The following is a 115343-nucleotide window of genomic DNA, read 5'->3' on the forward strand; positions in this document are numbered from 1 at the left end:
TTGATTTTCTCAACAGATCCATTAAATCCATTGAAAGGTCCATCAATAACCTTAACAGTTTCACCAACACTAAATGGAATAGAGCGAGTATCTGTATTTACAGCTAACTCATCTACCTTACCTAACATACGGTTTACTTCAGAAAGTCTTAAAGGAACCGGCTCTCCACCTTTAGTTTCCCCTAAAAATCCAATAACACTAGTAATTGACTTAATAATATGAGGAATCTCACCAACTAAGTTAGCTTCGATCATAACATATCCAGGAAAATACACTTTATCCTTAGATGATTTTTTCCCATCTTTTACAGTAACCACTTTTTCAGTAGGAACCAAAACTTGAGAAACATAATCCTCCATACCTAATCTCGCAATCTCAGTCTCGATATAAGCTTTCACTTTATTTTCTTGACCACTAACCGCTCTAACTACGTACCATTTTTTCACATTATTATCTGCCATCACAAAAAAATTATCCTTTTAACCAGTTAAAAAATCCAGCCAAAGCTTTTGCAAAAAATTCGTCTACTCCCCAAGTTGCCAAAGCGAATAAGATCGAAAATACAGCCACAACAATTGTCAATTTTTGTACTTCAGCCCAAGCTGGCCAAGTAACATTTGACTTTAACTCTTCGAAAGCCTCTGATAAATAATTAGTAACTTTTGTCATTTGATATATTTTTTATTGCACGGGCGGAGGGATTCGAACCCCCATCAACGGTTTTGGAGACCGCTATTCTACCCTTGAACTACGCCCGTAATTAAAGCCAGTGATTAAAAAATAATCACTGGCTTCTTTTTTATTTTAATAGAATTACTCTACGATTTCAGTAACCTGACCAGCACCAACTGTTCTACCACCTTCACGGATAGCGAAACGTAAACCTACGTTCATAGCGATTGGGCTTAATAAAGCAACCTCAATAGTTAAGTTATCACCTGGCATTACCATCTCTACACCTGCTGGTAAAGAAATAACTCCTGTTACGTCAGTTGTACGTACGTAGAACTGTGGACGGTAGTTATTGTGGAATGGAGTGTGACGTCCACCTTCTTCTTTTTTCAAGATATAAACCTCAGCTTTGAATTTAGCGTGTGGTTTTACTGAACCTGGCTTAATAATAACCATACCTCTTTTGATATCAGCTTTATCAATACCTCTTAACAATAAACCTACGTTATCTCCAGCTTCACCTCTATCAAGGATTTTACGGAACATCTCAACTCCTGTAATAGTAGAAGTTAATTTTTCAGCTCCCATACCAATGATTTCAACAGGATCTCCAGTGTTAGCAACTCCAGTTTCGATACGACCTGTAGCAACAGTTCCACGACCTGTAATTGTAAATACGTCCTCAACTGGCATCAAGAATGGTTTAGCAACGTCACGTACTGGCTCTTCGATCCAGTTGTCAACAGCTTCCATTAATTCGATAATTTTAGGTACCCAGTTTGGATCATTGTTTAATCCTCCTAAAGCAGAACCTTGAACTACAGGACCATTATCTCCATCATATTCGTAGAAAGATAATAAATCTCTAATTTCCATTTCAACAAGCTCTAACAACTCAGCATCATCAACCATATCCACTTTGTTCATGAAAACAACGATTCTTGGAATACCTACCTGACGTCCTAAAAGGATGTGCTCACGAGTTTGTGGCATTGGACCATCTGTAGCAGCAACTACTAAGATAGCTCCGTCCATTTGAGCTGCACCAGTAACCATGTTCTTTACGTAATCCGCGTGACCTGGACAGTCAACGTGAGCGTAGTGACGGTTAGCTGTTTCGTACTCTACGTGTGATGTATTAATAGTAATACCTCTTTCTTTCTCCTCTGGAGCGTTATCGATTTGATCAAACGATTTTGCTTGACAGTAACCAGCATCTGACAATACTTTTGTAATTGCAGCAGTTAATGTAGTTTTTCCGTGATCTACGTGTCCAATTGTACCTATGTTTAAGTGCGGTTTGGAACGATTAAAATTCTCCTTTGCCATTTTACTTAATTTTTAATCTTAGTTATATATTAATTTTCAATTTCCTACTTACTTGAGCCAATGTCGGGATTTGAACCCGAGACCTCTTCCTTACCAAGGAAGCACTCTACCCCTGAGCTACACCGGCAGAGCTTCCATTTTTCAGATCAAAAGACTTTAAAATACAGATTTAACAATCTATAACTTACAATCTAAAACCTAAATTTTTATTTGTGGGGAGAGCAGGATTCGAACCTGCGAAGTTCACACAGCAGATTTACAGTCTGCCCTCGTTGGCCGCTTGAGTATCTCCCCTAGTTTTAAAAGTCCATTATTTTAAAGAACTAATTTCAAATCGCATTTGAAATTTATTGAGCCGATAGAGGGACTCGAACCCACGACCTGCTGATTACAAATCAGCTGCTCTAGCCAGCTGAGCTACATCGGCGAATGCATTAAAAAAGTCCGCTATTTCTAACGGACTGCAAATGTAGCTATTTTATCTTTTAATCAAAACATTTTTTCAAAAAAATTTCAATTAAATGTGCGCTCTAATTTTTTCTTTCCTTTTTACAAGCAAACGTTCTAATGATTCTGCCGAAAGCTCAACGGCCTCTTCAAATGTTTTACACTGTTTTTTTACCAAAAAATCATCACCAGGAACATTAATCTTTATCTCCACCACCTTATTCTCTTTATCACTCGTTCTTTCAACTTTCAAAAAAACATCTGATGAAACCACTCGATCGTAGTATTTCTCTAGCTTACCCATTCTTTCTTGGATAAAATCGACCAATTTTCTGTCGACAGTAAAATTAACTGCATGAACATCTACCTTCATAATAAAAATTTTAGGATTAACATTTAGAACTACTATTTACTTCTAGGATGCGCACCTCTATACACTTTCTTAAGCTCCGCTAAACTATTATGAGTATAAACTTGCGTAGACGCCAAACTAGAATGCCCTAGTAATTCTTTAACTGAATTCAAATCTGCCCCATTATTCAAAAGGTGTGCTGCAAAAGTATGACGAAGCACATGCGGACTTTTTTTTACCTTTTCTGAGACCCTACTAAAGTATGAATTTATTAAACGATAAACAAAAGATTCGCTCAATTTTAACCCTTTTTTCGAAACAAAAAAACACTCATAATTTACCAAACTATCCAAATCATCCCTTTCCTTTACATACAAATCAATCTGATCTGCAATAATCGGCAAAATCGGAATAATGCGCTCTTTATTTCTTTTTCCCAAAACCTTAATCAAACCATTTGAACGATCCACATTTTTAATCATCAAATTAATCAATTCCGCTCGACGCATCCCTGTCACATAAAACATCTCCACAATAAGCCTATCTCTTATTTCCTCAAAACCAACAGGAGCACCTATCACTGTAAACAAATCAGCCAGTTCTTTTTCCGAAAAAGGAATCTGAACCACTTTGGGCGTTTTTAGAGATTTATGCTTCAGCATAGGATTAACCTCTATTTGTTTTGTTTTCAAAAGAAATTTATAAAATGCTTTTAAAGAAGCCATTTTTCTATTGATGGAAACATTCGAAATACCCTGATCAACCAAAAAAACGATCCAACTTCTTACCTGGCTATAATTAACCAAATCAATACTCTCTTGATCAAAAGATTCTTTCACAAAAGATCCAAAAGACACAATATCATTCAAGTAAGCTCCAACTGTATGTACAGAATATTTTTTTTCCAATAAAAGATAATCCGAAAAAGCTTCTTTATTTGTTTTCATAATTTAAATATTAAGCACAAAAAAACCGTTAGTATCAAAATTAAAACATTTTGACCACTAACGGTAATTATTTTTAAAAAGCTAAATACTAACTTTCTAAACTGTCTTTCAAGCCTTGAATGTAAGCTGCTTTTTGAATTTGAGCTCTTTTGATAACAGATGGTTTAATAAAAGCAGTACGTGCTCTTAATTGACGAACAGTTCCTGTTTTATCAAATTTTCTTTTATAGCGCTTTAATGCTCTATCGATATTTTCTCCGTCTTTAATTGGTATAATTAACATAATATAGACACCTCCTCTCGTTAAGGCTGCAAATGTATATATTAATTATGAATTATGAATTATAAATTTTAAATTATTTTCACTTAAAACCTATAATCAGGAAGAAAACTACTATTTACCAACTTCATTTCGTCTTCCAAATGCTTTATTTCAATAAGTTTCTAGAAATGACAACCTTTTGGATTTCGGTTGTTCCCTCTCCTATAGTACATAATTTAGAATCTCTATAGAATTTTTCCACTGGAAAATCTTTAGTGTAACCATAACCTCCATGAATCTGAACAGCATCATTTGCAATTTTGACACATGCTTCTGAAGCATACATTTTTGCCATAGCACCCGATGTGGTTACTGGTTTATGCTTTTGCTTTAAAAAAGCTGCTTTATGGAGCAATAATTCTGAAGCCTCAATTTCTGTTGCCATATCTGCTAATTTAAAAGAGATTCCTTGAAAATTACTAATTGGCTGTCCAAATTGATGTCTTTCTTTTGAATATTTCAATGCAGCTTCATACGCTCCTTTTGAAATTCCTAAAGATAGAGCCCCTATCGAGATTCTCCCGCCATCAAGAATTTTCATTGCCTGAACAAAACCTTCTCCAACTTCTCCTAATCTATTTTCATCGGGAACTCGACAATTATCAAAAACCAATTCGGCAGTTTCGCTTGCTCTCATTCCTAATTTATTCTCTTTTTTGCCTGATGAAAAGCCTTTCATTCCCTTTTCAAAAACAAAAGCAGTCATTCCTTTAGAATCTCCTTTTTCTCCAGTTCGCACTACTACAACTGCAACATCTCCAGAAATACCATGCGTAATAAAGTTTTTAGCACCGTTTACAATCCAATGGTCTCCGTCTTTAACTGCAGTAGTATTCATACCGCCAGCATCTGAACCTGTATTGTGTTCTGTTAATCCCCACGCACCTATGAATTCAGCGGTAGCAAGTTTAGGAAGCCATTTTTTCTTTTGCTCTTCGTTTCCGAACGTTAAGATATGATTGGTGCATAAAGAATTGTGCGCAGCAACAGACAACCCGATTGATGGATCTACTTTTGAAATTTCTTCTACAACTGTAATATATTCGTGATACCCCAAACCTGAACCTCCATACTCTTCTGGAACTAAAACTCCCATGAAGCCCATCTCGCCAAGTTGCTTAAACAATTGGATTGGGAAAATTTGCGCTTCGTCCCATTCCATTATATAAGGTCTAATATTTTTTTCTGCAAAGTCTTTTATAGACTGTGCAATCATTAGTTGTGTTTCGTTGTAATCAAAGTTCATGAGTTAGTTTCTTTTTAGAACTCCAAATATAAACTAATTATTTTTGCTTTTTCAACAGGAAAATCTTTAATTTTTGCTAAATCCTCAATATTATTAAAATTTCCGTTCATACTTCTATAAGTGACTATTTGTTTTGCGAGTGTGTATTTGAAGTATGAAAATTGAGCTAATTCTTTTAATGAAGCCTCATTTACATTTATTTTCTTCAAGTTTGAAGGAATTACAACTTTAAAATGAGCATTTAATTCATTGACAACTTCTGGAGAAAGCCCCCAAATATCTTTCATTTGTTCCATTGAAACGAATGAACCCAAAATTTCTTTTTGTTTTAAGATTCTAGAAGACAGCCCTTCTCCTATTCCGTAGATTTTAATCAGATCTTCTTGAGTTGCTTCATTAATATCTAATATTGGAAACTTTTCTTTTTTTGGAAAACTATTTATACTAAAATCTTTTTTCTCAGTACTATAATTATTTTTATTCTGTTTCCAATCTGGAAATTTAAACAAAGGAGAAATTTTATCTAATAGTGAATCTGAAACTCCTGTGACTTTCTGAAATTCTTCTGCTGAGTTTACATATTTATTCTCTTTCCGAAATGCCATTAGTCGATCAATTTCCTCTACCGACATTCCGAGCTTGTATCCTTTATAATCAGAAATAAAATTAGGGTTGAAAAGATAATTAATTGGGCTTACCTTTTTATCGTCTAACTTTTCCTGATCGATTTCTGACTGTAGAGCAAGCCATTGCTCTTTTTCAGAACTTTTACTTTCTGAAATATTAAAATCGGATAAATAATAAAACAGTTGCAACCCTATCATAATAATGAAGAGCATAAAAAGGCCTATTCGCTGCTGTTTTGTAAAATGAAAATACTTGTTGAAAAACTTAAAATTCATAACTAAAATATTTTTGCCTGTATAAGAAAGAAAAATCCTTCAAATTTATAATAGAAATTAGTAAGAAAAGTAGTTTTTAAAAAATTATCGAATCTTTTATAAAAGTCCAATTAGTTTAATGAATGTCAATACTTAGAGAAAGTTTCTTACGAGTACTGTAAAAAAAACAAAGATTTTATAACTTAAAACATGATAATTGTTTTTATTTTTTACAAAAAACAATACATTTGGCACTTAATAACAAATAAACCAATAAAATAATATGTCAATTTGGAGAGTTAAACCTATATCAGCCTTTGAGGCCGATATGAAAAAAAGTGATTTAAAGAGAGTCCTAGGAAAATGGAGTCTTACTGCCATTGGTGTTGGTGCCATTATCGGTGGGGGAATTTTTGTACTTACAGGTACTGGGGCTTATTATCATGCAGGTCCAGCATTAGCAATTTCGTTTATCATCGCAGGTATTGCGTGTGTTTTTGCGGCTCTTTGCTATTCTGAATTTGCTTCTATTTTACCTGTTGAAGGATCTGCTTACGCATATGCTTACGGTACAATTGGAGAAGTTTTTGCTTGGATTATTGGATGGGGGCTAATTCTCGAGTATGCAATGGGATCTATGACTGTAGCGGTTTCCTGGTCCGGATACTTTAACAAATTGCTAAAAATATTTCACATTCACCTTCCTGATTGGTTAACTACAGATCCTGCAAGCTACACAGGAGAAGGTTTTTCTATGAATCTTCCAGCTTTCTTGATTGTTCTTTTAGTTATTTCATTGCTAATTAAAGGAACAAAAAGCGCTGCTAAAGCAAATAACGCAATTGTTATTCTTAAAGTATCTGCTGTAATCTTTGTAATTATTGCTGGTCTTTTCTTTATTAATACAGCAAACTGGAGTCCTTTTATTCCTGAAGCAACTCAGATTATTGAAAAAGAAACTACGCACAATGCTTACGGAATTGGAGGAATCGTTTCTGGAGCTGCTGCGATCTTCTTTGCTTATGTTGGTTTTGATGCCGTTTCTACACAAGCTGGAGAAGCTATCAATCCTAAAAAAGATGTTCCTTTTGCAATTATTGCTTCTTTATTAATCTGTACAACTTTATACATTCTTGTTTCTTTAGTATTAACAGGAATGATGAACTACCAAGACTTTAATCCACTAGGAAAATATCCTGAGGCTATTAAAGCTCCTGTTGCTTATGCATTTGATATTGCAGGACAGGGCTGGGCTGGCTCTATTATTACTGTTGCTGCGACTATTGGTTTAATTTCAGTATTGATGGTTATGATCATGGGACAATCTAGAATTTTTCTTGGAATGTCTAAAGATGGTTTAATTCCTTCTGTTTTCTCTAAAGTAAACCCTATTTCTGGAACTCCAAAAACGAACTTAATGATTCTTGGAGCTATTATCGCAACTGTTGCTGCTTTTACACCAATCAACAAATTGGCTGATATGACAAGTTTTGGTACTTTGTTTGCCTTTACAATGGTTTGTATCGCTGTTTGGATTTTAAGAGTAAAACAACCAGGATTAACAAGAACATTTAAAGTTCCCGCTTTACCAATTATTGCGGTACTAGGAATTGCAATCAATTCTTATTTAATTTTTAATTTAAGTAAAGATGCACAGTTACTATCTTTTGGATGGCTTATTTTGGGTATAATTGTATACTTTGGATATAGTAAGAAAAGATCTAGACTTAACAATACAACAGAAGAATAATAAATACAACTTCATAAAAAAAGCTCCAATTTAAAATTGGAGCTTTTTTTTATAAATCAAATACTGATGTTCTTTTTGAGCGAATTAAATCCTTTAGTCTGATCCAGAAAGCAAGAGTTAAATAAACTCCAAACCCTAAACCAGCTGTAACAAAAGAAATGTAAATAAAAAACAAGCGCACACTTGTTACGCGCATTCCAAGTTTATCTGCTAGTCTTGAAGAAACATGGAAACCATATTTTTCAAAAAAGAATTTTAGTTTTAAAATTGCTGACATTTCTTTTTAGATTTTAGATTTACAAAAATAGGAATTATCTAATTATGAAATTTTCTAATTCGTTAATTATTTTTAAGCAACTCCAATCCGATAGCACATTTTAAGCAAGCCTTGCGTTCGCAATATTCATTTTTGAGTTCTAATAATGTCTGACTATCAAATGCCGTTTTTGACTTAATGCCAAACGAATTGAATTTATCGATAATAGCATTTTTCTCTGAAGTGACTTCATTCATAAAATCAATTAAATCTTCGGCAATTGATTCACCCATGATGTTTGAATACGCAAATTGGAGCGGAACAATCGTATTTAGAATCAGTAGATCTATAAATGACTTAGAAAGTGTTTTTGATTTCTTTGGACTTTCTTTATCAAACTTATAGTGATTTTGCCAATAAAGGCTCGCAGATACCGTTAACAAACCATGTACAGTATCGACTGATTTTAAATCAATAATTTTTGAAAACAGATTTTGATGTTTATGATATAATGCCGCCAATTGAGAAAGTCTAATTGTTGGGAAATTATCTGGCCGAAGTTTAAAAAACTGAAGTGGTTCTGTATATGTTTTTTCTATTTGATATTTATGCAGCAAATAGAAATAACGAAATTTTAAATCTTTATAGTAAACATCTTCTTTTTCTGCATTTAATAAATTTGAAGTTCCAAATAGTAGCGCTTCTAAATTTTCAACCTCAAAACTCTCTTTTCTGATTATAGCAAAAGGAATTGCTTTTGAAATCTGCAGAAAGGAATTTCCATTTGTATTCAAACCAAAATTCTTTGCTAGAAGGCAAAATAAGACGGCTTCCCAATCTTGATTGGTTTCTTCTAATAATTGATAAATAAACTTAGATTTTCGCTCTAAACGCTCAAAAAACAATCTTTCTTGCCAGTTTTTAAAAACAAAACCATCAATATCTTTTAATTGTCTTTCACAAAAAATCCAAGTTTTTGGAGCAACCAATGTGCTATAATTTTCGATTATTGCTTTTGAAACATAATCTTTAAGAACCAAAACAGGAATTTCTGTATTGTTTTCTCTAAAAACAGCAGTATCGTTTTCCCACACTACATGAAGAATGACATTTTTGTAGGCAGGATCTTTCTCATGATTGTGCAAATACCAATCTGAAGATTTTAAATGAATCTCGACATTGCCTGCCCATTTCTGATTTCCAATTTCTATATAAGCATTGAAAAAATCAGGTCCAGCAAGTTCTAGATAATCGCCCGATTTTAAAATTGTTATTACTTCGCCTTGGGCAGTTTTTAAATTCAAGCTATCAAATTTCTTGAATTTCCAGAGATAATGAAGAAAGTCTTCTTTCATTTTTAGATTTTATGATGCTGTTACAAAATCTAAAAGTAAATTATTTTTTAATATTATTCTTACAAATATAAAAAATTAACGAAGCATATATAACTTAGCACAAGCCCTTGCATCTGATAAAGCTTCGTGGTGATTGAGCTGAATATCCATTTCGCGACAGCAATCACTTAGTTTTGTTGGCTTTATGCCTTTTGCTTTATATATTTTAACCGTGCATTCCCATTTTGTAGCAATATTCAAATCTTCATAATTTAAGCCATGAAGCAACATTGTTTTCATTAAAACATTCCGGTCAAAACTTTCATTATGCGCTACCACAACTCTATTTTTTAGTCTCTTTTCAATCTCAGGGTAAATTTGAAAAAAAGATTTTGCGTTGATAGTATCTTTTGGGTAAATTCCATGAACACGAATCGTAAACGGATTATACTCATTATTTGGTGGCTTAATTAAAGTTACATACTCGTCAACTATAATTCCGTTTTCGACTGTTACAATACCCACCGACCATGGATGATATCCTGTTGCGGTTTCAAAATCTATAGCTGTAAAATTCATTTTATATATTTAAAAGACAAATCCATAAACCTAATTGTTTTACAACAAGATTTATGGATTATTTGTATTTATAAAGGCTTATTTTATTGCGCCAATAATATCATATTTAGTAATAATGTGATGATGTCCGTTTCCTAAATCAACCAAAACAGCGTCATTTTCTTTGCTGAAAAGTTTCGAAACTTCCTCAATTGGTGTTCCTAATTTTACAATTGGAAAAGGTTTACCCATTACCTCTTTAATTGGTTTTTCGGCAACATTTTTATCTTCAACATAACTTCTAAACAAATCTGTTTCGTCTACAGAACCAACAAAACCATTGATATCTACAACTGGAATTTGCGAAATCTTATATTTACGCATACGCTCAATTGCATGCGAGACCAATTCCTCTGTACGAACAACGATTAATTCTTTGTCAATATGATCTTTAATAACGTCTTCTGCTTTTGTAATGTTTTCTTCCAAAAATCCGCGTTCGCGCATCCAATCATCATTAAACATTTTTCCAACATAACGGCTTCCAGAATCGTGAAATAATACCACAACTACATCATCTGGTTTAAAATGTTCTTTTAACTGTAACAAACCTTTTATACAAGCTCCAGCAGAATTTCCAACAAAAATTCCTTCTTCAAGAGCAATCTTTCTAGTATAAACCGCAGCATCTTTATCGGTTACTTTTGTAAAACCGTCAATTAGAGAAAAATCAACATTCTTAGGCAGAATATCTTCTCCAATACCTTCTGTTATATACGAATAGATTTCGTTTTCGTCGAAGATTCCTGTTTCATGGTATTTCTTAAAAACAGAACCATAAGTATCAATACCCCAGATTTTAATATTTGGATTTTGTTCCTTCAAATATTTTCCAACTCCAGAAATAGTTCCTCCTGTTCCAACACCAACAACAAAATGAGTGATTTTTCCATCAGTCTGTTTCCAAATTTCTGGTCCAGTTTGCTCATAGTGCGCCAATGAATTTGACATATTATCGTACTGATTTACGTACCAAGAATTTGGAGTTTCTTCTGCTAAACGCTTTGAAACCGAATAATATGAACGTGGATCTGTAGGCTCAACATCTGTAGGACAAACAACAACTTTTGCACCAACAGCACGAAGAATATCCATTTTTTCTTTAGACTGTTTGTCTGAAATAACACAAATTAATTTGTAGCCTTTTACGATTGCCACAAGTGCAAGTCCCATTCCCGTATTTCCAGAAGTTCCTTCAATAATAGTCCCTCCAGGTTTTAATCGGCCATCTGCCTCAGCATCTTCAATCATTTTTACAGCCATTCTGTCTTTTACAGAATTACCAGGATTAAAGGTTTCGACTTTTGCCAATACTAATGCATCAATTTCAGCAACAATTTTGTTCAGTTTTACCAATGGTGTGTTACCAATTGTTTCTAAAATATTATTTGAAAAGTCCATTTTTATTTAAGTTTTATTAAGTGGTTCTAAATAAAAAATAGTCCGTTTTTTATTGGAAGAAATTCCAAACCAGACCAAAACGCAACACAAAATCACGATACGGATTATGTGGCGCTGAATAATAGTTGCTCTGCGAAAACAAAGCATTAAAATGCTCTGCTTTTAAATAAAAACGCGTTTGGCGTATTCTGGCATTCACAAAGAAATCGAATGTTGCAAAACCACCCGTTTTTTTCTCCTGCTGTACAAAAAATTCAGCAATAACAGGGTTATAATCATCTCCGTAATACTTCGTAAGGTAATTAAACACAATTCCTGTTTGCATAAATAAAGCTTTTTTAAAGAAATGATTTGAATAATAGAATGTGTTTCTAGTTACAAAATCAGGTACATTTAAAATTAAATCTGATTGATCTACTTTTTGGTATAAAAGCGTATTATCTAATGCAAAAGGTCCAAATTTAAACTCTCTGCTTGCTTTTATTTCTAAATAGTTAATTACATTTCCATACTGCATTGGCTTAACGATCTGCTCTTGAGCTGCTTGCTCCGCATCTGTAGCCATATCGGTAAAATACAAATGATCTTTTAATACCGTATACTGAACTTGTCCTGTTAACCAAGGAGTTGTAATTTCTGCACTTAACGAATTGATTTTTTCGTTTTTAAAATTATTTGCCCAATTGTATGAAATCCAACTACTTTGATACAAATTATAATTATTATTAGGCAGTTTATTGATGTTGCGATATCTAAAATCAAACTTGATTTTTTCGTTCATATTATATCGCAACTTTGCATCTAAATCTGAAAGCGATTGGTTGGTAATTGATCTAGAATACAAAAATCTACCGTTCCATTTGTTTTTCTGATATTCATACTGAGCACCGAAATTATTAAACTGCAAAAACAAATTATCTGGAATCGCATTTCCATCAGAACCAATAATAACTCGGTTGTATTTGTAATTAGATCTGTAATCGTCTATAAAAAATATAAATTTACCTAACAGCGAATTCTCATAAGCTGCACCTACTTTGTTATAAAGTCTCTCATATTTGGTCTGATCGTTAATATTGCCTGACGAATAGGAATCTCCAAATCGTTGTATGCGGCTAGTTGTTCCGTCATTAGAAGTTATAGTCGAAATTACCGTTGGTTGCTTATATTCGTAATCTTTATATTCATAATTAAATTGATGCGTTATATAAAGGTTATTGCTTCCATCTTTTGGATTTACTCTAAAAGCATGGTCAAAAAACAATCTTCGCCCTTTTAAAAATGATTCTGCATCGGTTAAATAAACCTGCAATCTCTGTCGGTTTTTATAATCATTACTATTGCTTTCAAAATCAGAATCACTCGTTATACCTCCATTTTCTTCATTTAAAATATCTTGATTTGTAAAATGTGCATTTATCGCATAACGCTTGTCTGTTGTAGCATAACTGGTTGTAATTCTTAAATTTCCTGCACTAACCAATTGGTTATTATAATCTCCTTCAGATCTTAATCCTTTATAAGCAATTGAAAAATTAAGATTTTTAGAAACGTTTAATGTGATAAATGAATCTACATTTTGCCCTTTTTTAATTGTAGTATTAAAAAACAACTCCGTAAAAGGTGTTGCAACAGAATAATATCTAATTTGATCTGCCTGCATGTAAATAGAATGCTTGCCACTAAAACCGATTTCAGGATACGGAGAAAAACTTGTCAAACTATATTGTAATGTATTTAAAGGCTGTCCAATATTAGAGAACTCCATAAGACCAAAAAGATCTTTTCTTAGATGATTTTGTTTGTAAGCACTTTTAAGAGTCAACGAAGTATCGGCATAAATTGTATCGTGTTCTAGAGTAACAATTTTATACTGGTCTATTTTCGCTATTTTTTGTTTTTTCTTTTTTACTGTATCCGTAATACTTGAATATTTCGTATTCATATCTAAATTATTTTTAGAAGCAGGATTTTTTTCTTGAGAAAACAATAAAGTTGGTACAACTAATAGATATAGAAAAATGAATATTCTCATTTGATGGCTTTGTATAAATTTATTTTGACAAAATTTGCTAAGCAAAGGTAAATTATAAAAACAAATAAATAAAAAAACACTTCATTTTATACAATTGCCTTGGCTGACAGTACGAAAACGAATATTTTTGCCAAAAATTTCATCTAATTTGTTATTTAAAACCTAAAAAATGCTCGAAAAAAATTTCTCAGGATTTGTTTTGGAAACCGGAACCGATGAGGCTGGCAGAGGATGTCTAGCTGGTCCAGTTACTGCCGCAGCTATAATTTTACCCGAACATTTTGAAAATAAAATCTTGAATGATAGTAAGCAATTGTCTGAAAAAACAAGAGCGCTTTTAAGACCAATTATAGAAAAAGAAGCTTTATGTTTTGCCGTAACGCATTTGTTTCCAGACGAAATTGATGAAATAAATATTTTAAATGCTTCTATGAAAGGAATGCAAGAATGCATTTTAAAGTTAAAGCATGTTCCCGAATATATTATTGTTGATGGAAATTGTTCCTTAAATGCTAAACTCGGACTTAAAAATACTTTTGGAAAACAGTTTTCTCAGGAAGAAATTGCACTTTTAAAATCGATTCCGAATCAAAGTATTATCAAAGGCGATGGAAAATACTTGAGTATTGCTGCTGCATCTGTTTTAGCAAAAACATATCGCGACGAATATATGGATCAAATTCACGAAGAATTTCCGATGTACAATTGGAAACAAAACAAAGGATATCCGACCAAAGAGCATCGTGAAGCCATTAAAGAATTTGGAACCACAAAATACCATAGAATGAGTTTTAGACTTTTGCCAGAGCAACTAGAACTTGATCTCTTCTAATAAAAAACGACCTATTTTGTATAGGTCGTTTTTTATTATTTTTTACTTTTTAAGAATTCTGCAAATGTTTTTGTGTCATAGTAAAAAGGTCTGACAGCCGTAATTTTTCCGTCCTTCAAATCAAAATGTTCTGAAATTGGAACTGACATTGTTTTACCTGATTTTTTAGATTTACAGCTTATTGTAAAATAAATGATTACTTCATTTTTAGAAGCATCACTAAAATAAACCGGTTCTTTTTCTATCTGTAAATCAAAAAACTCTGTTGATTTTGTAAACATTTTTGTCCATTCGCTAAAACCAATATAAGTTCCTCCGTAAGGCAATCCTGTAGCCTGATTATAAACTGCTCCGTCTGCAATTAAAGCACTCAAAGCATCAAAGTCTCTTGTTTTAAAAAGACTTTCATAATATTTCGCCACTACTTTCAAATTATCAGCTTCTAGATTCTTTAAAATATCTGCCTCAGACAAAGTTGCTCCTTTATCCCAGAAACTAATAATTTTACTTACCTGACCTTTTCCGTTTAAACGTGCAAAATCACGTCCAGCCATTACAAGATTATTTTTAGAATCAAGAATTTTCCATTCCCAAGTTACATAATTGTCCTTTACAATTTTGGCTCCCGAAGTTAAAACTGCATCTGGGTTTTTCTTGTAAAATTCGTTAATAACATTATTAAACGCAACAGTTCCTTTTATAGAAGCTGAAGGATCTTCAAAAGTACTGTCTTCTAACCAGATTGATTTTATCATCTTTAATCTAGTATCGCTATTTTTTTCCTGCCACACTTTTTCATAAACTGTAACTGGATATAATTTATCTTTCTTTTGGGCAAAAAGACCATTTAGCACAAAAAGAAAACAGAATAAGTAGATTTTTCTCATAAGCAATCAGGAATTAAAAATTTAATAGTAAGTACTCAAATTTAGCATAAATACCTTAGAGAACGATGAATAATCTATAATTTGTCTTTCTTTCAAAATCTTAACTTTTGCGAAATGGTTTTTCTCTTTTTTCAATATTTTTTTAGAAAAAAACCGATTTCTCTCTAAAAATTGACACGAAATAAAAAACCGTTTCAAATGAATATCTGAAACGGTTTACTTTCTTAGAGATGTTTTTAAACAAATTCAGCTTCGAAGAGCTCTGCGAAATGTTTTATGATTTTAGCTTTTATTTCTTCTTCATTTACTTTTTCTACCCCGAGTTCTACGTTTAAAGAAGTAACGCCTTTTCCGCGAATACCGCATGGAATAATATTATCAAAATATCCTAAATCAATATTTACATTTAAAGCAAATCCGTGCATGGTAACCCATCTTGAAGCACGAACGCCCATTGCGCATATTTTACGTGCAAACGGAGTTCCTACGCCAAGCCAGACTCCAGTTTCTCCTTCGCTTCTTCCCGATTCTAAACCGTATTCTGCCAAAGTTAGAATGATTGATTCTTCTAACAGACGAAGGTATTTATGAATATCAGTAAAGAAATTTTCTAAATCTAAAATCGGATAACCTACAATTTGTCCAGGTCCGTGATACGTAATATCTCCGCCACGATTGATTTTATAAAAAGTCGCTCCTTTGGCTTCGAGTTGTTTTTCGTTTAATAATAAGTTCTCTAGATCGCCACTTTTCCCCAAAGTATAAACATGAGGATGCTCTACAAACAGCAAATAATTTGGTGTTGGCAACTCTAGTTCTTCTCTTCTATTCTTGATTTTTAAATCGACTATGTCTTTAAAGATTTCTTCTTGATATTCCCAAGTAGATTTATAATCTTTTTTACCCAGATCCTGAAGTTGGATTTTTTTGTTCATTTTAATTATTTTTCAAACTCAACATCACAGTCAAGTTTGTCGGGATTCTCCATATAATCCGTAAAAGAGTATTGAATTGTAATTGATTTTCTGTCGTCGCTAAACAAAGCGCTTGGATTAGAGACTTTCTTTATCTTTTTTGGAAAGTGATATTTTACAATGTAGCTAGACGAAGCAAACATCATTTTTGACATATCTCCTTCTGAATCTTGCGCCTTTGCTGCCTTTTTTTGTTGATCGACTACTGCTTTTCTTGTAAATTTCTTTCCGTCATAAGTATAACTTAATTTACTGCCATTATCTCCGAAACCGCTTCCCATAGGATTTTTGCCTCCTTCTAATTTTTGAAGCGTGCCCAATGTCTGTAAAATATCTTGCAATTCGTTTACGTTTTTAAAATCAGTTGACATGTTCATTAGAAATTCTTTCTTCTCTGAACTTATTTTTGTCGATACAACATAACTTTCCAGTTTTTTAAGTTCTTTTTGTGTTTCTGGCGACAATTTGGCAATACTGTCTTTTTTCTCTTGAAATACTTCTTTGAAAGTAAAAGTAGTATCTATATCTTTTTTATTGTCTCCCATTTGACCTGCAATTTGATCACCAGCCATTTCCATTATAGGAGAACCGTCCATGTCTACAGAGAATTTTCCGGTTCCGTTATCGTTTATGTAAATATTTTCAGTGAAAGTACAGCTAGTTAAAGTCGCTATTAAAAAAGAAAAACAAAGTAATTTGTATAATTTCATCGATGTACAATTTTTCATCAAAGATACGAACTTTTTTAAGGCGCTAACTTTATTTAAAAACCCGCTAAAACCTTTTTATTCTAAAACAACTTCTAGATTTGTACTTTCTGGATTTTTTAAACAATCTGAAAGCTGAAATTTTAAGCTTAAAGATTTTTGGTCTGAACCAATAATTGCGTTTGAATTTGAAACCGATTTTATTTTTTGAGGAAAATAATATTTGAGCATATAGGATTGCATTACCTTATACTTAGAATATATTTTTTCGTATTCATCCATTTCTTTTTTATCTTTTTCAAACTTTTCTGGATTGGTTATGGCTAAAGTTCTTTTAAAAACTTTACCATCAAAAGTGTATTTTATTTTATAGCTTTTTCTGTATATGGGATAGTTTTCTTTAAGAGAATTTGCCAATCCGAGGCTTTCATAAAGATTCGGTATTTCTTCTATGTTCTTAAATTCGAAAGCTACTTTGTTGAAATTTTCCATTTGAATTGGGTCCAATTTGATCTGCATTTTTACATTTGCATGCTCTGTAAATAAAGCTTGGTCGGCTTTATTAAATTTCACAAAAGTATCTTGGTACTTGACGATGTAATCTCGAAAAGTAAAAGTTGTGTCTATAAATTTTTCATCTCCAAAATCTTGTCTTCCTAACTGTGCGAAACTATTCTCATCTCGAAGACTGTATACTTCGATACTTCCGCTTCTGTCTGAATTTATGGTAAGCGTTTCTGTAATTTGACAGCTTATAAAAGAAAATAACAGTAAAAAAACGGATAAATATTTCATTTTTTGTTAAAAATCTAAAGTTACAAAAAGCTAATATAGTAAGTTTTTTCAGTCATTGCGTTCCAACTAAAAACTCTTTTGAAAACGAAAATTTCTAATCTAGCCCCGATAGAAGCGGTATCCTTTTTCTTGCTTCTTTAGCAAGGAAAAGATACAAGCGTATAGCGGGACAAAACGTTCATGAAAAGACGAAAATTTCTGCTGCAAAAAACCTTAACACTTTGAGTTGAAACTTGAAACAAAAATTTTATCTTTGCACACTTAAAAAAATAGCACAAAATGGCATTATCAGAACAAGAAATCATTAGAAGAGAAAAACTTCAGAACTTACGCAACTTAGGAATCAATCCTTATCCAGCTAATCTTTTTCCTGTAAATCATACATCTAAGCAGATAAAGGAAACGTTTGAAGAGGGTAAGAAGGTTATCGTTGCGGGACGTTTGATGAGTGTTCGTGATCAAGGTAAAGCTTGTTTTGCTGAGTTACAAGATAGCGAAGGACGTATTCAATTGTACGTAAATCGCGATGTTTTGTGTGAAGGTGACGATAAAACGCTATACAACCAAGTGTTCAAAAAATTAACCGATCTAGGTGATTTTATTGGTATTGAAGGTGAATTGTTTACAACTCAAGTTGGTGCAAAATGTATTCGCGTGACTGGTTTTACTTTCTTAAGCAAAACTTTACGTCCGTTACCGTTACCAAAAGTTGACGAAGAAGGAAACGTTCACGATGCATTTAATGATGCTGAGTTACGTTACAGAATGCGTTATGTAGATTTAACAGTAAACCCACAAGTTAAAGAAACTTTCATCAAACGTACTAAATTGTTCAGTGCGATGCGTGGTTATTTTAACGATGCAGGATATTTAGAGGTTGACACTCCTGTTTTACAATCTATTCCTGGTGGAGCTTCGGCAAGACCATTTATTACGCATCACAACTCGCTTGATATTCCGCTTTACATGCGTATTGCAAATGAGTTATACTTAAAAAGATTAATTGTTGGTGGATTTGAAGGTGTTTATGAGTTTTCTAGAAACTTCCGTAACGAAGGTATGGACAGAACGCATAATCCTGAGTTTACGGCAATGGAAATATATGTAGCCTACAAAGACTACAACTGGATGATGGAATTTGCTGAAGGCTTATTGGAGCATTGTGCAATTGCAGTTAACGGAACTAGCGAAGTTACTTTTGGCGAGCACAAAATTAACTTTAAAGCGCCTTATGCTCGTGTTACAATGACAGATTCTATCAAACATTTTACTGGTTTTGATATTTCTGGAAAAACAGAACAAGAATTGTTTGAAGCTGCTCGCGGAATGGGAATCGAGGTTGACGAAACAATGGGTAAAGGAAAATTGATTGATGAAATTTTTGGAGCTAAATGTGAAGGAAATTATATTCAGCCAACTTTCATTACAGATTATCCTAAAGAAATGTCACCGCTTTGTAAAGAGCACCGCGATAATCCAGATTTGACTGAGCGTTTTGAATTAATGGTTTGCGGTAAAGAAATTGCAAATGCATATTCTGAATTAAATGATCCAATTGATCAAAGAGAGCGTTTTGAAGATCAAATGCGTTTGGCAGCAAAAGGTGATGATGAAGCAAACGGAATTATCGACGAAGATTTCTTAAGAGCTCTTGAGTACGGTATGCCTCCTACTTCTGGAATGGGAATTGGAATGGATCGTTTGATTATGTATTTGACAAACAATGCTTCGATTCAGGAAGTTTTATTGTTTCCTCAAATGCGTCCTGAGAAAAAACAAGCTCAGATCGAACTTTCTGATGAAGAAAAATTCATTATTGACTTGCTTACCAAAAATGAAAATAGAATGGATTTAACGCAACTAAAAATTACAGCTAACTTAAGCGGTAAAAAATGGGATGCTTCTATGAAAAACTTATCTAAACACGGTTTGACTAAAGTTGTTGTTGACGGCGAGTTTAAATTTGTGGAATTGATGGGGTAAATTCCTTTAAAATCATATAAAAATTAAAAGGAGCTTTTATTAAGCTCCTTTTTCATATATAAATATTTTCCTTAATTTTGGAAACATGGAAAGAGCAAAACTTATTGTTAAAAATTTTGGACCTCTAAAAGATATTGATATCGAAGTTAGAGAAATGGTAACCTTTATTGGTGCTCAAGCTTCTGGTAAAAGCACTTTGGCTAAATTACTTTCAATATTTGAAGATGAAAATTTTAGAAGAGACGATTTAATCACTTTTGAAGATGAATTAAAAAAATATAATATTTTTTCTTATTTAAAACCAGATACATTTATTCTTTACGATAATGTAACAAAAAATGTGTGTCTCAATCATTTTAAACATGAAAACGGCATTTCAAATAAATCAGGAAGTACAAATTGGCTAAATTACACTAAAGAACAAAAAATCGATCATGATATTATATCTATATTAAAAGACTATATAAATTATGATTTAACCTTCACAATTATAAAAGCTGAGTATTTTAGAAAAGTCTTAGCTCTTTTTTCAACTAATGAAAAAAACAAGGATCTAGTCGATTATTTGGTATCGTCTCGAAATAAGTTGGCTGACATAAGTATTGATAAAATATTTGAATTAGGCAACATTGAAAAAAAAGCAGAAAACTATATTTCATTCTATGAAATCATAATCAATATATTGCCAGAAGTATACACTTTCGATTCTATTTATATCCCAGCTGAAAGAACATTTCTTCATCTAATAGAAAGAAATGTTATGGGTTTATTAAAAAGTGGAGTTAATATTCCAGGACACATATTAAATATTGGAAACGAATATGAAAAAGCAATTCATACCATAAAGGAATTACCTATAAAAATTATTGATAAAAAAACAAAGTACAAAAGAGAAGGTCAAAAATCATATATTTATCATAATGAAAATGAAAAAGTTGATTTATTAGAATCTGCATCTGGCCTACAATCGGTAATACCTATTTTATTATTAATTGAATATTCCAAATCATTAAAAGAAGAATATAATTTCAATTTTGTTGTTGAAGAGCCTGAATTAAATTTATACCCTAAAGCCCAACATGAATTAATTAAATATTTAATTAAAAATTGTTTAATAGAAAGAAAAAATCTAATAATAACTACTCATAGTCCATTTATTTTAGCTTCCATAAATAATTTATTATTAGCTCATGATAAAGGTCAAAACAATCCTAAAGAAGTAAACAAAATTATAAAGAAAGAGTCTTGGCTTAATCCTAAAAATTTTATTGCTTATGAATTGAAAAATGGAAAAGCAAAAAAAATCATGAATGATAAATTAGGGCAAATTTCGGAGAATATGATTGATGGTGTTTCGGATGCTTTTGCTAATGAATTTGATAAATTACTTGATTTATGATTCATCGTCTTAGACAAGCGTTCCCTGAAATTGAAGCAAATTGTTTACAAACTATTACAGATAAACATGCATTTGTTTTTGAAGCTGAAACAGTTTTATTTGTCAAAGTAAAAGATCCTTGGCATTTACACATAGAGAACAAATCAAATAATGAATTCTACTTTATTCAAAATGATGATTGTGTTATGAAAAAAGCTAAAGGAGGTCAATGTGATTATGTTGTTTGCAATAATAAAGATGTCTTTTTCACAGAAGTTAAAGTTGCAAAAGGAAATCAGGCAAACCACAGAAAAGATGCCTATTTGCAGTTAGAAAACACATTCAAACATTATTCAAATTTGATTGATTTTAATCCCTACATCCTTAATGCTGTAGTTTGTTTTCCAAGTAAAAGAAGAATTATAAAGGCAAGTGCTTCTACAAAAAGAAAAGAATTTAAAGATTTATATAAATTAAATCTTATTGAAAGTAATTATATTTCATTTGATTAATAACCAAAACTTAAAGATTTATAATCAAGAAATTTATCAATTCGATGAAGACGAAATAGAAATCATCAAAAAAAGCGAAGACGATATAAAAAAAGGAAGAGTTATTTCACAAGAAGATTTAGATAAAGAAGATCTTGAATGGCTTTCTTAATTTAAGTAGCAAACCCGACAGGTTTTAAAACCTGTCGGGTTTCTTTTTTTAAAACAAATACTTCTTCTCATCAATATTTAAAACTAAAATCAAAAATTACGATTAAAAAACTGTAAAACAACACTTTACTTTTACCAAATTGTTTTACAAGAAAATACTTTCACAAGCCTTGTTACAACATTCAAAAACAAGACAAAACTCCGCTAATAAAGAACATACAATTGATTTTGTTTTTGCTTTTTTTTAGCAAACAAATTACTACATTTGAAAAAAAATAGACTTTATATAAAGTCTATTTTTTTTTGAACCCAAACCCATTCAATTAACATTTTTCAACCAATACTTTAAATGAAAATTAGAAAGATCGCCCCAAACGAAGACTTGGAAACAACAGTCAAGAAAAAAAGAAATCGTTTCAAATTTGTTCTCATTGCTATTATCGTTCTCTCTGCTGCAGGCTTTTTAGGTTTTAAATATTTTACGCCTAAAAAAGAAGCTATTTGTTTAGGCACAGATACCAAAATCTATGATGCTTACAAAGACGCAGTTGTGCTTATAAAGCATAGATATGGCTATTTTGCTAAAATTAATGGAAAAGAAATTCAGCTTAATGTTGAGGATGCTAAGGAAGAAACTATTTACGGAACTGGCTTTTTTGTTGATACAGAAGGTGACATGATTACCAATAGACATGTTTTACAACCATGGGATTCATCAGATGAAGAAAGCGCCAAAGTAAATACTACTATACGAAATCTACGAATGAAGGTTGCTTCTATTCTTACTACCGATGTTTCTGAAAATGACTATGAAAGTTTTATTGACAACAACTGGTCACATGCTTCAGTCTCGTATGATGAAGGTGAAGGAGACGGAGAATATGAAGAATCAGGCGAAGAAACTACTGAGTCTGCGGGTGAAGAATTTGTTAGTTCTAATGAAGCAGAAACAGATACAGCGCAAGTATCTACTGATATTGCAGCATCTATTCCGGTAAAAGAGTATGTTCCTATAGAAAACATTGAAGTATATGTAAAAACTGTCGACATTGAAGTAGCTCTTCATAATTCTGATAGTGAATGGAATAGTTGTGAGGTTAAAAAAGTTTCAGATGACACTAATGTTGATTTAGGTCTTTTACAGTTAGTTACTCATAAAACTCCACAAACTGTTACCAACATCATTAGTCTTGATAATATTATTGATAATGATGCTTCTTTAGCTCCTGGCCAAAAAGCAATAATGGTAGGTTATCCGATGGGAATGGATTTGGCACAAACAAACTCCGGCATAAAAGTACAGCTTTACAATGGTCAAATTAGTAAAGAATCTGATGGTAATAAAATTCAATACAGTATAACTTCTACACATGGCGCGAGCGGCGCACCAGTTTTTAATGAATGTGGCCAACTGATTGCTGTTAATTTCAGTGGAGTAGATCAAGTTCAAGGTATAAATTTTGGAATTGTGGCTAAACATATTAATTCTCTCTAATTTGAAAAGTTCAGAAAAATTTTTAAATTTAAAAGAATTTTCCTACGTTTATAACCGAATAAAAAATCGCATTTAATTAATTATGAATAAATTTTTTAGTATTTGCGCACTACTATTCTGTGGTGTCGCTTTTTCACAGATTCCAACTCTGGATGTCGAAAATCAGAAAAAAAATTCGGTCATCTTAAAGGAGGTAAAAATTGAAACCAAAATTTTAGGAAATCTTGCTTCAACTACCGCAACTTATACATTTTACAATCCTGGAGACAGAATTTTAGAAGGAAATTTTACACTTCCGTTGCCAGAAGGAGTTAGCGTAAGCGGTTATGCTTTGGATATTAACGGAAGCTTAAGAGATGCAGTTCCTGTTCCGAAAGAGCGAGCTAAAGAAGTTTTTGAAAGTATAGAAAAAAGAAATATAGATCCAGGTATTATTGAAAAAGTAGCTGGAAACAATTTCAGAACCAGAATTTATCCTATTACTGCGAGAGGCAGCAGAATGATTAAGATTACTTACAATCAGGAATTAAAAAATTCTGCGACCGATTATGAATATTTTTTAAGTTTTGCCAATGCAGTTAGCATTCCGAAATTTAATCTAAAAGTATTGGTTAACGAAAGTCTGACAACTCCTAAAATTACAGAAAATCCAGATGGAAGTTTTACTTTTCAGAAGAAAGGAAATCAATGGATTGCTGAAATTAGTAAAACGAATTTCACTCCAAATGAGAGTCTTAAAATAGCTATTCCAAAAGTAAATGAGTCGTCTAATGTAATGCTTCAAAAAGCTTCTGACGATAAATCTTATTTTGCGGCAAGCGTTTCAATGAATTTCCCTGTAAAAGAAAAAGCAAAATCTCAAAAAATTGCCATTATTTGGGACAATTCATTTAGCGGATCTAAAAGAAATCACCAAAAAGAATTGGACTTTCTTACTGCTTATTTTTCAGACAACAAAGACGTTGCGGTCTCTTTTGTTCTTTTAAATAACGTTCTTGAAAAAACAGAAGAATTTACGGTTTCTGGTGGAAATTGGAATGCATTAAAAGACAGAATTCTTAATCTGAAATACGATGGCGGAACTGATTTTGGCGCTTTAAAAGAGATTTCATCAATAGACGAATATCTTATGTTTTCTGACGGAATTTCAAATTTTGGTGATTTAACTCTAAAATTCAAAAAACCGGTTAATAGTATAACAAGCACACCCACTTCTGATTTTAATCTGCTTAAACTTTTAGCATCACAATCTGGAGGGAATTTTATCAATCTTAATGAATTAGACACTCAATCTGCTCTAAAAACGTATAAAAGACTTCCTATTGTATTTTTAGGTTTTAAAGAAACCAATACACTTCAGGAGTTATTTCCAAATGTTGGAACTGCCGTAAACGAACCAGTCAACATATTCGGAATTTCATCTTCAAACTTGAGCAAACTTACTGCTGTTTTTTCAGTAGGAAATAAAAAATTTGAAGTGCCTGTAGATTTTAGTAACGCTGTACAAGTAGACAATTGGCCGCTTGCACAATTTTGGGCGCAACGAAAAATTAATGATCTTGAACTTAATTCAACTCAAAACAGTGAAGAAATCAGAAATCTGAGTGAGCAGTTTGGTGTAGTAAGCAAGAACACCAGTCTTATCGTATTGGATGATGTTAATGATTATGTGCGTTTTGGCATTACTCCTCCAGAGGAATTAATATCAGAATACAACAGAATCGTTTCTCAAAACAAAAAACAAATTTTAGAGAAAAGAAGAAATCTTCTATCTAAAGCTTTTGATAAAACACGTGAACTGACAACTTGGTGGAACAGTGAATTTAAGCCTACAGAAAAAAAACAATATCCTACAATTTCTAAACAGTCACAAAAATTGTCTTCGGCAGAAGAAAGTGTTGTTAGCGATAATGATGTATATTCTGCAGAAACTAGAGCAGGCGATAAAAAAACTTCTACAGGTAAAATAACTTTGATAGATGTAGAAAGTACTCAAGAGTATATGAAAGATTTTCAGTCTTTACAGTCTCCTGAATTGATTTACCAGAAATATCTTGAAAATCGTCCGAAATATGAGAAACAGGTAACCTATTATTTTGATGTTTCTAAACTCCTATTCAAAAAAGGTGACAAAGCACTTTCCCTAAAGGTTTTAAGTACATTAGCAGAACTTGATTTGGAAAACGAAGAGTTATATAAGACGATATCTTATCTGTTGAAACAAAGAGGCAATTATGAAAAAGAATTGTGGATTACTCAAAAGATTCTAGAATGGAGACCATTTGATCCTCAAAGTCATAGAGATTATGCATTAGCTTTGGTAGATAATAAAAAACCTCAAGAAGCTCTTAACATCTATAAAGGCATGCTTTATCAGGAATATACCGATGAGATTTCTATTAGAGATAATGGTATTGAAGAGATTTTGATTATGGAAATCAATAACATTTTGAGCCAAAACAAAAATGTTGATGCAAGCAAAGTTGATGATCGTCTAAAAGCAAATCTTCCAGTCGACATTCGTATTGTTATTAACTGGAATAAAGACAATACAGATATCGATCTTTGGGTTACAGATCCAAGAGGAGAAGATTGTTCGTACTCGCATAGATCTACAGAAATTGGAGGAAGATTAAGCAATGATTTTACTCAAGGTTTTGGTCCTGAACAATTTTTACTTAAAAAAGCGATCAAAGGAAAATATAAAATCAAGACTAATTTCTTCGGTGAGAGACAGAATATTCTTTCTGGACCAACGACTGTAATGGCAGAAGTTTACTTGTATTATTCTGACGGTAGACAAGAACGCAAAATTGCTGTTTTCCAAAGCCAAAAAGAAAACAAACGTGAAAGCGATAGTAAAATTCTAATTGGAGAATTTGATTTTTAGGAATTACAAAGCTTACTAATATTCAAATCCGACAGATTTAAAAATCTGTCGGATTTTTTATTTTTAAAATGAATACTTCTCCAATTTCTTTCCTTGAATATCTAAAACCTTTGTACTCTCTTTTGGAACATTACCTTTTATAACTTCTTGAACAGATGGATTGGATGGATATTTTCCACCTTTCATTTTTAGAAGATGAAATTTTCCTCCGCTTTCAAATATCAAATCATAAAATTTTTCTGTTACCGAAGAGGTTACATAAATTGGGAAATCGGTAACAGTGAAACGATTTATTACAGTACCATCATTTTTTAAAATATAACCCGAGCAGCCTCCGCTTCCGCAGAAATAAGGATTTGAAAAACCAACAAAATATTCGTTTTTCTTATCGTTGTTTAAATCGAAAGCTTCATAATAAAAATAACGGTCGTCTTTGGTCAGCGCAGGAATATCTTTCTCTAATAAAACGAGCAATTGCTTGCGAATTAATTCGACTGTCTTGTCTTCTTTTGAAGTGACTTCACTCAAATCTGCTGTTCCTCCAAGTGTTTTAGACAATGTATCTTGAACAATTGTTTTTACAATATTTTTCGAATTGTCTTTATTCTGACAAGAACTTAATGCCAAAATTGCGATTAGAATTAAAATCTTATTTTTCATAATCCAAAACTTTAAATTCATAATAATTTAAACCAACAACGCGGCTTTATTTTCAATATCGTTTTGCGCTAACAATGATTTTATATTATTGAAAGTCACCAAAGCAATCTGTGTCAAAGCTTCATTGGTAAAAAATGCCTGATGCGCCGTTACCAAAACATTTGGAAAACTCATTAAACGCTGAATCGCATCATCTTGAATAATGTCTGCAGAAAGATCTCTGAAGAATAATTTTTCTTCTTGTTCGTAAACGTCAATTCCTAAATAACCTATTTTTCCTTCTTTTAAACCTTCAATAACCGACGAAGTTTCTATTAAACCGCCACGGCTTGTGTTTATAATCATGACACTTTCTTTCATAAAAGAAATAGAGGTGGTATTAATAACATGTTTCGTTTGATCGTTCAGCGGACAATGAAGCGAGATAATATCACTCGATTTAAAAATTTCTTCTAAACCAACAAAAGAAACCCCGTCTTTTTTCATTTCGTCACTTTCAACAATATCATACGCCAAGACTTTGCAGCCAAAACCTAGTGCAATTTTAGAAAATGCTTTTCCTATATTTCCAGTTCCAATAATTCCGATTGTTTTCCCGAATAAATCGAAACCTAATAATCCGTTTAAAGAAAAGTTCTGTTCGCGAACTCTATTATAAGCTTTGTGCGTTTTTCTGTTTAAAGTTAAAATCATAGCCATAGCATGTTCTGCAACCGCCTGAGGAGAATATGCGGGAACTCGGCAAACTTTTATATTATATTTTTTTGCAACTTCTAAATCGACATTGTTAAATCCAGCGCAGCGTAAAGCAATTATTTTTACTTTTTTTTCAGCTAATTGTTTAATGACCGTTTCGTTTACAATGTCATTTACAAAAACACAAACAATCTCGCATTCTTCAATTAAAGCGACAGTCTGAGGATTTAATTGGGTTTCAAAAAAATCCAATCGAAAACCAAAATCTTCATTGTATTTATTGAAAAACGTTTTATCGTAAGGCTGAGTCGAGAAAAAAGCTATTTTATTTGCAACAAGATTTGAGCTCATAATATTAAATTATTTATGTTTTGTTATTTCGAAAATTCCCTTTTGGCAGATAATACAACCATCCAAAACCAATTAAAAATAAAATAAGCGAACCTATAAATGCCGGAATTAAAATTTCTTTATTGTTGTCTAATGCATTGTTTAAAGCAGCATACAATAACCAAATCTGGATACTTACATTTAAGATTAAAACAAATATTAAAGTAGACAAAATAACATTCAACTTATTTGGATTTGCCTGATTTTGGCTTTTTCTAAATGTACTCATAATATATTTCTTAAACAATTAACTCGCTTTGTTTTCAAAAGCTTTTACAAAAATCTTTTCTCCTTTTAAAACCACTTCCAACTGAGGCAAAGCTCTTGGCGGAGGTCCCGCGATAACATCTCCAGTTAAAGCGTCAAAAGAACCTTCGTGGCACGGACAATGAATAATTCCTGTTCCAGGTTTGTAATAAACGGCACAAGAAAGATGCGTACATTTTTGTTCGTAAGCTCGAAACATTCCACTTTCTAAATGCACCAAAATATACGGAATGGTACTACCTTCAATCACAAAACCTCTTGTCCCGCCCAACGGAATATCTTTTATTTCGCACACAAAATGTTCTCCAACAACTTCTTCGCCAGGCAATAAATACGCTTTTGCTGCAACCAAACCACTTCCTACCATTAAACCTCCTGAAACCAGCGTAAGGAATTTAGCAAAATCACGTCGGCTTACTTGTGTCGATTCTTGCTTTTTATATGGAAAATCTTTCTTCCAGTTTTCACTTAAATTATCTTCTTTAGACATGGATTTTAGATTTAAAATATTCGTAATTCGCTGCTTCCTTTTGGCATCATGATATTCACTTTTGTGTTTACACGCTCTTTCCCGAAAACAAAGGAATTTACCGGAGTGCTGTTTGGACGCATTTCTTCGATTTGTTCACGAGTCCCATAAAACAAGGCGCCACTCGGGCAAACTGTTGCACACATTGGCTTTTTGCCAACACTGGTTCTGTCGTAGCACATTGTACATTTCATCATCAAATCGTATTCTTCCATTTTCTTTGGAACTCCAAACGGACAAGCCATTACGCAATTAGAGCAACCAATGCAGCGTTCTGTATTTGCGGTATGAACTACTCCAAATTCATCCTGCGAAATAGCATCAGCCGGACAGACATTGGCACAAACAGGATCTTCGCAATGCATGCAAACCTGAACCGTGGTCTGAATGGTAACTTCACGTTCTACATAATTAACGTGAATCATAGATTCTTGGCCATTTGTTTCACATTCTGCACAAGCCATTTCACAGGCTTTACAGCCTATGCATCTTTGTAAGTCTACAAAAAACTCTTCGTTTTTATTATAATTGGTTAAATTCATAATTGTTGCTTTTTATAGATTAAACACTTGCATAAGCATTTGATTTGTCTGATGAATTTTCTATTTCTCCCAAAGGTTCCAGCTTACAGGCACAAACTTTAAATTCTGGAATTTTAGAAATCGGATCTAATGTACCAGGCGTTAACTGGTTGGCCGATTTTTTCCCCGGCCAGTGATACGGAATAAAAACGGTATCTTTCCTGATGGTTTCTACAATATTAGCAGGGAAAATTCCTTCTCCTCTTCGGGTTGAAACTTTTACTAATTCCCTTTGCTGAATATTATATTTCTGAGCCATTTCAGGATGAATCTCTAGCAAAGGTTCTGGAAATTGATCTACTAGTTTTCCAATTCTTCTAGTTTGCGTGCCGCTTAAATATTGAGAAACGACACGGCCAGTTGTTAATGTTATTGGATATTCTTCATCTGTAACCTCACCGGGCAGTTTATAAGGAGCCGGATTAAAATGCGCTTTTCCGTCTGGTGTGGCAAATTTTTTATCTTCCCATAATCTTGGCGTTCCAGGATGATCTTCTGTCGGACATGGCCAAAAAACGCCCATATTGTCTTCTACTTTTTTATAGGTGATTCCATTGTAGTCGGCAGTTCCTCCTTTTGATGCAACTCTAAGTTCATTAAAAATAGCTTCACTGTCAGCGTAGGTAAATCTTTCTTCTTCGCCTAATCTCTTTGCTAATTCTAATAATATTGAAGTGTCTGTTCTCGCATCGCCTGGAGGCGTAACCGCTTGTCTGATTCTAATTACACGTCCTTCAGCTGAGGTTGTTGTTCCCTCCTCTTCTTCCTGCAATGAACCTGCTAAAACAATATCGGCATGACGGGCAGTTTCATTTAAAAAGAAATCTATTGCCACATAAAACTCTAATTTTTCAAGAGCAGAACGCACATAATTATTATTCGGCAACGAAACTAACGGATTAAAGCAAATCGAAATCAATCCCTTTATTTCACCGCTATGAATGGCTTCTATAATTTCATAAGCTGTAATGCCTTTATGAGGCATATCTTCTTCTTTTATTTTCCAGACATCGGCAATGTATTTTCGATGTTCCATATTTTCGATATCACGATTTCCAGGCAATTGATCACATTTATGACCGTGCTCTCTTCCGCCTTGACCGTTTCCTTGTCCGGTAATGGTTCCGTAACCGCAATAGGGTCTCCCAATTCTTCCTGTTGCCAAAACCAAATTGATGCATCCTAATACATTATCAACACCTTTTGAGTGATGTTCGATTCCTCTTGCGTGCAGTAAAAAGCTTGTTTTTGCTTTTCCCCATAACTCGGCTGCTTCTTTAATTTTTTCTTTAGAAATTCCTGTAATTTCTTCTGCCCATTCTAACGTATAATCTTTTACAGCATCAATTGTGTCTTGAAATCCTGATGTATAATTATCAATAAAATCATGATCTAACATATCGTGATCTACGAGATATTTCAGCATTGCTCCGTACAAAGCAGAATCAGTTCCTGGTCGCACATCCAAATGAACATCAGCAGTTCTTGCCAATGGAATAACTCGTGGGTCGACCACAATTAATTTAGCACCGCGATCTCGGGCTTTCCAAATCCAATGGGTTAAAGTTGGAAACGTCTCACTAATATTCGCTCCCGCAACAATAATAACTTCAGCATATTCTAAATCCGAATAATTGTTCGAAGCACGATCTAAACCAAATGCTTTTTTATTTCCAGCACCAGCACTTACCATACAAAGGCGACCGTTATAATCTAAATTTCTAGTTTTTAAAGCTACTCGGGCAAACTTTCCGACCAAATAACTTTTTTCATTGGTCAACGAAACTCCTGAAAGCATAGAAAAAGCATGTTTACCGTATTTCTCCTGAATTCTTTTGATTTCAGAAACGGTTTTATCCATTGCTTCATCCCAAGTAGTTTGTTCAAAACCTTTGCCCTCTACTCTTTTTATCGGATGCAATAAACGATCTGGATGATTGTTCTGCATATAACGTTGCACTCCTTTTGGACACAAACGACCTTCGTTGAACGGAAATTCCATCCAAGGTTCAAAACCAACCACTTTATTGTCTTTTACAGATAATTGAATTCCGCATTGCATGCCGCAGAAACAGCAATGTGTTTTGACCATTTTATCTGGTTCATCACGTCCTGCATACCCTTCTTTTGGTGTATAATTCAGATGTGGACCAAATGCTTCAATTATTTTTTCAGTTGATACAGGTAGTTTTGCCATGCTTTTTTTGTTATTTTTTGGTTTCATGTTTCATGTTTCACGTTCTGCAACGAAACTTGAAACCTTAAACTTGAAACTATAATTTTATCCAAATAAATTTCCGCCTTCGATTCTTGCTTTTAAATGCGCTTTCGCCAAACGATCTCGTTTTCCTTCGGGACTTAAATCCAAGTGTGAATTTCCTTCATCATCACTAAAGTCAAAACCTAATTGTTTAGTTACAATTTTTAAATCATCGATATGAAGCTGGGTTGTAAAAGGTTTTCCTGTTTCTTTACAAATTGCCATTCCTTTTTTCATTCCTTCTTTTTTGTAAATGTGCGCACCAATCTGCGCAGGGCGCTGAATGATATGGAAAAACTTTCCAAATGGAATCCATATTAAAAACATAATAACTGTTACAGCATGAACTACTGCGAGAAAGTCATAAGCAAATCCTTTCATAAATTGATAAGAATAAGTCAGACACAAACCCGTAACAGAAATGGCAATTAATAAAAGAAGTGGCAGTAAATCGCCTTCAAAAGTCTGTGTGGCAATTAATCCCGGATTGGTTAAACGTCTCCTTAAATAATAAAGAGAACCGAAAATAACCAAATAAGAAGACCAGTTTAAGGCATGGAAAGTCAAAAATGCCATGATCGAATCCAATCTGAAATCCATTACTTTAAAACCAAAAAAATGAGCTTCGTAAACTGAAATAGAATTTGGTGCCAAAGTAAAATGAATCCATCCAAATGTCAACGGAAAAGTAATTGCAAAAGCAGAAAAACAGCCAATTGCAATACAGAAATGAGCTAACCATCTGTATTTCCCTCTTGGATAAATGAATTTCTGAAAAGCGATATTTTGAACTGATTCTTTTCCTAAAAACCACAAATGCGAAAATACTTTTCCCGTAAATAGAAAATGAATTCCGCGCTTGAAATACATCCAAGTTGGCGGTCGTTGCAGCCAAACCGTGTAGCGATACACAACTCCGAAAAATGCAAACAGAGTTCCGAACAGATAGGTAACTAAGGCCGCATCAAAATTTTGAAGTTTTCTTGACCCATAGAAAACCAATACGACCATAAAAACCGACGCTGCCGTTGCAATTAATAAAGCTTTGGTATTAAATGTTTTTTCTTTCATGACAGATTATTTTCGATCAATATCTTTAGCCATTTCAGGCAATCTTTCTTTTGTCATTTTTACAATTACACGGTGCATCCAAATCAGACAGGTTAATGATAATGCCAGAATAAAAAGCCAAGAGCTCGTCCAAAATCCGGTAAATGATAATAAATACCCGAAAATAATTGGTCCGAAGAATCCGCCTAAACCGCCTAAGAGTCCGACCATTCCGCCAATTACACCTACTTCATTGGGGAAATAATCTGGTATATGTTTGTAAACAGCTGCAGAACCAATTCCCCACGAAATTCCTATGAGAATAACCAAAACTAAATACACCCACATATTGGCTTCAAAATGAATTTGAGTAATTCCTTCTGCCAATAAATCTTTTTTCTGAATTTTTTGATTTTCTGCTACCACAACTTCCTGCCATGTTTTTTTGGATGGAAAAAACTTAGAATGCGGCTGACTTTCATCTTTCTGACTTATAGCATATTCTTTACCATCGACCACTATTTTATCTGGCGAAACCGCTGTAACAGTTCCTGCTTTACTCGCTAAAAGACCGCTTCCTGAAGTCGTTATATCCATTTTTGGAAACAATAATAAAAAGCTTAATATGACCGAAGAACTCAAAACCCAGTACATTACTTTTCTGGCTCCGAATTTATCCGACAAAAAACCTCCAAAAGCACGTACAACACCCGCAGGTAAACTAAAACAAGAAGTAAAGATTCCGCCTAAAACTAAAGTTGTGTGATAGACATTCATAAAATTTGGCAGAAGCCATTGCGAGAAAGTAACAAACGATCCAAACACCAAGAAATAATAAGTCCCGAAGCGCCAAACACGTACTCTCTTTAAGGGTTGCAATAATTGTTTTACCGTTTTAGATTGTGCTTCGCTTTTTTTATTTTTAGCGAAAATCAGAAACACAATTCCCATCAATAACAAGGCAGAACCATAAAGTACAGGAAGCCATTTCCATCCATTTTCGGGATCGTTTTCTGAAAATGTACTCAAAAGTGAAGGTGCTAAAAATGGCGTAATTGAAGCACCGGCTGTTCCCATTCCGAAAATTCCTAAGGCTCTTCCCTGCCATTCTTTAGGATACCATACAGAGGTTGAAGCTACACCAACAGCAAAACTGGTTCCTACCATTCCGAATAAAAAACTTAAAATGGCAAAGACAGTAAAAGAAGTCGCAAATGGTAAAAGAAATAACGGAATTGAAGCCAGAATCAATAAAGCAGAATGTACAATCTTGCCACCAAACTTATCGGTTAAAATTCCCATTGGCAATCTCATAATTGATCCCGTAAGAACAGGAATTCCTAAAAGCCATCCTATTTGTACGACGCTCCAATTAAAAATTTCTTTATCAACTAAAAAAGTAACCAATACTCCATTGAGTGTCCAGCATGCAAAACAGATTGCAAATGCCAAAGTATTTAAAAAAAGGATGCGGTGGGCTTGGGAAAGATCTGCCATAGAATAAAGTATTAAATTATGTTTTTGGAAATCTATTACTGAAATATGGGAATCATGAAAACTGCTTTTTCAGAAAACACCTGAAAAGCAATACTTTACTAAAGTTAAAAAAAATATTCAAAGCAAGACACTTACAATCAAACATTTAGCGTTATTATAATCTTATTTAAATTCATTCTTATAGTTAAGTCTATTTTTTACTACTTATCAGCTGAAAACTCTGTTTTTCAATTTGTTAAATAAAATATAATTTTTCAAACTTAGATTAAACCTGTTTTATTCAAAAAAGTCTAATTTCTTATAAACAATTAAAAAACTTAAAACATGAAAAAATTAATTATCGCTGCTATGTTATTTGTTGGAATAGCAAGTTTTGCACAAGAAAAGAAAGAAAGATTAACACCTGAACAGCGCAATGAAAAACAATTGCAAAAATTAACAACAGAACTAAATCTGGATGCCAGTCAACAAGCTCAAGTAAAACAACTTTTAGCAGACAGAAGCGCAAAAGCTGAAAAACTAAGAGATGCGCGTCAAGAACAAAAAGAAAGTGGCACTAAACCCACTGCTGCAGAAAGAGAAGCTTTTAAAAAAGAAATGATGGCTGAGAGAGACGCAAACGATGCTAAAATGAAATCGATTTTAAATGCTGACCAATACACAAAATGGAAAACCATTCAGGAAGAAAACAAAGACAAAGCAAGAGAAAAAATGAAAGAATATAAAAAGGATAAAAACTAAATAAAAGAGGCTTAATTGCCTCTTTTTTATTTCTCAATATTCTTTAAACTTTCCTTAATAGTTTCTGTTAAATAAAAGATAAACCTCAAAATGCCATTAAACTTAATAATTCTGATGAAGTCTAATTGCTATAAACCTTTTTTAAAAAACGAATTATGAAAAAATTATTTATTGCAGCTTTATTATTTGTTGGAATAGTAAGTTTTGCACAAGACATCAATCAGAAGCCGACACGCGATCAACGAGAAAAATTAACTCCAGAACAGCGTAACGAAAAATATTTGCAAAAATTGACTTCTGATTTAAATTTAGATAATAAACAGCAAGAGCAGGTAAAACAGCTTATCGCAGAAAGAAGTGCTAAAGCCGAAAAGTTTAAACAATCTCGAAAAGACACTAAAACACCTCCTACAGCTGAAGAAAAAGCAGCTTTCAAAAAACAAATGGATGCAGACAAAGCAGCTAATGATGCTAAAATGAAATCGATTTTAAATGCGGATCAGTACACAAAATGGACAGCTCTAAAAAAAGAGCATAAAGGTCATCATAGAGGAAAAGATCATAAATCGCCACAAGAACGCGATCAAGCTCATTTGCAAAAGCTGACAACTGATTTGAACTTAAATGCGGATCAGCAAAAACAAGTCGGTGAACTTTTATCCGATAGAAGCACAAAAATGGAAATGCTTAAAAAAAGCAGAAAAGATTCTGGTGTTGAGCCAACTGAAGCTGACAAGAAAGCTATGAAAAAACAGATGGAAACAGATCATAAAGCTTATGATGCCAAAATGAAATCTATTCTGACAGCTGACCAATATAAAAAATGGACTGCAATTCAGAAAGAGCATAAAGATAAAATGAAAGAATATAGAAAAGACAAAAAATAATCTTGGTTCTAAAAAAGAAAAGGAGGCTTAAAGCCTCCTTTTTTATTAAAATGATTTTGATACTTTATCAATCGCATTGATTGTAAAATCTAAATCTTCATAAGTCAATGCATCTGTAATAAACCACGTTTCGTATGCAGATGGCGCAATGTAAACACCTTCTCTCAATAATCCGTGGAAGAATTTTTTGAATGTTTCGTTATCTCCTTTTGCTGCAGTTTGGAAATCTGTAACTGGATTTGCATCAAAATGAACCGAAATCATAGAACCTACTCTATTAATCGTAAATACAACATTGTTAGCTTTTAAAACTCTGTCGATTCCAGCTTCTAAATAAGCTGTTTTTTCTTCTAATCGTGTAAAAATTTCTCTATCTGAATCAAGAGCTTTTAACATTGCTAATCCCGCTGCCATAGCTAAAGGATTTCCAGACAATGTTCCTGCTTGGTAAACTGGTCCAAGAGGCGCTAAATAATTCATAATTTCTTCACGTGCAGCAAAAGCTCCAACTGGCAATCCTCCACCGATAACTTTTCCGAAAGTTACAATATCAGCATCAATTCCATATAATTCCTGAACTCCTCCACGAGCCAAACGGAAACCAGTCATTACCTCATCAAAAATCAATAAGATTCCGTTTGCTGTACATAAGTCTCTTAAACCTTGCAAGAAACCTTTTGCTGGCGGAATACATCCCATATTTCCAGCAACTGCTTCAATAATAATTGCTGCAATTTCTCCTTTATTTGCTTCAACCAATGTTTTTACATTTTCTAAATCATTGTATTTGGCCAATAAAGTATCTTTTGCTGTTCCTTCTGTAACACCTGGACTATTTGGAGATCCAAAAGTTACGGCTCCACTTCCCGCTTGAATCAAAAATGAATCTGAATGTCCGTGGTAGCAACCTGCAAATTTGATGATTTTATCTCTTTTTGTAAATCCGCGAGCTAGACGAATTGCGCTCATACAAGCTTCTGTACCCGAATTTACAAAACGTATTTTATCAATATTTGGAACCATAGAAACTGCCAAAGCTGCAATTTCTGTTTCCAATTCTGTTGGCATTCCGAATGAAGTTCCTAGTTTTGCTTTTTCAATAACAGCATCAACAACTGGCTGATAAGCATGACCTAAAACCATTGGTCCCCAAGAGTTGATGTAATCTATTAATTTGTTTCCGTCTTCATCATATAAATATGCGCCTTTAGCACTTTTTACAAAAATCGGAGTTCCGCCAACTGCTTTAAACGCTCTTACTGGTGAATTTACTCCTCCCGGAATTACTTTTTCTGCTTCAGCAAAAAGCTGACTACTTCTTTTATATAACATTTTTTATTTTAGATTTTAGAATTCAGATTTTAGATTGTAAACTGAAAACTTATTTTGGATTTTAAAATTAAATCAAAACGCGACTGAAAACTTACTTAACCTTCAACCTCTGCCCGATCGAAATCGCATTATCGGTTAGATTATTCTTCTTTTTTAAATCTTCAACTAACAAATTGAATTTCTTCGAAATAGAATATAGCGTATCTCCTTTTTGAACTTCATATAAATTCGGATCGTATTGATTCATATTGATCTTTGGATCAGAAGCTACATCATAAGATGATTTTTTTGGTGGAGCCGAAGTATTAATCGGAATATAGTTTCTTCCTGTAACCTGACAATCATATTGATGCAGATTGTAACGTTCAATATAACTGATTAACTTATCTGGATATTTTGGATCTGTTGCATAACCTGCTGCTCTCAACCCTTTTGCCCAAGATTTATAATCGTCTTTTTCGTAAGTGAATAAGGTAGCATATCGTTTTTTTCCAACCAAAAATAAAGCGTGATCTCTATATGATTCTGATGCTTGAGGATATTTTCTAAAACATTCCTGAGCCGAGTCATCGTCGTGGCGAACACTTTCTCCCAACCAATCATTATGGCACTTTATTCCAAAATGATTATTAGCATCTACAGCTAAATCTCCTCTACCTGCACCAGATTCTAAAATTCCCTGCGCCAAAATAATACTCGCAGGAATTCCATAAGTTTTCATGTTTCCCATTGCAATATCTTTGTACTGCAAGACATAGTTATTAATTAAATCACTGGTAACAACTGTTTTAGATGTAGATTGAATAACCTCAGTTGTATTATTTGTAGAAGGGTAATTTTTACCGATTGGTTTAACAGGAGTACTTCTTTTTGTCGCCGCCGTTCGAGATTGAACTGCTGCCGCTTTTTTAGTCGTCGCGATGGCAGGCTTACTAGAAGAGCAGCTTGCTAAAGCTAATATTATGAGAAGTAATACAATTTTTTTAATCATTGGTTTTGAGTATTGGTAATTTCTTCTGCTTCAACTTTATATTCATTCCGTCAATTCCCTGCAATCCGCCTGTGTGAATGAGTAAAATTTTTGAATGCGCAGGAAAATAATTTTTGTTTATTAAATCTATAACGCCAAAAACCATCTTTCCTGTATAAATTGGATCTAAGGGCACTTTTGTTTTTTCAAAAAAAGCATTAATAAATTCAATTAATTCTAAATTTATCTTGCCATAACCTCCAAAATGATAGTCAGAAATTAAATTCCAGTTATCTTTATTTGCAAAAATACGAATTTCATCGGTTAAAAAGTCACCTTTTAACGCTGGAAAGCCCAAAATTTTCTGATTTTGCAGCGAACTATTAATTAATCCCGAAATCGTACCGCCTGTTCCAATAGCACAGCAAACGTAATTAAAAACCGAATCTTCATCTGTTAAAATCTCTTCACAACCTTTTACTGCAAGTTCATTTGTACCGCCTTCTGGAACGAGATAAAAATCACCAAACTTGTCTTTCAGCTTTTGTATAAAAGATTCTTCGTTTTTTAAACGATAATCTTCTCTTGAAACAAATTCAAACTGCATTCCATTTTCTTGAGCAAATTTCAAGGTTGGATTTTCTTCAATTTTATCCCAAAGTTCATCTCCGCGAATGATTCCGATAGTTTTAAATCCTTGTTCTTTTCCCGCATAAGCCACAGCCGCAATATGGTTCGAAAAAGCTCCTCCAAAAGTGAGTAAAGTGCCCTTATTTTCGGCTTTCGCCTGAAGCAAATTGTATTTTAATTTTCGGAATTTATTTCCTGAAACAAACGGATGAATTAAATCTTCTCGTTTAATTGTCAACGAAATATCATTCGGAAACTGAATATTTATATTTTGATTGAAAACTCGATTCATTATTTAAAGTTGAAAGTCAAAAGTCGAAAGTCAAAAGTGACAATTCATACCTGTTTTTTTTAAGTTTAAAGCTATCGCTTATTACTTTTTATGTAATCTAGAAACTGGAAAAAAGATCTATTTTTCAAATAGTTCAAATCGGCTTCTTTTTTATAAGCTTCTCTTTCAAAACTGATATTTCGATACGCTAAAGCTCCATTTTTATATTGAATCAGACGAATTAGATATTCTAAAAAATACCATACAAAAAACGGAATTATTAAAAGTTCTAACTGCTGCCTTAAATGTATTTTTTCATGATTAACAAAAACTCCATTTGCTTTATCAAAATCATATTTTACCAAAACAAACGGAAATACAGCCATTCCTCGATAACCTTTCGGAATTAAATATTTAGCAACAATCAGAAACATTGGCTGTAAAATTTATAAATTTGTAGCTATAAAATTGTTCGATTTCAATAAAATCATAATCAAATATTTATATTTTTGATTTTAATTATTCGAAAAAGAACACGAAGCAGATTTATGAAAGAGCAAAGTAATGAAAATAAATTAATCGAAGGCGAAGATTTTTATTATACGCCCGAAGGTTACAAATGCTTTACTGAAAAACATCATTTAAAACGTGGTTATTGCTGCAAAAGCGGTTGTCGCCACTGTCCTTACGGATATGATAAAAAAACAGGAAGAATAAATAAAAATTAGAATACCACAAGATGAAGGTTTTTATAAATAAAAATATACCCGAAGCTGGCATTAAATTGCTTCAAGATAAAGGCATTAGCTTTACAATAAATCCAACAGAGAATCTATTGTCAAGAGAAGAGTTTATAAAAATCTGCCAAGAACATGACGCACTTTTGAATGTTGGAACAAATAAATTAGATGAAGATTTTTTTCAGCGATGTCCGAATTTAAAAGGAATCGCTTTATTTTCTGTCGGATTTGATTCTGTCAATATTCCATCAGCTAACAGCAGAAAAATTCCTGTTGGAAATACGCCAGATGTTTTAAGCCGAGCTACATCTGATGTCGCTTTTTTACTGATGCAGAGTGTTGCCAGAAAATCATTTTTTAATCATAAAAGAATTCTGGGTAATGATTGGGGAAGTTTTGATCCGTTAGCCAATTTAGGTCAAGAACTTTACGGCAAAACTTTAGGGGTTTTCGGTTTGGGAAGAATTGGTATTGAAATGGCAAAAAAATGCAAAGCCGCATTCGGAATGAAGATCATTTATCACAATCGTTCTCATAATGAAGCTGCCGAAAAAGAATTGGATGCAAAATATGTAGATTTTGAAACCTTACTTGCTAAAAGTGATGTTTTAAGTGTTCACTCTAATTACAGTGAAGAAAACAATGAACTTTTCAATAAAAATGCTTTTGCGAAAATGAAATCGAGTGCAATTTTTATCAACACAGCAAGAGGAAAATTTCAAAATGAAAATGATTTATATGATGCTTTAACGAACAATATAATTTGGGGCGCCGGATTGGATGTGACAAATCCAGAACCAATGAAATCTGATAATCCGTTATTATCGCTTGCAAATTGTTGTGTTTTACCACACATTGGTTCTGCGACATACGAAGCCAGAAACGGAATGGCAGTTTGCGCAGCGCAAAATGTAATTGCCGTTGTTGAGGGTAAAAAAATGCCGTTTTGTGTTAATGAGGAAGTGTATTTTTAAATTCCAATTTTAAAATTACAAATTCCAATCTGAAATCTGAAATCAACAATCTAAAATTTAAATATGGATATTCGTTCAAGAAAATTTAGGATTACGATACACAAATCGTATCATAGGTCGGATATCCGTTATCCCTAGTTTTTTAATTAGAAAATGTGGTAAAGTGGATAATTAGATATTTTGCCTGAACGAATATTTCGCTCCGCTGGAGCTTTTGTATTGGGTAATTATTATTTTCTATAAATATTTCGCCTTACCAAGGCTTTTCTTGATTTATTTAAATTTCATAATACTCCAGAGGAGCGAAATATTTATAGAAATCATTAATAGTTTGTCACATTTAAGCTCCAGAGGAGCGACATAATTAAAAAAACAAAAAATTAATCTGCTGTTAATCTAAGCACAATATCTTAGCATCTTAGATCCTCAGTACCTTAGCATCTCTAAAAAAAATGACTTTCAAAGAACAAATACAACAAGGAATTCCGTCTGTCTTACCTTCAAAAAAAGAGTACGATCCAGCAATTAATCATGCTCCGAAAAGAAAAGAAATTCTTTCGGCAGAAGAGAAAAAACTGGCGCTTAAAAATGCCTTGCGTTATTTTGATCCAAAACATCACGCCGAATTAATTCCTGAATTTTCAGAAGAATTAGAAAAATACGGGCGTATTTATATGTATCGCCTTCGTCCAGATTACAGAATGTACGCAAGACCGATTGAAGAATATCCTGGAAAATCATTACAAGCAAAAGCAATTATGCACATGATTCAGAACAATCTGGATTATGCTGTGGCGCAACATCCTCATGAATTAATTACATATGGCGGAAACGGTGCTGTTTTCCAAAACTGGGCACAATATTTATTGACGATGCAATATTTGTCTGAAATGACAGATGAGCAGACTTTAACAATGTATTCTGGTCACCCAATGGGATTATTCCCTTCGCATAAAGAAGCGCCAAGAGTTGTGGTTACAAACGGAATGGTAATCCCGAATTATTCGAAACCTGACGATTGGGAAAAAATGAATGCTTTAGGAGTTTCGCAATACGGGCAAATGACAGCAGGAAGTTATATGTATATTGGCCCGCAAGGAATTGTACACGGAACTACGATTACGGTTTTGAACGGTTTCAGAAAAATAAAACAAGATCCAGAAGGAAGTTTGTTTGTAACTTCTGGTCTTGGCGGAATGTCAGGCGCACAACCAAAAGCTGGAAATATTGCCGGTTGTATTACCGTTTGTGCTGAGGTAAATCCGAAAATTACTAAAATTCGTCATGAACAAGGTTGGATTAATGAAGTAGTAACTTCTACAGACGAATTGGTTGCCAGAGTAGCTTTGGCGAAAGCCAATAAAGAAACCGTTTCTATTGCTTATTTAGGAAATGTAGTTGATGTCTGGGAACGTTTCGATCAGGAAAATATCAAAATTGATTTAGGTTCAGATCAGACTTCACTTCATAATCCATGGGCTGGAGGTTATTATCCAGTTGGAATTTCATTTGAAGAAGCAAATGATTTGATGGCAAATAATCCAGAATTATTCAAAGAAAAAGTTCAGGAAACGTTACGTCGTCATGCAGATGCAATCAACAAACACACTGCAAAAGGAACTTACTTTTTCGATTACGGAAATGCCTTTTTACTAGAAGCTTCTCGTGCAGGAGCCGATGTAATGGCCGAAAATAATATCGATTTTAAATATCCTAGCTACGTTCAGGATATCATGGGACCAATGTGTTTCGATTACGGATTTGGTCCTTTCCGTTGGGTTTGTACTTCTGGAAAACCAGAAGATTTATTAAAAACAGATGCGATTGCCTGCGAAGTTTTAGAAAAAATGGCAGAAACAGCTCCAAATGAAATTCAGCAGCAAATGCAGGATAATATCAAATGGATTAAAGGCGCGCAAGAAAACAAATTGGTTGTAGGTTCTCAAGCTCGAATTTTATATGCCGATGCTGAAGGAAGAATCAAAATTGCAGAAGCATTCAATCAAGCAATTGCAAAAGGCGAAATTGGCGCAGTCGTTTTAGGACGTGATCACCACGACGTTTCTGGAACTGATTCGCCATATAGAGAAACGTCAAATATCTACGATGGATCCCGTTTTACTGCCGATATGGCCATTCATAATGTGATTGGAGACAGCTTTAGAGGAGCAACTTGGGTTTCTATTCATAACGGCGGCGGAGTTGGCTGGGGAGAGGTTATAAATGGCGGATTTGGTATGGTTCTTGATGGTTCTACAGAGGCTTCAAAGCGTTTAGCTTCAATGCTTTTCTGGGATGTTAACAACGGAATTTCAAGAAGAAGCTGGGCTCGAAATGAAGGAGCTGTTTTTGCTATAAAAAGAGCAATGGAAGTCGAGCCATTATTGAAAGTAACTTTACCTAATCTAGTCGATGAAAGTTTGCTTTAATTAAAATTGAGAACATTAATTCTTAGATATATGAAAACACTTAAGTTAATTCCGTTTTTGCTACTGCTAATACTTACTTCTTGCAGTACCGTGACTGTTTATTCTGATTATGACAAAACTGTCGATTTTACGCCTTATAAAACGTATGCCTACTTTAAGCCAGGAATTGACAAGGTTGAAATATCAGATTTAGACAAAAGAAGAATTTTACATGCTATTGACGATCAAATGCAAGCTAAAGGTTTTACCAAAAGCGACAATCCTGATTTGTTAATAAACATTTTTACTAAATCAAGAGAGCAAGTAGATGTAAACCAATTTACCGCTGGCTGGGGTTATGGCTGGGGCTGGGGTTGGAATCCTTATATGATGTACGGAGGACAGACTACTGTTTCTACTTCTACTGAAGGCACTTTATACATTGATTTAATCGATGCTAAAAGAAAAGAAATGGTATGGCAAGGTGAAGGAATTGGAACTTTGACAAGAAACATTGATAAAAAGGACGAAAAAATTGCTGAGTTTGTAGGCAAAATTTTAGCTCAATATCCGCCAGTAAAAAAATAATTATTTACATTTGCCTTTCAATCAGTAAAGAAAATGACAAACTTTAACAACATTATTATCGCTATTATTAGCATTATTGCAATTCAGCAATAATGGCGAGGTGCTATATAAGTTTGTAAAATATAATTTATAGAAACCTCCCAATTGGGAGGTTTTTTATTTTAAAAAAGATTTTAAATCGCCACGATTTACACAAATTAAAACGAATTATTTTTTTTCTAAAACAATAAAATTTGTGTCAATTCGTGTAATTCGTGGCAAAACAAAAAACATCATGAGTTTATTTAATGAAGTACTTAACGCAAAAAAGCAGCTTGAAAATGTAGTTGCTGCGACGCCTCTTACACAGAATTTAAATCTTTCAGACGAATTTGAATCGACTATTTTATTAAAAAGAGAAGATTTACAAATTGTTCGTTCATACAAAATTCGGGGCGCGTATAATAAGATTTCTTCGTTAAACGAAAAAGAAAAAGCAAACGGAATTGTATGCGCCAGTGCTGGAAATCATGCGCAAGGTGTTGCTTATTCGTGTAATTTGCTTCATATAAAAGGCAAAATTTACATGCCGAAAACTACTCCGAAACAAAAAGTAAAACAAGTACAATTATTTGGAAAATCGTTTGTTGAAATTGTTCTTACTGGAGATACTTTTGATGACGCTTATGCTTCTGCAACCGCAGACGCGATCAAAAATCATAAAACATTTATTCATCCTTTTGATGATGAAAAAGTAATCGCTGGACAAGGAACTGTGGGATTAGAAATTCTGGAAAGCTTTAAAGAACCTATCGATTACGTTTTTGTTCCAATCGGCGGCGGCGGATTGGCATCGGGATTGTCTGAAGTTTTTAAACACTTAAGTCCGCATACAAAAATCATTGGTGTTGAACCAAAAGGTGCTCCTTCGATGAAAACTTCCATCGAAGAAAACAAAAACACACCTCTAAAATCAATTGACAAATTTGTAGATGGTGCTGCCGTAAAACAAGTTGGCGACAAAACTTTTGAAATCTGCCGTTATAACTTGGAAGATATTATTCTAGTTCCAGAAGGAAAAGTATGCACCACAATTTTAAGATTGTATAATGAAGAAGCGATGGTTGTAGAACCAGCAGGCGCTTTGACGATAGCGGCTTTGGATTTTTATAAAGATAAAATTAAAGGCAAAAACGTAGTTTGTATTGTGAGCGGAAGTAACAATGACATCGAAAGGACTGCCGAAATAAAAGAACGCTCTTTGCTTTACGAAGGTTTAATGCATTATTTTATGATTCAGTTTCCACAGCGTCCCGGAGCTTTAAAAGAATTTGTCAATAATATTTTAGGCCCAGATGATGACATTACTTATTTTCAGTTTGCTAAGAAAAATAGCCGTGAAGTTGGTTCTGTTGTAGTTGGTTTAGAATTAAAAAACAAAAATGACATTATGCCAATTAAATTGAAAATGACCGAAAATGGCTTTGAGTTTCAATACCTGAATGACAATCAAGATTTGTTTACTCAACTAATTGGATAAAATAAAAACAAAGGCTGTCAGAGATTTGACAGCCTTTTCAGATTCAATACAAATTACTAATTAAATTATGAATGCAATTATTGCTTCAAGATTTTTTTCGAATACGAGCCTTTGCTATCACTAACTTTTACAACGTAAACACCTTTTGGTAATCGAGAAATTTCTACTGCAGCTTGATTTCCTTTTACAAAACTTACATTTTTCTTTAAAACCGGTTCTCCTGTTATATTAAAGATCTGTACTTCGCCACTTCCCTCATGATTGGTATCTATTTTTAAAGATTTATCTACTTCATCCACAAAAATCATCATATCGTTTGAGCTTGTATCCTCAACCGCAACAGTTTCTGCTACTAAAGCACTTTTTGCCGTTGCAGAAGTTTCAACTTGAACAAATTGCCATTGCTGATTTAAACCACCTGTATATGCCCAAACTTGAATGTTTGCTCCATTTGCTGTAGAAACATTTTCAACATCTAGAGATTTGCCGCTGTTTACGTTTATAATTTTGTAATATCCGGTTCCGAGACTTGTTACTGTCCATTTAAATTCATTTGAAGCTGAAAAACTTCTCTGCTGCACTTTTAACCCGTCTCCTGTTCCGTTATTTTCAACAGCCAAGTACATTCCTGTAGATTTTACGATAATATAATAATTGCCGCTTCCATCAGAAACAAATTTCCATCTTTGGTTGCTTCCTCCTCCATTCGTAATGTCATACTGCTGAATTCTGCTTCCGCTTGTTGTCGCATTATCTGCAACATCTAAACCTTTATTACTGTTTCTCGAAATAATATTGTAATATCCAGGAAATCCTGTTGAACCAGCCGTTACAGTAATTGCGCTTGTTGCTGTTTTAGCACCATCAACAGTCGTCGCAGTGATTGTTGCATTTCCTGCAGAAATTGCAGAAACCAATCCATTTGAATTTACAGTTGCAACAGATGTATTGCTTGAACTCCAGTTTACTGCAGTATTTGTAGCATTGCTAGGAGAAACTGTCGCTGTTAATTGTTGTGTTTGTCCTGTGGTTATTGTAGCTGAAGTTGGACTTATGCTAACTCCCGTAACCGCAACCGGATTTGATGTTCCCCAAGTAAAAGTAACCGCAGAAGATGCTGGAACTGCATAATTAAATGCTGATGATCCCGAAACTACTTTTATCGTATTTGATGATCCGCCTGAATTATAAATTACAAGTGCAGTTGAGCCGTCAGGGTTTTTAAATGCTACAGAAGAAATACTTCCGCTTGTGCTTGAAGAACCAATTCTAACTGCACCTGGTTTTACATATTTAGAAATCTGACCAATAATATAATACGCTACATTTTTAGTATAACTTGTACTATTATTAACCGTGATAGCGCCTAAACAAGTACTGCATCCTCCAGGAGTGCGAGGGCCTAAACTTGAATTATTTGCTGCATTCCATTCTAAAACTGTTTTAGACCAGTTATTTGTACTACCGATAACAACGTTTTGCATGTGCCAGCCAAAATCTCCGCTAAAGCTTCCGCCCGAACCAGTGTATTGTTCTGTAAAATAGACGTTTTTGTTGGTTTGAGTTTTTACTGTTGACATAGCAGAGATATTACCTAAATACAAGTGGAACGCCGCTCCATCAACATAAGAACTATTATTTAAAACATCGATTGGATATGCTGTATTATCGCAATTGTGATCAAAAGCAATAATTTTTATGTTTCCATAGCCCGCTGCCGCCATCTGTGGTCCAAGCTGTTGGTTGATAAAATTCTTTTGTTCTGTAGAATTCATCAGCATACTTGGTTCGTTGTTCGGATTTTCTGGTTCGTTTTGCGGTGTAATTGCCCAAATATTAATACCTTGGGCTTTCATAGCATCAAAGTATTTTACGAAATATTTCGCATAAGCTGCATAATATTGCGTTTGCAGAGAACCTCCAACCCAAGATCCATTGGTTTTCATCCAACGTGGCGCAGACCAAGGTGTTGCCAAGATTTTGATGTTGGGATTAATCAGTAAGATTTTTTTAATGATTGGAACCAAATAAGTCAAATCAGGTCCGTTCAAACTAAAATTGTTCATATTGGTATCTCCGGAAGTTTCGTTATAACTGTAAGAAGAACTGCTCAAATCTGAAGCTCCAATACTAATACGAACTACGCTTGCATTTAATCCTGTTGTTGGATTGTACAAATCATTCAACAATTGATTTTGCTGAGTTGCTGCCATTCCAGAAATAACTTCGCAACTTCCTTCAGTCAGAGTATAACCGAATCCGTCCATAGTTTGATAAGTTGTTCCCGCATTTACTGTTACGGTTGAAGGGTTTGTTCCTGAATTGGTTCCGAAACTTACAGTTGCCTGTTGCTGTAATAATTTAGTTTGATCTCCTGTAGTCATCCAAGGAGTTACCGTCTGAGCATTTAAGCTGTTCATGAATAAAAGCGACCCGCAACATAATAGTCTCAGCGCTTTACTTACCCGATCTGTAGGTGTTTGAGTAGTTTTGTGCATTCTTTTGTGGTTTTGGTTTGATAATTAGTTTTTTTCTTATTTATTCAGTTTTATTTTACTAAAACAGCACAATATTATGAGTATTTTTGCAATATTATCATTTTCAGTACTTTACAAATACACATCAAATAAAAAAAAATGATACAACAAAAACCAATCTATCACGTTTTTAAATTACTGAAAAACAATAATTTAAAACGTAAAAAATCATAAAAAACTTACTTATTAAAATCAAAATAACTCATCATAAAATATAAAATCTATACAATTCCTTACAAAATGTCGTTTTGCCAGTAAATAAAGAGCATATGACAATTATCAGGGAAGTAAAAGAAAGATATATTGTATTTTTGCAGTTTACTTAAAATACAATAAAATGACAGCTTTAAAGGATATTTCGACAATAGAAGACATTCAGCAAATGGTAAACAGCTTTTATGCTAATGTTCGAAAAGACGATTTAATTGGTCCAATCTTTAATGATAAACTGCAAGATCGTTGGGAACCACATTTACAGAAAATGTACAACTTTTGGCAGACAATTTTATTTGATGTTCGTGCTTATTCTGGAACGCCATTTCCTCCGCATAAACAATTACCTGTAGACAAAACACACTTTGACCGCTGGATTGCCATTTTTAACTCAACAATCGATTCGCAATTTGCTGGACCAATAACCGAAGAAGCTAAAATGCGCGCTACCAATATGGCTTTTATGTTTAGTCATAAAATTGAGTATTTCAGAAATGCTGAAAATGAAATGAAAAATGCGATAAAAAAATCTTAAAAAATTTCTTTCAAATAAAAAGCAGAACTTTATATTTGGATAAAATGAATTAAACCCAAATCTATATTCTTTTATTTATGAAAAAAGTAATTTTCTTTATCGCAATCTGCTTATCTCTTTTTAATCAAATTACAGCGCAAACAACAGCTTCTAATTTATACAAAGGAACTGTCGATGGAAAAACCCCGATTACGCTTTACATTCAGATATCAGAAAATCAATGTAATGCCGATTTAAGCTATGCGGCAATGTATCGCTACAATAAATCAAAAAATTGGATTCAAATTTACCCTACTCAAAACAAAAAGAAAGAAAATGAATTTGTTATGGTTGAACACAATTTCAGTGGTGTTTTAATTTTACAGAAAAGCGGAAATACTTTCACTGGTTTATGGATTAGTCCTGATGCTAAAAAACAATTGAAAGTAGATGTGAAAGAAACTCCAATGACCAAAAAAGAGATTGAAAACTATGAACAAACAATGGAAAGAGTAAGTTTCGACAATAACGATTGCTAAAATTCGATTTATTTCAGCTCTTTAAAAATCTACAAAAATGCAATAAAATTCAATTTCGAATAAAAATTTTATGATAGATGATAAAAAAACGAGTCGCAAATTCGTAATTTTACATTTTAATCTACATCGTTTTCGAAATGAATCCAAATATTGAAACTAATCCGTTATTAGAGCGATTGCCTAAACATTTACAGCAATTCATCAAACCTCAAGATTATAGTGATTATACTCCTATTAATCAGGCAGTTTGGCGATATGTTATGCGTAAAAATGTAGATTATCTTTCTAAAGTAGCGCATCATTCTTATTTGGAAGGCTTACGTAAAACAGGAATCGAAATTGATTCTATTCCGAGCATGTACGGCATGAACCGAATTCTAAGCGAAATTGGCTGGGCAGCAGTTGCTGTTGATGGATTTATTCCGCCAAATGCTTTTATGGAATTTCAGGCGTACAATGTTTTGGTTATTGCGTCAGACATTAGACAATTGGAACATATTGAATATACTCCTGCTCCAGATATTATTCACGAAGGTGCCGGCCACGCTCCTATTATTGCAAATCCCGAATATGCTGAATATTTGAGACGTTTTGGCGAAATTGGCTGTAAAGCAATTTCGTCTCACAAAGATTATCAAATGTATGAAGCGATTCGTCTGCTTTCTATTTTAAAAGAAGCCGAAGATACGCCTCAAGAAAAAATCGACGAAGCTGAAAAAGCGGTAGCCGATTTGCAAAACGATATGGGCGAATTATCTGAAATGGCTCAAATTAGAAACTTACACTGGTGGACTGTTGAATATGGTTTGATTGGAACGGTTGAAAACCCAAAAATATACGGTGCTGGATTGCTTTCTTCAATTGGTGAAAGCGCACATTGTATGACCGACAATGTGAAGAAAATACCTTATGATATTTCTGCTGCCAATCAGAACTTTGATATTACGCAATTACAACCACAACTTTATGTAACGCCAACTTTCTCTCATTTGAGTTTGATTTTGGAGGAATTTGCCAATAAAATGGCTCTACGAACTGGAGGTCTTTCTGGAATTCAAAAACTGATACAATCGAATGCTTTAGGAACAATCGAATTAAGTACAGGCTTACAAATCTCTGGAGTTTTCACAAATGTAATTGAAGAGGAAGGAAAACCCGTTTACATTCAGACTACAGGAAAAACGGCTCTTTCTTATCGCGAAAAAGAATTAGTCGGACATGGAACTTTAACACATCCTCACGGATTTGGAAGTCCGATTGGAAAACTAAAAGGTTTTAATCTGGCAATTGAAGATATGAGTCCGAAGGATTTGCAAGCTTACCGAATTGTAGAAAACGAAACGGTAAAATTGGAATTTGAAGGTAATATTATTGTTGAAGGTGAAATTATTACAGGTTCTAGAAATCTTCATGGAGAAATCATTTTAATCAGTTTTAGAAATTGCACCGTTACGCATGGAGAAACAGTTTTGTTTCAGCCTGAATGGGGTAATTATGATATGGCAATTGGTAAAAAAGTGATTTCGGCATTTTCAGGACCAGCCGATGTAAATAGTTTTGACTTAATTAATATTGTTCCGTCAACGAAAACCATAAAAGCAAAACATACTGATGAGCGTGATGAATTGGAGAATTTATACGCAACAGTTAGAGAAATCAGAACAAATAAAAGTTCTAAAAACGAATTAAAATCTGTTTTTGAAAAGCTTAAAAATAATCATTCAAACGACTGGTTATTGTCTGTTGAAATTGCTGAACTTTTAAATAATTCTGATGAAAAACAGCTTTTGCAGGAAGTTTTGGTTTATCTAGATCAATTGAAAGAAAAACGTCCTGAAATTGCACATTTAATTTCTGGAGGATTGGATTTAATTTTTGATAATTCTTTGCCACAAAGGCACTAAGACGCGAAGTTTTTTTTACTAAGTAAAAGTACCGTTTGTCATTTTGAGGAGAAATCTCCGCAAGTAACTCCACAACGAGAATCCAATCTTTGTCGAGCTTCTTGTGGAGATTTCTCCTTCGTCGAAATGACAAGATTGTGAAAGACAACCTCTGAACCTTTGCCTCTTTGAACCTTTACCTAAAGCTTCAAATCCTGAGTCAGCTCCGTTTCAGATTCAATAGTTTTCCCGTTATATTGCAGTTTCCAGCCCATTGAATTGGTCATGATTAAAATCTTAGATAATTCGCTTATCAATCGATTTTGAGCATTGGTTTTTAGGGTCGAGTTTTCAATTTTCTTAGCCAGATTGGCTTTTACCGATTTATTGATTTTATTGTAATCATCGCCTGTAAACGGATTCAGTTTGCTTTGCTCAACATCATAAAACTGAATATCTGGATTTATAGTAATTTCTTCTTTTGGAATATTTAAAATCGTAATGGTTTTGTTTTTTTCATCAATATCATATTTCATTTGATGTAAATCGTAAGCAACCGTTACGTTTGCATTGACTACAATGAGTGCTTTTTTCTCAAAAGAAATCATATCCATCAAATATTTCTGCTGATTTTTATAGGTAATCACTTCAGAGAAATGTCCTTCGGTTACAACCAATTTTCCAACGTTAAGAATCTGCTGCTGAATTAAATTGGTATTGTACTGAATATCTGAATCGTCTTCTTTTTTGAACTGGCAATATTTAAATCCCAGAACAATTATTAAAACGATAACTCCAACACCTATAATTCTTTTGATCAAGTTTTGCATTCCTCTAAAATATTTTAGACCAATTTACTCCTTTTTTTAGTTTTTTTTGCCACGAATTTCACTAATTACACTAATTTTTTGAAACGTTTAAATCTTAATTTCTTCAAATTTTAATTTGTAAAATTGAAAAACACAGAAGTGAAATTTGTGCTAATTCTTGATCCCGATAGCTATCGGGAGTGGCAAAAAAACTTTAGAAAGGATATCCAATTGCAATATTCAAAATCAGATTATCTTTTCTCCAAGAACTGTTTCCTAAATTAATATTATCTATCACCCATCTTTGTCCGTCTGGCAAAGCAGGATTTCGAAGCGGAATGGCTAAATCGGTTCTTAAAACCAAAAATGACAAATCGAAACGTAAACCAACTCCTGCTCCAACTGCAATTTCTTTCATAAAATCTTTTGAAATTTCTGCTCCAGGTTTATCAGGATCGGCATGTAAAAGCCAAATATTTCCGGCATCTACAAATACAGCGCCTCTTACAATGCTAAATAATTTAGCGCGATATTCTGTATTGAATTCCAGTTTTAAATCGGCTGATTGATCTGGCGTATAATTATCATTTGTGGTTGGCGGAATAACATAACTTCCTGGTCCTAAAGTTCTCGCTCTAAAAGCTCTAATACTATTCGTACCTCCTACTACAAACTGTTTGGATGCTGGGAGAGTTATCGAATTTCCGTACGCAAATCCAGCTCCAACAATCAATCTGCTGGCTAATTCGCTTTCTTTTCCAAGCTTTAGATAATGTCTAAAATCAGATCTGATTTTTACATATTGGCTAAACGGTACATCAAATATTGTCTTTACTTTGTTTGGATAGTCTGCTCCTATAACCAAACCCGTAATGTTTCCTGCCAAATCCAATTCACCATTAAAATAGATCGTATTCTTTTTACGTTTTTGCATCGTGTTGGTGTACGTATAGTTATAGGTCGGACCAAAAATTAATTGTTTCTCAATCACCTTTCCTAATGCGGGATCATCTTCTATATCAGCCAAATATTCTGGTGTAACATGATTCGGACTTACATATGTAACATCAATCACATTCAGTTGATGTTCTTTACGAATGTTCTCTTTCCACATATATCCAAAAGAAGTGTTGAAAGAGTTTAAAGCATAAAGTTGTGTTCTTTTTTGGTATTCGTAACGTAGCGTTGCCTTAGTTCTAGGTACATATTCGCTATTTCCTTCAATATTAAAAGGCGTTATAAATCTTGGCCAAGTTAAACTTACTTCACCTCCGAGTTTATAAATATTCTTTCCTTTGTTTGTTCCACCAAGCTGAAAATCGGCTCCTCCAAAAACAGAAGCGGTAAACAATTCTGCTCCTCTCAAAAAATTTCGATTATTCCAATTTAAGTTTAATTCTGTACCAGTGTAACTCGCAGAATTGGTTTTACCGATAACTTCTACACGAATAAATTTTTTAGGCAAAAGCGTTAGAAAGTAATAGGAATCTAATGCATTCGGAATAGAATCCGACGGCTTAAATTCGTTCTTTACAAAACTAAATGTTCCCAGATTAACAAATCGGTTTAAAGTCAAATTATGATCTTTTCGATTGTAAACATCTCCTTTTTTGAAATAAATCGTACGATCGTAAATTCTTGGTTTGAAAGTTTCTGTCGTATCAATTATCGTAAGATCTTTATATTGTGTCATGTTTCTTTTTCGATAAACCGCACTATCATTCGTTAGAGAATAATTTGGATACACAAAAATCTTATCAATTTTATAAGTGGTTAAAGCTTTTACTGGCGTATCGTCTTTTATAACCAATCTAATTCTTACTTCGTGATCTCCTTTGCTGCTGTCTACTTTGGCCAAAATATAATCTGGATTAAAATAGAAATAGCCTTTCTCTTTCAGTCTTGCATCGATTCTTTCTCTTTCTGCTTTAATAACATCCAAATCATAAGGCGCACCTACTTTAAGCAAACTTCTTCTGCTGCTTTTTGCAATAATCTTTGACATTTTTAAAGAATCGTCTGGAAATATCACGCTTTTTATAATGTATTGCTGTCTTGGCGTAACGATATACTCTGCCGTAACTCTTTTGTTTCGAACAGTCGAATCGGCACTTACACGGGTTTTAAAATAACCTCTGTTTTCAGTAAAATTTCTAAGGACAGAAGCATTATAATCTAAATCTACCTGACTGAAAAGTACTGGCGGTTCTCCGACTTTATTTCTTAACCAATATCTTGTTCCTTTATCTTTTTTAGGTTCGCCAGCAAGATTATATATTAATAATTTTGGACGCAAGCCAAAGATTTGCTTGTTTGGTTTTGGGCGCAACAAACCTTCGAGTTCCTTTTCTAATGCTTTTCGATTTTTCTTTTTCATAATCGAATCTTTTATCGTCACGGAACCTCCTGTATAAAGCAAATCGCCCTCTGGAAGGTATTTTGTATTACTGCATCCTACAACAAAAAATAAGGAAAGCAGTGCAATACACTTTATATAAAATGGGTTTATATGATTATGTTTTCTGCTCATTTCCTTCAATTATTTTTTCGTCTTCGTTCTCCTGCAATTTTTCTTTTTCCTTCTGTTCTTTCTTTTTCTGTTTTTCTCTTTCCTTACGGACTTTATCTTCTTTTATCAATTCCTTTTCTTTTTCTGTACGATGGAAAAGTTCTCTAAATTTATTGTAACTCATCGTGATAACAAACGCAACACCAGTTTCAATTACCTGACCTTCTACAGCAACCTGATATTGGTTTTTACGATAGGCACGAATCATATAACGGCCATCTTTTGTCAATTGATAATCTAATGCAACATCGCCAGCAATGTTGGTTGTTTCTTCGTTGGCGCGTTCCTGTCCTTCTACTCCAAAACTGCTTCCAACAGTAACTTTCAAACGATCGTCTAGTAATTTTTTAGAAACTTCGACATTCAAATCGGTTCTGTTTTGCATGGTTCCTGTTGTGTAATCTTCTGTCGATTCTAAGTCAAAATTCACTTCAAAACCTGTGATAAGATCTCCTGCCAGATTATTTAATTGCTGCGAAAGAATTTTACTTACACTTTGTCTAGCAAAAGATTCTGCATTTGTACCGCCACTTTCGCTAGAAAACGGATTTTCGCCCACAAATCGGTTTAATAATAAAAGAGCAAAAACCTGTTTATTCAATTCCGCTGGATCTTGCTCTAATTGTTTCAGTTTTGTTTGTGTCATTTCTACAACATCTGTAGAAACATTATAATTCCCTTCTGGAAGCACAATTCCGAATGAGATTTCTGGTTTCAGCAATTCTCCATTCATTTTCAATAAAGTTTGAAATGGAAGTTTTTGTTTATAGGTATTTTGTACCGCTTGCGATTCTCCTTTTAATTGATTTCCTAATAAATCAATTGGCGCTGTATTTACTTTATAAATGGCTGTAATATTTAAAGTTGCCATTGTTGGCTCACCATTCCAAGTGATAAAACTTCCTTGCTGAATATCGAACTTTCTTTTTATTCCGTTGAAATTCATCTGATAAGAACCGTCTGAGAATTCATATTTTCCAGTCAAAGTTGTTTTTCCAGATTGATCAATTCCTCCCACTAATTCTGCTTCACCTTTCAAATTCAAATAATCTCCATTCGACTTATCAATCAGCAGCGTCAATTCTGCTTCTTTATCAATCGAAATAGCAACATTCACGTCCATTCCTTTCAATTCCGATTGATTCAGTTTATTCTGCATATCAACCGTTTGTTTGAGATAGGCATTATCTTCATCAACAAATTCTACAATTCCTTCTCGATCTGCAATTGACGGATCAGACTGAGGCATTACCACTGTAAATTTGGTTTCTTTGTTAATTTTAAGCGTTCCATCTACAATTGGACTATCCAAATTTCCTTTAATGTTTAGTTTTGTATCTAAAAACAAATCGCCATAAAACAGATCGTTGTCTTTTGCTTTTGAATGAATTGCTCTAAAATCATCTGCTTCTACAACCAAATTAAAATTGTATTTAACGAAATCTGGAGACTGAATGGTTCCGTTTACGTATAATTCATTGTCATTTTCGTCGAAAAGAGAGAATTTATCAAATGAAATCGTTTCATTGCTGAAAGTGATTTTTTCGTTTTTAGTTTTAAAATAAGAATTCAATTGCGTTACTCTAAAACCAGCATCATTAAAGTTCAATTCGCCATTAATTTTGGGAGCCGAAGTATTTCCAGTCAAATTAAAATTTCCAGATAAAAAGCCTTGTCCTTCGGTAATATTTCCCATACTGAAACCTTGAATGCTTTTAATGTACAGTTTGTTAATTATAACATCAAAATCAAAACTTCCAGCATCTAATTGATAATCTCCTGTTAGTTTGAGATCATTTCCTTCATCGCTTAGCGTTACATTTGCGGCAAGCGTATTGGCAGTTTTATTGTCAACTTTTATTTCTAAATCACCAACTTTTGATCCTTTAAAAGTAAAATCATCAATTTTTAAATCTGATGTAAAAGTTGGATTGGTCATTACATTTTCAACCAAAGCATTTCCGTTTATCAAACCTTGCATTAACAGTTCGTCTTTTTTGACCATATTCATAATGGTCTCAATTTTGAAGTTTACAAAATCGACTTGTAGCGGCGCATTATCCTGATTTCCTTGCGATTGTACTTTTAATTCATTTCCATTATTATTCAAATTGAATTTATTGACATATAATCTTTTTTCTCCAATTTCAATTGCATTTTCTGGATCGACATTCCATTTATCATAATTCAAAATGAAGTTTTCAGCATCCAGTTTTACTATATTTTTAGAATCTTCTGCTTTAAATTCGCCCGCAATAAAATACTGCTGTTTTTGTTTTGCATCTTGAACTTCGAGCGCATAAGTCAAAATATTATTTTGAACTTGTCCGCTTAGACTTGTAAACGGAATTTTTAAAGAACCGCTTTCAATTGTAGCAACAGAAACCGAATATTCTAAAGCATTTTCTTTTGCTTCAATATTGATTTTCCCGTCAGAAATGGTGTTGTTTGCGTAAACAATTCTCGGAATCGTTCCTTTTACTTCCAACGAATCAGTCTGATTATTGTATTTTCCATTAATCGTAAAAGGCTCTAAACCTGTCAGTTTTGGCAATAATTTAAAAAGCACCGGATCATTATCTACCTTCAGCATAAATGCCAATCTTTGCTCATCTGATTCTGCATTGACTTTCGGATTTTTAAGATCTATATATTTCGATAATGATTTTTGAACTGAATTTGCTAAAGTTGTCAGTTTGTATTTTCCAGTTACTTCTGCTTTTAGAAATTGAGATGAAATTTTAATTGAATTGCTGTCTTTGTCTGCGAAAGCAAAAACGCGAATCGAATCTAATACGATTGGCTCAACATCTTGCAAAATCTGAATATTGGATAAAAACACTTTTCCGTTAAGAAAATCAGGATTACTATTGGTAATATCGGCATCGACATTTCCACGAAGTTTCATTGGTCCTGCATGGAGATTCAATTTTTCTAAATCGGCAATATCTAAATTCAGTTTTAATTTTACAGTTGGATATTTGTCTTTTGTATCTCCACTTGCGGTCAAATTAAAATTCAGATTCGGATCTTTCATTCCAGATTTTACGGCAAAAGACCCATTTTCTATATTTCCTTTTAAAGCTAAATCTCTATAAGTGTATCGATTAAAAACCGCTTTCTGTACTAAACCATCAATCGCTGCATTTGCGGTTTTAGGATCTAAACCATTTCCTTTAACTTTCGCTTTAAGCGTAATTTTTCCGATCGAATCATTTTTAATTAATCGGCCTAAATCAAATTCCTGCAGAGAAACATCTGCATCGTATTTTTCTTTATTCTTAATTCGCTGATCAAAAAGAGCGTCTACTTTTGCATTTCCAAAACTGCTGTTTAAAGCCAAATTGGTTTTGAAATTCTGCACCGAACCTTTAAATTTTCCTTGTAAACTTAGTTGCGAAGGCAATTGAATGTTTTTCGGAATTGTTCCCGCAGGCACAAACATATTGATGTCTTTTGAAGTACTCGAAATCTTTTTGATATTGAGATCGTAATAGGCTTTTTGAGCATCAGGAAGTCCGGCAATTTTCCCCGAAAGAGAAACTTTTGTAGAACCTATTCCACTCATTTCAAATTTCGAAATAGTCAAATCTTTTACTTTTCCACTCACACGGCTGTCTACGTACAAAATCGCATTTGGATTACTTTTAAACGGATTTGTTTGCTGCAAATCTGGAACGAACAGTAAAATGTCTTTAAAACCAATTTTTGATTGTTTTAAATTGGCATCAATAGCAAGATTTCCTAAATCTTTTTGAAGCGATTCTAACGATTTATATTGTGCTATAACTTTATCTTGAACGAGTGTTTGTGGCGTTTTTAAATATAGATTTTCTAAAGAAGCATTTTTTGGACCGTAAAAGAAGTCTGTTTTTAAAGCTTGAATTTGCAAACCGCTTTTTTCGTTGACAGTCAATGTTTGTATATTTCCAGAAATAGTATCATTTCCGTAATACAATTTCTCGGCTTTAAAATTGAATTTACTCAAATCTAAATGTGCGTAATTTAAACCTTTTGTTTTCGGTTTTGACTGCATATCATCAAACTTGAAAGCTATATTTTCTAAATTGGTCTCGTTTAGTTTTACTTTCCAACCTGCTTGTTTTATTGCCGTCGTATCTAAATTGGGAGTTTGAATTTGTTTATCTTTTGTACCTAATCTTAGATTTCCGCTAAGATTTTTTACTTCGAAAGTATCAAAATCTAAAAGCTGTTTGTTCAGATCGATTTCGTTTACGGCAAGATTTAAATTTCCTAAACGAATACCTGAATTTAATTTGGAATCTTTATTATCGTATAAAATATCGATCTTAGACAAAGTTATTTTATCCAATTTCAATTTAAAATCTGGACGTTTTGAAACGGTATCAACAGTTTTAACAGAAACCTCTGCAATTTTCTCCACAACATCTTGATCTAAAACTACTTTAAGTCCGTTTAAATTAATATTCGGAATATTAAAATCCATTTGATCTAAATCGAATTTCTTGAATTTAGTGTCAAAATGAGTCAGATTTACTCGAATGTCATTTTTAGAAAAATCATCTTTAAAATTAAATTTAACTTGATCGAGATTTACTTTTACAACAGAGACTTTGAAAGGTTTTGCATTTGGATCTTCAACTTTTGGTTCTTTAGACTCGAATGCTTTTATAATGTAGTCGAAATTAAAAACACCTTCTTTATTTCTTGAAATATTAGCTTTTACATTTTCTAATGAAACCGAATTGATTTCCAGTTCGCTGCTTACCAATTTAAAAAGATCAACATCAACTTCTAATCGTTTACCTGCCAGTAAAGTGTCTTTTTTTTGATCTTCAAAATAGAAACCTTCTAGCACTACATCTTTCGGGAATTTGATTAAGATTTTATCTAATGAAACTTTGGTTTTTATCTTGCCCTGAAGATATGTTATTGCTTTATCCTTAACGAAATTTTGAACTGATGGAACTTGAATTAAAATAATGAGAAGCAATAAAAGTGCAACTATAGAAACCACGCACCATAATAGTACACGAAGTATTTTTTTTAGAAAATGTTTCGGTTTCTTATTCATACGTCAATAAAATCTTTTAGATTAAAATTGCTTCTGAAAAAAGCAGAGTTAGACATCTTACAAAAATGTAAAATTTAAACCTTAACAATTTACACAATTATGAGGAATTATTCTAAAATTTTACTGCTAAATAAGTTTTTTTCTTGCCATAAAGGCGGTAAGGCGCGAAGTCTTTTTTTTAAATTCTGTGAATTTCTTAAAACAAAATTAAAATTTAATGTGCGGTTGTTTTTTTCCTAAAGCTTCAATTTTCTGTTGCAATTTTGCCAGGAATTTTTGATGCTGTTCTGATTCTGGATTAAAACTTCTGTGACGTAGACTTTTCTGGATTTCGTCTACTTCTTTCATTGTAGAAAAACTGTCTTCTGAAATATTGCTTTCGCTAAAAAGCTTCCAAATATAATCTATCGCTATTTGGTTAGGATGAAGCATGTCTTCGGCATAAAAACGATAATCGCGAAGTTCGTCCATTATGATTTCGTACGATGGAAAATAATTGTCAATTGTGAAGTGTGAAGTGTGATTTTTTAAAAAGCCATGCAATGCTGTAAATAAATGCGATTTGCTTAATTGGTTTTCTACAAAACCGTCTTTGATATGACGAACTGGAGAAATGGTAAATATGAAATTGATATTTGAATTTAAAGATTGAATAGCATCAATTGTATTTTGAATGCTTTTCTGAATTACTTCTGAAGGCAATAATTCTTTTGAGAATTGCCTTTGAGGCACTTTATGGCAATTGGCTACAATTTCATCTTTTTCAAGATTTCTATAAATCCACGAAGTCCCAAAAGTGATGATAATATGCGTAGCTTCTTTAATTTGTTTATGCGTTTCTGTAATTGCTTTATTTAAGGATTCCAGCAACTCTTGACGATCAGAATTACTTAGATCAGAATGCACTTCGTAACTATGCCAACGTTCATTATGAAAGAAAACATCTTTTTCTCCAAACATTTCTTGTTTAGAAATTCTATCGAATAATTTCTCAATTGAAACTGGATTAAAAATTATTCCAAATGGATTGGTTTCATTTTGAAATTTAAAATAATCAAATTTCTCCGCCATATTTTCTGCAAAACAAGATCCAATAGAAAGTACTTTTGAATTATATTCGATAGGATTTTTGCTTTTTGAAATTGGTATTTGAGTTCTAAATTGCATGATTTCTAATTTACACACGAATTTCATCAATTTTAACCAATAAAAAAACCAAATACAAAAGTATTTGGTTTCTATAATTAAAGTATGCTTTTACTTAGTAAAAAAACTCTTTTGATTCGGCAGCTGTTGTTCCGTCATCTTTGTAATTCGTGATTTTTGTCGGAAAATTATTTGCATCATATACAAGTTCGCTTTTGTATACTCTTGCCCCTTCTTCGTTTGAATAAGATGCTGTATACTTAACAACATTGTTCACAGAGCTATAAACAGAACCTTCACCTTCACTATGATCTATTAACAAATTGAATCCTGTAATGTTTTTAAATGGATTGTTTTTATTATCATATTCATATTGAGCTGTAAATACACTACCTGTTTCTGACTCTGTTTGAACACTTTTAACTAGATTTCCGTTCGCAAAAGTTAACACCTCAGAATAAACACTTTTTGTTTCTGCTCCTGTAGTACCATTTACGTTATAACGTTCTCTTTTTACTGTTCCATCTGCGTTATGTGTAAATACGATTCTACTTTTGTATTCACCATTAGGAAATGCTGTCGAAAAGCCTTCTGCATAAGTAGACTCTGTAAGTTTTCCGTTTGTATATTTATAAGTTGTGATGTCACTAATAATATCTGAACCACTTTCAGTATCATAGTTAATTTCTTTTACCACAAGATTACCATCATAAGTATAGTCAGTTCTTCCTGCTTCATCTTTCATGCTTACAATTTTGGTACCATTGTAAGTTGCTACATAAGTAGAATTTTCTGAAGGATATGCTACGCTAGAATATTTAATTGTTTTTGGCAAAATTGCACCTCCATCTTGATTGTCATCACTTGAACAAGATGTTAAAACTAGTGCTAAAGCACCAAATAAGCATAAAATTTTTTTCATTTCGATTTGGTTAAATTGATTATGAGCGCGAACTTACTAAAATTCATAACCAAAACTTTACGGGATTCCACATTCAAAAAAACACAACACAGCAATAAACACATAACCCAATGATAACCAACAACATAAAACTTAAAAATTAACGAGAAAATTTATCAAAAAAGAATGATTATATATTAATCATTCTGCTATTCAAAAAAAAAATATCTAAAGCATCTAGTTTAGATCAGGTTCTTTTTTATAATTGATAAATTGAGTTTTTTCTAAATAAAAAAAGCCAGAAACATTTGCATCTGGCTTTTTCTTATTTTAATTTACTAATTCAAATATTAATAAAAATATTCAGAAGTACCTAAACTATCAGATCCAGCATCTACTTCTTTAACTGGATAACCACTTTCATTATAAGTAAAAGTACTGTTTGTCCATAAATCACCGTCTGATGTATCAGTCAAAATGTTGAATTTAACTCCACTTCCTTCTCCATCAACGAATGCAATTTTATCCATACCTAAAATATTTTTCATCGGGTTGTTCTTATTGTCATAAGTGTATTTATGACTTTCTGAGCTTGATTCACTTATGATCTCACTTACTTCACCATTTACAAATTTAATTGTACTAGTTGACCCTTCACTTGTTTGACTTTCACTATCTCCTGAATACGATTTAACTGTAATCGTTCCATCAGTATTATAAGTATAAACTTCTTTGTGTCCCCAATCCATATTTGGCTCTACTCTAAGAAAAGTTGTCAATTTACCATCAGCATTATAAGAATAAGTATTTACTTGATCTATTGTTCCGTCAGGGTATTTAAACTCTATTTTCGTAATTAAATTCCCTGTATAAGTATAATACATGTTTGAATCACCCGTATCATCTATGGCACTTACTATTTTATTACCATCATATTTATAGTTAATAGTGTATGTATCTCCCTCTGTATTTTTAATAACGGTTTTTTTAAGCAATACGCCATCCGAAGAATCTGAAGAAGAATCATCACTTGAACAAGAGGTTAAAACTAGTGCTAAAGCACCAAATAGACATAAAATTTTTTTCATTTTGATTTGGTTAATTTGTTAATTGGCACAAACGTAATACAACAAAAAATTAAATCCTTACGGGTTTCCACATTTTAAAAAATAACACTTTTTCAAACACTTTTCAATAACCTATTAACAAACAAAATAGCCCAATAATTGCCTTATTAAAAAAAAACTAAAGACCAAAAATGCGTATAAATACTCAGGTTTTTTCTTTTATTTTATATCATTCGAAGGACTTTTAAAAAATTACATTTTTAATAACAAAAACTGACTACACAAACTAAAACAATTCCTTATTTTTGCATCTTCCATTTTTTTAAAATTCTTATATGAAATTATTATATACCTACATTATCAAGCATAAAATGCTTTTGTTTTTTGCTTTGATTATGGCTACTATCAACATTTGTTTCAGTTTATCAGATTCAGTAATTACCGGAAAACTTATGCAGGATTGCGGGGTTGGTTTGGCAAAATACAAAGGAAACGAAATCGGATTTATTAAATCATTGGCTTTCTGGCTAGGTCTTTCGCTTGGTGCTGCAATGATTTCTAGAATCACCAAAAACTTTCAGGATTATTTTACCAACGTTGTCATTCAGCGTACTGGTGCTCAAATGTATACTGACGGAATTAAGAAATCTCTTGATCTTCCGTATGCTGAATTTGAAGATCAGCGAAGCGGAGAAACGTTGAGCAAACTGACAAAAGTTAGAATTGATTCTGAAAAACTTATCACACTTTCTATTTCGCTAATCTTTCAAACTATTATAGGTTTCATTTTCGTTATTGTTTATGTTGCCCGAATAGATTTTAGAATCTCTATTATCTTTTTAATTACAGCTCCAATTATTGCTTTGGTTAGTTTGTATTTGGGTAAAAAGATCAAAATTGTTTCGAGAAAGATTGTGAATCAAACCAATGCTCTTGCAGGTTCTACAACTGAAAGTTTACGAAACATTGAGTTAGTAAAAAGTCTTGGTTTAACGTATCAAGAAGAAAAGCGTCTGAACTTAAACACTTTCAAAATTCTTCAATTAGAATTAGAGAAAATTCGTTTCATCAGAAGTTTGAGCTTTATTCAAGGAACAACCGTTCACTTTTTAAGAACTTGCGTTGTTTTTGCTCTTTATTATTTCTTGTTCGGAGGAAAAATCATTGTTGGTGATTTATTGACAATGGTATTTTTTACTTTTTTCATTTTTGGTCCTTTACAAGAATTAGGAAACTTTATTATTGCTTTGAATGAAACAAAAGTTTCTATGGAAAATTTCAGAAACTTACTGAATGCTCCAAAAGAGTTTCGCCCAAAAAGTCCTAAACATATTGGTGCAATTCAAAAACTACTTTTCCAAAATGTTAGTTTTCAGCACAAAACTGCCAAATTTAAAGCGGTTGAAAATATTAATTTCGAAATCAAACAAGGACAAACCGTTGCTTTTGTTGGTCCGTCTGGATCTGGAAAAACAACTTTAGTAAAATTATTAGTCGGATTATATACTCCTGCTGAAGGCCAAGTTTTGTATAACGACATTGATTCTACAGATGTTGATTTATTAGATTTAAGAAAACAGCTCGGTTTTGTTACTCAAGATGCTCAATTATTCTCAGGAACAATTCGCGAAAACTTATTATTTGTTAAGCCAAACGCAACCGACGAAGATTTATATGATGCCTTAAAACGCGCAAGCTGCGATAAGCTTTTAAGACGTGCCGAAGATGGTTTAAATACTACAATTGGTGAAGGCGGAATCAAAGTTTCGGGTGGAGAAAAACAACGTTTATCTATCGCGAGAGCAATTTTAAGAAATCCGAATTTATTGATTTTTGATGAAGCTACTTCTGCTTTAGATTCTATTACCGAAGAAGAAATCAACGATACAATCAGAAATATCTCAGACAAAAATAGAATCACCGTCTTAATTGCTCATAGATTGTCTACTGTAATGCACGCTGATAAGATATTTGTTTTAGAACAAGGTAAAATTATCGAACAAGGTAAACACGAAGATTTGATTGTAGAAAAAGGATTGTATTACGCTATGTGGCGTCAGCAGATTGGAGAGCGAAAATAGTTTTCTAAGCTTCTGAGGTGCTAAGTTGCTAAGGTTCTAAGTTTTTTTTATCCTTATTTGTCATTTCGACGAAGGAGACCCGAGCGATAGCGAACAGGCGAAGCAAATCTTCGCAAGCAACTCCGCAACGAAAATTCAATCTTTGTCGAGCTTCTCGTGAAGATTTCTCCTTCGTTGAAATGACAGAAAATGAGAGAAAAATCTTTTTTAATCATTTTAATCTGTGGCAAAAAATAAAACCCGATAAGTTTTAAAACTTATCGGGTTTACTTTTTAAAAACTTAGCCTCTTAGAGGCTTAGTATCTTAGAATCTACTTAACAAAATCTACAGCTTTATTAAGTGCTTCAGCAATTCCGTCAACATTTTTACCTCCTGCTGTTGCAAAGAAAGGCTGGCCTCCGCCACCACCTTGAATGTATTTCCCTAATTCGCGAACAACCTGTCCTGCGTTTAAGTTTTTGGCTGCTACAATTTCTTTAGAAATATAGCATGTTAACATTGGTTTTCCTTCGTGCGCTGTAGCCAAAACAATAAATAAATTGTTATACGAACCACCTAACTCGTAAGCTAAATCTTTTGCTCCTTCTGGATTTAAATCTACCTGTTTTGCTAAAAATTGAACTCCGTTGATTTCTTGTAATTCTTTAGCTAAATCAGCTTTCATATTTTTAGCTTTATCTTTCAATAGAGCTTCTAATTGTTTTTTCAATTGAGCATTTTCGTCTTGCAATGCCTGAATCGCTTTTACAGGATCTGGAGCATTTTTAAGCACTTCTTTAATTTCTCCAAAAGAAATTGCTTGAGACTCAAAATACTCTTTTGCAGCTTCACTTGTAATTGCTTCAATTCTTCTAATTCCTGCTGCAACAGCTCCTTCAGAAATAATTTTAAAGTGCCAGATGTCAGATGTGTTAGCAACGTGCGTTCCTCCACATAATTCAACAGAATCTCCGAATTTAATTGTACGAACTAAATCCCCATACTTCTCACCAAATAATGCAATTGCACCATCTTCAAGGGCTTGATCTTTTGGAATCGCTCTTTTTTCGATTAATGGCAAACTCTCACGAATCCTTGCATTTACAAAGTTTTCAACTTCTAATAATTCTTCATCTGTAACTTTAGCAAAATGAGAAAAGTCAAAACGTAATGAAGCATTTCTTACCATCGAACCTTTTTGCTCTATATGAGTTCCTAAAATCTTACGCAAACCTTGGTGCAACAAGTGTGTAGCCGAGTGATTTGAAGAAGTTTTAGCTCTTTGAATTGCATCAACAACAGCATTAAAAGTTCCTGTAAGGTTCTCTGGCAATGATTTCGCCAAATGTACCGTTTGGTTGTTTTCTTTTTTAGTGTCAATGATATAAATAATATCTCCGTTTTGCGCTTCTAAATATCCTTTATCTCCAGTTTGTCCTCCGCTTTCTCCGTAAAATGGAGTTGCATTAAAAACCAATTGGAAAATTTCTCCATCTTTTGCGCTCTCAACTCTACGATATTTTGTAATCTTAACTTGCTGCGCTAATCTATCATAACCAACAAATTCCTGAACATCATCTTCAATAATTACATGCCAATCTCCAGCTGTTACTTTAGAAGCTGCACGAGATCTTTCTTTCTGTAATTGCAATTGCTCTTTAAATCCTTCCTCGTCCAATTTCAATCCTTTTTCTGAAAGAATCAAAGCCGTTAAATCGATTGGAAAACCATATGTATCATACAATTCGAAAGCTTTTTTACCATCGATTGTATCACCAGTATTATTTAAAATTACAGCATCTAAAAGAATCAATCCTTGATCTAATGTTTTTAGGAAAGAGTTTTCTTCTTCACGAATTACATTCGAACAAAGTGCTTTTTGCGTTCTGATTTCTGGGAAAGAATCTCCCATTTGCTCGCTTAAAGTCTCAACCAATTTATAAATAAATGGCTCTTTAGTACCTAAGAAAGTAAATCCGTAACGAATAGCACGACGTAAAATTCTACGAATAACATATCCTGCCCCCGTGTTAGATGGCAACTGACCGTCAGCAATAGCAAAAGCTACCGCGCGAACGTGATCTGCTACTACGCGAATAGCAATATTCATTTTATTTTGTTCTTCACTAATGCCTATTACATCATTAGTTGTATATTTTGCACCTGTAATCGTTTCGATTTCTCTAATCAAAGGCATAAAAACATCAGTATCATAGTTTGATGTTTTTCCTTGTAAAGCCATACACAAACGCTCAAATCCCATTCCGGTATCTACGTGTTGTGCTGGAAGTTTTTCTAGAGAACCATCTGCTTTACGGTTGAATTCCATGAATACGTTATTCCAGATTTCAACAACCTGAGCGTTATCTCCATTAACTTCTCCTTTTCCTGGTTTTAGCGCTTTTTCTTCTTCAGAACGTAAATCAACATGAATTTCAGAACAAGGTCCACAAGGCCCCTGATCTCCCATTTCCCAGAAATTATCTTTTTTATTTCCTAAAACAATTCGATCTTCATCAATTAAAGTTTTCCAGATATCCCAAGCTTCTTGGTCAAAAGGAACATTATCTTCCTTACTTCCTTCAAAAACAGAAACGTAAAGATTTTCTTTTGGAATCTTATAAACCTCAGTCAATAATTCCCAAGCCCAGTTGATCGCTTCTTTTTTGAAGTAATCACCAAAAGACCAGTTTCCTAACATTTCAAACATTGTGTGGTGGTAAGTATCGATACCAACCTCCTCAAGGTCATTATGTTTTCCTGAAACACGAAGACATTTTTGTGTATCGGCTATTCTTGGACTTTTTGGAGTTCCGTTCCCTAAGAAAAATTCTTTAAACTGGGCCATTCCCGAGTTATTGAACATTAAGGTTGGGTCGTCTTTAAGAACAATAGGAGCTGATGGAACAATAGTATGTCCTTTACTCTCAAAAAAATCTAAAAATTGTTTACGTACGTCTTGTGATTTCATATTTTAATTAGAAAATGTGTCTGTTTAATGTGTCAATTTGATAACGTGCTGATTACGTTTTATTTTCAATCAATAATGCGTTAATTTTTAAAAACGAAAAGTAAAAACTTACGTTTTACAACAATAAAATTGCTAATTTGCGCATTATATAATTTAAGTAATTCTCCCCAAATTATCAAATTATTTTGTTCTTGTAAAAAAGCCCAAACAACTGAAACATTTTGTCAAATTGTTCGTCTAAGTTATTTTACAAGCTGCAAAAATAGCGTATTTTAAAATATGGCGAAAGTAAAATATTATTACGACTCAGAAAATCTGGCTTATACGAAAATAAAAACCAGAAAAAGAATAAAAATTGGTTACGCATTACTATTTTTATTGGCATCAGCACTATTTGGATTTTTAGTTTTTGTACTTCTAATTAATACTCCTTATTTCGAAACCCCAAAAGATCGTTTACAAGCCCGAGAAATCGAAAATTTAAAACTGCAATATGCTATTTTGAATAAAAAATTGGATGAAATTGATGAAGCCGCAGATGCATTAGAAGAACGTGACAATAATATTTACCGCGTCTATTTTAATAAAGCTGAAATTCCAGATTCTATAAGAAAAGCTGGTTTTAAAAATTCTGACCGATATAAAATTCTTGAAGGATATAATAATTCGCAATTGGTTTTAAATACCACCAAAAGAATTGATAAACTTTCAAAGCAATTAGCAATTCAGTCCAAATCTCTAGATGAAATTTTAAAATTAGCTGGAGCTAAAGAAAATTTATTATTGGCAATTCCTGCCATTCAGCCAGTACGAAATGAAAATTTAAAACGTGTCGCGTCAGGTTTTGGATACCGTATTGATCCTTTCACGAAAGTCAGAAAAATGCATAACGGAATGGATTTCACTGCCAATACAGGCGCTCCAATATACGCAACAGGAGACGGAGTCGTTGACAGAGCTGACAATACTGCTTCTGGATACGGAAATCATATTGTGATCAGGCATGGTTTTGGATATGAAAGTTTGTATGCGCATTTAAGCAAATACAACTGTCATCCTGGACAGCGAGTAAAACGTGGCGATATTATTGGTTACGTTGGAAGCACAGGAAGATCTGAAGGCCCGCATTGTCATTATGAAGTACATAAAGACGGAAAAGTAGTTAATCCGTTGAATTTTTATTACGGAAATATTTCAGCTGTAGAATATGTGGCAATTTCACAAATGGCAAACCAAGAAAACCAATCATTAGATTAATAGTACAAAAAATACTATTTTTGATGTAAAATAGAAAAAAACAAACCATGCATATTGAACTTTCTAAAGACAAAAGATATTACAGTATTGGCGAAGTAGCCAAAGCTTTTAATGTCAATGCTTCTTTGATACGATTTTGGGACAGCGAATTTGACATTCTAAAACCTAAAAAAAATGCCAAAGGAAACAGAATGTTCACACCAGAAGATATTACCAACCTTCAATTGATTTATCACTTAGTAAAAGAAAGAGGATTTACTTTAGAAGGTGCCAAAACACACTTAAAAGAAGGTCAGAAGAAGACGTTAGATAAATTCGAAATAATACGTAAATTAGAATTGATAAAAACGCAACTAAACGACATCAAAAACGAATTGTAATTAAAAATTGAAATAAACTTAAATCAAAACAAATATGAAAAAGTGGTTGATCCCTGTTGGAATTATTGTAGCTTTTATTGCTATTATCGCATTTTGGTCGATTGGAATTAAAAATACTGCTTTACAAAAAAGTCAAGCTGTTAACAAAGAGTGGGGAAATGTTCAAACCGCTTACCAAAGACGTAATGATCTTATCGGAAATTTAGTAAATACTGTTAAAGGTGCTGCAGACTTTGAAAAAGGAACTTTAACTGCTGTAATCGAAGCTCGTGCAAAAGCTACATCTGTAACAATTGATCCAAGCAACGTAACTCCAGAACAATTGGCACAATTTAACCAAGCGCAAAGCGGTGTATCTTCTTCTTTATCAAGATTATTAGTTTCTGTTGAGCAATATCCAACATTAAAAGCAAACGAAAACTTCTTAAAATTACAAGACGAATTGGCTAGCACTGAAAATCAGATTTTAACAGCTAGAACTCGTTTCAATGAATCTGTACAAGATTACAACGGTTACGTTTTAAAGATTCCAAACAACTGGTTCTTGAGCGAATACAAAGAGAAACCATACTTTGAAGCTTCTACTGGAGCAGACAAACCTGTTGAAGTAAAATTCTAAAAAAAAATTAAACTCTAAAATCATTTTTATGTCAAAAGTAGAAGATTTTTTAACCAAAGAAGAAGAGCAAGAAATTGTTGAAGCTATTCGTATGGCCGAAAATAATACTTCTGGCGAAATTAGAGTTCATATAGAAAAAACAACTTCTAAAGCTCATTACGATAGAGCTTTAGAAGTTTTTCATCAATTAAGAATGAATGAAACTAAATTGCAGAATGGTGTTCTACTCTATTTTGCAGTTGAAGATAAAAACTTTGTTATCTGTGGAGATAAAGGAATTAACGATGTGGTCGCAAATGATTTTTGGGATTGTACTAAAGATGTTATGACTAATCATTTTAAATCTGGCAATTTTAAACAAGGAATTGTTGATGGCATTTTGAATGCTGGAGAACAGCTTAAAAAATATTTCCCTTCTCAGGAAGACGATACAAACGAATTATCTAACGAAATCTCAAAAGGATAAATAATGAAAAATTCCCAAATTAAAATCTCAAATTCTAATAGAATTTTTCAGATTACTCTTTTGTTTATCACATTATTTATCAGCAATGCTATTTTTGCTCAATTTGATATTCCCAAAAAGCCTGATTTCCAAACTTCTGTTTACGATTATGCAAATGTTTTAAGCGCTTCTGAAAAAACACAATTAGAAGAAAAATTAGTTCGTTACTCCGATTCTACCTCTACTCAAATTGTTGTTATTACTATCGAAAGCCTAAAAGGTGAAGATATTGGCATTCTTACTCCTAAATGGGCTCAAGAATGGGGAATCGGACAAGCTAAAGAAGATAATGGGGTTTTAATTTTATTGGCTAAAGCCGAAAGAAGAATCTGGATTTCTCCTGGTTATGGACTTGAAGACCGACTTACGGCCGGTATTGGTGGAGAAATCACAAGAAATATTATCATTCCAGAATTTAAAAAAGGAAGTTATTACAACGGTCTTGACAAAGGAGCCGATGCGCTTTTTGATGTTTTTAAAGGAAAATACAAAGGCGAACGCAAACAGAACAAAGGACAAGACTTTCCTTTTCTGCCTTTTATTGTAATTGTTGTTATTGTTTTAATTCTGCTTTCTCGAAATAAAAGAGGTGGTGGCGGAAATTCAGGCAACAACGGTGGCGGTGGCCCTAGTTTACTTGATGCTATTATTCTAAGTAATCTTGGAAGAAGCGGAGGTGGATTTGGAGGATTCGGAGGCGGATCATCTGGAGGCGGTTTTGGCGGAGGCGGTGGCTTCGGCGGAGGCTTTGGAGGCGGAGGATTCTCTGGAGGTGGTTCTGGAGGAAGCTGGTAATTTATTCTGGTTCTAATTTTCATTGTTTGAGGTTTCAGGTTTAGGTTTCAATCTTAAAAAATCATACATTTACATTTTACAATTTATTAATAGATGTTATCACATAAAGCAAAATACGCCCTTAAGGCCTTACTTTATTTAGCAGAACAAGACGAAAATCACATTTCTAGAACTGTAGAAATTGCTGATGGAGCGAATATTCCTAAAAAGTTCCTAGAACAGATTTTACTGGATCTAAAACGCGGTCGTTTTGTAAGCAGTAAGCAAGGAAAATTTGGTGGATATTATCTGATAAAATCTAAAAACGACATTACTTTGGCAGAAATTCACCGATTATTTGACGGTGCAATTGCACTTTTGCCATGTGCTTCTTTAAATTTTTACGAACCTTGTTCTGATTGTAAAACCGAGTCTGAATGCAGTCTGCGTCACGGTCTAATGCTTATTAGAGACAAAACTTTGAAGGCCATGGAAGGCATTACAATCGCTTCTCTTGTAAAAAAATAAAAAAATATTTTCTAAAGTCTAGTAAATCGATAGAATTAATTATATATTTGCCAAAAATAATTAACTAATCATTTACAAAATTTTAACTCATGAAAGTACATTCTAGTAAATCAGGTGGACAAAATCTTTTGCAAAAAAACTATAATTATAAATTCACAACTGTGAATACTGGTTCATTTATGATGTGTATGTGTTGGTAAAAAAAATTTAATTTTAAATTCTACTAATCACATATACTTAATATAAAAATGAAAACATCTATAAAAAATATACTTACAATACTTGCAGTTTTAACGTTCTCAATCTCATTCGCACAAAAAATAGACGGGGTTGTAACAACAGATCAAAATATTCCTTTAGAAGCAGCGAACGTGGTTATTAAAGGAACAACTTTTAGTGCAATTACAGACTCTGAAGGAAGATTTTCGATAGAATCACAAGGAAAATTACCGCTTACCCTTTTGGTTCAATACATTGGCTACAACACTGCCGAACTTGAAATCACGGCTATTCCAGCTTCACCTCTATTGGTTACTTTACGTGAAGAAAACAAACTTGTAGAAGTTGTAGTTTCTTCAAGAAGAAGAATAGAAAAAGTACAAGATGTGCCAATTGCTGTTTCGGTAGTTACAGGAAAACAAGCGGAAGCGGCTGGAGCATTTAACGTAAACCGTATTAAAGAATTGGTTCCTTCTGTTCAGTTGTATTCTTCTAACCCAAGAAATACAGGAATCAATATTAGAAGCTTAGGTTCTCCTTTCGGATTAACAAATGACGGTATCGATCCTGGAGTTGGTTTTTATGTTGATGGTGTTTATTATGCACGTCCAGCAGCGACTACTTTAGATTTTATTGACGTAGAACAAATCGAGGTTTTACGTGGTCCACAAGGTTCTTTATTCGGAAAAAATACAACTTCTGGAGCTTTTAACATTACTTCTCGCAAACCAAGTTTTACTACTGGTGCCGATTTTGAACTTAGCTACGGAAATTATGCCTTTTTACAAGCTAAAGCTTCTGTTACAGGAGCATTAGGAAAAAAAGTGGCAGGTCGTTTATCTTTTTCTGGAACACAAAGAGATGGTTTAATCGATAACATTGCTACAGGAAGACCTACAAATACTTTAAACAATCAAGGTTTTAGAGGACAATTATTATGGACTCCTACTGAAAATACAAACGTTACTTTTGCAGGTGACCTTACCACACAGCGTCCTGACGGATATGCGCAGGTTGTTGCTGGTGTTGCCCCTACTAAAAGGGCTGCATACCGTCAGTTTGATGCTATTATCGCCGATTTAAATTATCAATTGCCAAGTTTAAATGCTTTTGATCGTAAAATTGATCATGATACTCCTTGGCGTTCTGGACAAGATTTAGGAGGAGTTTCATTAAATGTCGATACAAAAATTGGAGGTGGAACACTTACTTCTACAACAGCATGGCGCTTCTGGAATTGGGATCCATCAAATGATAGAGATTTTACAGGATTACAGGTTTTAGCTAAATCTCAAAACCCAACAAGACAAACACAAATTACACAAGAGGTTCGTTATGCTGGACAAATAACTTCAAAAATAAGCGGTGTTGGTGGAGTATTCTTTATTGATCAAACTTCTCAAACAGATGGTACAGAAGAATCTGGAAATGCACAATGGAGATTCTCTCAAAGCTCAACTAGCCCACTATGGAAAACACCAGGTCTTTTTGAAGGTTACGGTATCCATACTGATGCAAGAATTAGAGCTTCGAGCGCAGCAGTATTTGGTCAGCTTGATTGGTCAGTTACAGAAAGATTCCACATTTTACCAGGTTTGAGATATAATTTTGATAAAAAAGACGCAAGTTATTCTCGTAAAACTTACGGAGGTCTTCAAACAACAGATCCTGCCTTATTGGCTTTGAAAAAATCAGTTTACTCAGATCAAGCATTTGACTCAGATACAGACAATACAGATTTTTCTGGAAACTTAACGCTTACTTACAAAGCATCAGACAAAATCAATGCTTATGCAACATTTGCTAAAAGTTACAAACCAGTTGGAGTTAACGTAGCTGGGCTTCCAACAAACTCAGCAGGACAGCCAATGACTGAACTTGCTGTAGTTAAACCAGAAAAAGTATATCATTACGAAGTTGGAGTAAAAACATCTCCGTTTAAGAACTCTATTTTAAACTTAACACTATTTAATACTGACATCAAAGATTTCCAAACTAACGTTCAGGCAGCCGAATTAGGTGTAAACCGCGGTTATCTTGCAAATGCTGATAAAGTACGTGTAAGAGGTGCAGAATTGGATGCGAGCTTTGTTATCAATTCACACATAACGATAAATGGTGCTGCTACTTATACAGATGGTAAATATGTGAAATTTACAAATGCACCGCTTCCGTTAGAAGAAACAGGACTTACTGTTGATGGAGTTCAGGTAGCTTATAAAGATGTTTCTGGAACTGATTTACCAGGTGCTTCAAGATGGGCTGGTTCTCTTGGAGGTGAGCTTTCTGATCATGCAAAATTCTTTGGTAATGCTGGAAAAATTTTCTTTGCTGCTGATAGTTACGCTCGTTCTGAATTTTCTTCAAGCCCTTCGGCTTCAAAATATTTAGTAGTTCAAGGTTATGCAATCTTTAATGCTCGTTTAGGTTTCCGTGCTTCGCAAGGTTTATCTATTCAAATTTGGGGAAGAAACCTTTTCAATAAAGATTACTATGAGCAATTATTGCCTGCAAGTGGTAACACTGGACAATATGCTGGAGTTCTTGGTGATCAAAGAACTTACGGAGTTACTTTTAAGTATTCACTGTAAGCGGTTAGGTTAGTTAGTTTTAGTATTAAAAACGAGATGCATTTTAGAATGTGTCTCGTTTTTATTTTCACAAAAAATTACATAAAACAGATTTTAAAATAATTAGGAATGAGATCATTTGTATAAATTCGCAGCCTGAATTTATCGCAATTGAAAGGATCTTTTAAACTATTTTTCACTTTACTCTTTATTAGCCAACTAATTACAGGGCAAAACCAAAGAAATATCGACCAGCAAACTCTAACCTGGATTCGTTATTATAATATTTTTCCCTTGTCCGAAAAGTGGGCGCTTCATTCTGAGTTTGATAATAGAAGTTTTGTAAATCCTGTTCATGAAAGCCTTTTTGTCATTAGATCTCAAGCTAGATATCGGGCCAATAAAATGATTGAAGTTGGAGCTGGATTTGCTTTTTTCAATGTAAATACCCAAAATCCGTATGTTGATCCTGATTATTCTGTTCCTGAATATAGAGGGCAACAAGATGTAACTCTGATTAATGATCTTGCTAAAATCACTTTTCACAACCGTTTTCAGTTAGAAGAACGCTTCATTCAAAAAGCAGACAAAAACGGACTCTTGGACGAATTTTCATATGCTTTCCGATTTAGATATCGTTTACAATCCATGTTTACCCTTTGGGAAAAAGAAGGCAGAAGCATAAAAGGAACTATTTCAGACGAAGTTCTTTTTAATTTCGGAAAAGACAATCGCAAAAATACATTCGATCAAAACCGTTTTTATGTTGCTTTGCGTTATCACTTCAATCCAAATCTTGGTGTAGAATTGGGTTATTTAAAGAACTTTCAAAGACGCGCAAGTGGTGTAGATTTCTATGATCGTGATATTTTCAGACTTACGGTTTATCATCGAATTAATCGAAAAAAGTTATGAGTTATGAGTTATACAAAAAATGCCTGTCAAATTGAATTTGACAGGCATTTTTTGTAACCTTTGAGCCTTTGTCCCTCAAGAATTACGCCCCTCTCTGCTTTCTTCCTTTTTTGCTTTCTGCAAAATTCCCGATTTTATAGGCAAGAGAAAACATTACATATCTTTTTAAAACCGTATTTTCTTCATCGCGAATAGACGTTGGCGAAATGGTTCTTGTTGCGCTTTGATTTTGGTTTAAAACGTCGTAAACTTTCACTTTTGCATATAATTTTTTATCCAAAAATCCGTAAGACAAACTGGTGTTCCATAAAAAGAAATCCTTTTTGAAATCGTCTGAAATATTTGAATTATAAGTATATCCAAAATCATTTCCGAAAATTAAATTTGCTGGCCAGTAAGAAGTTGTTTGCATATTAATTCTATGAATTACGTTTGAAGTCGCATCTCTCGAATAATTTTCATATCTCGTTTCGTTATACGATAAACTGTAAGACGGCGAAATCGAAAGTACTTCTCCATAATCGTAAGAAGCATAAACGCTAGGTGTAATTACAACCGATTTTGCATTGTACATAACTGCATTTGTAAATCCTTTATCAAAATTATAATTACCGCTTAAACGCAAACCGTATCTAATGGTGTGTGCATCTTTTTTAATCTGCTGATTCCAGTTTCCTCCAACCGAAGCCGAATAAGTTCCTGAAATATTTACATAAGTTGTATTTCTTTTTCCGCTGTCGTCATAAATAGAGGTCGAAACTATATCATTATTATAGTAATCTCCTTTAAGAAATAAGCTATAGCCAGAACGCGTTCTAAAATCAAAATTTTTAAAATCGATACCAGCAGTATTTTTCTCAATCGGATTTAAATTTGGATTACCAATTACACTATTTAACGGATTATTTAAATCTGCAACCGGCATTAATTGTGTTGCCGATGGAAGCGCATTAGAATAATCATACTTAAACGTTAAGTTTTTAGAACGATTAAATTTATATCGAAACTGTGCTGTTCCATACGGAAGCATATATCTTTTATTCAAATCAGTCGCTTGATTTAAATAGAAAGAATGATTATCAAACTCAACAATTGATGTTCTAGAATTTACATTAAGTGTAAATTTTCTTTTCTGCCAACTAATACCCACTTTTGGCGTAATCGAATTTTGTTTTGATGTTGTATAATTCGTTAGCGATGAGTTTAAATCTGAATATTCTTGTGAAGCATCATCAAAATTATATGTTTTCTGATCGTTCATTGAACTCTGCCAGTCAAAATCGGTTCCAAAACGCAATCGAAGCGAATCTGTGATAGGTTCTGTATATTCTAAATCAAGCGAGTACGAATCACTTTTTGAAGTATTTTTTGCATTCTGATTTCTTTCATCATTTGGTTTTGCATCTTGATAAAAAATGGTTTCAGAAATATTAATTCCGTTCGAATCATTTTTAGTGTTGCTATTGCTAAAAACCACACTTAAATTTCTCGATTCCTTTTTAAAAGTTTTGTTGAAGTTAATGCTATTCGCAAAACTAGTATTCGAACTTTCTGTATGAGATGTTGCCGTACTTTCGTTCAACGCCTCTCCATTTTGGTTTTCTGAAGAAGTAGAAGAACTAGAATTACTATTTGATTGAGACACATTCAGTTTAGGTGCAACAACAATCTGCATAGTAGGATTAATTTTGTATTCTAACTCAAAATTAGCCTTGTTTCCAGTATTTTCATTTCTTGTTTTAGAATCTGCTTCAGTTAAAATATTTCCTGTAGGCAATAAACTAAGCTGATTGGATTTGCTATCGTTTTTAGTCACCGCATTTGTAAAGTTATAACTGCTCATAAACTCCAAATCTTTTGACCAATCGTCAGAATAATTAATTCCAGCCAAAGTCGACTGCGTAATTCCTTTTCCTCCACTGCTTGCGCCCTGACCTCCTTTTGCATTTCTTCCGCCTCCCATATTATCAAAAACTTCATCCATAGAAAATCCAGTCGAATTGATATTATTTGAAGAGGCTAAAACGCTAATTTTTTGTTTGTTTTTAAAGAAGTTCATCATCAAACTGCTTTCGTAGCGTTCGTCTGAGCCGTATCCGCCAAGTACTTTACCAAAATATCCCTTGTTTTTCTTTTCGTCAATGGTAATATTTATACTCGAATAATCTGAAGTCGATTCTTGTTTGGCCAATTCTTCTTTTTTGGTTTTAAAATCAGAAACTTGAACTTTTTTAATAATATCGGCAGGAAGATTTTTAATGGCAATGGCACCATCTTTATCAAAAAATGCTTTTCCGTTGACTAAAACCTGATTGACTTCTCGCCCATTTACCGTAATTTTTCCAGTATTATCTACGTCAAATCCGGGCAATTGTTTCAGTAAGGTTTCCACATTTGCATCTGGACGCACTTTATAAGAGCCGGCATTAAATTCTAAAGTATCTTTTTTAATCGTAATTGGTGGGGCTTCGCTCTTAATTATTACTTCGTTTAAAACATTTGCATTTTCAAGCATGTACAATTTACCAAAGTCTTTACTTTCTGTAAGTCCTTTTTGTTCTTCAAAATACGTTTGGTATCCAGTATAATTTACCTTTAAAAAAACCGGTTTATCATACTTTTTCGTATTGATAATAAAATTTCCGTTTTTATCTGTTGTAGCATATTCTATAATTGTAGAATCTTTTACAGTTGTAAAATAAACGGTTGCAAGTTCAAGCGGAAGTTGCGAGTTAATATCAACTACAGTTCCTTTGATAACAATATTGTTTTGGGCATTTGCCGAATAAACAAAAGCTAAAAACAATAGAAATGAATAAATCTTGGTCATAAAATTGGGTTAGTTAGATTTGTAAGACTTACAAAAACGCAAAAGGTTTAATTGTATTTTTTACATTTATTCAAATATAATGCCAATAAAAAATTGATCTTTTAAGTAAATAGAAATAAATCATAAAAAAATCCCCTATTTTCAAGGGGATTTTTTTTATTTTTCTCTAATGTAGATATCGATTGGAACTCCTGCGAAATCCCATTTTTCACGAATTTTATTCTCTAGGTATCGCTTATAAGGCTCTTTTACATATTGAGGTAAATTAGCAAAAAACACAAATTGCGGTGTTTGAGTTGGCAATTGCATGCAGTATTTAATTTTTACATATTTACCTTTTGTTGCTGGCGGCGGATATGCTTCAATTACTTTCAACATATATTCGTTGAATTTTGAAGTTGGAATTCTTTGTTTTCTATTTTCGAAAACTTGAACCGTAGCTTCCAATGCTTTTAATAAACGCTGTTTTGTTAAAGCAGAAACGAATAAAATTGGCACATCTGTAAAAGGCATCAATTCTTTTTTGATTTTCTCCTCGTAGTCACGAGTCGACATCGTATCTTTTTCTACTAAGTCCCACTTGTTTACTAAGATTACAACTCCTTTACGGTTTTTCTCAGCCAACCAGAAAATACTTTGATCTTGACCTTCAAATCCGCGGGTTGCATCGATAACCAAGATACAAATATCTGCATGTTCGATCGCACGTACCGAACGCATTACAGAATAAAACTCTAAATCTTCTTTTACTTTTGCTTTACGGCGAATTCCCGCAGTATCAACCAAATTAAATTCGAAACCAAAACGGTCAAATTTAGTATCAATAGCATCACGAGTTGTTCCTGCAATATCTGTAACAATATAACGGTCTTTACCAATTAAGGCATTGATAAAACTAGATTTTCCAGCATTCGGACGTCCTACAACTGCAAAACGAGGCAATTCTACTTCTGGCGTAACTGGCTCTGGTTTTTCTGGAAAAGCTTCAATTAAAGCATCTAATAAATCTCCAGTTCCACTTCCTGAAATACTTGCAAATGTGAAATAATCACCTAAACCAAGATTATAAAACTCAATTGCATCTTTCTCACGCATTGCGTTATCAACCTTATTTACAGCCAATAAAACTGGTTTTGTTACTTTACGAAGTAATTTTGCAACAGTTTCATCCATTGGCGTAATTCCTTCTTCAACATCAACCACAAAGATAATAACATCGGCTTCGTCGATAGCAAGTTCTACCTGTTTACGAATTTCTCCTTCGAAAACGTCATCAGACCCTCGAACATATCCACCTGTATCAATGACAGAAAACTCTTTTCCGTTCCACTCGCTTTTACCATAGTTTCTATCACGGGTAACCCCAGATACTGAATCTACAATAGCTTCTCTTCTTTGTATCAGCCTATTAAACAGGGTCGATTTCCCTACGTTAGGTCTTCCTACTATCGCAACAATGTTATTATTCATTTTTTTTGAATTTTAGGCTTTAGACTTAGATTTCAGATTTTTAGCTTCCTAAAAACCCAATCACTAAAAACCGTAAATGCCTTATTTAAATTTTTTGCAAAGGTAGTTAAAAAAAGTTGCTGAGACGCTAAGTTTGTAAGTACCTAAGTTTTTATTGTTTTTTGTTTCAAGTTTCAGGTTTCAAGTGCCAAGTTTTATACCTGACATTTAACTTGAAACAATTATAAACTATTGATTATATCCGAAACGTTTCAGCATATTAGCATTGCTTCTCCAGTTTTTGTTCACTTTTACATAAAGCTCAATATGAATTTGTTTTCCGAAGAATTTCTCTAAATCAGCACGGGCATCTGTTCCTACTTTTTTCAAAGCTGCACCTTTATGTCCGATAATGATTCCTTTTTGTGTGTCACGTTCCACCATAATTACCGAACGGATTCTGATAATATTGTCGGTTTCATGAAATTCTTCTGTTACAATTTCTACTGCGTATGGAATTTCTTTAGCGTAATTCAATAAGATTTTCTCACGGATTGTTTCGTTAACAAAGAAACGTTCTGGCTTGTCTGTTAATTGGTCTTTTGGATAATAAGGTGGTGATTCTGGCAACAATTCGATAATTCTTCCGAAAACTTCCGGAACGTTGAAATTCTGCAAAGCCGAAATCGGGAAAATTTCTGCATTTGGCACTTTCTCTTTCCAGAAAGAAACTTGCTGTTCTAATTGTTCTTGGTTTGAATTATCAATTTTATTTAAAAGCAATAAAACCGGAATCTTAGCATGAATGATTTTCTTAAAGAAGTCTTCATCTTTAAGATCTTGCTCGCCTATTTCGACCATGTAGATTAAAATGTCAGCATCTTCAAAAGCCGATTTTACAAAGTTCATCATCGATTCCTGCATTTCGTACGCTGGTTTGATGATTCCAGGAGTATCAGACAAAACTAACTGAAAGTCTTCTCCGTTTACAATTCCTAAAATTCTATGACGTGTAGTTTGTGCTTTTGATGTAATGATCGACAATCGTTCTCCAACGAAAGCGTTCATCAATGTTGATTTTCCAACATTTGGATTTCCGATAATATTTACGAAACCTGCTTTATGTGACATTTTTTGCTTTATTTATTTTGCAAAGGTAGTCATATCAACTCAATACAGAAAATAAAACATTTTTTAAAGTTTTCGTTGGATTTCTCAAAAATCGCCTTATCTTTGCACCCGAAACATCGCGGGATAGAGCAGTAGGCAGCTCGTCGGGCTCATAACCCGAAGGTCACAGGTTCGAGTCCTGTTCCCGCTACTAAGTAAAAAAGCTTCAGAGAAATCTGGAGCTTTTTTGTTTTAGTAGTTTTGCAAATATTTTGATTTTATTTAGCTCGCGAACAGGATGGTGCTAACAAGAGTATAATATTTATATTTGTTTAAACAATTCTATTAAGGCATTTTTTGTCGCAAGATGATGCGCAGTGTTTTCTGATGTTTTCCAGTCCCCATCGACAACTGAAAATTTTAAAACAACATTATTGTTATTGCTAATTGTCGATAAAACTTCGATAAATCCTAATATCACTGGTTTAATATATTCTTCATGGTATTTCGGAAGCTTTTCTTCTTTAGCTTCCCATCCATATGTATAACAATTAATAGGATTATTAGTCTTACCATATAGATCTCGAATATATTCTATTTTTTCATTATCTCTCTCAACATCTAATTTTATTTTGACTTTACCATATCTACCTGCATTCATTCTGTAAATCTCATTTTCTCCGTATAAGGGAAGTTTAGACAAATCTATTTCTCTCAAAAGATTATCTAAAATTTGATGATATTCACTTCCAAAAATTATTTCGCTCATTTTAAAAAAATCTAAATTTTCTTAAACAATAAAAAATATGGTTTTTAATAACTTAACTAAAAAGATAAAATGACATCCTTTTATATCATAGTTTACCTTTTTGTAAGCGAATATAAGGAATGTTTCTAATACAATTTATGCAGATAAAATTTCATTAACATCATAAACAAATTGGTTAGATAATTGAATGCTTCCCGCTACTAAGTAAAAAAGCTTCAGAGAAATCTGGAGCTTTTTTGTTTTCTATGCTTGTCTTTTATAAGAAAGTTTTTTTTTTGTGAATTTACACTTGGGATACGATCTACATCCAAAAAATATCCCAAATTCTCCTTTTCTTTCAACCAAACTATTACCGCATCTTGGACATTTCTTTTCTTGAATTGCTTTCTCACGATCACTAATCCTTTTTTTAATGGAATTATTATGTTCCTTTTTCTTAAACGAATCAACTAAATTAGAAGCATTAATTTTTTCAAAGATACTTTTCTTAGCTTCTTCTGAGAGATTTACGTTTGAGTATTTTTTAATTGTTTTTAAAAGACGATGCATATTAACAACATCTACACTAGTATCTATTTTTATTTTGGCATTTATTGAGAAAACAACAATAGATATATATTCTAGATTTCTGTATTCATTTAGACAGGTTTTCAAAGTCCTAATATGTCCTGCATTTTGAAAAATAGGATTATAAAACTTGGATCTGTATTTATATATTACTTGGGTCCAGTATTCCGATTTTTCATAGCCAACAATCCATCCTTTATAATTTTTAGTTTCGATAACAAATATTCCAAAACTAGAAATGACTATATGATCAATTTGAGTAGTTACTTCGCCTCTTTGTAAAACGACATTATGGATCACTTTATACTCTGACTTATCTAAGAAATCTAATATTGAAGAGACAGTTTTCTCTCCAATTATCCCTTTAATTTGCGCCTTATAAAAACCATAAATAAGAATCAGCAAAAAGATTACTATTAGTAAAATTAGCTCCATAAATTCTTAGTCACTTAAATTTCAACTAAATATAAGAAATATTTTCAACTAATAATTTTACAATAATCCTCAAAAAATCGGTTAGACAATTAAAATGCTTCCTTCTATACAGACAAAAAGCTTCAGAGAAATCTGAAGCTTTTTTTGTTCAAACATTTCTGCAAAATCAAGGAGACTTACATAGCTTTTACAACGAGTATATCTCAGCGTTAAATAAACCAACAAACTCTGTAAAAAACACTAATTAAGTGGAAATCATATTCTACAATGATTAATTATATAAACTCAAGCCGAAATTCTGTAAATAAAAACATTGTTGCAGCATGTATTTTTGAATTAAGAAAATATGTTTTTATAAAGCCAATAAATAATAAAAATCATGAAATCATCTATAACTACCTCTACAAATTTTAACTCGATTACTATTCAATCTAATGTAAATCTGATAGATGCTGAATTTTATTCTGAAAAACAAACTTCAGCTTCGTTAGACTTGTACAATAAGCATGATGACGAACCAGATTTTGACTGCGAATTTCTGCAAGGCATTAGCTATAACGAAGAAAATGAAAATACTATTGATGCAGAAGCCGATGAAGATTTTGCAGATCTATATAATGATAATCAATGGGATGTAGACATCTACGATCCGTATTCGGAGTCAACCTATTTTTAATCCCAAAAGTTATCAGTTTGAGGATATTTCTGTTCTCACTATTAAAACAAAAGCTTTAGATTTCTCTGAAGCTTTTTTGTTCTTATATTCTTATTATTTTGAAATAATGTAAGTTTACAAACATAAAGAAAAGTTCCTCAATGAATATAGTTTCCAAAATCTAAGATCAATGATTTATTGTCGGAATGCATAAAAAGAACTCTAACCAAACTTCCATCTTTAGTATCAACCAAGTATTCATAACTAATTATGTCCCATAAGTCCGTTAGATCAAAAATATGCATTTTTACTTTTTCTACTAATTGACTTAGATTTTCAATATGATAGCTACTTGCGAATATATCAGGCGCATTGTTAAATGTGGCTAAATGATTAAGACACCAAGAAAAGTTCTCATTTACTCTCTCTTTAATATTGGCAATATCTTTTTTCGTTGGTTGAATCTTGTCTAGAAAAAAAGATTCTGTACCCAAATTGTTTGGAGAGGAAAATATAAATCGATCTTGATCCTTTAATTTTTTGTCGATACTAACTTTCACATCAAGGATTGTCGGATTATAGCCATCTGACAATACACTCATGAAATCGGAAAGCAAGCGAATTGAATTTTCCAACAACTTTATCCGAATCAATTCAGTTTCATTGTCTACCATATACTTTATTTAAATTAAAACTAACTTTGATATTTGCATCGTAAGTTCCATGCTTAATTAACCAAATATAGATAATTCGTAACTCGTCGATTGATAAATTTAGAGAAATCTCAAGTCTTGTCTTATAAATATACTTAATCGAAATAAAGTCCGTTATTCCTTTACAATAATTTAATATTATGTTTTCCAATAACTGATTTTATATTATTAAATGTTTTCTTAAATTCGCAATTCCGTAATGAAACCATTTGTTTTCATTCTAAAATTGTGATTTTCATATCAATACCACAAAAAGAAATTTAATAATCTTTTAAAAACAAATATATTATAACTACAATTCAACGCAATGCTTAAAAAACACAACCCCAAATTTTTATTTTTTACTCTTTTAACTTTATTTTTTTCTATCACTTCATTTTCTCAAAAAAGTGTCTACGCTGGAATCGAAATCGGACGTAGAGCTATAAAAGTTTCTGTTATTGATGTAAATAACATTAGAAAAGCCGATTATAAAATACTTTCTTTCTGGACTGAAAGAATCCCTTTTGCTGATCATATTACTGCTAATGGCGAGCTTACTGCAGAAGATATTAGTAAAACTAGCGTTACGGTTACCACGCAATTGCAAAAGATTAAAGCTGAAAACAAAATTCTTGAAGAAAACATCTTTGTTGTAGCAGCTCCTGTTTTTGCTTCTGCACGTAACTTAGACGTTCTAAAAAACAAAATTGCTCTTTTAACCGGTAAACAATTAGAAGTATTAGATGTAAACGAAGAAGCAAAAACGCTTGTTAAAGGTGCTATACCGCCTGTTGATTTTGCTAATGCTTTCCTTCTTGATATTGGTGCTCAAACTACTAAAGGCGGTTACATTGACGAACTTAAAGACGGTAAATTAGAATTTGTTCCATTAGAACTTAGTTTTGGAACAATGACACTTACTGATGCCGTAGAAAAAACAGTGGTAAACAAAAGTCAAGTAAACGATATGTCTACCTACCAAGAAAAATCTTTTGATTATAATGTTATTCTACGTAAAAAAACAAAAGAATTATTTGATGCAAATCCTCCTTTAGCTAAAAAAGATAAATTATATTTATCTGGTGGTGCTGTTTGGGCGTTTTCAACTCTTTTTTATGACGAAACCGTTAATAAAGATCATTATGTTGCTTTAACACTTCAAGATGTTATCGATTATGATGCTATTCTTAAAAACAATTTCGGTAAGTTTACTAACCTTGCCAAAACAAACAAAGAAGCTGCGAGAGTTTTAAGCACTTATGACCAAAAATACTTGATTTCGGCAAACAACATTCTTGTGACTTGTCTTGAAAGTATTCCAGACTATGCAACAAAGAAAATTTACTTTGTAAAAGAAGGACAAGTGATTTGGTTGATCTCTTACATTGCAGATCGTTCAAAAAAGATAAATACTAATTTCTAAGTATTTTTTTTTCAAAATATCATAAAGCTTCAGAGAAATCTGGAGCTTTTTTTATTCCTTTTCATTTCAGTCTAAAAACAAGTTGATCTTTTTAATTTCTAGCCTTTTAAAATGGTTGCAACTTATAATTTGCAACCATCTTTACTATTCAAAAAAGCTAAGTTTTTCTTTTAAATTCTAATTTTAAAATCAGGAAAAAATCATATATGAAATAAAACCTCCCGATTATGAAAAATTTAACCGCTTTTTTTATCGTAACCCTTTTGGCAGTAACTGCTTGCAAAAAAGAACAATCAAAAGATAATTCAGAAAATGCAAATGCAACGTCTACTGATTCTATAACTGCTATTGCAAAAGAAGCCTGGATATACGGATATCCAATATTTTATAATTACAAAGCGATTTACTCCAGTGCAATCAACAAAGAAGCTAAAGAATATTCCGGATTTAACAAATTCAAAAGCGTAGCTGCAAGCGCAACTCCCGCAGATACTTTAATCATAACCATAAATAATGATACTCCGTACTCAATGGCACCAATTAATGTTTCAGACGAACCTGTTATTCTTGAAGTGCCAAAAATAGAAAGCGATCGATATTATGTAATGCAGTTGGTAGACCTCTACACCTTCAATTTTGAATATGTAGGATCGCGAGCAACTGGCAATAATGCAGGTAAATATCTTATTGCAGGACCAGATTGGAAAGGAGAAACTCCTAAAGGCATTGATAAGGTTTTACATTCTGAAACCAATTTAATATATCTTGTAGGTCGCACTCAATTACATGATCCAGCCGATGTATCAAATCTTAAAAAAATACAGGCACAATATAAATTAATTCCGTTGCATGAATATACAAAACAGCCTGCTCCTCCTGTAAAAAAATACAATCTACCTTTGCCAGTCTGGAAAGAAAGCGATTATGGTTCGCTTCAATTTATCAGTGCACTAAATGCTTTATTACAATATGCAAACGAAGACAGCAGCGAAAAAGAACTGAGAAAGCGTTTTGCCAAAATTGGAATTGTGCCAGGACAACCTTTTGACAGTTCAAAATACTCGCCAGAAACGATAAAAGCAATTGAAAAAGGAATTGCCGAAGCCAAAGAAGAACTGAACTCTAAAATAGATAATGTCAAAGATGCTGGAAGTCTTTTTGGTACACGTGCAGAACTTAAAAATAACTTTCTAAACCGTGCAATTGCTGCAGCTGCCGGAATTTACGGAAACACCAAAGAGGAAGCTGTTTATACTGGAAGTAACGTTGACAAAAACAATCAGCAGCTTTTAGGAAACAATAAATATGTATTGAAATTTACTAAAGATCAATTGCCAGAAGCCAAATACTTTTGGAGCATCACGATGTACAATCTTCCTAAACGTTTTCTAATTCCAAACCCAATTAACAGATATTCTATCGGTAATAAAACCAAAGGTTTAAAATATGAGCCAAACGGAGATTTAGTTATTTATCTGCAAAACACTTCACCAGGAAAAGATAAAGAAAGCAACTGGCTTCCGACACCTAAAGATGAAAAATTTATGTTTGTGATGAGAATTTACGGTCCGCAGCCAGACGTTATTAATAACATTTGGAAAATGCCTCTTCCAGAAATTGTAAAATGAAAAACATTGCTCCAGAAATAAAATCATAACCATTTTTCTAATTTTAATTTCAAATAATATGAAAAATTACAAATTATTATCAGGTCTATTTTTAGTTGCTATATCGTTACTGACTTCTTCCTGCAAACAGAATAACGGCAAATCAGAAACAGATTCCTCTACATTAAAAGATTCTACTGCTGTGACTTCTGATTCGGTCGCACAAAAAAATAGTGTTCCAGTTACTGCTGCAAATTTTAACCGCGCAGAAACAGATCTTTACTTTACGACTTCGGTTAAAGATGCTGGTGGTATTGGTAATATACATCATTATAGAACTTTAATGCCAATTGACAAACAAGCTGTAATTCGTGCTAACCGAGATGTACTGTATTCTTCTGGAGTTTATGATCTCGATGCTGGACCAATAACTGTTACACTGCCAGATCCTGGAAAACGTTTTATGTCTATGCAGACTATCGACGAAGATCAATATTCTGAAACGTATTACGCTCCCGGAACTTTTACCTTCACAAAGGAAAAAATCGGGACACGTTATTTGATGTTAGGAATAAGAACTTTTATTGATCCTAACGATCCGAATGATTTACCGAAAGTTACAGCATTGCAAGATGCAATTAAAATTAGCCAAAAAGATAAAGGAACTTTTTCGGTTCCAAATTGGGACCTTGTGAGTCAAAAGAAAGTTAGAGATTCTTTAATTGGCGTTTCTAAAAAATTAACTGATACAAAAGGAATGTTTGGCTTAAAAGGTAAAATTGATGAAACACGCCATTTATTAGGAAGCGCAACAGGATGGGGCGGAAATCCAGAAAAAGATGCACTTTATCTTTCTGTTTATCCTAAAAAAAATGATGGAAAAACGGTCTATAAACTTAAAGTTAAAAATGTTCCTGTTGATGGATTTTGGTCTATAAGCGTATACAATAAAGAAGGTTATTTTGAGAAAAACGATCTCAATATGTATACCTTAAATAATATTACAGCAAAAAAAGATGCTGACGGATCGATCTCTATTCAGTTTGGAGGTTGTGACGGAAAAACACCAAATTGTATTCCGGTTACTGCGGGTTGGAATTATTGGGTTAGACTTTATCGTCCGCACAAAGAAATACTTAATGGCACATGGAAATTTCCTGAAGCTGTTGAAGTTAAATAAATAGTATTATCAATAAAATTAAAGCTTCAGAGAAATCTGGAGCTTTTTTATTTAAATTAATTTGTTAAAAATTTCATCATTTAAAAATTATATCGTAATATTGCAATATTAATATAATTGATATGGGAGCAACTAAGACTGAACATTTTACAGACGCACAAAATCAAATTGCTACAATTGCCAAAGCACTAGGGCATCCTGCAAGAATTGCTATAATAGAATATTTACTAAAAGTGAATGAATGTATTTGTGGCGATATTGTAAACGAATTGCCTCTTGCGCAGCCTACGGTTTCTCAGCATTTAAAAGAATTAAAAAATGCTGGCATTATAAAAGGAAATATTTCTGGAAATGCTATTTGCTATTGTATTGACGAAAAAACAATCGACATTTTAAACTCCTATTTTTTAAACATCACACAAACTATCTCAAAATCAAAATGTTGCTAAAACATTTTTTTTGACCAAGTATATCGCAATATTGCAATTAACAAATAAATAAAAACAAGATGAAATTATCAGAAGTAAAACAGATTTTGCCAACATTAGATAATGTGGAATTTCAATTAGAAAACGGAACTTTTGTACCAGAACATTTTCATGTAACAGAAGTTGGAGTAGTTACCAAAAATTTTATTGATTGCGGCGGAGTAATCAGAAATGAAAAAGCAGTAAACTTTCAGCTTTGGGATGCCAACGATTTTGAACATCGTTTAAAACCTAATAAACTATTGAACATCATTCAGCTGTCTGAAGATAAACTAAACATCGAAGACTTAGAAATTGAAGTGGAATACCAAAGCAATACAATTGGCAAATATGATTTAGAGTTTAACGGAAAAACGTTTATTCTAAAAAATAAAACAACAGCTTGTTTAGCACAAGATGCTTGCGGAATTCCAGTAGAAAAACAGAAGATCAATCTTACTCAATTAACTAATGACTCTGCTTCTTGCTGTACTCCAAATTCGGGATGCTGCTAAAAAATGAAAGAACCAATCTTTAAATACAAAAAACCAATTGTAATAACCTCATCTGTTATTTTACTACAGCTTATTTTTGGTTTTGAACCCAAATTCTGCATTATAAATATCATTTGGCTATTTGTTTAATATGAAAAAGAAAATACTAATACTTTGTACGGGAAATAGCTGTAGAAGTCAAATCGCTGAAGGCTACATGAAATTTTTTGCTGGAAATAAAGCTGAGGTTTACAGCGCTGGTGTAGAAACTCATGGCGTTAATCCAAAAGCTATTTCGATAATGAAAGAAGATGGAATAGATATTTCAAATCATACATCAAATCATATTGATGAATATGTTCATATCGATTTTGATTTTGTGATTACGGTCTGTGATAATGCTAAAGAGCGATGTCCGTTTTTCCCAACAAAGGCAATCAAATTTCATTATAATTTTCCAGATCCAGCAAAAGCGACTGGAACGGATTCTGAAATCATGGAACAGTTTAGAACTGTGCGAGAACAGATAAAAGAGTATTGCAGAAATTTTGTTGCAGAAAATTTAAATTAACATTATTTTATATTCCGTTAGGAATATCTCGTCGGTAGAAAAAAAATATATCGTTTTGCATTGTGTCCTGTAGGGACACCTGATTTGTGAAAATTTTACCAACGAGACGTTCCTACGGAACGTGTAATCGTGATCTAAATTTCGTTTCTACCGATGAGACATTCCTACGGAATGAGTTGCTCCAGATTTCTTTGTTTTTTTATTCAACCTCAGCATAAGATTGTTTAATCTGCATTTCATTAATTATATCTAACAATTCCATTTCATCAGTTGGAAATAATTGAAGCGCTTGTTCTAAAACCAATCCAACATCTATAGACAGCTTTTGTCCATTATCTTGTTCTAATGCCAAAATACACAGTTTTAGCATATTTGTTATTACACAGCCTAATTCGGAGTAATTTAAAACCTTGAGTTCTGCATAGTAACCTTTATTAGCTGATTTTAAAATATTTAAATATTGAGCCGATTGTTTTTTTAGGTACTCTATTTCTGCCACTTTCATTCTTTGAATTTTATATCATTTTCAATAATTCAAATGTCATAATATATTTTCACTAATCGGTTATCTTATATGATAACAATGCTTAATATTCCGTTAGGAATATCTCGTCGGTAGAAAAAAAATAATATCGTTTTACATTGTGTCCTGTAGGGACACCTGATTTGCGAAAATTTTACCAATCAAACGTTCCTACGGAACGTGTAATCGTGATTTAAATTTCGTTTCTACTACCGATGAGACGTTCCTACGGAACGTATATTTCTAATTCAAATTTCGTTTCTACTGATGAAACATTCCTACGGAACGTATATTCCTGATTCAAATCTCGTTTCTACCGATGAAACATTCCTACGGAATGAATTGCTTCAAAAATCTTGTGTGTATTTTTAAACATGACTTCATTAGATATAAAAACCAAAAATGCGCAAACCCAAAAAGGACTTACGCATTTTTTCTGATGAAACATTATAAAAAACGCCGTTTATCTTCTTCTTCCGCCGCCTCCGCCACCGAAGCCACCGCCTCCCATGCTGCGAGAACCGCCTCCCATTTGTCCGGCGCTTGGTCTTGAAGACGCTCCTCCTCCTCTATTAAAATTGGAGTTCGAAGAACTTCCTCTATTTAGATTTGAAGTCCCTGCACTTGGCGATGAACTCTGACGGGTTCTTCCAGATGCATTAGTATTCCCTGCACGATTGGAGTTTCCTGCTGATGGTCGTGTACTTGCCGAAGGACGCGAATTACCCCGATTTGTATTGTATCTATTATTGGTCGAATTGTCTCGCACTGTATTAGATCTCGATCTATTATTATTGTAATTATTAAAACTGTTTCTGTTATTAATATATACATTGTTATGTCCGCCATGATAATGCCCGCCGTGATAGCCATGATGATGGTAATAATGGTTATGACGATAAATTCCGACCGCCAATACAGTAAAAGCAGCGAAATAAGGCGGATAAAATCCGTAATAATAAGGTGGATAATACGGCACGTAAGCTGGTGAATATACATATTGTACAATTGGCACCGTTTCTACCACAACGGCTGTTACGGCTGGCGCGCTTTGTACGGGATCGTCTCCTGTATAAGCAGGGTTTGATGTTTTTGCTGCCGAGGATTTGCTTACTGGCTCGATAATATAATCTTTTCCATACAGCAGTTCATCGCCTACAATCTGCATTTTTACTTTTCCGTTTTTGTCTTTATCGACAAAAATAACAGCGACGTCTTGATTCTCTGTTTTGCTAACGGCAACTTGAAGAACAAACGTAAACGAGTTACCATCTTTCTTGGTAATTACTTTTATGAAGTCTACTTTTTTGTCTAGATTCAAATCGAGATTATTGATTCCTGTTTTCTCTAAATTCAGATTTTTTTCAAACTCCTCAATGGTTTTTGATTTCTGAAAGAGTGTCATTACAGCATACAAATCTAGATTATCGCCTGGAAGTCCTAGTTCTTTACCATCGTTATCAGACTGACTAAAAATTAGCTGGGCAGACATGATTAATGCAACTGTCAAATATTTTGTAAATTTCTTTATCATATTAAGAGTATAAAATATTAGTAAGCGGAGTAGAAAATGATCTTTCTATACTTTCTACTCTGTACCCAGAAATCGTCTAGTGTTTTTTGGTTTTATCCAGTTCGCCAATAAAAGGAATAGCATTCTGAATTTCAGCGCGTATAGTCACTTGCAGATACAACTCAAGCTGTACAAATTTTGCTGCATTGATTCCGCCAATAGCTTTTGCCAGTTTAGAATGCGTTTTGGCAAGTAATTTTTCTGAATCTTGATTGTATTTTAAGTTTGCCGCTGTTAGCTCTGTAGCTTTAGCATCGCTTAAAGTCGAATAATTGTTTGCATAGTCTTCGAGAATTTTAATCTTTTGCTGACTTAAGGCTTTGCGCTCTGCTTCGTATTTATCATAAATAGGCTGAAATGCTGCTGCTTGTGTGTCAGACAAATCCAAATATTCTTTGACTACATCTGCCTTTGATTTTCCATAAAGATCTTGGATCAAATTAATTTCATCTACAGAAGATTGTGCAAAAGCACTTAATCCGAAAACCAACGAAAGTATAAATAGTAATTTTTTCATAATCTTAATTTTAAAGTTTAAATAATTTGCTAAAGTGATAGTTACATATTACTCCTAAATCAAATTTAAAAGTTTTAAAAATGCATTTTATTCTGTCAATCCATCAGAAGCACTCATATCTCTTAAACAAACATATTTGCCATCTCTTTTTTCAAAAAGACTCATATAATTTCCAGTATTTATAGGCGTTTTTGTCGAGTCGGTTACTTTATAATATCCTACTTCTACCACCATGTTACCATCGTGAGAAACAAAAACTTCTTTGGTTTCAAATGAGATTACATTCGTATTATTTTCTAAATCTGATTTTAAAAATTCATATCTAGCATCTTTACCAATAATTGGCGGTCTGTTTTGATAAAAAGTAATGGCGTCATCTGCATAATATCCAATCTCTTTTAATTGACCAGCATTGTATGTTGTAGCATATTCATTTTCTTTTGCCTGAATTTCTTTCTTGACTTGCTTTAAGTCAATCACAACATTTTCGTCCTTTTTTGTATTGCAGGAAACCAATAAAACACAAAAACCAGAGAGAACCGCTCTTATAATTATTTTATTTTTCATAGACATTAAATTTTCAAGTTGATATAAAACTATTTCGTTTTACAAACAGATTCAAAAATTTGTTCGTAAACACAGTTCTTTTTAATATTCTTCGAATATCTTTTGAAGTTCGGCCAAGCTTCTTTTTTTCAACAATGCTACCGACAATAAGATTCTAGATTTCTGCGGATTTAAAGCATATGAAGCAATTAATCCAAGTTCATCATCGTTGCATTCTACATTACGGCTTACAAGTCCAGTTGCTACACGTGTGCTTCGAACTACTATAATTCCTTTTTTGCTAGCTCTTGCACAAGCATCTAGAGAGGCTTTGTTCATATTTCCGTTTCCTACTCCAGCAATTACAATTCCTTTGGCACCGCGTTCTATCGAAGCATCAATTAAATCTGGTTTCATATCTGCATCGGCATAAATAATGTCCACGCGAGGAAAAGAGCTAACGCCTTTTACATCAAACTCTGAGTTTTTTCCAAATTTTTGACTAGGATAATTAAAGAAATCGTTTGTTCCGTAAGAAGTAATACCGATAAGTCCTCTAAGCGGAGACATAAAAGTCTGAACGGCCGTTGTACTCACTTTTGTTAAAGATTGTGCCGAGTGAATCCAATCGTTCATTACCAAAAGTACACCGCGTCCTTTTGCTTTAGGATCGCCAGCTACTGCAATCGCATTATAAAGATTTAAAGGCCCATCTGCACTAATTGCTGTCGATGGACGCATGGATCCTACAAGCACTACTGGTTTATCTGTTTTTGTAGTTAGATTTAAAAAAAAGGCCGTTTCTTCCATTGTATCGGTTCCGTGCGTAATTACAAAACCGTCTACATCATTGCTATCGGCTAACTCATTAATTCTATTGGCTACTTTCAGCATAATTTCAAATGACATGTCCTGAGATCCGACATTCGCAATTTGCTCACCTTTTATATCGGCTACTTTCAAAGCATCTGGAATTGCATTTACCATTGCATCAATGGTAACTTGACCAGAAGTATATCCTGACTGTACTCCTGTTTGAGCAGAACCGGCAATTGTTCCGCCTGTTGCTAATATTAGAACTTTAGGCTTAGCCTGTCCGAACATGCTGATATTGAGTGACAATAACAGCAGTAAAAGTATTTTTTTGTAAAAGTTGATATTTAATTTCATCATTTTGTCGTTTAAGGTTGAGAATTATTTTTGGCCTGTTAAAGTTGCTGGATCAAGCAGTTTTTTAATTTGGTCTTCTGTCAGCAATTTCTTTTCGCGTATAAGTTCTAAAATACCTTTATTGGTTGCCAATGCTTCTTTGGCCAATTCAGTTGTTTTTTCGTAACCCAAAATCGGATTTAGAGCCGTTACAACACCAACACTTCGATCCATATAATGCGCCAAAACGTCTTTGTTTACTGTAATGCCATCAATACAGTTTTTTCTAAATAATGGCATTGCTTTAAAAAACAATCCTTGAGATTCCATCATGGCAATGGCCTGAACAGGTTCAAAAGCATTTAATTGCAATAAACCAGATTGTGCGGCAATCGTTACGGTCAAGTCATTTCCCATTACTTTAAAACACAATTGGTTCATAAGTTCTGGCATAACCGGATTTACTTTTCCTGGCATAATTGAAGATCCTGGCTGAAGTGCAGGCAAATTGATTTCGAAAAAACCAGTACGAGGACCAGAAGCCAAAATGATCAAATCGCTGCTTATTTTTGCCAAAGCTACTGCCATGCTTTTAAGTGTAGAAGAATACATTACAAACCCTTGTTGACTAGTCGTAGCAGCAATAAGATCTTTACTCATTACAATTGGTTTTCCTGTAATTTTTGCCAAATGCGCTGCTACTTTTTCAGCATAACCTGGAGAAGCAGTAATTCCTGTCCCGATTGCTGTAGCACCCATATTTTGTTCGCATAAATAAACCTCCGCCTTTTTTAAAGCGCTAATTTCTGCGTCAAGCTGATTCCCGAAAGCATGAAATTCCTGACCTACAGTCATTGGTACAGCATCTTGCCCTTCGGTTCTTCCCATTTTTAGAATGTCTTTAAATTCATCGCCTTTTTTATGGAAAGCTTTAGCCAAAAGATCTGCCTCTTGAAGCAGTTTATCGTTATGAAGAAGTAATGCCACTTTTATGGCTGTTGGGTACACATCGTTTGTTGATTGTCCCATATTAAGATCATCATGAGGTTCAATGTATTGATATTCTCCTTTTTTATGACCGCTTAATTCCAATGCAATATTGGCTAAAACTTCGTTTACATTCATATTCGCAGAAGTACCAGCACCGCCTTGATACAAATCGACCAAAAATTGATCATGATATTTGCCATCAATTACAGCTTGGCAAGCTTTTTCTATAGCAGCAAGTCTATCTTTTTTAAGTCGGCCTACATCTGCATTGGCACGTGCTGCAGCTAATTTAACCATTGCAAAAGCTTTTACATAGTCAGGATAAGATTGCGTAGTCAAGCTACTTATCTGAAAATTTTCTAATGCACGGGCTGTTTGTACTCCGTAGTACGCGTTTGCAGGAATCTGTTTTTCTCCCAGAAGATCCTTTTCAGTTCGAGTCTGCGCATTAAGAGCAATTACAGACAATCCGAACAATAGCAGATATTGTACAGTTTTACACATATTTTTCTTTTTTAAGTGATTAATAAACACAAAGCTTTCTATTGATTTTTTCTATAAAATGCTTCAGAGAAATTATATTTAAAAGAAAACTGTATTTTGTTTATGGAAGTGCTCCATCCGTCGTTGTAATTTTCGCGGTTACCCCACTGAAATTCAGCTCCAACCATACAGTTTTTTACAGGAGTATACAAGATATTTGCGAGAGCGTATTGTCCCTTTTTAAAGGCGCTGTCTGTTTGTCCGTCTGAGTTGTCAATATCAATCATCGAATATCCTATTGCAGTACTAAACTTATCACTCCAATTATGATCTAAAAAAGCGACAACACCAACCACAGGAAGCGCAACACCTTTTACAGGAGTTACAGGATTACTCAGATTATTTTTAATACCTATATCGACAGGAGCATCATTCATGTAGTTCTGTACTCCTTCTCCATACATAACTTGCCCTCTAAAAACATCATTTTTACTAAAGTTAATGTTGGTACTTAAGTTAAGTCCCCACCCTACTGCATCTCCTGATAAATTATACTGATCGTTGTTTTGATCTTTCCATTCAATTTTTCTTACGATACCTGCTAGCTCAATATACCCCCATTTAGTTCCAAGATGGTATTCTGCTGAAAGGTCTGGCAACGGAAATCTTGCTTTTACGCCTTGCAATTCTACACGATTGGCATAATCTCCCTGATCGGCACTTGCTCCAGGTCTTTCTAATGCAATGGTTAAACGAGTATCGCCTTGAATTGGCATATATCGAATCTGAATGTTTCTAAAAAACACCATTCCAGTTGGCCCCCAATATTCTAGTGAATTCGGAAATACGCCAATATCCATAAAAGGGCTCCAAGTTTGTCCAGCTCCAAATTTTCCTAATTCGGCATAAGCATGACGCAAACGAAAAGTAGTCTGTCCAGCATCTACACCAGTACCAAACAACTCGAATTCAAAATGTGTTTTCAATTCTCCAAGTCCAGTATTAAAATAATTTTTAAAGCCAAGTCTAGTCTGGCGTACAGAAGCATAGTAATTGCCGTCTGGACCATATTCATTTTTATATGAAGGCAGTTTAGTTGGCCTTACCACATCATACCAATCTGATTGAATTTGATTAAAATTATAACCAACATCGGTCATAATGAAACCATAGATTTCCATGCTTTTAGATCCTTCTTCTTGAGCTTGAGCTTGAGCTAAAGCGGAAATGAGAAAACAAATTATAATGGCTCGATGCCTGATCGTGACCATTTGTAAAAACCTTTTTTTCATAATGATTATAGTTTGTTTATTGTGGGATGCTTTACTACTATTCATTTGTTTTTTACAATCTGGGCTTAAAAATAAAAGTGACTTTATTTCAAAAATCTGTATTTCTCAGAACTGGCTTTTAGCTTAAAAAATCTTTTCAAAATTCTTTAAATTTTGTTTTTTGGGCAGACAAAAAAATCAAGAACTTGATAATGTCGTCTTCTTTTTTGTTAAAAAAGCAAAAAAAAGACGCTACACTAACTGATTATCAAACAAATATAATCAATGCTAGTGCACGATTAGGGTTATTAACGGTTACATTTAACGGTTAAAAAATCAGATTAATAATATTAATATGTTAAATATTCACATATTTTTATAAATTTGTAACTACATCATATTTAACACTTTACTCGCCCAGTGACTTTTTTTTCGACGTTAATAATTTCAAATAATTTATTATGGAGTCAATAAAAAAAATCCCCCCGGATACCATTTACAATGAACTGGAAAATGTTTTAAAGTTTAATTCTTTCAAGAATTCAATACTGTTAAGCAATTTTCTGCGATATATAGTCACAGAAACCATAGACCAAAGACAGAAGTTTATTAAAGAATATTCGATAGCTGTAAATGCTTTAAGCAGACCTTCTCATTTCAATCCTCACGACGACGCAATGGTTCGTATTCATGCAGGGCGATTAAGAAAACTTCTCAATGAATATTATTCTTCTGACGGAAAAGATAATTCGGTGATTATTCATGTCCCCAAAGGCGGTTACGTTCCCGAATTTATTCATAATAACAAAATGAGGCACATTGATTTCCCTATTAACACAAGTAAATCAAATCTGGTCATCACAGTATTTCCATTTAAATCGACTTCTCAAAGGCCCGATTTAGAAGCTTTCTCTCAAATTCTTTCCGAAGAAGTAAGTGCAGAACTTTCACGTTTTCAAGACATTTCTGTAATAGGCCATTTTGCATCTAGTGTAATTTCAAAAATTAATGAAAATATTCTAGAAGCCGCCAGTTTAGTAGGAGCCGATTTCATTATAACAGGACATATTCAAATTATTGATAATAAAATGCAGATCAGAGTCAATCTTGTAAACTCCTCATCTGGTAAATTTATATTGACTAAATTGTTTACGCCTGCCACAATCGATGACGGTATTAGAATACAAAATGAAATCGTGAAAGATATTGTTTCCAGCATGGGCGGTTATTATGGCATTATCTTTAAAGAAATGGTAAAAACAGCACCTTCTAAAATATCAAACAATTCGGGTATTTTAAAAGCAATCTGCAGTTATCACGAATATCAATGCTCCTATTCTATAGAAAATTATGCAAATGCATTATCCAATTTAAATGATGCCGTAGAATTAGATCCAAACCATGCTATAGCTTGGGCAATGTTGGGCGAAATGCAATTGGCTGCTATTGCTCTCGGAATAGACAACTGCAAGAAAACAATCGAAAAAAGCAGTCACTGCATTACAAAAGCATTGAAAATAGATCCCAACTGCCAACAGGCTTGGTATTCGCTAGCACTTTTAAGCTGTTTTAAAAAAGATCAAGATAACTGTCTTTCTGCCGCAGAGCAATGCATAAAAATAAACCCTAATTCTTCTGGCATTATCTCAGGAATAGGCTGCATGTTAATTTTTGCAGGCTATTTTGAGAAAGGCTTTAATTTGGTAGAAAATGCAATTCGAATAAATACTTCGCATCCGTGGTGGATTAATATTGGATATTGCTACTATTACATTCATAAAAAAGAATATCAAAAGTCCTTATACTGGGCAGACAATATGGACTTTAACGAAACCATTTGGGATTCTTTGCTAAAAGCGGTTTCCTTATCCCTGCTAAATGAAGATGCAAAAGCTAAAATACAGCTAAACAACCTTCTAAAACTACAACCCCAAACTCCAACAGAAATCAAAGAAATATTTTGCAGTTTTATGTTTTCTGATGAGGTTGTTTTTAGAATGGTAAACAGCTTAAAAAGAATTGGATTAAAAGAAGATATTTGATTATTTATAAAATATAGAAAACTACGCAAGTCCTAATAAAAAGGCTTTGCGTAGTTTTTTGTTTTTAACTCTAAGTTAAAAATGTAATTTAGTTGATTGCTTAATGTAGCTCATAACAAAAGAACTCTGGACTTTACTGATATTTGGAATATCTGAAAGCTTTCTAATAAAATCATTAAACGATTCTGGATCTTTTACCACAACTTTCAAAACATAATCAAAAATTCCGCCTGTAACATATCCTTCTACAACCTCATCGAGTGCTGCGACTTGCCTCGAAAATTCTTCTACAAGATCTAAACGTTGGCTGTTTAGAGAAAGATTTATAATAACAGTAAAATTTAATCCAACTTTTTTAGGATCAATTATCGCGACATAATCTTTAATATACCCCTCGTTTTCAAGTTTTTTAATTCGGTCGTAAACAGAAGTTCTAGACATATTGAGTCTTTCTGTCAAATCAGTTATATCAAATCTTGCGTTCTCTTGAAGAATTCGAAGTAACTCTATCTCTTGTTTGCTTAATTCTTGCATCGGATTTTTTCCAGTTAAAGTATAAAAAATAATTAATTTTAGGACAAAACACATAAATATATGCATTCTGAAATATTAAATACATATTTAGATCAAAAATAACGGCTATTATTCTTCATTTTATACTTTTGACTGTACAAAACATATTTTCAACAATAAAAATGAACAAATATATTATCATCGTCGCTTTGGGCGCATTAAGTTTCGGAATGCTGTCTTCTTTTGCCAAAATCGCTTACGGAGAAGGTTATTCTCCTGCCGAAATCACTTTGACACAAGCACTTGCGGGAACTTTAATTTTATGGTCTATCGTCATTTTCAGAAAATTAAAATACGGCACTAAACTAACATTAAATTGGAAATTGCTTTTAGCAGGAACCACAATGGGCTCTTCGGCTTATACTTACTATTTATCTGTGGCTTATATTCCTGCATCATTAGCAATTGTTTTATTAATGCAAATTACCTGGCTAAGTATCTTAGTCGATTGGATATTTTTCAAGAAAAAACCAAATACGGTAGAAGTCGGTTCGGCACTTTTTATCATTTTAGGAACTATTCTGGCAGGAAACCTTTTAGACTTAAGCAATGCCAATATATCATTTACAGGAATAGCTTTGAGTTTATTATCGGCTTTGCTTTATACACTTTATATCGTTTTTACGAGCAAAATAGGCAAAGAAACTCCCATGTTCGAAAAAAGTGCTTTAATGACCAGTGGTTCAGCCATGATTATATTTTTAATTAACTGTGAAGCCATTACTACAAGCACACATTTAGATTTTGGATTGCTGCAATGGGGAACATTTTTAGCCATTTTTGGAACTGTAATTCCGCCTATCTGTTTTACAGTCGGGATGCCTAAAATTGGCGCCGGCTTAAGTTCTGTTTTACTAACTTTAGAATTACCTGCAGCTGTTTTTTGCGCTCATATTATTTTGGGAGAAAAAGTCACTTTTCTGCAAATTATCGGAATTACTATAATGCTTGGCTCAATCGTGTATCTTAACATATCGAAAGCTAAAAAAGAAAAAGTGATTCAAAACGAAACCGCAATATGTTAATCCATATAAACGAAAATAATCTTTACGCCGAATATCACAATAATTTTGCAAATCGTCCGACTATTGTTTTTCTTCATGATTCTTTAGGTTGTGTAGAATTATGGAGAGATTTTCCAAGAAGAATTGCGACCCTTTGCCAATGCAACATTTTAATTTATGACAGATTAGGCTACGGAAAATCAGATCCTATGCAGACTTATCTTCGTCCTGTAAATTATCTGGAACAAGAAGCTGACGTTTTAAACTTATTACTCGAAAATCTAAATATTGAAAATGCCATTTTATTTGGCCACAGCGATGGAGGGTCGATCGCATTAATTGCCGTAAGTAAATATCCAAATCGAATTAAAATGGTTATTTGTGAAGCGGCTCATATTTTTGTTGAAGAAATTACCCTAAACGGTATTCGCGAAGCTGCTCAAGCGTACCAAAATACAAGCTTGCCTCAAAGGCTCCAAAAATATCACGGAAACAAAACCGAAACCATTTTTAAAGCTTGGACTGAAACTTGGCTGCGAAATGATTTTAGAAACTGGAATATTGAACATTTCCTTCCCAAAATCAAATCTCCGCTACTATTTATCCAAGGTGAAAAAGATGAATATGGAACTTTAGATCAAGTCGAAAAAACAATAAATGCTACATCTGGAAAAGCTGAAAAGTATATAATACCAAATACAGGACATACACCGCACAAAGAAACTCCAGAAATTGCAATAGAAAAAGTAGTCGCGTTTATTACAGCTTATAACTAAGCTACTTTCTTTGCTACACGTTTTTTCTTCTCCAGTAATTTAAGATGATTTTCGGCACACAGAATTTTCTCGGTCGTGCCGTTTTTTTGTATTTCGATGAGGTAATGAAAATCTCTTTCTTTTGAAGTCGATTTTATAATCAGTCCCTTTTTAAAATCCATTTTCCTTTCGATAATGGTTCCCTTATAAGATATCCCACTCAATGCTGTGTAGGAAACATCTTGTCCTTTTACAAATTTCATTGTTTTAGCCGTTTGTTCCTAATAATTGCTAATACTTCTAAATCTGAAAAACTAATATTAAGGGGGGAAATCAGTTTTTCTACTTTGGGCGAATGTAAAAAGTTTTGACAACTTACAACCCCGTATTTATACCTGTTTTGAAGTTTAAAGATAGTTAAAATTTGAATGTAAAAATAACCTTTCAAAAAAAAGTTGATACAATTTAGAACAGTTTCTTTCGCCTCTTTTTTAGCATGAATTCCTAGTTTTGAAAGAATGAATTTTCGTTTCAAAAAACAACTAAAAAAAGAGCAAAATGGTACAGGAAAGAGTAATGGAGAAATTGGCGATTTTAGCAGATGCAGCCAAATATGATGTTTCTTGCTCATCAGGACAAAGTACACGAAAAAACAAAAACAAAGGATTGGGCGACACAGGAGGCGGAATCTGCCATGCCTTTACAGAAGACGGACGCTGTGTTTCGCTTTTAAAAATCCTACTTACCAACCATTGCATTTTTGATTGCGCCTATTGTGTGAGCCGTAAAAGCAATGATATTAAACGAGCTGCTTTTACCGTTCAGGAAGTTGTTGATTTGACAATTGGTTTTTATCGAAGAAATTACATTGAAGGGTTGTTTTTGAGTTCTGGTATCTTCGACAATGCAGATTATACTATGGAGCGTCTGGTTAGAATTGTCAAAAAACTTAGATTGGAGGAAAATTTTAATGGTTATATCCATTTAAAAGCAATTCCTGGTGCCAGCGAAGAATTGCTAAAAGAAGCTGGATTATATGCCGACCGTTTGAGCGTAAATGTTGAAATGCCAACAGAACAGAGCCTTAAACTATTGGCTCCAGATAAAAATCATAAAGACGTGATTAAGCCAATGGAATATCTTAAAAACGAAATTATCGATTATCAAGAAGAGAAAAAATCCAATTACAAAACACCGCTTTTTGCTCCAGCTGGACAAAGCACGCAAATGGTAATTGGCGCAACAAAAGAAAATGACATGGAAATTCTCGGAATGGCCAATTATTTTTACGAACAAATGAAAATGCGCCGTGTCTATTATTCTGGTTATGTGCCAATAAGCCACGATAATAGACTTCCTGCCATTGGAACTCCAGTGCCTATGATTCGCGAAAACCGATTGTATCAAGCAGATTGGCTAATTCGCTACTACGGATTTAATGTCAATGAAATTGTTGGTTTTGACCAGCCAAATCTTGACTTAGATATTGATCCTAAATTGGGTTGGGCATTGCGAAATCTGCATCAATTTCCAGTAGATATCAATACGGCAGATTTAGAATTAATTCAGCGTATTCCGGGCATAGGATTTTTGAGCGCGAAAAAGATTGTTGCTGCAAGAAATTTCAAAAAATTACAGCCAGAAGATTTAAAAAAATTAGGAATTGCTTACAGCCGATCGAAGTTTTTCTTGGCTTTTTCTTCGCCTTTTTATATGCAAAAAGACCTCACTTCTGTTCAAATAAAAAGTCAGATTTTGAATTTGCAAAACAGTAAATACAAGAATAATTTTTCGAACCAGCTTTCTTTATTTTAATTCAAATGACACAAATAGTTTATGATGGAAGTTATGAAGGCTGGCTCACCGCGGTTTTTGAAATTTACGAGTACAAACTTAAAGACATTGTTTTTGCCAAAGAAGAAATTTCAAATACCCTTCTTTTTTCCAATACCCATTTTGTAACAACAAATGGAGAAAAAGCAAATCGAGTTTTAAATGGCTTGCAGCAGCGTCTTTCGCATCATGGTTTCAACAATATTTATTTTGCCTTTTTATCTGAATTGGAAAAGATAGAAGAAATCTTGTTTCGATTTGTCGAATATGCTTTTGCAAGTCCAATTAATATAGAAGGAGATTTAAGCCGAAGCGAAGTTTTGAACGTAAAAAAAGCAGCCCATTTAACGGGAAAAGAAAGTCATAGAATGAAAGCTTTTGTTCGGTTTAAACTAACAAAAGACAATTTATACTATGCCATTGTAGATCCAGATTGCGATGTTTTACCACTTATTGAACAGCATTTTAAAAATCGATATTCAGATCAACGTTGGCTAATTTACGACTCCAAACGCAAATACGGAATTTACTACGATCTAGAGAATGTCTCTACTGTCGAAATGCAGTTTGAATCGAATGCATCTTCGAGTTTTTTAGCCGAAATAAATGATGAAAACGAGGAGTTTTTTCAAAATTTATGGCGTAACTATTTCAGCAGTGTCAATATAGAATCGCGTAAAAACACGAAACTTCATATCAAACACATGCCAAAACGATATTGGAAAAATTTGACAGAGAAAATTCCAAACCTCAACAAAAGGTAATTTTACTTGCTTTTCTTAAGTGCGTCCAGCAACTCTACCATATCTACCACAGCATAAGTAGAACAATAGTCAGATACGGCATAAGGCAAGATTAAACTATTGTTATGAATAATTGCCCCGCAAGAATACACTACATTTGGCACATAACCTTCTCGTTCATCTTCTAAAGGAGAAAGCAACGGTTCTGTAAGTCTTCCTATTTCTTTTGAAGGATCATCAAGATCAAATAGCGAAGCTCCAATACAATAACGTCGCATTGTACCAACTCCATGTGTAATAACAAGCCAACCTTCTTCGGTCCATAATGGCGAACCGCAATTTCCTATTTGAGTAAGTTCCCAAGTAAATTTAGGCTTTTGCAAGAGAACAGGTGTATTCCATTGTGTTACTCGATCAGAATACATAATATAATTGTTCACACCATCAATTCTCGCCAGCATGGCATACTTGCCTTTTATTTTTCGAGGAAATAGAGCTAGATTTTTGTTTTGTGCACCTTCTCCATGAAGCGGCATAACTCTAAAACTATAAAAATCTTCAGTAGAAATTAACTTCGGCAAAATTGTATGTCCGTTATAAGCTGTATATGTTGCCATAACTCTAACAGAGCCATTATCATCAGTAAAACGAACAAAACGCGCATCCTCTATTCCGCGACTTTCAGAATCAGAAATTGGAAAAATGACGCGCTCTGTAATATCAGAATCGTGTTTGAACTGCAAATCGTAGAAAGAATTTGCCAACCACAAAATTTCTTCCAGTGCAACTTTTCTTTCTTCACGAATTAAAGGATCTTTTAAAGCCTCAATCAACATATTTTTAAGAACAGCAAATTCAAATTCTTCAGGAAGATCCTGCATAATCTGAGCAATATATTTATCAGTTGTATGCATCTCATACAGCTTGGTCAAAAATCGTTCTTTATTAAACAATGTTTTATGCTCAATTTCTGCTTGATCAATATGATTTCCTATTTTCATGATATGCAGATTATTGTCACGATCTAAAATTGCTCTTCTAAAAACAATCGACGAAATATGACCTTCACCAGTTGCCCGAAATGAAATAATAACACGTTTTTCTCCAACTTCAAGTCCTGTCTGGTCAAAATCTTCAACAATAGAAGGATTAAAAATTGCAGCTGATTCTATTGCATATTCCATCGTGCAATAAGAACCAATCAGCATTTTTCGGTCTAGAGACATCGCTTCATAATCAATTTGCATTGCTTCGATTATTGGTCGTATTCTTTCGCAATGTCTAAAAAATACTGCCGAAATATTTCGGTGTCTTCTAGCAAATTCACGAAGCGTCTGCTCCAAAGTCTGCAAAACTTGTTTTTCGTCTAGCATCATTATCCGAAGTACCATTTGCTGGGTTCTTTCTTGCCCATTCATAAAATATCGGGCAACAACTCTTTTGGAATCTGGTAATAATTTTATATTTTTTCGAACAACGGATACTCGCATAATTAGTTTTTTTAAGGCAACAACTCTTAGGAATTATTTATTACACAACAAGTTACTAAAATTTGTTAAAGAAAAAAACTTAATTTTTTATTAAAACTTCGAATTAGCCTATAATTTCAGGTTTGTTCACACGGCTTTGATCAAAAGTTTTTTTCATAATTTCGTCTCAGACCACTAACACAAAACAATGAAGAATAAAGTTAAATTTTTGAGGGAAGAAAAAAACATGACTCAAAATGAACTTGCCGAAAAATCTGGCCTTTCTCTACGAACGATTCAGAGAATTGAAGCTGGAAGTATTCTTAAAGGTTTTACATTAAAAACTATTGCCGAAGCTTTAGAAACCGATCTTGAAAACCTCATTTTTAAAAAGGAAAATATTCAAATCGAAAGAGCAAAACTTATTAATCTTTCTGTTTTATCTGGACTTATAATTCCGTTTGGAAGCGTTATTTTTCCTTTAATATTATCTTATAAAACCAAAGATGCTACAAACAAAGAATTAGGAAAACAAATTGTAAGCCTTCAAATTATTTTAAGCCTTTTACTTTCCGTTTTAATGATTGCAAGTCCGTTTATTCAAAAGTCTTTTGTTCTAAAATTTCCGCTTTTCATTATTCCTTTAATTGCAATTCTTAGTCTAAAACTTCTTATTGTTATTCTAAACGGAATTAGTTTAAACCAAAAACAAGATTTAGCTATAAAACTGAAAAACAACTTCTTATAATTAAAGTCATAAAAATGACGTAAAACTGTCGTATTGTTTTTGCACGAAAATCGGAATCTAAACCCGAATCTTGCAGGAAAAAATGACCATGAAATTATTTAAGAAAATTGCCGTTGTATTTCTCGCCATTATCGTTTTATTCTTATTTGGAGGATATTTATATTTCCGACACAAATTCAATCCGCCTGAGAATTATTTGAAGGTTTCTGGAATTGCCGAAAACATTCCAGTTAAATGGATTTCTAGCAATGAAAACCCCCATTCTGCTTTGCTTTTGCCAATAAAAATTGACGGAATTAATCAAACCTTTTTTATGCAGTTTGATTCGGGTTCAGCGACAACAGTTTTCTACAAAAAATCATTAGAGTCGATTGCTAAAAAGTTTCAAAATCAGCTAAAAATTGATACTAAAAACAATGAAATTTCAAGTTCTTTTTCAATCGGAAACATGAAAATTGTTTCCAATACTTTTGAAGTTTTGAATTATGGAGAAGAAATCAGTTTTGATAATCCAAATGCTAAAAATAGTATTGGAACAATTGGAACCGATTTATTAGAAAAACGAATTACGGTTTTAGATTTCAAAAACAATAAATGTTCATTTATAGAGAAAATTCAGGAAAATGATTTTTCTGATTTTGAATTCAAAAAACGCAAAATTTTAATTCCTTCAATTATAGAAAATGAAAATCTGAAACTATTATACGATTCTGGAACAAGCGGTTACGAACTGATAACTACAAAAGGAATTTGGCAGCAATACAGACTTAAAAACAGTGCAGTAAAAACCGAAAAAGGAAATTCTTGGGGAAATACATTGTATGTTTATTCTGCCTCCGCGAAAAAGAAAATACAATTTGATAAATTGATTTTGAACCTTTCTGAAGTTACGTATATAGAAGGCACTTCAGACCTTCAAAAATTCTTAATGAAGCGTTCTGGAATGCAGGGAATGATTGGCAACAAACTTTTCCTCAATCACAAACTTATTTTGGATTGTAAAAACGAAAAATTTAGATTAGAATAAAAGTAAAATTTTGCAATACTAAACTGTTTTAAGAATTGATTTTAATGATGTTTTTAACATTCTCAATAAAACTTTCGGTGTCTTTAATTTCTTGTTTTATCAATTGGTGATGTTCAGCCAAATTGTGCTGTTCCATCATATCCTTTTTCAGATATTTAATCATCGATTCTAGACTTCTCACATCGTTTTGATCTTGTCTTTTTAATTCGCGTTGTTTGCTTTCTAGATATTTTAAAGTCTCTTTTAACTTTTGAACGTTTAATTTCCCCAACCTATTATTTTTAATAATTTATAAAAAAACAATAGCCAAAAATGCGGTAAGATTCAATATGCTCCAAAAACCAATACCATTCGAATTTACCTCATTCTTAGCCATTGTTACCGATATCTACGTGCAAATTGATTTTTTGGATTTCAGTTTTTTCAGTTTTTTTAAATAATTCTTTTCTAACAAAATAAATATCTGTTTTTCAATACTTTAATCAAGAAAATAGAAGAAAGAAAAATTTTATTTTTTGTAATGAAGACAAATTGTTTATCAAAAACACAACTTTCAGAGCATCAAAAAGTTACCTAAAATCAGCTAAAATTGTGAATATCTATTTAAAGTTTTAACTGTTTATTTTGCAGTATAATCTATCTTTGACATCCTTAAAAATTAAATAAAGAGATGAGCGCAATTTGGTACGAATGCAAAGTAAAATATAGAAAAACAGATGAAACTGGAGGACAAAAAGTTTTAACCGAGCCTTATTTGGTTGATGCTTTGTCTTATACGGAAGCTGAAAAAAGAATGACTGAAGAAATGGCTGCGTACACTAGCGAAGAATTTAAAATCACAGCTATTAAAGTGGCAAATTATGCCGAAATTCATCCTTTTGAAAATGCAGACAGATGGTTTAAATCTAAAATCACTTTAATTGCTTACGATGAAGAAAGTGGAAAAGAAAGAAAAACAAGCATGTATATGCTGGTTCAAGCAAATGATGTTCGCGAAGCTTATGACAACACACTTCATATAATGAAAAATACAATGGGAGAATATTCTATTCCTGCTATTTCAGAAACGGCAATTATGGATGTTTTTCCTTATTTCAGCGGTGAAGAGGGCGAAACAGAAATGTTGGAAAGATTTAATACTTTAAAAGCTTCTAAACCAGAAAAACCAGAAGCAGAAATGATTGACCATATGGAATTTGAAACTGCTGTCGAGGAATAATATCCTAAAAAACATAAAAACGAAAAGCTTCAGAATAATCTGAAGCTTTTTTTATTTTGGCCAATTTTAATAAAGCATTTTTGCCAATGGTGTTACTGCCGAAGCTGATTTGGGCAATAAAGCTGTTAAGGCATCAAATTGTGTCGGACTAATATTTTTTTTCATTTTGGATATAAAAGACTCTCTAGTGGTGGTCATTTTAGAAGTATAACTTGCTTTGTCTGTAGCCATTGCAGGCAAAATATTCTTCTTTTTATTTAGAGTTTCATTTACCAATGAATTTACAACCGGTTTTTGAGCATCGGTTAATTTCAATTTTGGAGAAAGTACTCCCATAACCTGATTCGCGATACTAGCAACATCAAAAGCGGGTACTGCCGTTGTCGATGCTTTACTGGCCGCTTTTGTAACGTCTCCTATGCTTTGTGCATTTGCAAGTGAAATTGTCCCTAAAAAGACAACTAAAATCAATAATTTCTTTTTCATGGTATTTGCTTTTAAAGTTATTTGCTTGATACTAAAGGTAATAAAAATGTTAGTCCAATTCACATTTTAAAACCTTAAACACTTAAATATCTGAACTTTAAACCATTTAATCCCGAAATATTTCAGATGTTCAAAAATCAAAATAAGTCCTATCTTAGCTACAGAATCATGCGTTGATTTAAAACCAATTGCAACCTAAAAGTCAAACAAACCTAAAAGCCAAAATCTACATGACCAAAAAAAACCTGATTTTATTCGGATTTATAATTCTAAAATTCATTCTGCAATATGTCTTAATCAGTCCCGAATATGATTTGCAGCGCGACGAATATCTACATCTGGATCAAGCAAATCATCTGGCTTGGGGTTATTTATCTGTTCCTCCGGTTACGTCTTGGTTTTCGTATACTATTCTTTTGCTTGGAAATTCGGTTTTCTGGGTAAAGTTCTTCCCTGCTCTATTTGGTGCTTTAACGCTTTTAATTGTCTGGAAAACTATTGAACTTCTCAAAGGCAATCTTTACGCTTTAATACTCGGAGCTTTGTGTGTTTTGCTTTCATGTCTACTGCGTTTAAACATGCTCTATCAGCCAAACTCGCTCGATATTTTATGTTGGACCGCACTTTATTATGCTTTAATTCAATATCTGACTTCAGAAAATACAAAATGGCTTTATTTTGGCAGCGTAATTTTCGCTTTTGGTTTCTTGAATAAGTACAATATCGTGTTTTTATTACTCGGATTAGTTCCTGCTATTTTGCTTTCTAAACAAAGAAAAATACTAGCAAAAAAAGAATTCTATTTTGCTCTAATTTTAGGATTGGTTTTAATTCTACCCAATTTGTATTGGCAATACAGCAATCATTTTCCAATTGTGCATCACATGAAAGAATTGGCGAAAACGCAATTGGTAAATGTAGATTTAGGTGATTTTCTAAAAGAACAAATTCTATTTTTTGTTGGCGGATTATTTGTGATTCTAGCTGGACTTTATGCGGTTTTATTCTATCAGCCTTTCAGAAAATATCAGCTCTTTTTTGCATCATTTGTTTTCACACTTTTAATTTTTATTTACTTCAAAGCAAAAGCCTATTACGTGATTGGATTATATCCTATTTATCTTGCTTTTGGAGCCGCTTATATTTCAGAAATGATAAATAACGGATGGAAACGTTTTTTAAAACCTATTTTCATTCTGATTCCGCTATTGCTTTTTATTCCCATTTATCATGTTGCTTTTCCAAATAAAAGTCCAGAATATATGGTTGCACATTCAGAACCGTACAAAAAACTGGGACTGCTTCGTTGGGAAGACGGAAAAGATCATCATCTTCCTCAGGATTTTGCCGATATGCTAGGTTGGAAAGAATTGGCTAGAAAAACAGATTCGCTTTATGCCTTGCTCCCAAATCAAAAAGAAACTATTGTACTTTGCGATAATTACGGACAAGCCGGAGCGATTAATTATTATTCTAAAAAAGGAATTAAAGCTGTTTCTTTCAATGCCGATTATCTAAATTGGTTTGATCTTAGCATTAAGTATAAAAATCTCATTCGTGTTAAAGATTTTGAAGAAAACGAGAAAGAAATGAAAGAAACAAGTCCGTATTTTGAGTCTGCTGTTATTGGCGGTCAAGTCACAAATCAATACGCTAGAGGATATGGCGCTACAATTTTTGTTTTCACGAATGCAAAAGTCGATATCAATAAGAGATTAGAGCAAGAAATCAACGAAGAGAAAAACAAGATTATAAATGATTAATTTCAAGGATTTATCTTATTTGCAAACCGGAAATACTAAACAGCAAGCTGCATTTACTGTTTTAGCGCAATATAAAGTTCTGGAAAATCTTGCTGCATTTGATCCTATTTTGGTTGGTACGATTCCGATAAATATTGATATCGAAAACAGTGATTTGGATATTATCTGTTACTGGAAAAACAAATCTAATTTTATTGATAAGGTAAAAAAACTGTTTGAAAAAGAAGATCGTTTTACCATTCGAGAAGACCTCATTAATGATCAAGAATCTGTTATTGCAAATTTCTTTATTGATGCTTTTGAAATCGAAATCTTTGGACAAAATATACCAACCGAACATCAAAATGGCTATAAACATATGGTAATCGAACACCAAATTCTAAGCTCAAAAGACGAAAACTTCAGATTGGAGATCATAAAACTAAAAGAAAGTGGCATAAAAACCGAACCTGCATTTGACTTGCTATTAGGCTTAGAAGGAAACGTTTACAAAGAATTATTGAAATATAAAGTATAAGAAAAAACATTGTTTTTAAAAATTATAAAAAATAAAGTACTAAAATTATTTGCATAACCGTATTTAGTGTGTATCTTTGCACCCGAAACATCGCGGGATAGAGCAGTAGGCAGCTCGTCGGGCTCATAACCCGAAGGTCACAGGTTCGAGTCCTGTTCCCGCTACAAGACCGGACAAATGAGAAAACGACTCATTTGTTCGGTTTTTTTTATCTTCTAAAGCCTTATTTACCAAAGAAATACACTCTGCAATAACATTCAATCTCGGGGTTCGATATGCACTTCCATCAAAAAACAGTTTTTCAGGATATATTGAACCTATTATATATCGTTTGGTTTCTATATCGCCATCTTTATAAAGGGATGACAGGCTGGAAAGGGTATTTAATGCATCATCAAGATTTTTCTTAATATTGTGATTTTTTTGTTCGGACATGTATGCTGAGAGTTCTTCCTCTAAGTTTTCAATGTTACTTTTACACTCCTCTTTTATTTCCCTGTAATCATCTGCATCCAATTTTTCAGCCAAAAGTAACTCTCTTGCCTTTGAAAGCTTTGTATTAAATTTCTCAATTTCCAACGCGATAGCCCTGCGTCTATTTTCAAAAACAGATGCAAAACTTTTATAATTAACCATCATTATATCATGCAAAATTCCTTGAATGACAATCGGAAATTCATATTTCTTTAAATCAACCTGAAATATTTCATTTGCTTTAACGGCACTTTTTCTAAAACCGCACTTTGGAATACAATGGTAGTAATAGTAATACCCCCCTTTTGAGCCCTTTGAAGCACTGCCGGTCAGATTCCTTCCACAATCAGGGCAAATCAAAAAACCTCTTAAAGGTAAATTATCGTCAGAAAAGATTTTGGTCTGCGGACGCACCTGACGTATATTCCCATCTAGAATATCCTGAACCTTATAAAACAACGCTTCAGAAATTAAGGGTTCGTGCTGTCCTTGTACAGAATGTGCCTCCTCATCTTTATGTTTTTGAATGAAGACCTTTCCACAGTACACAACATTACGCAGCGCCACATGAAAAGCACTCCTGCTAATATTCTTACCCCTTTTAACCATTGTCTGACGCACTTGATCTGCTGCCAGCACACCTTTAGCAATTTCATTAAATGCCCATTGTAAATTAGTTGCTTCCGGTTCTTTTATCGCAATATACTTTTTACCATCCTCTTTGGTTCGATTAATATAACCATATGGAGCCATACCTAAAACCCTGCCTTCTTTTTTAGCACGGCGCATACCATAAAATGTATTTAAGGCACGTCTGTCATTTTCAACTTCCGGGGCAGCCAAATATATTGCCAGCATCATTTTATTTTCGGGAACAGAAAGATCAAGCGGCTGCTCTACAGCCTGTGGTTCTACACCCAGGCCATTAAGCATATTAATCATTTGATAAGCATCTCCTGCATTCCTGCTAAAACGGTCCCACTTTGTAAAAAGTACGAAGTCCGGTCTTGCTTTACGTTTCTTTACCCCATCAAGAAGCCTAATCCATTCTGGCCGATTAAAGCTTTTTGCAGAATGGTCTTCAAAAATAACATTATCGACACGAATATTGTGATTATTACAATACCTGCGCAGACGCTCATCCTGATCACGTTGTGAGTACCCTTTGTCTGCCTGCTCATCAGTTGAAACTCGGATATATAAAATTGCACTTTTCATAGTATAAGATATTTTATTAACACACTGAAAACATAAGCTTTAAGCATCATAAAAGTAAACAAACTACGGAAGTTTAAAGTGTTTTCTAATAACAAGATATGTTAAATTATGCAAGAAATCCATTATTAAAACTGCGTCTTCATATGACACTTCCATTCCCGCATCTCTCATTCTCTTAAATGCTTCCTCTATAGCTATCTTTTTTAACTCAAAGTCATTCATCTCTTTCATATCAATAAAGTAATGGTGAATGGCGCCAAATTATTAAAGTGACAATGAAAAATCGTTATGAGGCTGTGAAAGGATGTTTTTGGCGGAAAAAGGCAGATTTAATCTTCGAATCTGTATTCTTGTCGATTTTCAATCTGGACGTAATAATCGTTCTACTCTATGATTTTCTCACTGTAATGCAAAAAAAGTCTTTTCAATAATGAAAAGACTTTGATCAAGGTGGCAGGATTACATGCCTATTCCTTAATTCGTTGATTTTATTGGTGTTTCAAATACTTCTTCAAAAAGGGTAGCCGAATAGATCTAATAGATCTAATAGATCTTATTTATAATGACTTACCTTATAGCCCTTTGTAGCCTCGATCAATTTAATGCCAATCAATCAATGTACTTTTGTATATGTAAATTTATTAAAATGTTTCTGAGATACAACTTTATGAAAGCTTTGTATTGAGTTTTTTCATTGTTGGAGTTTCCTGTAAACTAGCACTTCCAAACTAATCTCGAACTTTTTTTGGAAGATTTGGAACGTTTACTTAATATTCCTAAGCTAAAATTATGAAAGAGCGTGTTCTAATTTTTCTTTCCATTTTTCCCAATCGGGAGATAATGTATTTTGTAAATCATAGAATTCCTTATTATGATTGTGATGCACTAAATGACATAATTCGTGAATTACAACATATTCAATACTTCCTTTTGGGGCTTTTATTAATTCTGTGTTTAGAATTATTTTGCCTGATTTAGCGCAACTACCCCAACGTTTTTGCATTAATCTTATATCTAAAATAGGTTTTTCGATTTTGTACTTATTGAATTTTTCTAAAGAACTTTCGAGCAATTCTTCAAAATGGACAATTGCTTTTTCCTTGTACCATTCATTTAATTTTTTCTCTAAATATTCCGGATTGTTTTTTTTAGTTTTCATAATCATTGCGCCTCTATAAAGTTTAATTTCATTTATAGCATCTTCAATAATTTGCAATTTATATTGTCTTCCGAGATACAAATGAGTTTCCCCATTAACATATTTTCGTTCTGGAGTATTTGGTTTGTAACTACAAAAAAAGGCTTGCTGTTTTAATATCCAATTGGCTTTTAATTTTACTTTTTTATTGATTTCTATTAAATCCGCATCAAATGGAGCAATAACCGATACCAAACCATCAGGCAATACTTTTATGCCTAATGATTTCCTTACAGCAAAAGACAGATTATATTCAATGCTTTTACTGCCGTAATTCACTTTTTGGATTGAATGTAGCATTAAATGTATTTTAGTTTAGCAATTTTAATTACTTCGTCTATTAATTCATCAATTTTATCAAATGAGAATTGCGTATCGTATTGTTGCTGTTTTTCAAAAAGTAAATCATCAAGATTGTTTTTTAATTCTTTCTCAATTTCCGTATTGGTTTGCCAATCAATAATAAGTGTGTTATTTTCAAACACTATATTCTTAATACAATCTTCTATTTCTAATGCTGTACTGGCTTGTACTTCTTTAGGCTCAGGTGCGTTGCTAAAACTATTCTCTAAAACTGCATTTATCAGATTGTAGAAAGCAATTACATTTGGTTTGTTTTGGATAGTATTTGGTACATTATTTTGTTTTCCGGTCAGGAATTGATTTTCATATTCTTTAGCTTTTTGTAAATAAAGTGCTTCATCAATTCGATGCTGATGATAATCATTTATAGCTTCTCTTATTAATGCCGACAAACTTTTATAGAAGATGGGATCTTCATTCATTTTGACATTAATTGCCTTGACGGTACGAGTTGCAATGTGATCCGCTTTTGCTGCTTTTCCAATTACTTTTTCTACTTCAGCTTCTCTTTTTTCTCTATCAAAAATATTTACGAGTTCGGTTATTTTTAATACTTCACCTTCCGTAGTTATATGTTTATCTATTAACTTTTGAACTTGTGGTTCATAAGCTGAATAATCTAAATCGTCAAAATATCTTCGCTTAACATCCACTCTTAATTGCAAGAAAAACTTACTGTCACTTTTATATTTGTCAATGGTTTTCTCGTTTTTAATATCATTAAACTCTATTGATGCCATTGCTAATTTAAACAAACGAACAAAAGCTGAAAGTTTTTCATAAAAAGGATGTCTTATGCTTTCATCATTTAATAATTCGGAATATGCTTCTGCATCGTATTTGTTTTTTATCGTTTTGAAAATATCCCATAACTCGCTGTGTGCCTGTGGCAATTTTCCTATTTCCTTATTGATGTTTATTATTGTTCCTGATAATTCTTCTAATTCAAAGTCATTTAGTCCGCTGTATGTATTTAGAGCATTGTCTAGATTTTCTAAATTTCCAAAATAATCAATTATAAAACCATATTCTTTTCCTGATGCAACTCTGTTTACCCTTGCAATAGCTTGAAGTAAAGTATGCTCTTTTAAACTTCTAGTAATGTATAATACTTGATTATTTGGTGCATCGAAACCAGTTAATAATTTATCTACTACAATAATTATTTCAGGTTCTTCTTGCTTTTTGAAAGCACTAATTACTGATTTTTCGTAATCTAATTGTTTTCCATATTTACCCATCATTGCTTTGTAAAACTTCAAAACTACATCTTCGTTTTCCTCAAAAGCATCTTCGTGGTTTTCTCTTGTATCGGGTGCAGAAATTAACACCTCACAACTTACTTTTCCTATTTCTTTTAAGTATTCTCGGTATTTTATTGCGCTGGTTT

General features: G+C 33.2%; 102 protein-coding genes and 6 tRNA genes (2 of these 108 cut by a window edge). 46 read left to right on the forward strand and 62 right to left on the reverse strand.

Annotated features, from left to right (window positions below; all coding sequences use genetic code 11):
* The 12 genes from nusG to JC605_RS18000 all read right to left on the reverse strand — a co-directional run.
* Positions 1 to 461, reverse strand: partial view of a transcription termination/antitermination protein NusG gene (nusG, locus tag JC605_RS17945; RefSeq protein ID WP_008466925.1) — the 5' portion only. 91 nt of this gene lie to the left of the window's left edge; 461 of the gene's 552 nt are visible here — the first part of the coding sequence; it begins with the start codon at positions 459 to 461; its stop codon lies beyond the left edge, outside the window.
* 10 nt (positions 462 to 471) lie between these two features.
* A complete protein-coding gene (gene secE / locus JC605_RS17950; protein WP_008466927.1) occupies positions 472 to 669 on the reverse strand; it encodes a preprotein translocase subunit SecE in 198 nt (65 codons plus the stop codon).
* 18 nt (positions 670 to 687) lie between these two features.
* A tRNA-Trp gene (locus JC605_RS17955) sits at positions 688 to 758 on the reverse strand.
* Between the two features lie 55 nt (positions 759 to 813).
* Positions 814 to 2001, reverse strand: coding sequence for an elongation factor Tu (tuf, locus tag JC605_RS17960; RefSeq protein ID WP_012024011.1), 1188 nt, complete (start codon positions 1999 to 2001; stop codon positions 814 to 816).
* Between the two features lie 55 nt (positions 2002 to 2056).
* Positions 2057 to 2128, reverse strand: a tRNA-Thr gene (locus JC605_RS17965).
* A gap of 86 nt (positions 2129 to 2214) precedes the next feature.
* Positions 2215 to 2295: transfer RNA gene (locus tag JC605_RS17970), tRNA-Tyr, on the reverse strand.
* Between the two features lie 59 nt (positions 2296 to 2354).
* Positions 2355 to 2428: transfer RNA gene (locus JC605_RS17975), tRNA-Thr, on the reverse strand.
* A gap of 90 nt (positions 2429 to 2518) precedes the next feature.
* Entirely contained in the window at positions 2519 to 2821 is a 303-nt protein-coding gene (gene hpf, locus JC605_RS17980; RefSeq protein WP_008466930.1) for a ribosome hibernation-promoting factor, HPF/YfiA family, read from the reverse strand.
* 32 nt (positions 2822 to 2853) lie between these two features.
* On the reverse strand, positions 2854 to 3747 hold the full coding sequence (locus tag JC605_RS17985; RefSeq protein WP_198857523.1) for a tyrosine-type recombinase/integrase: 894 nt from the start codon (positions 3745 to 3747) through the stop codon (positions 2854 to 2856).
* An 88-nt stretch (positions 3748 to 3835) separates the two neighbouring features.
* On the reverse strand, positions 3836 to 4030 hold the full coding sequence (gene rpsU, locus JC605_RS17990) for a 30S ribosomal protein S21 (protein WP_026730435.1): 195 nt from the start codon (positions 4028 to 4030) through the stop codon (positions 3836 to 3838).
* A gap of 145 nt (positions 4031 to 4175) precedes the next feature.
* Positions 4176 to 5315 carry an acyl-CoA dehydrogenase family protein gene (locus JC605_RS17995; protein WP_198857524.1) on the reverse strand — a complete coding sequence of 380 codons (1140 nt, stop codon included), beginning with the start codon at positions 5313 to 5315 and terminating at the stop codon, positions 4176 to 4178.
* A 14-nt stretch (positions 5316 to 5329) separates the two neighbouring features.
* A complete protein-coding gene (locus JC605_RS18000; RefSeq protein ID WP_198857525.1) occupies positions 5330 to 6217 on the reverse strand; it encodes a helix-hairpin-helix domain-containing protein in 888 nt (295 codons plus the stop codon).
* A 262-nt stretch (positions 6218 to 6479) separates the two neighbouring features.
* Here JC605_RS18000 and JC605_RS18005 point away from each other — a divergent pair, with 262 nt between their 5' ends.
* The gene (locus tag JC605_RS18005) at positions 6480 to 7946 is read left to right on the forward strand and encodes an APC family permease (protein ID WP_198857526.1); all 1467 of its coding nucleotides are present in this window, start codon (positions 6480 to 6482) and stop codon (positions 7944 to 7946) included.
* A 49-nt stretch (positions 7947 to 7995) separates the two neighbouring features.
* Here JC605_RS18005 and JC605_RS18010 read toward each other — a convergent pair whose 3' ends face one another.
* The 5 genes from JC605_RS18010 to JC605_RS18030 form a co-directional block, all read right to left on the reverse strand.
* Complete coding sequence (locus JC605_RS18010) at positions 7996 to 8223, reverse strand: PspC family transcriptional regulator (protein ID WP_008466940.1); 228 nt, start codon at positions 8221 to 8223, stop codon at positions 7996 to 7998.
* Positions 8224 to 8285: 62 nt separating this feature from the next.
* Positions 8286 to 9557, reverse strand: a complete 1272-nt coding sequence (locus JC605_RS18015; protein WP_198857527.1) for a DUF2851 family protein — start codon at positions 9555 to 9557, stop codon at positions 8286 to 8288.
* Between the two features lie 75 nt (positions 9558 to 9632).
* A complete protein-coding gene (locus tag JC605_RS18020; RefSeq protein ID WP_198857528.1) occupies positions 9633 to 10115 on the reverse strand; it encodes a 3'-5' exonuclease in 483 nt (160 codons plus the stop codon).
* 78 nt (positions 10116 to 10193) lie between these two features.
* Positions 10194 to 11555 (reverse strand): pyridoxal-phosphate dependent enzyme, encoded by a 1362-nt coding sequence (locus JC605_RS18025; protein WP_198857529.1) that lies wholly within the window; start codon positions 11553 to 11555, stop codon positions 10194 to 10196.
* 49 nt (positions 11556 to 11604) lie between these two features.
* Positions 11605 to 13590 carry a putative porin gene (locus JC605_RS18030; RefSeq protein WP_198857530.1) on the reverse strand — a complete coding sequence of 662 codons (1986 nt, stop codon included), beginning with the start codon at positions 13588 to 13590 and terminating at the stop codon, positions 11605 to 11607.
* A gap of 169 nt (positions 13591 to 13759) precedes the next feature.
* On the opposite strand from JC605_RS18030, the gene JC605_RS18035 reads away from it, so the two are divergent.
* On the forward strand, positions 13760 to 14422 hold the full coding sequence (locus JC605_RS18035) for a ribonuclease HII (protein WP_198857531.1): 663 nt from the start codon (positions 13760 to 13762) through the stop codon (positions 14420 to 14422).
* Between the two features lie 35 nt (positions 14423 to 14457).
* On the opposite strand, the gene JC605_RS18040 is transcribed toward JC605_RS18035, so the two are convergent.
* The 4 genes from JC605_RS18040 to JC605_RS18055 form a co-directional block, all read right to left on the reverse strand.
* A complete protein-coding gene (locus JC605_RS18040; RefSeq protein ID WP_198857532.1) occupies positions 14458 to 15309 on the reverse strand; it encodes a nuclear transport factor 2 family protein in 852 nt (283 codons plus the stop codon).
* 236 nt (positions 15310 to 15545) lie between these two features.
* A complete protein-coding gene (lipB, locus tag JC605_RS18045; RefSeq protein ID WP_198857533.1) occupies positions 15546 to 16244 on the reverse strand; it encodes a lipoyl(octanoyl) transferase LipB in 699 nt (232 codons plus the stop codon).
* A 5-nt stretch (positions 16245 to 16249) separates the two neighbouring features.
* Entirely contained in the window at positions 16250 to 16993 is a 744-nt protein-coding gene (locus JC605_RS18050; RefSeq protein ID WP_198857534.1) for a hypothetical protein, read from the reverse strand.
* A gap of 75 nt (positions 16994 to 17068) precedes the next feature.
* Complete coding sequence (locus JC605_RS18055; RefSeq protein WP_198857535.1) at positions 17069 to 17785, reverse strand: hypothetical protein; 717 nt, start codon at positions 17783 to 17785, stop codon at positions 17069 to 17071.
* A 279-nt stretch (positions 17786 to 18064) separates the two neighbouring features.
* Here JC605_RS18055 and lysS point away from each other — a divergent pair, with 279 nt between their 5' ends.
* The 6 genes from lysS to JC605_RS18085 all read left to right on the forward strand — a co-directional run bounded on the left by lysS (position 18065) and on the right by JC605_RS18085 (position 26193).
* A complete protein-coding gene (gene lysS, locus JC605_RS18060) occupies positions 18065 to 19768 on the forward strand; it encodes a lysine--tRNA ligase (protein WP_198857536.1) in 1704 nt (567 codons plus the stop codon).
* 85 nt (positions 19769 to 19853) lie between these two features.
* Entirely contained in the window at positions 19854 to 21167 is a 1314-nt protein-coding gene (locus JC605_RS18065; protein WP_198857537.1) for an AAA family ATPase, read from the forward strand.
* Positions 21164 to 21658, forward strand: a complete 495-nt coding sequence (locus tag JC605_RS18070; protein WP_198857538.1) for a hypothetical protein — start codon at positions 21164 to 21166, stop codon at positions 21656 to 21658. The genes JC605_RS18065 and JC605_RS18070 overlap by 4 nt, the downstream gene beginning before the upstream one ends.
* Positions 21630 to 21809, forward strand: coding sequence for a hypothetical protein (locus JC605_RS18075; RefSeq protein ID WP_198857539.1), 180 nt, complete (start codon positions 21630 to 21632; stop codon positions 21807 to 21809). Before JC605_RS18070 ends, JC605_RS18075 begins: the two co-directional genes overlap by 29 nt.
* Positions 21810 to 22157: 348 nt before the next feature.
* Positions 22158 to 23303, forward strand: coding sequence for a serine protease (locus JC605_RS18080; protein ID WP_198857540.1), 1146 nt, complete (start codon positions 22158 to 22160; stop codon positions 23301 to 23303).
* 82 nt (positions 23304 to 23385) lie between these two features.
* Positions 23386 to 26193 carry a VIT domain-containing protein gene (locus JC605_RS18085; RefSeq protein ID WP_198857541.1) on the forward strand — a complete coding sequence of 936 codons (2808 nt, stop codon included), beginning with the start codon at positions 23386 to 23388 and terminating at the stop codon, positions 26191 to 26193.
* A 63-nt stretch (positions 26194 to 26256) separates the two neighbouring features.
* Here JC605_RS18085 and JC605_RS18090 read toward each other — a convergent pair whose 3' ends face one another.
* The 8 genes from JC605_RS18090 to JC605_RS18125 form a co-directional block, all read right to left on the reverse strand.
* A complete protein-coding gene (locus JC605_RS18090) occupies positions 26257 to 26853 on the reverse strand; it encodes a hypothetical protein (protein WP_198857542.1) in 597 nt (198 codons plus the stop codon).
* A gap of 27 nt (positions 26854 to 26880) precedes the next feature.
* Positions 26881 to 27900, reverse strand: a complete 1020-nt coding sequence (locus JC605_RS18095) for a 2-hydroxyacid dehydrogenase (RefSeq protein WP_198857543.1) — start codon at positions 27898 to 27900, stop codon at positions 26881 to 26883.
* 13 nt (positions 27901 to 27913) lie between these two features.
* Complete coding sequence (locus tag JC605_RS18100) at positions 27914 to 28168, reverse strand: DUF6755 family protein (protein WP_095928740.1); 255 nt, start codon at positions 28166 to 28168, stop codon at positions 27914 to 27916.
* Between the two features lie 18 nt (positions 28169 to 28186).
* Entirely contained in the window at positions 28187 to 28696 is a 510-nt protein-coding gene (locus tag JC605_RS18105) for a ubiquinol-cytochrome c reductase iron-sulfur subunit (protein WP_198857544.1), read from the reverse strand.
* Positions 28697 to 28707: 11 nt separating this feature from the next.
* Complete coding sequence (locus JC605_RS18110) at positions 28708 to 29277, reverse strand: 4Fe-4S dicluster domain-containing protein (protein WP_198857545.1); 570 nt, start codon at positions 29275 to 29277, stop codon at positions 28708 to 28710.
* Positions 29278 to 29296: 19 nt separating this feature from the next.
* Positions 29297 to 31513 (reverse strand): molybdopterin oxidoreductase family protein, encoded by a 2217-nt coding sequence (locus JC605_RS18115; RefSeq protein WP_198857546.1) that lies wholly within the window; start codon positions 31511 to 31513, stop codon positions 29297 to 29299.
* A gap of 84 nt (positions 31514 to 31597) precedes the next feature.
* A complete protein-coding gene (locus JC605_RS18120) occupies positions 31598 to 32647 on the reverse strand; it encodes an MFS transporter (RefSeq protein WP_095928737.1) in 1050 nt (349 codons plus the stop codon).
* 6 nt (positions 32648 to 32653) lie between these two features.
* Positions 32654 to 34123 (reverse strand): nitrate/nitrite transporter, encoded by a 1470-nt coding sequence (locus JC605_RS18125; protein WP_198857547.1) that lies wholly within the window; start codon positions 34121 to 34123, stop codon positions 32654 to 32656.
* Between the two features lie 324 nt (positions 34124 to 34447).
* Here JC605_RS18125 and JC605_RS18130 point away from each other — a divergent pair, with 324 nt between their 5' ends.
* Both JC605_RS18130 and JC605_RS23770 read left to right on the forward strand, forming a co-directional pair.
* A complete protein-coding gene (locus tag JC605_RS18130) occupies positions 34448 to 34864 on the forward strand; it encodes a hypothetical protein (RefSeq protein WP_198857548.1) in 417 nt (138 codons plus the stop codon).
* A gap of 155 nt (positions 34865 to 35019) precedes the next feature.
* Positions 35020 to 35751 carry a DUF4890 domain-containing protein gene (locus tag JC605_RS23770; RefSeq protein WP_233074160.1) on the forward strand — a complete coding sequence of 244 codons (732 nt, stop codon included), beginning with the start codon at positions 35020 to 35022 and terminating at the stop codon, positions 35749 to 35751.
* A 45-nt stretch (positions 35752 to 35796) separates the two neighbouring features.
* On the opposite strand, the gene hemL is transcribed toward JC605_RS23770, so the two are convergent.
* From hemL to JC605_RS18155, 4 genes are all read right to left on the reverse strand, one after another.
* Positions 35797 to 37083 (reverse strand): glutamate-1-semialdehyde 2,1-aminomutase, encoded by a 1287-nt coding sequence (hemL, locus tag JC605_RS18140; RefSeq protein ID WP_198857549.1) that lies wholly within the window; start codon positions 37081 to 37083, stop codon positions 35797 to 35799.
* A gap of 91 nt (positions 37084 to 37174) precedes the next feature.
* Complete coding sequence (locus JC605_RS18145) at positions 37175 to 38074, reverse strand: glucosaminidase domain-containing protein (protein ID WP_198857550.1); 900 nt, start codon at positions 38072 to 38074, stop codon at positions 37175 to 37177.
* On the reverse strand, positions 38067 to 38975 hold the full coding sequence (locus JC605_RS18150; RefSeq protein ID WP_198857551.1) for a 1-aminocyclopropane-1-carboxylate deaminase/D-cysteine desulfhydrase: 909 nt from the start codon (positions 38973 to 38975) through the stop codon (positions 38067 to 38069). Before JC605_RS18150 ends, JC605_RS18145 begins: the two co-directional genes overlap by 8 nt.
* 71 nt (positions 38976 to 39046) lie before the next feature.
* Positions 39047 to 39388, reverse strand: a complete 342-nt coding sequence (locus JC605_RS18155; protein ID WP_198857552.1) for a hypothetical protein — start codon at positions 39386 to 39388, stop codon at positions 39047 to 39049.
* A gap of 114 nt (positions 39389 to 39502) precedes the next feature.
* Between JC605_RS18155 and JC605_RS18160 the strand changes: the two genes are divergently transcribed.
* The 5 genes from JC605_RS18160 to ilvA all read left to right on the forward strand — a co-directional run bounded on the left by JC605_RS18160 (position 39503) and on the right by ilvA (position 45183).
* Complete coding sequence (locus JC605_RS18160; protein ID WP_095928730.1) at positions 39503 to 39682, forward strand: DUF5522 domain-containing protein; 180 nt, start codon at positions 39503 to 39505, stop codon at positions 39680 to 39682.
* 11 nt (positions 39683 to 39693) lie between these two features.
* Entirely contained in the window at positions 39694 to 40668 is a 975-nt protein-coding gene (locus tag JC605_RS18165) for a D-glycerate dehydrogenase (RefSeq protein WP_198857553.1), read from the forward strand.
* A gap of 452 nt (positions 40669 to 41120) precedes the next feature.
* Positions 41121 to 43097, forward strand: coding sequence for a urocanate hydratase (locus tag JC605_RS18170; RefSeq protein ID WP_198857554.1), 1977 nt, complete (start codon positions 41121 to 41123; stop codon positions 43095 to 43097).
* Positions 43098 to 43127: 30 nt separating this feature from the next.
* A complete protein-coding gene (locus JC605_RS18175) occupies positions 43128 to 43664 on the forward strand; it encodes a DUF4136 domain-containing protein (protein ID WP_198857555.1) in 537 nt (178 codons plus the stop codon).
* 274 nt (positions 43665 to 43938) lie between these two features.
* Positions 43939 to 45183, forward strand: coding sequence for a threonine ammonia-lyase IlvA (gene ilvA, locus JC605_RS18180; RefSeq protein ID WP_198857556.1), 1245 nt, complete (start codon positions 43939 to 43941; stop codon positions 45181 to 45183).
* 77 nt (positions 45184 to 45260) lie between these two features.
* On the opposite strand, the gene JC605_RS18185 is transcribed toward ilvA, so the two are convergent.
* Complete coding sequence (locus tag JC605_RS18185) at positions 45261 to 47681, reverse strand: RICIN domain-containing protein (RefSeq protein ID WP_198857557.1); 2421 nt, start codon at positions 47679 to 47681, stop codon at positions 45261 to 45263.
* A 376-nt stretch (positions 47682 to 48057) separates the two neighbouring features.
* On the opposite strand from JC605_RS18185, the gene JC605_RS18190 reads away from it, so the two are divergent.
* The 3 genes from JC605_RS18190 to JC605_RS18200 all read left to right on the forward strand — a co-directional run bounded on the left by JC605_RS18190 (position 48058) and on the right by JC605_RS18200 (position 50890).
* On the forward strand, positions 48058 to 48468 hold the full coding sequence (locus JC605_RS18190; protein WP_198857558.1) for a group III truncated hemoglobin: 411 nt from the start codon (positions 48058 to 48060) through the stop codon (positions 48466 to 48468).
* Positions 48469 to 48545: 77 nt separating this feature from the next.
* Positions 48546 to 48986, forward strand: a complete 441-nt coding sequence (locus JC605_RS18195) for a hypothetical protein (RefSeq protein WP_198857559.1) — start codon at positions 48546 to 48548, stop codon at positions 48984 to 48986.
* Between the two features lie 137 nt (positions 48987 to 49123).
* Positions 49124 to 50890, forward strand: coding sequence for an aromatic amino acid hydroxylase (locus JC605_RS18200; RefSeq protein ID WP_198857560.1), 1767 nt, complete (start codon positions 49124 to 49126; stop codon positions 50888 to 50890).
* A gap of 179 nt (positions 50891 to 51069) precedes the next feature.
* Here the strand turns inward: JC605_RS18200 and JC605_RS18205 are convergent, their stop codons facing one another.
* The 6 genes from JC605_RS18205 to JC605_RS18230 all read right to left on the reverse strand — a co-directional run bounded on the left by JC605_RS18205 (position 51070) and on the right by JC605_RS18230 (position 62438).
* Positions 51070 to 51699, reverse strand: a complete 630-nt coding sequence (locus JC605_RS18205) for a DUF4230 domain-containing protein (protein ID WP_198857561.1) — start codon at positions 51697 to 51699, stop codon at positions 51070 to 51072.
* A gap of 193 nt (positions 51700 to 51892) precedes the next feature.
* Positions 51893 to 54208 (reverse strand): BamA/TamA family outer membrane protein, encoded by a 2316-nt coding sequence (locus JC605_RS18210; protein WP_198857562.1) that lies wholly within the window; start codon positions 54206 to 54208, stop codon positions 51893 to 51895.
* Positions 54192 to 59303 (reverse strand): translocation/assembly module TamB, encoded by a 5112-nt coding sequence (locus JC605_RS18215; protein ID WP_198857563.1) that lies wholly within the window; start codon positions 59301 to 59303, stop codon positions 54192 to 54194. Before JC605_RS18215 ends, JC605_RS18210 begins: the two co-directional genes overlap by 17 nt.
* A gap of 207 nt (positions 59304 to 59510) precedes the next feature.
* Positions 59511 to 60470 (reverse strand): GSCFA domain-containing protein, encoded by a 960-nt coding sequence (locus JC605_RS18220; protein ID WP_198857683.1) that lies wholly within the window; start codon positions 60468 to 60470, stop codon positions 59511 to 59513.
* 94 nt (positions 60471 to 60564) lie between these two features.
* Complete coding sequence (locus JC605_RS18225) at positions 60565 to 61371, reverse strand: membrane lipoprotein lipid attachment site-containing protein (protein ID WP_198857564.1); 807 nt, start codon at positions 61369 to 61371, stop codon at positions 60565 to 60567.
* A gap of 329 nt (positions 61372 to 61700) precedes the next feature.
* On the reverse strand, positions 61701 to 62438 hold the full coding sequence (locus JC605_RS18230; protein ID WP_198857565.1) for a hypothetical protein: 738 nt from the start codon (positions 62436 to 62438) through the stop codon (positions 61701 to 61703).
* 314 nt (positions 62439 to 62752) lie between these two features.
* Between JC605_RS18230 and JC605_RS18235 the strand changes: the two genes are divergently transcribed.
* Positions 62753 to 64498, forward strand: coding sequence for an ABC transporter ATP-binding protein (locus tag JC605_RS18235; protein WP_198857566.1), 1746 nt, complete (start codon positions 62753 to 62755; stop codon positions 64496 to 64498).
* Between the two features lie 312 nt (positions 64499 to 64810).
* Here JC605_RS18235 and alaS read toward each other — a convergent pair whose 3' ends face one another.
* Positions 64811 to 67450, reverse strand: a complete 2640-nt coding sequence (alaS, locus tag JC605_RS18240; RefSeq protein ID WP_198857567.1) for an alanine--tRNA ligase — start codon at positions 67448 to 67450, stop codon at positions 64811 to 64813.
* A 279-nt stretch (positions 67451 to 67729) separates the two neighbouring features.
* On the opposite strand from alaS, the gene JC605_RS18245 reads away from it, so the two are divergent.
* From JC605_RS18245 to JC605_RS18280, 8 genes are all read left to right on the forward strand, one after another.
* The gene (locus JC605_RS18245) at positions 67730 to 68707 is read left to right on the forward strand and encodes a M23 family metallopeptidase (RefSeq protein ID WP_198857568.1); all 978 of its coding nucleotides are present in this window, start codon (positions 67730 to 67732) and stop codon (positions 68705 to 68707) included.
* 47 nt (positions 68708 to 68754) lie between these two features.
* Positions 68755 to 69087 carry a MerR family transcriptional regulator gene (locus JC605_RS18250; RefSeq protein ID WP_198857569.1) on the forward strand — a complete coding sequence of 111 codons (333 nt, stop codon included), beginning with the start codon at positions 68755 to 68757 and terminating at the stop codon, positions 69085 to 69087.
* 34 nt (positions 69088 to 69121) lie between these two features.
* Positions 69122 to 69706: a LemA family protein gene (locus JC605_RS18255; RefSeq protein WP_198857570.1), complete on the forward strand. Its 585-nt coding sequence runs from the start codon at positions 69122 to 69124 to the stop codon at positions 69704 to 69706.
* A 28-nt stretch (positions 69707 to 69734) separates the two neighbouring features.
* On the forward strand, positions 69735 to 70172 hold the full coding sequence (locus JC605_RS18260; RefSeq protein WP_198857571.1) for a TPM domain-containing protein: 438 nt from the start codon (positions 69735 to 69737) through the stop codon (positions 70170 to 70172).
* Positions 70173 to 70175: 3 nt separating this feature from the next.
* Positions 70176 to 71006: a YgcG family protein gene (locus tag JC605_RS18265; RefSeq protein WP_198857572.1), complete on the forward strand. Its 831-nt coding sequence runs from the start codon at positions 70176 to 70178 to the stop codon at positions 71004 to 71006.
* A gap of 93 nt (positions 71007 to 71099) precedes the next feature.
* Complete coding sequence (locus tag JC605_RS18270) at positions 71100 to 71513, forward strand: Rrf2 family transcriptional regulator (RefSeq protein WP_012023964.1); 414 nt, start codon at positions 71100 to 71102, stop codon at positions 71511 to 71513.
* A 248-nt stretch (positions 71514 to 71761) separates the two neighbouring features.
* Positions 71762 to 74323 (forward strand): TonB-dependent receptor, encoded by a 2562-nt coding sequence (locus tag JC605_RS18275; protein WP_198857573.1) that lies wholly within the window; start codon positions 71762 to 71764, stop codon positions 74321 to 74323.
* Positions 74324 to 74473: 150 nt separating this feature from the next.
* Positions 74474 to 75217 carry a DUF2490 domain-containing protein gene (locus tag JC605_RS18280; protein ID WP_233074161.1) on the forward strand — a complete coding sequence of 248 codons (744 nt, stop codon included), beginning with the start codon at positions 74474 to 74476 and terminating at the stop codon, positions 75215 to 75217.
* An 82-nt stretch (positions 75218 to 75299) separates the two neighbouring features.
* Here JC605_RS18280 and JC605_RS18285 read toward each other — a convergent pair whose 3' ends face one another.
* The 3 genes from JC605_RS18285 to era form a co-directional block, all read right to left on the reverse strand.
* On the reverse strand, positions 75300 to 78047 hold the full coding sequence (locus JC605_RS18285; protein ID WP_198857574.1) for an outer membrane beta-barrel protein: 2748 nt from the start codon (positions 78045 to 78047) through the stop codon (positions 75300 to 75302).
* Between the two features lie 156 nt (positions 78048 to 78203).
* Entirely contained in the window at positions 78204 to 79517 is a 1314-nt protein-coding gene (der, locus tag JC605_RS18290; RefSeq protein WP_198857575.1) for a ribosome biogenesis GTPase Der, read from the reverse strand.
* Positions 79518 to 79745: 228 nt separating this feature from the next.
* Positions 79746 to 80627: a GTPase Era gene (gene era, locus JC605_RS18295; RefSeq protein ID WP_111377359.1), complete on the reverse strand. Its 882-nt coding sequence runs from the start codon at positions 80625 to 80627 to the stop codon at positions 79746 to 79748.
* Positions 80628 to 80744: 117 nt separating this feature from the next.
* Between era and JC605_RS18300 the strand changes: the two genes are divergently transcribed.
* Positions 80745 to 80817 (forward strand) — tRNA-Met (locus JC605_RS18300).
* A 111-nt stretch (positions 80818 to 80928) separates the two neighbouring features.
* Here the strand turns inward: JC605_RS18300 and JC605_RS18305 are convergent.
* Positions 80929 to 81375 (reverse strand): hypothetical protein, encoded by a 447-nt coding sequence (locus JC605_RS18305; protein ID WP_198857576.1) that lies wholly within the window; start codon positions 81373 to 81375, stop codon positions 80929 to 80931.
* A 243-nt stretch (positions 81376 to 81618) separates the two neighbouring features.
* Positions 81619 to 82377, reverse strand: a complete 759-nt coding sequence (locus JC605_RS18310; protein WP_198857577.1) for an NERD domain-containing protein — start codon at positions 82375 to 82377, stop codon at positions 81619 to 81621.
* 379 nt (positions 82378 to 82756) lie between these two features.
* On the opposite strand from JC605_RS18310, the gene JC605_RS18315 reads away from it, so the two are divergent.
* On the forward strand, positions 82757 to 83053 hold the full coding sequence (locus JC605_RS18315) for a hypothetical protein (RefSeq protein ID WP_198857578.1): 297 nt from the start codon (positions 82757 to 82759) through the stop codon (positions 83051 to 83053).
* 137 nt (positions 83054 to 83190) lie between these two features.
* On the opposite strand, the gene JC605_RS18320 is transcribed toward JC605_RS18315, so the two are convergent.
* The gene (locus JC605_RS18320; protein ID WP_198857579.1) at positions 83191 to 83706 is read right to left on the reverse strand and encodes a hypothetical protein; all 516 of its coding nucleotides are present in this window, start codon (positions 83704 to 83706) and stop codon (positions 83191 to 83193) included.
* A gap of 346 nt (positions 83707 to 84052) precedes the next feature.
* On the opposite strand from JC605_RS18320, the gene JC605_RS18325 reads away from it, so the two are divergent.
* The 6 genes from JC605_RS18325 to JC605_RS18350 all read left to right on the forward strand — a co-directional run bounded on the left by JC605_RS18325 (position 84053) and on the right by JC605_RS18350 (position 89469).
* Positions 84053 to 85150 carry an exopolyphosphatase gene (locus JC605_RS18325; RefSeq protein ID WP_198857580.1) on the forward strand — a complete coding sequence of 366 codons (1098 nt, stop codon included), beginning with the start codon at positions 84053 to 84055 and terminating at the stop codon, positions 85148 to 85150.
* A 227-nt stretch (positions 85151 to 85377) separates the two neighbouring features.
* Positions 85378 to 86778, forward strand: a complete 1401-nt coding sequence (locus tag JC605_RS18330; protein ID WP_198857581.1) for a DUF1254 domain-containing protein — start codon at positions 85378 to 85380, stop codon at positions 86776 to 86778.
* 58 nt (positions 86779 to 86836) lie between these two features.
* Positions 86837 to 87937 carry a DUF1254 domain-containing protein gene (locus tag JC605_RS18335; RefSeq protein WP_198857582.1) on the forward strand — a complete coding sequence of 367 codons (1101 nt, stop codon included), beginning with the start codon at positions 86837 to 86839 and terminating at the stop codon, positions 87935 to 87937.
* Between the two features lie 122 nt (positions 87938 to 88059).
* Entirely contained in the window at positions 88060 to 88386 is a 327-nt protein-coding gene (locus JC605_RS18340; protein ID WP_111362835.1) for a helix-turn-helix transcriptional regulator, read from the forward strand.
* A gap of 59 nt (positions 88387 to 88445) precedes the next feature.
* A complete protein-coding gene (locus tag JC605_RS18345; protein ID WP_198857583.1) occupies positions 88446 to 88919 on the forward strand; it encodes a DUF6428 family protein in 474 nt (157 codons plus the stop codon).
* A gap of 130 nt (positions 88920 to 89049) precedes the next feature.
* The gene (locus JC605_RS18350; protein ID WP_198857584.1) at positions 89050 to 89469 is read left to right on the forward strand and encodes an arsenate reductase ArsC; all 420 of its coding nucleotides are present in this window, start codon (positions 89050 to 89052) and stop codon (positions 89467 to 89469) included.
* A gap of 199 nt (positions 89470 to 89668) precedes the next feature.
* Here JC605_RS18350 and JC605_RS18355 read toward each other — a convergent pair whose 3' ends face one another.
* The 7 genes from JC605_RS18355 to JC605_RS18385 form a co-directional block, all read right to left on the reverse strand.
* Complete coding sequence (locus JC605_RS18355; RefSeq protein ID WP_198857585.1) at positions 89669 to 89974, reverse strand: hypothetical protein; 306 nt, start codon at positions 89972 to 89974, stop codon at positions 89669 to 89671.
* 481 nt (positions 89975 to 90455) lie between these two features.
* Positions 90456 to 91526 carry a hypothetical protein gene (locus tag JC605_RS18360; RefSeq protein WP_233074162.1) on the reverse strand — a complete coding sequence of 357 codons (1071 nt, stop codon included), beginning with the start codon at positions 91524 to 91526 and terminating at the stop codon, positions 90456 to 90458.
* A gap of 76 nt (positions 91527 to 91602) precedes the next feature.
* Complete coding sequence (locus tag JC605_RS18365; RefSeq protein ID WP_198857586.1) at positions 91603 to 92082, reverse strand: hypothetical protein; 480 nt, start codon at positions 92080 to 92082, stop codon at positions 91603 to 91605.
* Positions 92083 to 92169: 87 nt separating this feature from the next.
* Positions 92170 to 92649 carry a DUF4440 domain-containing protein gene (locus tag JC605_RS18370; protein ID WP_198857587.1) on the reverse strand — a complete coding sequence of 160 codons (480 nt, stop codon included), beginning with the start codon at positions 92647 to 92649 and terminating at the stop codon, positions 92170 to 92172.
* A gap of 81 nt (positions 92650 to 92730) precedes the next feature.
* On the reverse strand, positions 92731 to 93801 hold the full coding sequence (locus JC605_RS18375) for a type II asparaginase (RefSeq protein WP_233074163.1): 1071 nt from the start codon (positions 93799 to 93801) through the stop codon (positions 92731 to 92733).
* Between the two features lie 21 nt (positions 93802 to 93822).
* Positions 93823 to 95271, reverse strand: coding sequence for an aspartate ammonia-lyase (locus tag JC605_RS18380; protein WP_198857588.1), 1449 nt, complete (start codon positions 95269 to 95271; stop codon positions 93823 to 93825).
* A gap of 38 nt (positions 95272 to 95309) precedes the next feature.
* A complete protein-coding gene (locus JC605_RS18385) occupies positions 95310 to 96542 on the reverse strand; it encodes a DcaP family trimeric outer membrane transporter (RefSeq protein WP_233074165.1) in 1233 nt (410 codons plus the stop codon).
* Between the two features lie 440 nt (positions 96543 to 96982).
* Here JC605_RS18385 and JC605_RS18390 point away from each other — a divergent pair, with 440 nt between their 5' ends.
* On the forward strand, positions 96983 to 98563 hold the full coding sequence (locus JC605_RS18390) for a hypothetical protein (RefSeq protein WP_198857589.1): 1581 nt from the start codon (positions 96983 to 96985) through the stop codon (positions 98561 to 98563).
* Between the two features lie 75 nt (positions 98564 to 98638).
* Here the strand turns inward: JC605_RS18390 and JC605_RS18395 are convergent, their stop codons facing one another.
* Positions 98639 to 99151 (reverse strand): Lrp/AsnC family transcriptional regulator, encoded by a 513-nt coding sequence (locus JC605_RS18395; RefSeq protein ID WP_198857590.1) that lies wholly within the window; start codon positions 99149 to 99151, stop codon positions 98639 to 98641.
* 107 nt (positions 99152 to 99258) lie between these two features.
* On the opposite strand from JC605_RS18395, the gene JC605_RS18400 reads away from it, so the two are divergent.
* Together JC605_RS18400 and JC605_RS18405 are read left to right on the forward strand one after the other, a co-directional pair.
* Positions 99259 to 100161 carry a DMT family transporter gene (locus tag JC605_RS18400; protein WP_198857591.1) on the forward strand — a complete coding sequence of 301 codons (903 nt, stop codon included), beginning with the start codon at positions 99259 to 99261 and terminating at the stop codon, positions 100159 to 100161.
* The gene (locus JC605_RS18405) at positions 100155 to 100916 is read left to right on the forward strand and encodes an alpha/beta fold hydrolase (RefSeq protein ID WP_198857592.1); all 762 of its coding nucleotides are present in this window, start codon (positions 100155 to 100157) and stop codon (positions 100914 to 100916) included. Before JC605_RS18400 ends, JC605_RS18405 begins: the two co-directional genes overlap by 7 nt.
* On the opposite strand, the gene JC605_RS18410 is transcribed toward JC605_RS18405, so the two are convergent.
* Positions 100913 to 101158 carry a hypothetical protein gene (locus JC605_RS18410; protein ID WP_111362850.1) on the reverse strand — a complete coding sequence of 82 codons (246 nt, stop codon included), beginning with the start codon at positions 101156 to 101158 and terminating at the stop codon, positions 100913 to 100915. The two genes, JC605_RS18405 and JC605_RS18410, sit on opposite strands and share 4 nt — an antisense overlap.
* 295 nt (positions 101159 to 101453) lie before the next feature.
* Here JC605_RS18410 and JC605_RS18415 point away from each other — a divergent pair, with 295 nt between their 5' ends.
* Positions 101454 to 102710 (forward strand): putative DNA modification/repair radical SAM protein, encoded by a 1257-nt coding sequence (locus tag JC605_RS18415; RefSeq protein WP_198857593.1) that lies wholly within the window; start codon positions 101454 to 101456, stop codon positions 102708 to 102710.
* A 5-nt stretch (positions 102711 to 102715) separates the two neighbouring features.
* On the forward strand, positions 102716 to 103492 hold the full coding sequence (locus tag JC605_RS18420; RefSeq protein WP_198857594.1) for a TIGR03915 family putative DNA repair protein: 777 nt from the start codon (positions 102716 to 102718) through the stop codon (positions 103490 to 103492).
* 2 nt (positions 103493 to 103494) lie between these two features.
* On the opposite strand, the gene JC605_RS18425 is transcribed toward JC605_RS18420, so the two are convergent.
* Positions 103495 to 104961 (reverse strand): glycoside hydrolase family 130 protein, encoded by a 1467-nt coding sequence (locus JC605_RS18425; protein ID WP_198857595.1) that lies wholly within the window; start codon positions 104959 to 104961, stop codon positions 103495 to 103497.
* A 187-nt stretch (positions 104962 to 105148) separates the two neighbouring features.
* On the opposite strand from JC605_RS18425, the gene JC605_RS18430 reads away from it, so the two are divergent.
* Positions 105149 to 105688 carry a helix-turn-helix transcriptional regulator gene (locus tag JC605_RS18430; protein WP_198857596.1) on the forward strand — a complete coding sequence of 180 codons (540 nt, stop codon included), beginning with the start codon at positions 105149 to 105151 and terminating at the stop codon, positions 105686 to 105688.
* Between the two features lie 88 nt (positions 105689 to 105776).
* A complete protein-coding gene (locus tag JC605_RS18435) occupies positions 105777 to 106715 on the forward strand; it encodes a hypothetical protein (RefSeq protein WP_198857597.1) in 939 nt (312 codons plus the stop codon).
* Between the two features lie 28 nt (positions 106716 to 106743).
* On the opposite strand, the gene JC605_RS18440 is transcribed toward JC605_RS18435, so the two are convergent.
* The gene (locus JC605_RS18440; RefSeq protein WP_198857598.1) at positions 106744 to 106986 is read right to left on the reverse strand and encodes a hypothetical protein; all 243 of its coding nucleotides are present in this window, start codon (positions 106984 to 106986) and stop codon (positions 106744 to 106746) included.
* A gap of 399 nt (positions 106987 to 107385) precedes the next feature.
* Here JC605_RS18440 and JC605_RS18445 point away from each other — a divergent pair, with 399 nt between their 5' ends.
* Entirely contained in the window at positions 107386 to 107934 is a 549-nt protein-coding gene (locus JC605_RS18445) for a DUF4494 domain-containing protein (protein ID WP_198857599.1), read from the forward strand.
* A gap of 66 nt (positions 107935 to 108000) precedes the next feature.
* Here the strand turns inward: JC605_RS18445 and JC605_RS18450 are convergent, their stop codons facing one another.
* Entirely contained in the window at positions 108001 to 108420 is a 420-nt protein-coding gene (locus JC605_RS18450; protein ID WP_198857600.1) for a hypothetical protein, read from the reverse strand.
* Between the two features lie 230 nt (positions 108421 to 108650).
* Here JC605_RS18450 and JC605_RS18455 point away from each other — a divergent pair, with 230 nt between their 5' ends.
* From JC605_RS18455 to JC605_RS18465, 3 genes are all read left to right on the forward strand, one after another.
* Positions 108651 to 110183, forward strand: a complete 1533-nt coding sequence (locus JC605_RS18455) for a glycosyltransferase family 39 protein (RefSeq protein ID WP_198857601.1) — start codon at positions 108651 to 108653, stop codon at positions 110181 to 110183.
* A complete protein-coding gene (locus JC605_RS18460; protein ID WP_198857602.1) occupies positions 110176 to 110700 on the forward strand; it encodes a DUF4269 domain-containing protein in 525 nt (174 codons plus the stop codon). Before JC605_RS18455 ends, JC605_RS18460 begins: the two co-directional genes overlap by 8 nt.
* A 91-nt stretch (positions 110701 to 110791) precedes the next feature.
* Positions 110792 to 110864, forward strand: a tRNA-Met gene (locus JC605_RS18465).
* Here the strand turns inward: JC605_RS18465 and JC605_RS18470 are convergent.
* From JC605_RS18470 to JC605_RS18480, 3 genes are all read right to left on the reverse strand, one after another.
* The gene (locus JC605_RS18470; protein WP_198857688.1) at positions 110824 to 112392 is read right to left on the reverse strand and encodes a recombinase family protein; all 1569 of its coding nucleotides are present in this window, start codon (positions 112390 to 112392) and stop codon (positions 110824 to 110826) included. The two genes, JC605_RS18465 and JC605_RS18470, sit on opposite strands and share 41 nt — an antisense overlap.
* A 787-nt stretch (positions 112393 to 113179) precedes the next feature.
* Positions 113180 to 113890 carry a M48 family metallopeptidase gene (locus JC605_RS18475; RefSeq protein WP_198857603.1) on the reverse strand — a complete coding sequence of 237 codons (711 nt, stop codon included), beginning with the start codon at positions 113888 to 113890 and terminating at the stop codon, positions 113180 to 113182.
* Positions 113890 to 115343: the 3' end of a type I restriction endonuclease subunit R gene (locus tag JC605_RS18480; RefSeq protein ID WP_198857604.1), read on the reverse strand. It continues 1771 nt past the right edge of the window; only the last 1454 of its 3225 coding nucleotides appear in the window; the start codon falls outside the window, past its right edge; its stop codon occupies positions 113890 to 113892. The genes JC605_RS18475 and JC605_RS18480 overlap by 1 nt, the downstream gene beginning before the upstream one ends.

The sequence above is a fragment of the Flavobacterium sp. IB48 genome, assembly GCF_016405855.1.
GTDB lineage: Bacteria > Bacteroidota > Bacteroidia > Flavobacteriales > Flavobacteriaceae > Flavobacterium > Flavobacterium ginsengisoli.

What these genes read in the sequence shown, in the direction of transcription:
- hemL (WP_198857549.1), bottom strand. Translation starts at nt 37,083, where the DNA reads ATGTTATATAAAAGAAGTAGTCAGCTTTTTGCTGAAGCAGAAAAAGTA.
- JC605_RS18095 (WP_198857543.1), bottom strand. Translation starts at nt 27,900, where the DNA reads ATGAGCTCAAATCTTGTTGCAAATAAAATAGCTTTTTTCTCGACTCAG.
- JC605_RS18040 (WP_198857532.1), bottom strand. Translation starts at nt 15,309, where the DNA reads ATGAGAAAAATCTACTTATTCTGTTTTCTTTTTGTGCTAAATGGTCTT.
- JC605_RS18085 (WP_198857541.1), top strand. Translation starts at nt 23,386, where the DNA reads ATGAATAAATTTTTTAGTATTTGCGCACTACTATTCTGTGGTGTCGCT.
- JC605_RS18360 (WP_233074162.1), bottom strand. Translation starts at nt 91,526, where the DNA reads ATGATAAAGAAATTTACAAAATATTTGACAGTTGCATTAATCATGTCT.
- JC605_RS18345 (WP_198857583.1), top strand. Translation starts at nt 88,446, where the DNA reads ATGAAATTATCAGAAGTAAAACAGATTTTGCCAACATTAGATAATGTG.
- JC605_RS18100 (WP_095928740.1), bottom strand. Translation starts at nt 28,168, where the DNA reads ATGAGTACATTTAGAAAAAGCCAAAATCAGGCAAATCCAAATAAGTTG.
- JC605_RS18355 (WP_198857585.1), bottom strand. Translation starts at nt 89,974, where the DNA reads ATGAAAGTGGCAGAAATAGAGTACCTAAAAAAACAATCGGCTCAATAT.
- JC605_RS18385 (WP_233074165.1), bottom strand. Translation starts at nt 96,542, where the DNA reads ATGAAAAAAAGGTTTTTACAAATGGTCACGATCAGGCATCGAGCCATT.
- ilvA (WP_198857556.1), top strand. Translation starts at nt 43,939, where the DNA reads ATGAGTTTATTTAATGAAGTACTTAACGCAAAAAAGCAGCTTGAAAAT.
- JC605_RS18220 (WP_198857683.1), bottom strand. Translation starts at nt 60,470, where the DNA reads ATGCAATTTAGAACTCAAATACCAATTTCAAAAAGCAAAAATCCTATC.
- JC605_RS18230 (WP_198857565.1), bottom strand. Translation starts at nt 62,438, where the DNA reads ATGAAAAAAATTTTATGTCTATTTGGTGCTTTAGCACTAGTTTTAACC.
- JC605_RS18250 (WP_198857569.1), top strand. Translation starts at nt 68,755, where the DNA reads ATGCATATTGAACTTTCTAAAGACAAAAGATATTACAGTATTGGCGAA.
- JC605_RS18275 (WP_198857573.1), top strand. Translation starts at nt 71,762, where the DNA reads ATGAAAACATCTATAAAAAATATACTTACAATACTTGCAGTTTTAACG.
- JC605_RS18370 (WP_198857587.1), bottom strand. Translation starts at nt 92,649, where the DNA reads ATGAAAAATAAAATAATTATAAGAGCGGTTCTCTCTGGTTTTTGTGTT.
- JC605_RS18210 (WP_198857562.1), bottom strand. Translation starts at nt 54,208, where the DNA reads ATGAGCAGAAAACATAATCATATAAACCCATTTTATATAAAGTGTATT.
- JC605_RS18380 (WP_198857588.1), bottom strand. Translation starts at nt 95,271, where the DNA reads ATGTGTAAAACTGTACAATATCTGCTATTGTTCGGATTGTCTGTAATT.
- JC605_RS18455 (WP_198857601.1), top strand. Translation starts at nt 108,651, where the DNA reads ATGACCAAAAAAAACCTGATTTTATTCGGATTTATAATTCTAAAATTC.
- JC605_RS18120 (WP_095928737.1), bottom strand. Translation starts at nt 32,647, where the DNA reads ATGAAAGAAAAAACATTTAATACCAAAGCTTTATTAATTGCAACGGCA.
- JC605_RS18165 (WP_198857553.1), top strand. Translation starts at nt 39,694, where the DNA reads ATGAAGGTTTTTATAAATAAAAATATACCCGAAGCTGGCATTAAATTG.
- JC605_RS18320 (WP_198857579.1), bottom strand. Translation starts at nt 83,706, where the DNA reads ATGGTAGACAATGAAACTGAATTGATTCGGATAAAGTTGTTGGAAAAT.
- JC605_RS18005 (WP_198857526.1), top strand. Translation starts at nt 6,480, where the DNA reads ATGTCAATTTGGAGAGTTAAACCTATATCAGCCTTTGAGGCCGATATG.
- JC605_RS18375 (WP_233074163.1), bottom strand. Translation starts at nt 93,801, where the DNA reads ATGATGAAATTAAATATCAACTTTTACAAAAAAATACTTTTACTGCTG.
- JC605_RS18415 (WP_198857593.1), top strand. Translation starts at nt 101,454, where the DNA reads ATGGTACAGGAAAGAGTAATGGAGAAATTGGCGATTTTAGCAGATGCA.
- JC605_RS18325 (WP_198857580.1), top strand. Translation starts at nt 84,053, where the DNA reads ATGCTTAAAAAACACAACCCCAAATTTTTATTTTTTACTCTTTTAACT.
- lipB (WP_198857533.1), bottom strand. Translation starts at nt 16,244, where the DNA reads ATGAACAAAAAAATCCAACTTCAGGATCTGGGTAAAAAAGATTATAAA.
- JC605_RS23770 (WP_233074160.1), top strand. Translation starts at nt 35,020, where the DNA reads ATGAAAAAATTATTTATTGCAGCTTTATTATTTGTTGGAATAGTAAGT.
- JC605_RS17985 (WP_198857523.1), bottom strand. Translation starts at nt 3,747, where the DNA reads ATGAAAACAAATAAAGAAGCTTTTTCGGATTATCTTTTATTGGAAAAA.
- JC605_RS18030 (WP_198857530.1), bottom strand. Translation starts at nt 13,590, where the DNA reads ATGAGAATATTCATTTTTCTATATCTATTAGTTGTACCAACTTTATTG.
- JC605_RS18435 (WP_198857597.1), top strand. Translation starts at nt 105,777, where the DNA reads ATGAAATTATTTAAGAAAATTGCCGTTGTATTTCTCGCCATTATCGTT.
- JC605_RS18425 (WP_198857595.1), bottom strand. Translation starts at nt 104,961, where the DNA reads ATGCGAGTATCCGTTGTTCGAAAAAATATAAAATTATTACCAGATTCC.
- JC605_RS18205 (WP_198857561.1), bottom strand. Translation starts at nt 51,699, where the DNA reads ATGCAAAACTTGATCAAAAGAATTATAGGTGTTGGAGTTATCGTTTTA.
- JC605_RS18460 (WP_198857602.1), top strand. Translation starts at nt 110,176, where the DNA reads ATGATTAATTTCAAGGATTTATCTTATTTGCAAACCGGAAATACTAAA.
- JC605_RS18395 (WP_198857590.1), bottom strand. Translation starts at nt 99,151, where the DNA reads ATGTGTTTTGTCCTAAAATTAATTATTTTTTATACTTTAACTGGAAAA.
- JC605_RS18255 (WP_198857570.1), top strand. Translation starts at nt 69,122, where the DNA reads ATGAAAAAGTGGTTGATCCCTGTTGGAATTATTGTAGCTTTTATTGCT.
- JC605_RS18090 (WP_198857542.1), bottom strand. Translation starts at nt 26,853, where the DNA reads ATGAAAAATAAGATTTTAATTCTAATCGCAATTTTGGCATTAAGTTCT.
- lysS (WP_198857536.1), top strand. Translation starts at nt 18,065, where the DNA reads ATGGCATTATCAGAACAAGAAATCATTAGAAGAGAAAAACTTCAGAAC.
- JC605_RS18000 (WP_198857525.1), bottom strand. Translation starts at nt 6,217, where the DNA reads ATGAATTTTAAGTTTTTCAACAAGTATTTTCATTTTACAAAACAGCAG.
- JC605_RS18400 (WP_198857591.1), top strand. Translation starts at nt 99,259, where the DNA reads ATGAACAAATATATTATCATCGTCGCTTTGGGCGCATTAAGTTTCGGA.
- JC605_RS18335 (WP_198857582.1), top strand. Translation starts at nt 86,837, where the DNA reads ATGAAAAATTACAAATTATTATCAGGTCTATTTTTAGTTGCTATATCG.
- JC605_RS18175 (WP_198857555.1), top strand. Translation starts at nt 43,128, where the DNA reads ATGAAAACACTTAAGTTAATTCCGTTTTTGCTACTGCTAATACTTACT.
- JC605_RS18130 (WP_198857548.1), top strand. Translation starts at nt 34,448, where the DNA reads ATGAAAAAATTAATTATCGCTGCTATGTTATTTGTTGGAATAGCAAGT.
- hpf (WP_008466930.1), bottom strand. Translation starts at nt 2,821, where the DNA reads ATGAAGGTAGATGTTCATGCAGTTAATTTTACTGTCGACAGAAAATTG.
- JC605_RS18450 (WP_198857600.1), bottom strand. Translation starts at nt 108,420, where the DNA reads ATGAAAAAGAAATTATTGATTTTAGTTGTCTTTTTAGGGACAATTTCA.
- JC605_RS18065 (WP_198857537.1), top strand. Translation starts at nt 19,854, where the DNA reads ATGGAAAGAGCAAAACTTATTGTTAAAAATTTTGGACCTCTAAAAGAT.
- JC605_RS18225 (WP_198857564.1), bottom strand. Translation starts at nt 61,371, where the DNA reads ATGAAAAAAATTTTATGCTTATTTGGTGCTTTAGCACTAGTTTTAACA.
- JC605_RS18160 (WP_095928730.1), top strand. Translation starts at nt 39,503, where the DNA reads ATGAAAGAGCAAAGTAATGAAAATAAATTAATCGAAGGCGAAGATTTT.
- JC605_RS18150 (WP_198857551.1), bottom strand. Translation starts at nt 38,975, where the DNA reads ATGAATCGAGTTTTCAATCAAAATATAAATATTCAGTTTCCGAATGAT.
- JC605_RS18170 (WP_198857554.1), top strand. Translation starts at nt 41,121, where the DNA reads ATGACTTTCAAAGAACAAATACAACAAGGAATTCCGTCTGTCTTACCT.
- tuf (WP_012024011.1), bottom strand. Translation starts at nt 2,001, where the DNA reads ATGGCAAAGGAGAATTTTAATCGTTCCAAACCGCACTTAAACATAGGT.
- alaS (WP_198857567.1), bottom strand. Translation starts at nt 67,450, where the DNA reads ATGAAATCACAAGACGTACGTAAACAATTTTTAGATTTTTTTGAGAGT.
- JC605_RS18115 (WP_198857546.1), bottom strand. Translation starts at nt 31,513, where the DNA reads ATGGCAAAACTACCTGTATCAACTGAAAAAATAATTGAAGCATTTGGT.
- JC605_RS18055 (WP_198857535.1), bottom strand. Translation starts at nt 17,785, where the DNA reads ATGAAATATTTATCCGTTTTTTTACTGTTATTTTCTTTTATAAGCTGT.
- JC605_RS18245 (WP_198857568.1), top strand. Translation starts at nt 67,730, where the DNA reads ATGGCGAAAGTAAAATATTATTACGACTCAGAAAATCTGGCTTATACG.
- JC605_RS18105 (WP_198857544.1), bottom strand. Translation starts at nt 28,696, where the DNA reads ATGTCTAAAGAAGATAATTTAAGTGAAAACTGGAAGAAAGATTTTCCA.
- secE (WP_008466927.1), bottom strand. Translation starts at nt 669, where the DNA reads ATGACAAAAGTTACTAATTATTTATCAGAGGCTTTCGAAGAGTTAAAG.
- JC605_RS18350 (WP_198857584.1), top strand. Translation starts at nt 89,050, where the DNA reads ATGAAAAAGAAAATACTAATACTTTGTACGGGAAATAGCTGTAGAAGT.
- JC605_RS18215 (WP_198857563.1), bottom strand. Translation starts at nt 59,303, where the DNA reads ATGAATAAGAAACCGAAACATTTTCTAAAAAAAATACTTCGTGTACTA.
- JC605_RS18310 (WP_198857577.1), bottom strand. Translation starts at nt 82,377, where the DNA reads ATGGAGCTAATTTTACTAATAGTAATCTTTTTGCTGATTCTTATTTAT.
- JC605_RS18410 (WP_111362850.1), bottom strand. Translation starts at nt 101,158, where the DNA reads ATGAAATTTGTAAAAGGACAAGATGTTTCCTACACAGCATTGAGTGGG.
- JC605_RS17995 (WP_198857524.1), bottom strand. Translation starts at nt 5,315, where the DNA reads ATGAACTTTGATTACAACGAAACACAACTAATGATTGCACAGTCTATA.
- JC605_RS18445 (WP_198857599.1), top strand. Translation starts at nt 107,386, where the DNA reads ATGAGCGCAATTTGGTACGAATGCAAAGTAAAATATAGAAAAACAGAT.
- der (WP_198857575.1), bottom strand. Translation starts at nt 79,517, where the DNA reads ATGAATAATAACATTGTTGCGATAGTAGGAAGACCTAACGTAGGGAAA.
- JC605_RS18145 (WP_198857550.1), bottom strand. Translation starts at nt 38,074, where the DNA reads ATGATTAAAAAAATTGTATTACTTCTCATAATATTAGCTTTAGCAAGC.
- JC605_RS18110 (WP_198857545.1), bottom strand. Translation starts at nt 29,277, where the DNA reads ATGAATTTAACCAATTATAATAAAAACGAAGAGTTTTTTGTAGACTTA.
- JC605_RS18365 (WP_198857586.1), bottom strand. Translation starts at nt 92,082, where the DNA reads ATGAAAAAATTACTATTTATACTTTCGTTGGTTTTCGGATTAAGTGCT.
- JC605_RS18125 (WP_198857547.1), bottom strand. Translation starts at nt 34,123, where the DNA reads ATGGCAGATCTTTCCCAAGCCCACCGCATCCTTTTTTTAAATACTTTG.
- JC605_RS18200 (WP_198857560.1), top strand. Translation starts at nt 49,124, where the DNA reads ATGAATCCAAATATTGAAACTAATCCGTTATTAGAGCGATTGCCTAAA.
- JC605_RS18260 (WP_198857571.1), top strand. Translation starts at nt 69,735, where the DNA reads ATGTCAAAAGTAGAAGATTTTTTAACCAAAGAAGAAGAGCAAGAAATT.
- era (WP_111377359.1), bottom strand. Translation starts at nt 80,627, where the DNA reads ATGTCACATAAAGCAGGTTTCGTAAATATTATCGGAAATCCAAATGTT.
- JC605_RS18430 (WP_198857596.1), top strand. Translation starts at nt 105,149, where the DNA reads ATGAAGAATAAAGTTAAATTTTTGAGGGAAGAAAAAAACATGACTCAA.
- JC605_RS18010 (WP_008466940.1), bottom strand. Translation starts at nt 8,223, where the DNA reads ATGTCAGCAATTTTAAAACTAAAATTCTTTTTTGAAAAATATGGTTTC.
- JC605_RS18025 (WP_198857529.1), bottom strand. Translation starts at nt 11,555, where the DNA reads ATGGACTTTTCAAATAATATTTTAGAAACAATTGGTAACACACCATTG.
- JC605_RS18420 (WP_198857594.1), top strand. Translation starts at nt 102,716, where the DNA reads ATGACACAAATAGTTTATGATGGAAGTTATGAAGGCTGGCTCACCGCG.
- rpsU (WP_026730435.1), bottom strand. Translation starts at nt 4,030, where the DNA reads ATGTTAATTATACCAATTAAAGACGGAGAAAATATCGATAGAGCATTA.
- JC605_RS18035 (WP_198857531.1), top strand. Translation starts at nt 13,760, where the DNA reads ATGCTCGAAAAAAATTTCTCAGGATTTGTTTTGGAAACCGGAACCGAT.
- JC605_RS18285 (WP_198857574.1), bottom strand. Translation starts at nt 78,047, where the DNA reads ATGACCAAGATTTATTCATTTCTATTGTTTTTAGCTTTTGTTTATTCG.
- JC605_RS18330 (WP_198857581.1), top strand. Translation starts at nt 85,378, where the DNA reads ATGAAAAATTTAACCGCTTTTTTTATCGTAACCCTTTTGGCAGTAACT.
- JC605_RS18050 (WP_198857534.1), bottom strand. Translation starts at nt 16,993, where the DNA reads ATGAAATTATACAAATTACTTTGTTTTTCTTTTTTAATAGCGACTTTA.
- JC605_RS18235 (WP_198857566.1), top strand. Translation starts at nt 62,753, where the DNA reads ATGAAATTATTATATACCTACATTATCAAGCATAAAATGCTTTTGTTT.
- JC605_RS18020 (WP_198857528.1), bottom strand. Translation starts at nt 10,115, where the DNA reads ATGAATTTTACAGCTATAGATTTTGAAACCGCAACAGGATATCATCCA.
- JC605_RS18155 (WP_198857552.1), bottom strand. Translation starts at nt 39,388, where the DNA reads ATGTTTCTGATTGTTGCTAAATATTTAATTCCGAAAGGTTATCGAGGA.
- JC605_RS18185 (WP_198857557.1), bottom strand. Translation starts at nt 47,681, where the DNA reads ATGCACAAAACTACTCAAACACCTACAGATCGGGTAAGTAAAGCGCTG.
- JC605_RS18195 (WP_198857559.1), top strand. Translation starts at nt 48,546, where the DNA reads ATGAAAAAAGTAATTTTCTTTATCGCAATCTGCTTATCTCTTTTTAAT.
- JC605_RS18390 (WP_198857589.1), top strand. Translation starts at nt 96,983, where the DNA reads ATGGAGTCAATAAAAAAAATCCCCCCGGATACCATTTACAATGAACTG.
- JC605_RS18340 (WP_111362835.1), top strand. Translation starts at nt 88,060, where the DNA reads ATGGGAGCAACTAAGACTGAACATTTTACAGACGCACAAAATCAAATT.
- JC605_RS18080 (WP_198857540.1), top strand. Translation starts at nt 22,158, where the DNA reads ATGAAAATTAGAAAGATCGCCCCAAACGAAGACTTGGAAACAACAGTC.
- JC605_RS18070 (WP_198857538.1), top strand. Translation starts at nt 21,164, where the DNA reads ATGATTCATCGTCTTAGACAAGCGTTCCCTGAAATTGAAGCAAATTGT.
- JC605_RS18270 (WP_012023964.1), top strand. Translation starts at nt 71,100, where the DNA reads ATGTTATCACATAAAGCAAAATACGCCCTTAAGGCCTTACTTTATTTA.
- JC605_RS18265 (WP_198857572.1), top strand. Translation starts at nt 70,176, where the DNA reads ATGAAAAATTCCCAAATTAAAATCTCAAATTCTAATAGAATTTTTCAG.
- JC605_RS18315 (WP_198857578.1), top strand. Translation starts at nt 82,757, where the DNA reads ATGAAATCATCTATAACTACCTCTACAAATTTTAACTCGATTACTATT.
- JC605_RS18470 (WP_198857688.1), bottom strand. Translation starts at nt 112,392, where the DNA reads ATGAAAAGTGCAATTTTATATATCCGAGTTTCAACTGATGAGCAGGCA.
- JC605_RS18305 (WP_198857576.1), bottom strand. Translation starts at nt 81,375, where the DNA reads ATGAGCGAAATAATTTTTGGAAGTGAATATCATCAAATTTTAGATAAT.
- JC605_RS18190 (WP_198857558.1), top strand. Translation starts at nt 48,058, where the DNA reads ATGACAGCTTTAAAGGATATTTCGACAATAGAAGACATTCAGCAAATG.
- JC605_RS18405 (WP_198857592.1), top strand. Translation starts at nt 100,155, where the DNA reads ATGTTAATCCATATAAACGAAAATAATCTTTACGCCGAATATCACAAT.
- JC605_RS18475 (WP_198857603.1), bottom strand. Translation starts at nt 113,890, where the DNA reads ATGCTACATTCAATCCAAAAAGTGAATTACGGCAGTAAAAGCATTGAA.
- JC605_RS18015 (WP_198857527.1), bottom strand. Translation starts at nt 9,557, where the DNA reads ATGAAAGAAGACTTTCTTCATTATCTCTGGAAATTCAAGAAATTTGAT.